This is a genomic window from Paractinoplanes durhamensis (assembly GCF_016862175.1).
GTDB classification, from domain to species: domain Bacteria; phylum Actinomycetota; class Actinomycetes; order Mycobacteriales; family Micromonosporaceae; genus Actinoplanes; species Actinoplanes durhamensis.
This window is the reverse complement of sequence record NZ_BOML01000057.1, coordinates 170282-281309: the sequence shown is the minus strand read 5'-3', so window position 1 is coordinate 281309 and position 111028 is coordinate 170282. Positions and strand designations below refer to the sequence as shown.

Annotated in this window: 94 protein-coding genes (1 of these 94 only partly in view); 55 read left to right on the top strand and 39 right to left on the bottom strand. The window is 70.6% G+C overall.

Annotated features, from left to right (window positions below; all coding sequences use genetic code 11):
* Both Adu01nite_RS35405 and Adu01nite_RS35400 read left to right on the top strand, forming a co-directional pair.
* Positions 1-2000 (top strand): HelD family protein (locus Adu01nite_RS35405; RefSeq protein WP_203733645.1); only part of this gene is annotated, 2000 nt, incomplete at its 5' end.
* Positions 1985-2425, top strand: a complete 441-nt coding sequence (locus Adu01nite_RS35400) for a GGDEF domain-containing protein (protein WP_203733644.1) — start codon at positions 1985-1987, stop codon at positions 2423-2425. The genes Adu01nite_RS35405 and Adu01nite_RS35400, both read left to right, overlap by 16 nt.
* A gap of 261 nt (positions 2426-2686) precedes the next feature.
* On the opposite strand, the gene Adu01nite_RS35395 is transcribed toward Adu01nite_RS35400, so the two are convergent.
* From Adu01nite_RS35395 to Adu01nite_RS35390, 3 genes are all read right to left on the bottom strand, one after another.
* Positions 2687-8791 (bottom strand): S8 family serine peptidase, encoded by a 6105-nt coding sequence (locus Adu01nite_RS35395; RefSeq protein WP_203733643.1) that lies wholly within the window; start codon positions 8789-8791, stop codon positions 2687-2689.
* Positions 8792-8805: 14 nt separating this feature from the next.
* Complete coding sequence (locus Adu01nite_RS48625) at positions 8806-8928, bottom strand: hypothetical protein (RefSeq protein WP_275414741.1); 123 nt, start codon at positions 8926-8928, stop codon at positions 8806-8808.
* 81 nt (positions 8929-9009) lie between these two features.
* A complete protein-coding gene (locus Adu01nite_RS35390; RefSeq protein ID WP_203733642.1) occupies positions 9010-11931 on the bottom strand; it encodes a helix-turn-helix transcriptional regulator in 2922 nt (973 codons plus the stop codon).
* 246 nt (positions 11932-12177) lie between these two features.
* On the opposite strand from Adu01nite_RS35390, the gene Adu01nite_RS35385 reads away from it, so the two are divergent.
* Positions 12178-12699: an RDD family protein gene (locus Adu01nite_RS35385; RefSeq protein WP_203733641.1), complete on the top strand. Its 522-nt coding sequence runs from the start codon at positions 12178-12180 to the stop codon at positions 12697-12699.
* A gap of 5 nt (positions 12700-12704) precedes the next feature.
* Here the strand turns inward: Adu01nite_RS35385 and Adu01nite_RS35380 are convergent, their stop codons facing one another.
* Genes Adu01nite_RS35380 through Adu01nite_RS35360 form a run of 5 tightly spaced genes read right to left on the bottom strand, consistent with a single transcriptional unit; the run spans position 12705 to position 18488 of the window.
* Positions 12705-13811 carry an ABC transporter ATP-binding protein gene (locus Adu01nite_RS35380; protein ID WP_203733640.1) on the bottom strand — a complete coding sequence of 369 codons (1107 nt, stop codon included), beginning with the start codon at positions 13809-13811 and terminating at the stop codon, positions 12705-12707.
* Positions 13808-14791, bottom strand: coding sequence for an ABC transporter ATP-binding protein (locus Adu01nite_RS35375; RefSeq protein ID WP_203733639.1), 984 nt, complete (start codon positions 14789-14791; stop codon positions 13808-13810). Before Adu01nite_RS35375 ends, Adu01nite_RS35380 begins: the two co-directional genes overlap by 4 nt.
* Before the next feature lie 6 nt (positions 14792-14797).
* Positions 14798-15739 (bottom strand): ABC transporter permease, encoded by a 942-nt coding sequence (locus tag Adu01nite_RS35370; protein ID WP_203733667.1) that lies wholly within the window; start codon positions 15737-15739, stop codon positions 14798-14800.
* 5 nt (positions 15740-15744) lie between these two features.
* Positions 15745-16752 carry an ABC transporter permease gene (locus Adu01nite_RS35365; protein ID WP_203733638.1) on the bottom strand — a complete coding sequence of 336 codons (1008 nt, stop codon included), beginning with the start codon at positions 16750-16752 and terminating at the stop codon, positions 15745-15747.
* A gap of 59 nt (positions 16753-16811) precedes the next feature.
* Positions 16812-18488 carry an ABC transporter substrate-binding protein gene (locus Adu01nite_RS35360; RefSeq protein WP_239132933.1) on the bottom strand — a complete coding sequence of 559 codons (1677 nt, stop codon included), beginning with the start codon at positions 18486-18488 and terminating at the stop codon, positions 16812-16814.
* 198 nt (positions 18489-18686) lie between these two features.
* On the opposite strand from Adu01nite_RS35360, the gene Adu01nite_RS35355 reads away from it, so the two are divergent.
* The gene (locus Adu01nite_RS35355) at positions 18687-19865 is read left to right on the top strand and encodes an FIST signal transduction protein (protein ID WP_203733637.1); all 1179 of its coding nucleotides are present in this window, start codon (positions 18687-18689) and stop codon (positions 19863-19865) included.
* A 9-nt stretch (positions 19866-19874) separates the two neighbouring features.
* A complete protein-coding gene (locus Adu01nite_RS35350) occupies positions 19875-21293 on the top strand; it encodes a GGDEF domain-containing protein (RefSeq protein WP_203733636.1) in 1419 nt (472 codons plus the stop codon).
* 29 nt (positions 21294-21322) lie between these two features.
* On the opposite strand, the gene Adu01nite_RS35345 is transcribed toward Adu01nite_RS35350, so the two are convergent.
* Complete coding sequence (locus Adu01nite_RS35345) at positions 21323-24157, bottom strand: M4 family metallopeptidase (RefSeq protein WP_203733635.1); 2835 nt, start codon at positions 24155-24157, stop codon at positions 21323-21325.
* Between the two features lie 209 nt (positions 24158-24366).
* Here Adu01nite_RS35345 and Adu01nite_RS35340 point away from each other — a divergent pair, with 209 nt between their 5' ends.
* The gene (locus Adu01nite_RS35340; protein ID WP_239132932.1) at positions 24367-25350 is read left to right on the top strand and encodes a LuxR C-terminal-related transcriptional regulator; all 984 of its coding nucleotides are present in this window, start codon (positions 24367-24369) and stop codon (positions 25348-25350) included.
* Between the two features lie 139 nt (positions 25351-25489).
* Positions 25490-27742 (top strand): endopeptidase La, encoded by a 2253-nt coding sequence (gene lon, locus Adu01nite_RS35335; RefSeq protein ID WP_239132938.1) that lies wholly within the window; start codon positions 25490-25492, stop codon positions 27740-27742.
* An 82-nt stretch (positions 27743-27824) separates the two neighbouring features.
* Here the strand turns inward: lon and Adu01nite_RS35330 are convergent, their stop codons facing one another.
* From Adu01nite_RS35330 to Adu01nite_RS35310, 5 genes are read right to left on the bottom strand one after another with little or no spacing between them, the layout of a single operon-like run.
* Positions 27825-28256, bottom strand: a complete 432-nt coding sequence (locus tag Adu01nite_RS35330; RefSeq protein ID WP_203733632.1) for a hypothetical protein — start codon at positions 28254-28256, stop codon at positions 27825-27827.
* A gap of 36 nt (positions 28257-28292) precedes the next feature.
* On the bottom strand, positions 28293-29465 hold the full coding sequence (locus tag Adu01nite_RS35325) for a ferritin-like domain-containing protein (protein WP_203733631.1): 1173 nt from the start codon (positions 29463-29465) through the stop codon (positions 28293-28295).
* A complete protein-coding gene (locus Adu01nite_RS35320) occupies positions 29462-30316 on the bottom strand; it encodes a phosphate/phosphite/phosphonate ABC transporter substrate-binding protein (protein WP_203733630.1) in 855 nt (284 codons plus the stop codon). Before Adu01nite_RS35320 ends, Adu01nite_RS35325 begins: the two co-directional genes overlap by 4 nt.
* Positions 30313-31449: an acyl-CoA dehydrogenase family protein gene (locus Adu01nite_RS35315; RefSeq protein ID WP_203733629.1), complete on the bottom strand. Its 1137-nt coding sequence runs from the start codon at positions 31447-31449 to the stop codon at positions 30313-30315. The genes Adu01nite_RS35320 and Adu01nite_RS35315 overlap by 4 nt, the downstream gene beginning before the upstream one ends.
* Positions 31450-31481: 32 nt before the next feature.
* On the bottom strand, positions 31482-32225 hold the full coding sequence (locus Adu01nite_RS35310; protein ID WP_203733628.1) for an AfsR/SARP family transcriptional regulator: 744 nt from the start codon (positions 32223-32225) through the stop codon (positions 31482-31484).
* A gap of 615 nt (positions 32226-32840) precedes the next feature.
* On the opposite strand from Adu01nite_RS35310, the gene Adu01nite_RS35305 reads away from it, so the two are divergent.
* From Adu01nite_RS35305 to Adu01nite_RS35270, 8 genes are all read left to right on the top strand, one after another.
* Complete coding sequence (locus tag Adu01nite_RS35305) at positions 32841-33305, top strand: hypothetical protein (RefSeq protein WP_203733627.1); 465 nt, start codon at positions 32841-32843, stop codon at positions 33303-33305.
* A gap of 11 nt (positions 33306-33316) precedes the next feature.
* Positions 33317-33814, top strand: coding sequence for a TlpA family protein disulfide reductase (locus Adu01nite_RS35300; RefSeq protein ID WP_203733626.1), 498 nt, complete (start codon positions 33317-33319; stop codon positions 33812-33814).
* 10 nt (positions 33815-33824) lie between these two features.
* On the top strand, positions 33825-34349 hold the full coding sequence (locus Adu01nite_RS35295; protein WP_203733625.1) for a hypothetical protein: 525 nt from the start codon (positions 33825-33827) through the stop codon (positions 34347-34349).
* Positions 34349-34516, top strand: a complete 168-nt coding sequence (locus tag Adu01nite_RS35290; protein ID WP_203733624.1) for a hypothetical protein — start codon at positions 34349-34351, stop codon at positions 34514-34516. The genes Adu01nite_RS35295 and Adu01nite_RS35290 overlap by 1 nt, the downstream gene beginning before the upstream one ends.
* Positions 34517-34636: 120 nt before the next feature.
* Positions 34637-35080, top strand: coding sequence for a hypothetical protein (locus tag Adu01nite_RS35285; protein WP_203733623.1), 444 nt, complete (start codon positions 34637-34639; stop codon positions 35078-35080).
* Between the two features lie 70 nt (positions 35081-35150).
* On the top strand, positions 35151-35744 hold the full coding sequence (locus Adu01nite_RS35280) for a MauE/DoxX family redox-associated membrane protein (RefSeq protein ID WP_203733622.1): 594 nt from the start codon (positions 35151-35153) through the stop codon (positions 35742-35744).
* On the top strand, positions 35722-36249 hold the full coding sequence (locus Adu01nite_RS35275; protein WP_203733621.1) for a SigE family RNA polymerase sigma factor: 528 nt from the start codon (positions 35722-35724) through the stop codon (positions 36247-36249). The genes Adu01nite_RS35280 and Adu01nite_RS35275 overlap by 23 nt, the downstream gene beginning before the upstream one ends.
* Positions 36250-36260: 11 nt before the next feature.
* Positions 36261-37385, top strand: a complete 1125-nt coding sequence (locus Adu01nite_RS35270) for a hypothetical protein (protein ID WP_203733620.1) — start codon at positions 36261-36263, stop codon at positions 37383-37385.
* On the opposite strand, the gene Adu01nite_RS35265 is transcribed toward Adu01nite_RS35270, so the two are convergent.
* Entirely contained in the window at positions 37321-38709 is a 1389-nt protein-coding gene (locus tag Adu01nite_RS35265; RefSeq protein ID WP_203733619.1) for an Hsp70 family protein, read from the bottom strand. The genes Adu01nite_RS35270 and Adu01nite_RS35265 overlap by 65 nt on opposite strands.
* A gap of 68 nt (positions 38710-38777) precedes the next feature.
* On the opposite strand from Adu01nite_RS35265, the gene Adu01nite_RS35260 reads away from it, so the two are divergent.
* From Adu01nite_RS35260 to Adu01nite_RS35245, 4 genes are read left to right on the top strand one after another with little or no spacing between them, the layout of a single operon-like run.
* A complete protein-coding gene (locus Adu01nite_RS35260) occupies positions 38778-39368 on the top strand; it encodes a histidine kinase (RefSeq protein WP_203733618.1) in 591 nt (196 codons plus the stop codon).
* Positions 39359-40024, top strand: coding sequence for a response regulator transcription factor (locus Adu01nite_RS35255; protein WP_203733617.1), 666 nt, complete (start codon positions 39359-39361; stop codon positions 40022-40024). Before Adu01nite_RS35260 ends, Adu01nite_RS35255 begins: the two co-directional genes overlap by 10 nt.
* Positions 40017-41303, top strand: a complete 1287-nt coding sequence (locus Adu01nite_RS35250; protein WP_203733616.1) for a sensor histidine kinase — start codon at positions 40017-40019, stop codon at positions 41301-41303. The genes Adu01nite_RS35255 and Adu01nite_RS35250 overlap by 8 nt, the downstream gene beginning before the upstream one ends.
* A complete protein-coding gene (locus Adu01nite_RS35245) occupies positions 41300-43228 on the top strand; it encodes a sensor histidine kinase (RefSeq protein ID WP_203733615.1) in 1929 nt (642 codons plus the stop codon). Before Adu01nite_RS35250 ends, Adu01nite_RS35245 begins: the two co-directional genes overlap by 4 nt.
* Here the strand turns inward: Adu01nite_RS35245 and Adu01nite_RS35240 are convergent.
* The 4 genes from Adu01nite_RS35240 to Adu01nite_RS35230 form a co-directional block, all read right to left on the bottom strand.
* Positions 43212-44333: a hypothetical protein gene (locus tag Adu01nite_RS35240; protein ID WP_203733614.1), complete on the bottom strand. Its 1122-nt coding sequence runs from the start codon at positions 44331-44333 to the stop codon at positions 43212-43214. The two genes, Adu01nite_RS35245 and Adu01nite_RS35240, sit on opposite strands and share 17 nt — an antisense overlap.
* Positions 44334-44412: 79 nt before the next feature.
* Positions 44413-44742: a hypothetical protein gene (locus Adu01nite_RS35235; RefSeq protein ID WP_203733613.1), complete on the bottom strand. Its 330-nt coding sequence runs from the start codon at positions 44740-44742 to the stop codon at positions 44413-44415.
* Positions 44743-44890: 148 nt separating this feature from the next.
* The gene (locus Adu01nite_RS48620) at positions 44891-45025 is read right to left on the bottom strand and encodes a hypothetical protein (RefSeq protein WP_275414739.1); all 135 of its coding nucleotides are present in this window, start codon (positions 45023-45025) and stop codon (positions 44891-44893) included.
* 11 nt (positions 45026-45036) lie between these two features.
* Complete coding sequence (locus Adu01nite_RS35230; RefSeq protein ID WP_203733612.1) at positions 45037-45924, bottom strand: helix-turn-helix transcriptional regulator; 888 nt, start codon at positions 45922-45924, stop codon at positions 45037-45039.
* 120 nt (positions 45925-46044) lie between these two features.
* Here Adu01nite_RS35230 and Adu01nite_RS35225 point away from each other — a divergent pair, with 120 nt between their 5' ends.
* The 3 genes from Adu01nite_RS35225 (at position 46045) to Adu01nite_RS35215 (ending at position 49644) form a co-directional block, all read left to right on the top strand.
* Positions 46045-46800, top strand: coding sequence for an SDR family oxidoreductase (locus Adu01nite_RS35225; RefSeq protein ID WP_203733611.1), 756 nt, complete (start codon positions 46045-46047; stop codon positions 46798-46800).
* Positions 46801-47090: 290 nt separating this feature from the next.
* The gene (locus Adu01nite_RS35220) at positions 47091-49127 is read left to right on the top strand and encodes a M4 family metallopeptidase (RefSeq protein ID WP_203733610.1); all 2037 of its coding nucleotides are present in this window, start codon (positions 47091-47093) and stop codon (positions 49125-49127) included.
* A gap of 91 nt (positions 49128-49218) precedes the next feature.
* A complete protein-coding gene (locus Adu01nite_RS35215; protein WP_203733609.1) occupies positions 49219-49644 on the top strand; it encodes a hypothetical protein in 426 nt (141 codons plus the stop codon).
* Here Adu01nite_RS35215 and Adu01nite_RS35210 read toward each other — a convergent pair.
* A complete protein-coding gene (locus Adu01nite_RS35210) occupies positions 49641-51863 on the bottom strand; it encodes a putative bifunctional diguanylate cyclase/phosphodiesterase (RefSeq protein ID WP_203733608.1) in 2223 nt (740 codons plus the stop codon). The genes Adu01nite_RS35215 and Adu01nite_RS35210 overlap by 4 nt on opposite strands.
* 172 nt (positions 51864-52035) lie before the next feature.
* On the opposite strand from Adu01nite_RS35210, the gene Adu01nite_RS35205 reads away from it, so the two are divergent.
* Entirely contained in the window at positions 52036-54000 is a 1965-nt protein-coding gene (locus tag Adu01nite_RS35205; protein ID WP_203733607.1) for a sensor histidine kinase, read from the top strand.
* 151 nt (positions 54001-54151) lie between these two features.
* Positions 54152-56059, top strand: a complete 1908-nt coding sequence (locus Adu01nite_RS35200) for a putative bifunctional diguanylate cyclase/phosphodiesterase (RefSeq protein WP_203733606.1) — start codon at positions 54152-54154, stop codon at positions 56057-56059.
* Positions 56060-56068: 9 nt separating this feature from the next.
* Here Adu01nite_RS35200 and Adu01nite_RS35195 read toward each other — a convergent pair whose 3' ends face one another.
* A complete protein-coding gene (locus Adu01nite_RS35195) occupies positions 56069-58435 on the bottom strand; it encodes a heavy metal translocating P-type ATPase (protein WP_203733605.1) in 2367 nt (788 codons plus the stop codon).
* An 86-nt stretch (positions 58436-58521) separates the two neighbouring features.
* On the opposite strand from Adu01nite_RS35195, the gene sulP reads away from it, so the two are divergent.
* Complete coding sequence (gene sulP / locus Adu01nite_RS35190; protein WP_203733604.1) at positions 58522-60207, top strand: sulfate permease; 1686 nt, start codon at positions 58522-58524, stop codon at positions 60205-60207.
* Positions 60208-60320: 113 nt separating this feature from the next.
* A complete protein-coding gene (locus tag Adu01nite_RS35185; RefSeq protein WP_203733603.1) occupies positions 60321-60494 on the top strand; it encodes a hypothetical protein in 174 nt (57 codons plus the stop codon).
* Positions 60495-60566: 72 nt separating this feature from the next.
* Here the strand turns inward: Adu01nite_RS35185 and Adu01nite_RS35180 are convergent, their stop codons facing one another.
* Positions 60567-60800 (bottom strand): hypothetical protein, encoded by a 234-nt coding sequence (locus tag Adu01nite_RS35180; protein ID WP_203733602.1) that lies wholly within the window; start codon positions 60798-60800, stop codon positions 60567-60569.
* Positions 60801-61047: 247 nt separating this feature from the next.
* Between Adu01nite_RS35180 and Adu01nite_RS35175 the strand changes: the two genes are divergently transcribed.
* Positions 61048-63147 (top strand): S8 family serine peptidase, encoded by a 2100-nt coding sequence (locus Adu01nite_RS35175; RefSeq protein WP_203733601.1) that lies wholly within the window; start codon positions 61048-61050, stop codon positions 63145-63147.
* A gap of 67 nt (positions 63148-63214) precedes the next feature.
* Here the strand turns inward: Adu01nite_RS35175 and Adu01nite_RS35170 are convergent, their stop codons facing one another.
* Positions 63215-64702 carry a serine/threonine-protein kinase gene (locus Adu01nite_RS35170; protein ID WP_203733600.1) on the bottom strand — a complete coding sequence of 496 codons (1488 nt, stop codon included), beginning with the start codon at positions 64700-64702 and terminating at the stop codon, positions 63215-63217.
* A 139-nt stretch (positions 64703-64841) separates the two neighbouring features.
* Positions 64842-65045, bottom strand: a complete 204-nt coding sequence (gene cspE / locus Adu01nite_RS35165) for a transcription antiterminator/RNA stability regulator CspE (protein WP_203733599.1) — start codon at positions 65043-65045, stop codon at positions 64842-64844.
* 236 nt (positions 65046-65281) lie between these two features.
* Between cspE and Adu01nite_RS35160 the strand changes: the two genes are divergently transcribed.
* From Adu01nite_RS35160 to Adu01nite_RS35110, 11 genes are all read left to right on the top strand, one after another.
* Positions 65282-65833: a hypothetical protein gene (locus Adu01nite_RS35160; RefSeq protein WP_203733598.1), complete on the top strand. Its 552-nt coding sequence runs from the start codon at positions 65282-65284 to the stop codon at positions 65831-65833.
* A 6-nt stretch (positions 65834-65839) separates the two neighbouring features.
* Complete coding sequence (locus tag Adu01nite_RS35155) at positions 65840-66943, top strand: efflux RND transporter periplasmic adaptor subunit (protein WP_203733597.1); 1104 nt, start codon at positions 65840-65842, stop codon at positions 66941-66943.
* A complete protein-coding gene (locus tag Adu01nite_RS35150; RefSeq protein ID WP_203733596.1) occupies positions 66940-67623 on the top strand; it encodes an ABC transporter ATP-binding protein in 684 nt (227 codons plus the stop codon). Before Adu01nite_RS35155 ends, Adu01nite_RS35150 begins: the two co-directional genes overlap by 4 nt.
* Positions 67620-68810 carry an ABC transporter permease gene (locus tag Adu01nite_RS35145; RefSeq protein ID WP_203733595.1) on the top strand — a complete coding sequence of 397 codons (1191 nt, stop codon included), beginning with the start codon at positions 67620-67622 and terminating at the stop codon, positions 68808-68810. Before Adu01nite_RS35150 ends, Adu01nite_RS35145 begins: the two co-directional genes overlap by 4 nt.
* Before the next feature lie 28 nt (positions 68811-68838).
* Positions 68839-69516 carry a response regulator gene (locus tag Adu01nite_RS35140; protein WP_203733594.1) on the top strand — a complete coding sequence of 226 codons (678 nt, stop codon included), beginning with the start codon at positions 68839-68841 and terminating at the stop codon, positions 69514-69516.
* Entirely contained in the window at positions 69513-71342 is a 1830-nt protein-coding gene (locus Adu01nite_RS35135; RefSeq protein WP_239132931.1) for a sensor histidine kinase, read from the top strand. Before Adu01nite_RS35140 ends, Adu01nite_RS35135 begins: the two co-directional genes overlap by 4 nt.
* Positions 71343-71412: 70 nt before the next feature.
* Entirely contained in the window at positions 71413-71841 is a 429-nt protein-coding gene (locus Adu01nite_RS35130) for a YbaB/EbfC family nucleoid-associated protein (protein ID WP_203733593.1), read from the top strand.
* Positions 71842-71849: 8 nt separating this feature from the next.
* Complete coding sequence (locus tag Adu01nite_RS35125; RefSeq protein ID WP_239132930.1) at positions 71850-72164, top strand: WXG100 family type VII secretion target; 315 nt, start codon at positions 71850-71852, stop codon at positions 72162-72164.
* A 3-nt stretch (positions 72165-72167) separates the two neighbouring features.
* Complete coding sequence (locus tag Adu01nite_RS35120; RefSeq protein WP_203733591.1) at positions 72168-72662, top strand: WXG100-like domain-containing protein; 495 nt, start codon at positions 72168-72170, stop codon at positions 72660-72662.
* 6 nt (positions 72663-72668) lie between these two features.
* Positions 72669-73163 (top strand): EndoU domain-containing protein, encoded by a 495-nt coding sequence (locus tag Adu01nite_RS35115; RefSeq protein ID WP_239132929.1) that lies wholly within the window; start codon positions 72669-72671, stop codon positions 73161-73163.
* A 63-nt stretch (positions 73164-73226) separates the two neighbouring features.
* Positions 73227-73625: a hypothetical protein gene (locus Adu01nite_RS35110; protein ID WP_239132928.1), complete on the top strand. Its 399-nt coding sequence runs from the start codon at positions 73227-73229 to the stop codon at positions 73623-73625.
* Here Adu01nite_RS35110 and Adu01nite_RS35105 read toward each other — a convergent pair.
* Both Adu01nite_RS35105 and Adu01nite_RS35100 read right to left on the bottom strand, forming a co-directional pair.
* Entirely contained in the window at positions 73622-74842 is a 1221-nt protein-coding gene (locus Adu01nite_RS35105) for an amidohydrolase (protein ID WP_203733589.1), read from the bottom strand. The two genes, Adu01nite_RS35110 and Adu01nite_RS35105, sit on opposite strands and share 4 nt — an antisense overlap.
* A gap of 35 nt (positions 74843-74877) precedes the next feature.
* Positions 74878-75429, bottom strand: coding sequence for a hypothetical protein (locus Adu01nite_RS35100; RefSeq protein ID WP_239132927.1), 552 nt, complete (start codon positions 75427-75429; stop codon positions 74878-74880).
* Between the two features lie 303 nt (positions 75430-75732).
* Between Adu01nite_RS35100 and Adu01nite_RS35095 the strand changes: the two genes are divergently transcribed.
* Positions 75733-76941 carry a pectate lyase gene (locus Adu01nite_RS35095; RefSeq protein WP_203733588.1) on the top strand — a complete coding sequence of 403 codons (1209 nt, stop codon included), beginning with the start codon at positions 75733-75735 and terminating at the stop codon, positions 76939-76941.
* Positions 76942-76995: 54 nt separating this feature from the next.
* Here the strand turns inward: Adu01nite_RS35095 and Adu01nite_RS35090 are convergent, their stop codons facing one another.
* The 3 genes from Adu01nite_RS35090 to Adu01nite_RS35080 form a co-directional block, all read right to left on the bottom strand.
* Positions 76996-77493 (bottom strand): hypothetical protein, encoded by a 498-nt coding sequence (locus tag Adu01nite_RS35090; RefSeq protein ID WP_203733587.1) that lies wholly within the window; start codon positions 77491-77493, stop codon positions 76996-76998.
* Positions 77494-77573: 80 nt separating this feature from the next.
* Complete coding sequence (locus Adu01nite_RS35085) at positions 77574-78245, bottom strand: YceI family protein (protein WP_203733586.1); 672 nt, start codon at positions 78243-78245, stop codon at positions 77574-77576.
* A 105-nt stretch (positions 78246-78350) separates the two neighbouring features.
* Positions 78351-79256, bottom strand: coding sequence for an NADP-dependent oxidoreductase (locus Adu01nite_RS35080; protein WP_203733585.1), 906 nt, complete (start codon positions 79254-79256; stop codon positions 78351-78353).
* Between the two features lie 86 nt (positions 79257-79342).
* Between Adu01nite_RS35080 and Adu01nite_RS35075 the strand changes: the two genes are divergently transcribed.
* Positions 79343-79906 carry a TetR/AcrR family transcriptional regulator gene (locus tag Adu01nite_RS35075; RefSeq protein ID WP_203733584.1) on the top strand — a complete coding sequence of 188 codons (564 nt, stop codon included), beginning with the start codon at positions 79343-79345 and terminating at the stop codon, positions 79904-79906.
* Positions 79907-79940: 34 nt separating this feature from the next.
* Here Adu01nite_RS35075 and Adu01nite_RS35070 read toward each other — a convergent pair whose 3' ends face one another.
* The 3 genes from Adu01nite_RS35070 to Adu01nite_RS35060 form a co-directional block, all read right to left on the bottom strand.
* Positions 79941-81851 carry a DUF4153 domain-containing protein gene (locus tag Adu01nite_RS35070; RefSeq protein WP_239132926.1) on the bottom strand — a complete coding sequence of 637 codons (1911 nt, stop codon included), beginning with the start codon at positions 81849-81851 and terminating at the stop codon, positions 79941-79943.
* Positions 81852-82186: 335 nt separating this feature from the next.
* A complete protein-coding gene (locus Adu01nite_RS35065; protein ID WP_203733583.1) occupies positions 82187-82825 on the bottom strand; it encodes a phosphate signaling complex PhoU family protein in 639 nt (212 codons plus the stop codon).
* Positions 82826-82899: 74 nt separating this feature from the next.
* On the bottom strand, positions 82900-84486 hold the full coding sequence (locus tag Adu01nite_RS35060; RefSeq protein ID WP_203733582.1) for a peptide chain release factor 3: 1587 nt from the start codon (positions 84484-84486) through the stop codon (positions 82900-82902).
* A 327-nt stretch (positions 84487-84813) separates the two neighbouring features.
* Between Adu01nite_RS35060 and Adu01nite_RS35055 the strand changes: the two genes are divergently transcribed.
* The 4 genes from Adu01nite_RS35055 to Adu01nite_RS35040 are packed head-to-tail and all read left to right on the top strand — an operon-like array spanning position 84814 to position 91265.
* Positions 84814-86187, top strand: a complete 1374-nt coding sequence (locus tag Adu01nite_RS35055) for an endo-1,4-beta-xylanase (protein ID WP_203733581.1) — start codon at positions 84814-84816, stop codon at positions 86185-86187.
* Positions 86188-86211: 24 nt separating this feature from the next.
* Positions 86212-88167 (top strand): family 43 glycosylhydrolase, encoded by a 1956-nt coding sequence (locus tag Adu01nite_RS35050; protein ID WP_203733580.1) that lies wholly within the window; start codon positions 86212-86214, stop codon positions 88165-88167.
* Positions 88164-89846: a cellulose binding domain-containing protein gene (locus Adu01nite_RS35045; RefSeq protein WP_203733579.1), complete on the top strand. Its 1683-nt coding sequence runs from the start codon at positions 88164-88166 to the stop codon at positions 89844-89846. Before Adu01nite_RS35050 ends, Adu01nite_RS35045 begins: the two co-directional genes overlap by 4 nt.
* Before the next feature lie 21 nt (positions 89847-89867).
* Positions 89868-91265, top strand: coding sequence for a non-reducing end alpha-L-arabinofuranosidase family hydrolase (locus Adu01nite_RS35040; RefSeq protein WP_203733578.1), 1398 nt, complete (start codon positions 89868-89870; stop codon positions 91263-91265).
* 123 nt (positions 91266-91388) lie between these two features.
* On the opposite strand, the gene Adu01nite_RS35035 is transcribed toward Adu01nite_RS35040, so the two are convergent.
* Entirely contained in the window at positions 91389-93011 is a 1623-nt protein-coding gene (locus Adu01nite_RS35035; RefSeq protein ID WP_203733577.1) for a methyl-accepting chemotaxis protein, read from the bottom strand.
* A 232-nt stretch (positions 93012-93243) separates the two neighbouring features.
* Here Adu01nite_RS35035 and Adu01nite_RS35030 point away from each other — a divergent pair, with 232 nt between their 5' ends.
* From Adu01nite_RS35030 to Adu01nite_RS35020, 3 genes are all read left to right on the top strand, one after another.
* Positions 93244-94431 (top strand): sensor histidine kinase, encoded by a 1188-nt coding sequence (locus Adu01nite_RS35030; protein WP_203733576.1) that lies wholly within the window; start codon positions 93244-93246, stop codon positions 94429-94431.
* Positions 94428-95108, top strand: coding sequence for a response regulator (locus tag Adu01nite_RS35025; RefSeq protein ID WP_203733575.1), 681 nt, complete (start codon positions 94428-94430; stop codon positions 95106-95108). Before Adu01nite_RS35030 ends, Adu01nite_RS35025 begins: the two co-directional genes overlap by 4 nt.
* Positions 95109-95244: 136 nt before the next feature.
* Complete coding sequence (locus Adu01nite_RS35020) at positions 95245-95721, top strand: CoA-binding protein (protein ID WP_203733574.1); 477 nt, start codon at positions 95245-95247, stop codon at positions 95719-95721.
* Positions 95722-95752: 31 nt separating this feature from the next.
* On the opposite strand, the gene Adu01nite_RS35015 is transcribed toward Adu01nite_RS35020, so the two are convergent.
* The 3 genes from Adu01nite_RS35015 to Adu01nite_RS35005 form a co-directional block, all read right to left on the bottom strand.
* Positions 95753-97099 (bottom strand): HAD-IB family hydrolase, encoded by a 1347-nt coding sequence (locus Adu01nite_RS35015; protein ID WP_203733573.1) that lies wholly within the window; start codon positions 97097-97099, stop codon positions 95753-95755.
* Positions 97096-98979, bottom strand: coding sequence for a lysophospholipid acyltransferase (locus tag Adu01nite_RS35010; RefSeq protein ID WP_203733572.1), 1884 nt, complete (start codon positions 98977-98979; stop codon positions 97096-97098). The genes Adu01nite_RS35015 and Adu01nite_RS35010 overlap by 4 nt, the downstream gene beginning before the upstream one ends.
* 133 nt (positions 98980-99112) lie before the next feature.
* Positions 99113-99535, bottom strand: a complete 423-nt coding sequence (locus tag Adu01nite_RS35005) for a hypothetical protein (protein ID WP_203733571.1) — start codon at positions 99533-99535, stop codon at positions 99113-99115.
* A 392-nt stretch (positions 99536-99927) separates the two neighbouring features.
* Between Adu01nite_RS35005 and Adu01nite_RS35000 the strand changes: the two genes are divergently transcribed.
* The 8 genes from Adu01nite_RS35000 (at position 99928) to Adu01nite_RS34965 (ending at position 107913) form a co-directional block, all read left to right on the top strand.
* Positions 99928-100341, top strand: coding sequence for a universal stress protein (locus Adu01nite_RS35000; RefSeq protein WP_239132925.1), 414 nt, complete (start codon positions 99928-99930; stop codon positions 100339-100341).
* Between the two features lie 50 nt (positions 100342-100391).
* Positions 100392-101531, top strand: a complete 1140-nt coding sequence (locus tag Adu01nite_RS34995) for a 4Fe-4S dicluster domain-containing protein (protein ID WP_203733570.1) — start codon at positions 100392-100394, stop codon at positions 101529-101531.
* Positions 101528-102328, top strand: coding sequence for an FAD/NAD(P)-binding protein (locus tag Adu01nite_RS34990; RefSeq protein ID WP_203733569.1), 801 nt, complete (start codon positions 101528-101530; stop codon positions 102326-102328). Before Adu01nite_RS34995 ends, Adu01nite_RS34990 begins: the two co-directional genes overlap by 4 nt.
* On the top strand, positions 102328-103080 hold the full coding sequence (locus Adu01nite_RS34985; protein WP_203733568.1) for an NADH-quinone oxidoreductase subunit B family protein: 753 nt from the start codon (positions 102328-102330) through the stop codon (positions 103078-103080). Before Adu01nite_RS34990 ends, Adu01nite_RS34985 begins: the two co-directional genes overlap by 1 nt.
* A complete protein-coding gene (locus Adu01nite_RS34980) occupies positions 103077-104375 on the top strand; it encodes a Ni/Fe hydrogenase subunit alpha (RefSeq protein ID WP_203733567.1) in 1299 nt (432 codons plus the stop codon). The genes Adu01nite_RS34985 and Adu01nite_RS34980 overlap by 4 nt, the downstream gene beginning before the upstream one ends.
* The gene (locus Adu01nite_RS34975) at positions 104372-104827 is read left to right on the top strand and encodes a hydrogenase maturation protease (protein WP_203733566.1); all 456 of its coding nucleotides are present in this window, start codon (positions 104372-104374) and stop codon (positions 104825-104827) included. Before Adu01nite_RS34980 ends, Adu01nite_RS34975 begins: the two co-directional genes overlap by 4 nt.
* 249 nt (positions 104828-105076) lie before the next feature.
* Positions 105077-106897: a subtype A tannase gene (locus Adu01nite_RS34970; protein ID WP_203733565.1), complete on the top strand. Its 1821-nt coding sequence runs from the start codon at positions 105077-105079 to the stop codon at positions 106895-106897.
* A 95-nt stretch (positions 106898-106992) separates the two neighbouring features.
* A complete protein-coding gene (locus Adu01nite_RS34965) occupies positions 106993-107913 on the top strand; it encodes an alpha/beta fold hydrolase (RefSeq protein WP_203733564.1) in 921 nt (306 codons plus the stop codon).
* A 30-nt stretch (positions 107914-107943) separates the two neighbouring features.
* Here Adu01nite_RS34965 and Adu01nite_RS34960 read toward each other — a convergent pair whose 3' ends face one another.
* The 3 genes in view from Adu01nite_RS34960 to Adu01nite_RS34950 are tightly spaced (at most 35 nt apart) and all read right to left on the bottom strand, a layout consistent with a single transcriptional unit that may run on beyond the window.
* Positions 107944-108195, bottom strand: coding sequence for a hypothetical protein (locus tag Adu01nite_RS34960; protein ID WP_203733563.1), 252 nt, complete (start codon positions 108193-108195; stop codon positions 107944-107946).
* Between the two features lie 35 nt (positions 108196-108230).
* A complete protein-coding gene (locus Adu01nite_RS34955) occupies positions 108231-108812 on the bottom strand; it encodes a hypothetical protein (protein WP_203733562.1) in 582 nt (193 codons plus the stop codon).
* Positions 108809-111028, bottom strand: the 3' portion of a protein-coding gene (locus tag Adu01nite_RS34950) for a COG1361 family protein (protein WP_203733561.1). Its footprint extends 81 nt past the window's final position; 2220 of the gene's 2301 nt are visible here — the last part of the coding sequence; its start codon lies off the right edge, out of view — the gene reads right to left on this strand; it ends in the stop codon at positions 108809-108811. Before Adu01nite_RS34950 ends, Adu01nite_RS34955 begins: the two co-directional genes overlap by 4 nt.

Here is a 111028-nt window from a genome sequence, read left to right as displayed (position 1 = left end):
GGGTCGAGCAGGCCGCCGCGGACACGGAGGATCTCGCCCGCCGGCGGATGCTCCAGCGACAGTACGAAGAGATCCGGCAGACGGGCAGCGGGCTTGTCTTCGGGCGCCTCGACGGCCTCGACGGCACGGTACGGCGCATCGGCCGGGTCGGGCTGCGGGACGAGGATGTGCAGGCCGACCCGCTGGTGGTGGACTGGCGTGCCCCGGCCGCGCGGCCCTTCTACACCGCGACGGTGATCGACCCGCAAGGACAGGCCCGGCGCCGGCACGTGCGCACCAGCGGCGTGGTGGTGACCGGCGTTGACGACGAGCCGCTGGACGGGACGGCGGCGTCCGACCTCGTCGGCGAAGGTGCCCTTCTGTCGGCATTGGACCAGCGGCGCACCGGACGTATGGCGACGGCGATCTCGACGCTGCAGCGCGAGCAGGACGACATCATCCGTGCCGATGCGACCGGGCCGCTGATCGTTCAGGGCGGCCCAGGTACGGGCAAGACGGTAGTGGCGTTGCACCGGGTGGCGTACCTGCTGTTCACCCATCAGCAGATGGCGGAGCAGGCGGTGCTGGTGCTCGGGCCCTCGCCCCGCTTCCTCGACTACATCGCCCAGGTGCTGCCCGCGCTCGGCGAGACGGCGGTCGTGTCCGCCACCTGCGACACCCTGGTTCCCGGGGTCACCGTCCAGCGTGCCGAGGACCGGCGGATCTCGGAGATCAAGGGGCGCGCGCTGTGGCAGCCCGCGCTGGAGGCGTACGTGCGGGCGCTTCTGCCGCCGGCGCGCGACCTGAGCCTGCGGTGGGAGGGCGAGGCGTACGTCATCGACGCGCAAGCCGTTGCGGACGCGCTGGCCTCGGCGACGGCCGGCCGTTCCTACCACCGTGCTCGCCGGGCCTTCGCCGAGCACCTGCACCAATTGCTGGCCGACGCCGTCGCCGAACAGCGCGAGGCGTTGCTGCAGCAGATGGAGGAGGGCTTCGAGGACATTCTCGCCCGGTTCGACCGGCGGGCCGAGCCGCGATCGACGGCCACCGGCAGCGACGTCGACGGGCTGATGTCGGACGAGGAGATCGAGGAGCTGCGTGAGCGCATCGCCGGCAGCACCACCATCGCGCGGTTCGTCGAGACGTGGTGGCCGACCCGGGATCCGGACGCGATGCTCAGGCGCCTGCTCGGCGACCGGGCCCTGCTGAGCCGGTTCGCGCCGGAGCTGTCCGCGGAGGAGGTCACGCTGGTCTCCGCCACCGCCGCGCTGCCGTGGGCGTCGAGTGACATCCCGTTGCTCGACGCGATCGCGGACCTGCTCGGCGACCGGCCGGTGGCCGCGCCGCCCGGTGTGAGTGTCGCGGAGCGTGCCCGGCGGGAGCGAGGCTGGGTGTACGGGCATGTCGTGATCGACGAGGCGCAGGAGCTGTCCGACATGCAGTGGCACATGGTGCTGCGGCGGTGCCCGGCCCGTTCCATCACCGCGGTCGGCGACATCGACCAGACCGAGGCGTCACATCGGCACACCAGCTGGGCGCAGGCGGTGCGGGCGACGCTGGGGGAGCGCTGGACCGCGGCGGAGCTGACCATCTGCTACCGCACGCCCCGCGAGGTCATCGAGCTCACCGGGCCGGTCCTGGCCAAAGCCGGCAGCCTCAACGCCCCGCCGAGGGCCGTGCGTTCCGCCGGCATCACCCCGTGGGAGCTCACCGTGACGCCGGCGGAACTGCTCGACACGGCGGCCGCGACGGTCGAGAGCCTGCGGCAGCGGTGGGTGGGTGGGACGGTGGGCGTGGTCGCCTCCGCGGCGTACGCCGAAGAACTTGCGGCTGTCCTGAACGACGTGCCGGTACTCACCGCCACCCAGGCCAAGGGCCTGGAATGGGACGCGACCCTGGTCGTGGATCCCGACGGCATCACGGCCGAGCCGCGCGGCTGGAACGGGCTCTACATCGCGCTCACCCGATGCACCCAGGAACTCGGCCGCCTGCAGATCGCTACGCAGTGCTGCTGCGCCTGAACCTGCAGTCCGCGTCGCGCTCCGGCCAGCCGGCCGCGGTGCTGGCCGTCGACCTGGAACGGTTCAAGGAGGTCAACGACCAACTCGGCTACCAACAGGGTGACCTGCTGCTGCGGCAGGTCGCCGAGCGGCTCTCCGCGACCGCCCCGGCCGATGCCACCGTCGCCCGGCTGGGCGGCGACGACTTCGCGGTGCTGCTGCCCGGCGCCGACCAGGTCACCGCCGAGGCGGCGGCCGAGCTGCTGCTTGCCGAGCTGCACCGCACGTTCGAGATCGACGGCGCCGCATCGGGGTGGCCTGCGCCGCCGCCGGCGAGACCGGCGGCGACGCGCTGCTGCGGCACGCGGACGCCGCCATGCACCTGGCCAAGGCGCACCACGACGGCATCCGGACCTACGACCCGGCCGTTGACCGGCATGCCCTGAACCGGCTCGCGCTGCTCGGCGACCTGCGCCGTGCCCTGGAGACGGACGACCAGATCGTCGTGCACTACCAGCCCAAGGTAGTTCCACGCGTTGTTGCAGCGCCGCGACTTCGTGGATGTGCGCACCTCGTCGTGAGTGCAGTCGCAGCCGTCCGGTGACGATGGGTGGTGGGCTGTGCATCACGGGCCATGCTGCTCGCTGTGCGGTCGGAGTCTCCCCGGCGAACTGTCCGGGGAGACTCCGACCGTGTCGGGGGCCGGCTCAGAGGCGTGGGTCCTCCTGGACCTTCAGGGCGTTGAGGATCGGGTCGGCCTCGCCCTTCTCCCGGGTGAACAGGATCGTCAGGTCGCCGCCGGTGTGTTTGACGGTGACCGTGTTCCGGTCTGCGGTCAGCGCGCCCACGTTTGCCTGCACGTCGTGGTCGTACAGGGCGATCTTGCCGTTGGCCAGCACGTCGAAGGCGCGCTTGCCGGGCTTGACCTTTTCGAGTTCCGCGAAGTCCAGGCCGATCCGATAGGTGCCGGCCGGGGCGTTCTTGAACACGTAGCTGAACGTCTCGCCGGTTCGCTGGGTGCGGAACAGCGCGTCGTCGTCGGTGCCGGCGATGTCGGAACGGGTGGTAGTCGCCTTGCCGCCGATATAGCCCCAGGTGGTGCGGGAGCTGAGCGCCTGGTCAGGTGACCAGTCGAGGTACCCGCGTCCGCCGGCGTCGACGCCCTTCCAGTACGCCGACGTCGCCAGGCGGACCGGTTTGAGCTGGGTTTCGCCCTTGCCGGCGGTCGACGCCACGAGCAGTTCGCCGGCGAGCACGCCGGGCTTGATGCCGGCGTTGTCGGCCGTCACCGTGACCGTGGTGGATGTGCCGGCCGCGAGCGTGACCGTGCCGGTTGCCGCCGTGCCGGTGAGGGTCAGCCATGGAAGGTCGGTGGCCTCGCTGATTCGCACCTCGAGCGGGGCGGAGCCGCTGTTGGTCACGGTCACGTCAGCCGTCGCCTTCTGGGCCTTGTCCAGCAGCCAGTCGAGGTCGGCTCCGGTGACGGTGGCGACTCCCGTGGTCAGCGCGGTGTCCCGTACCTCGGCCTGGTCCTTCTTGGTGATGGTCACCGGGTGGCTTGCGGTGATGTAGTTGGGCGCCTCGACCTGCACGGTGTTCTCGCCGAGCAGCGCCTGGGCCTTCCACCGGCCCTTCGCGTCGGTCGTGATGACCCGATCGGCCGCAGAACCCTTGAGCGTGACGATCGCGCCCGCGATCGGCTTGCCGTCGTTCTTGTCGGTTACCGTGCCCTCGATCGTGCCCGCGGCCGGGAGGCTGTACTCCAGGCCCAGGCCGGTCTTCAAGGCCGGCTGGTTGACGGAGTACTGGGCCGCGGCGTTGCGGTTCAGGCTCTCCACACCGACCGTCGCCGACGATCCCTGGGTGAGGGGGTTGTCGCCGCCGACGCCGTCGCCGTAGCCGATCTGGATCCGGCCGTCGGCGATCAGCGTGACCGAGAAGCTGACGCGGGCCGTCCGGTCGCTGTAGAAGGTGACGTTGCGCCATTCGACGACCTGCGCCGCCGACCCGTCCACCTCGGTCGTGCCGAAGTAGATGCCTGCCTCGTCGTCGACGACCAGGTCGTCCCAGAACGGGTAGATCGCGTCGATGGGGTACGGGGACGGCAGCGCCGTGTTGTTCCCGGACGTGTTGGCGCGGTCGAAGGTCAGCGTGCCGTTCGTCGTCACGCACACGCCGTCCCAGGCGGTGTCGTAGAACGGCTGGAGGTAGTCGGCGTCGAACCACAGCGGGCCGCAGAGGTCGTCGCCGTGCCAGCCGGATTCCACCGTGCCCTGGCGGTAGAGCCCGTCAGTCACCGTCATCGTGTACGAGCGGCCGGCGGGGGCTACCGGCACGGGACCCGGGGCCGGCTCCTCGGGCTGGTCCGCCGGCTCCGCTTTGTCGGCGCGCGGGTCGAGGGTCACCCGCAGCGCGGCGATGCTCGGCGGCTTCAAGCCCTTCGAGCCGCGCAGCTCCACGGTCAGCGGACCGCCCTCGTGCTGCACGACGGCCCTGCGCCAGTCGGCGGTGTTCGGTCCCACCGCCGCGGTCGGGTCGTACGCGTAGTCCGTCAGTGCTCCGTCCACGAGCACGTCGAACACCCGCTTGCCCCTGGCCGTCCTGTCGATCTCGGCGAACCCGAAGTCGATCGCGTAGGTGCCCTTGGGCGCGTCCGGGAAGCGGTAGAACAGCTGCTTGTCCTCGGTGGTGCGCTGGGACTGGAACAGGGCGTCGTCCGTCGTACCGGCAATCGGGGTCTTGGTGAAGTTGATCTTTGTCTTGCCCTCGTAGCCCCAGGACTTCTTGCCGGCGGCCTGGTCGGCCGACCAGGTGTAGCCGGAGCCGTCGGTCAGCTTCGCGCCGCCGGCGTTCACGCCTACCTGGTACTTCGTGGTCGTCAGCGTCACCGGGACGTAGCTCTTGGACTGACGTCCGGAGTCGGACCGGACCACGATGTTCGCGCCCTGGACTCCGGGCTCGGCGCCCTTCGAAGAAATGGCGACCTGGACGGTCGTCGACTGACCGGGGGCCAGGGTGCCGCCGGTCGAGGAGAGCGACAGCCACGGCAGGTCGGTGAGCAGGTCGTCCTCGACGTCGACGAGCACGACGTCGTCGGCGAGCTGGTCGGCCGCCCACAGCGCCCCGGTGGCGTCGGTCTCCAGGCCGCCGCCCTGGCCCGCCTTCTGGCCCGGGAACCACCACGCGTTCACCAGCGAGCAGTCGCCGGGGTCGACCTGCAGCAGGCGGGTGGGCCGGTTGTAGGTGAGGTCGGTGTACCAGATCGTGTCCGACGCCTGGTTGTAGGCCAGGCCCATCACCTCGGGCAGCGGTGGGGCGCAGAAGGACAGGAGCTTGCCCGGGTTGTCGTGCGACGTGCCGGCGACGGTGCCGATCATGCCGTTCGCGCGGCCGCCGACGTAGAAGACGTCCTGGGCCGGGTTGTAGGCGAGACCGGTCAGCTGCAGCGTGGACCAGTCACCCTTGATCTGCCTCGTCTCCTTGCCGGTCTCCCGGTTGAAGCAGTGGATGTAGCTGGCGGGACTGTCCTCCATCTGGCACATGTCACCGGTTCTGGTGTCCAGGGCCATGTCGAACGCCCGGTACGCGGGGTTCCACGACGCGTCGAAGACCTTTCCGGTCTTCTTACCCGTCACGGTGTACGCGGTGTTGGTCCGCGCGTTGTAGTCGTGCACCCAGACGTCGCCGTCGTACCCGATGCCGGAGGGTTCCTTCTCCGCGATCGTGCCGGGGATGGGGATCCGGGTGATGACGTCGCCGCCGGCGGTCGCGCCGACCTTGGTCGCCGCCTGCGCTGCCGCAATGCTCGAGGTGGCGACGTTCGACGGTTTCATGCCGTTGGCGCCGGCCTTCCACGCGGCCAGGTCGATCGTGCTGGCCGCACCCGTGCCGGTGCGCGCGGTGGTGCCGGCGGCGTCGAGCTCGGGGTGCCGCGCGGCCTCGCCCAGGTCGTACGTGAGGGGGGCGGATCCGTTGTTGGTGAGCGTGAGCGAGCCCACGCCGTTCTGGTCGGTGCCCAGCAGGGCGTCGAGGCCGTCGGCCTTCAGCCCGGCCGCACCCGTGGTCAGGCGTGCGTCGATGGTGGCCTTCGCGTAGAGCTGCTTCAGCGCGAAGGGGTACGCCGCGGTCGTGTAGTTCGGCGCCTCGACCGTCATGGTGTAGTCGCCGACCGGAAGCTGGCGGTGCACGATGCCGGTCCCGTTGGTGGTGACGGTCTCGACCAGCCCGTCCTTGGTGCTGAAGGAGACCTTCGCGCCGGCGACCGGCAGCTTGTCGTTCTGGTCGGCGACGGTCGCGTCCAGGTACCCGAAGTCCGGCATGTCGTAGGTGACGATCATGCCGTCGTGCAGCATCGGGGCGTGGTCGGAGAACCGGATGCCGTCGACGCCGGCCCAGCCCTGGATGCCGGTGACGGCGTTCGCGCCGCCGGTGATCGGGTCGTCGGTGCCGACGCCGTCGCCGTACCCGAAGATCATGGTGCCCGAGCGGGTGAGCGTGGCCGAGAAGTTGACCGGCTCGGTGTATTCCGCCCGGGTCGGCCAGGACCAGATCTTGGCGTTGCGGTACTCGACGACGAACGCGTCCTCACCGTTGACCTTGGTGGCCGCCGTGAAGACCCCGCCGCCGGGGGCGAACTCGACCGGGGTTTCGACGTAGAGCGGGAAGATGCCCGCACCGCCGTACCCGGGTCCGGTGCTGCCGTCCGGCGCGATGACGCCGCGCAGCCCGATGCCGAGGGTGTCGTGGCTGCCGTTGTAGAGCGCGATCGGGAACGGCAGCTGCACCGTGGCCCAGACACCGCTGGTGAAGGTGACCGGATCGGTGCCGCGCAGGTACTCGCCCTCGGTGACGGCACAGCGGTAGCCGCCCTCGTCGACGACGAGCCCGACCGGGATCTCGGACGGCTCGTTCTGCGCGCCGACGGTCAGCGGGACCGTGCTGGGCGAGAAGCAGGCGTTGGGCTTGACGGCCAGCTGGTACGCGCCCTCGGGGACGGCGGTGATCGTGAACGCGCCGCCGGCATCGGTGCGTACCGGCTTGAGCGGGGTGTCCTTGATGGTGATGTCGGCGTTCGGGACCGGCCGCTTCTTGTCGTCGACCACCCGGCCGCTGATGTCGTGCTTCGCGGCCGCGGTGAGCGGCAGCGTGACCGAGGTGTTCTCGCCGAGGGTGATCGTGACCTTGGCGGTCGCGGTCAGGTAGCCGAAGACCTTGGTGCTGAGCTGGTAGTCGCCGGCCGGGAGGTTCGTGGTGAACCGGCCGTCGGCGTCGGTGCCGATCGACCGGCTGAACGGTCCGCTGATCGTCACGTCGGTGGCCGGGACCGGAGCCCCGCCGGCGGTGACGACGCCGGTGAGGGTGCCGCCCTTGCGGGGCGCGAGCTCCAGCAGGCGGACCAGGTCGAGCCGGCCCTCGCCGTACATGTTGTTGATCTCGGCGGTGCCACCGCACTCGGTGTCGTCGACGTCGACGGCCGACTCGCCGAGCAGCCGGCGGGTCTCGTCGACCTGCCCGATCAGGGTCGGGTCGTAGCTCCAGAGCGCGGCGACGGCGCCGGCGACGTGCGGTGCCGCCATCGACGTGCCGGACATCTCGGTATAGCTGTTGTTCGGATAGGACGAGCGGACGGCGTCACCCGGGGCGGAGATCTCGGGCTTGATCCGGCCGCCTTCGCCCTCGCCCTTGCGGGAGAACGACGCGAGCGTGCCGTCCGGCGACAGGGCGCCGACGGAGTAGGCGCTCGCGGCGGCGCCGGGTGAGGAGACGGAGTCGCAGGCCGCGTACGGCGAGGTGTTCCCCGACGACCAGGTGCTGAAGATGCCCGCGGCGGTCCAGGCCTCGTCGACGGCCCGGAAGAAGTCGTCGAAGTCGTGTTCGACGTTCTGGCCCCACGAGTTGTTGATGACCTGGGGGCGCTTGGCCGGATCGGGGTTGTTCCCCTGCAGGTCGGTGGGTGCGAGCAGCCACCAGCCGGACCGCAGCAGCGACTCGACGCCGGTGCTGTCGCAGCAGCCGTTCGTCGCGATCCACTGCGCGTCCGGTGCGACGCCGACATGGTCGGTGCCGTCGCTGCCGACCATGGTGCCCATGGTGTGGGTGCCGTGGCCGTTGTCGTCGCACGGCGCGGTCGCGCACGAGCCCCGGGTGGCCATCCAGTTGTAGTTGTGGTCGACGGTGCCGTCGGGCTTCGTGCCCCGGTACTGGTGCAGCAGGGCGGGGTGGTCGAACTGCACGCCCGAGTCGAGGTTGGACACGGTGATGCCGGCGCCGGTGGCGCCCATGGCCCACGCCTGCGGGGCGTGGATGGACTCCAGGCCCCAGGTGACGGTGTCGGCCTCGGCTCTTGCGGCCGCGGGAAGCTTCTCGTCCACCGGGTCGACCAGAGCGACCTGCGGCGTCGCGTGGATCTCGGCGACCTGCACCCGCGCCGCCACGTCGAGCGCGAGCTTTTCGGTGCCGTTCTTGACGAGTACGGCGTTGGCGATCGGGTAGGAGGTGTACTTGACGCCGGCCCGGTCGAGTTCGGCGGAGACCGATGCCGCGGAGGTCTTCGCCGCCGTGGTCAGCGCGTCGTAGACGAACCGGCCACGCGCGGCCCAGTCGGCGATCTTCTTGGCCGGCGCGAGGTCGGCCCCGGTCTCGAAAGTGATCCAGAAGTCGGACGACGGCTGCGTACGGAAACGGTCGGTCAGGGTCGGCGCGATCTTGCCGGCCGGGCCGGGATCCGGCTCGGCCGCGGACGCCGGCAGTGACTGGAAGATGCTCAGGCCGACCGCTACGGCCAGCGATGCCGCGAGGGCTTTGAGTCTCATGGGGTGCCTTCCGCCTACAGGGGTTGGTAGGGGTCGTGGCTCTCGTGGTCGTCGGAGTCGTCGTCGGCGCTGTCGTGCGGCTCCGGCGACAGGTCCAGAGGTGGCGGGTCCTCGGTGGCGGAGTCGTCCTCAGGCATGCATCGGCCACGGGCTATGAATCATGGAGTCATGCTCGGGCGGAACGAGGGACGTTAGCTATTAGGCGGATACGTCAAACATCACGACTCGGCGAATACGCCGGCCTCGACCGCCTTGACCGCGAGCGCGGTCCGGGAGTTCACCTTCAACTTGCGCATCGCCGCGCGCAGCTGCTGATCCACCGTGGCCGGCGACTTGGCCAGGATCCGGCTGATCTCCCGGTTCGTCTTGCCGGCGACGACCAGCTGGACCACGTCGAGCTCGCGCGGGGAGAGCTGGTCCCCGTACCCGCGCCGGCCGCCGCGCCACAATCGCGGGACCTCGGCGCCGTGCTCGCGAAGCCGCTGGGCGACCCGGTCCGCGTCGCCGCGGGCGCCCAGCCGGAACAGCTGCTCGTACTGTGCCGCCAGCAGTTCGCGGCCCGCTTCTGTCCGGCCGTGCGCGATGAGCGCCTCGGCCTGGCGTTCGCGGGCGCGCATGGCGTCGTAGGGGCGCGGCAACGCGCTCCAGGCGCGCGCTGCCCGGTCGAAGGCCGCCGCCTTTTCACCCGCGGTGAGCAGCAGGGCCCGGCAGCCGGCGAGCGCGGCCCGGGGCGCGGGTGCCGTGCGGCCGCGCAATCCGCGGGCGAACTGGTCGACCAGGCGTTTCGCGGCCGCTGGGTCGCCGGCCGCGAGGAGCGCCTCGACCCGGGCCGGAACCAGGTCCGTCGCCCAGATCCAGATGCCCTTTCGCCGGACTGTCTCCATCGGCTCGTCGGTGATCCGCAGCGCCCGGCGGCTGTTGCCGTCCGCCAGCCACAGCCGGGACAGCGCGGCGGCCGCCTCCATCGTGTCGTCGACCGCACCGAGCCGGGCCGACTCCTCCAGGACCTGCCGGAACTGCTCCTCCGCGGCGCGCCGCCGGCCGGCTGCGGCCGCCAGCCGGGCGAGGAGGCGAATGCTGCCGAGGTAATGTGCCGGCCGGTCCCGGTCGGCGTCGGCGAGGGCCGCGCTCGTCTCCGCGAGACCGTCCCACCGGCCGGTGTTCCACGCCAGGTTGGCCTGTTCGAGCCGGACGTTGTGCTGCAACCGGGACGCCTGCTCGGCCTCGGCGAGGCGCCGGGCCACGGCGAGGTGTTCCTCGGCGTCGGCGTACCGGCCCCAGATCAGCGCCCCGGTGCCGACATTGACGTGGATGCGGGCCACGTCGAGACGCTCCGCCGCCGTCGTGCCGTCGACGGGCAGGCCGGCGACGACGTCCCAGGCCTCCTCCTCGCCCAGCATGAGCAGCGCCGCGGCCCGGTTCCCGGCCAGGTTCAGCCGCTGCGCGGGGGAGTCGATCCGGTCGGTCAGCTCCGCGGCGCGATCCAGCCAGCGCCGATGGGTCGAGGCCGGCCACGGTCCCGCGTACGCCCAGCCGAGGTAGGTCATCGCCCGGGCCGCCTCGACCGGGTCGTGGTCGAGGTTGGCCACCGCCTGTTCCAGCTCGCTGAGTGCGGCCTGCGCCTCGCCCCCGGTGATCAACAGTCGGCCCAGGGGGTTGCGGATCTCGGCCTGCTGGCGGGCGGAGAGGCCGGGAGTCTCCAGCACCGAGCGCAGGGTGCGGATCACGCGGTGGTAGACCGCGTCGACCGGTTCACGACGGCCCAGTGCGGCGACTCCGGCGATGCGCGCGACCCGCGCCCGGTCCGCCGGCGGCAGGACGGCCCACGACAGCAGATCGACCAGCAGGTCGACCGCCTTGGTGTGGTCACCCGAGGCCATCGCCAGTTCGGCGCCCTGTTCGGCGTACCGGGCCCAGGAAAGCGTTTCGCCGGCCTCGCGGAAGTGGTGGGCGAGGCGCGCCACGGGTGGGGGATGGAGGCGTTCCAGGGCCCGGCCGGCCAGCAGGTGGAAGTGTCTGCGGTCGGTCAACGGGATCGCTTCGTAGACAGCGGTGGCGGCCAGCACATGCCGGAACCGCCACCGGTCGTGGTCGTCGCCGTCCAGCACACCGGCGCCGGCCGCCTCCGCGATGGCGCCCCGGCACGCGGCCGGCGACAGGTCGGCGGTCATCGCGATCGTCGTCAGGGAGGAACGCTCGGCCAGGGTGGCCGCCGCGCGCAACACCTGCTGCGTCGCCGGCGACAGACGGCTCACCCGCTCCCGGGTCGAGTCGCGCACCGTCGGCGGAACCCGCAGTTCGCGCAGTTTCAGCCGGACCCACTGTCCATCGCGGAAGACGAGGTCGGCACGGTCGGACATGAGGCGGACCGACTCCTCCACGGCCAGCGGAACGCCGCCGGTCCGGTCGTGCATGAACGCCGTGAACTCCGGCGAGATCGGGTTGCCGTCCAGCATCGAGGACACCAGCGCCGCCGTGTCGCCGGGTCGCATGGGCGCCAGGGCGATCCGCAACTGGGTCACGCCGGCCGGCAACCGGGACGTCAGCCGCAGCAACAGGGACCCGTCGTCCACCTCCTCCGGCCGATAGGAGATCACCAGGCTGAGCCCGTCCGACTGCTGCCGGGCGATGACGAACAGCAGGAACTCCAGGGTTACCTCGTCGGCCCAGTGCGCGTCCTCGAGCACGAGAACGTCGACCCGCAGCGCCCGCAGCAACTCGTCCAGGGCCCGGAACAGGCGATGCCGGGCCGCCTTCGCATCGTCCAGGGGTGGCAATGCGGGCGGCAGGACCGAGGACCATTCCGGGAACAGGGGCCGTAACGCGCCTGCGAGCTCGGTGAGCCGCGAGCCCTCCACCGGGCGCTCGATGCCGAGGAAAGCGTCGACGATCGGCCCCAGCGTCAGCGACTCACGAAGCGGTGGGCACACCGACACCAGGGCGGTGCGCCGGTCGGGCGCGGCCAGCCACTCGCGTAGCAGCCGGCTCTTACCGATCCCCGCCTCGCCCTCCACCAGCACGATCGCCGGCGGCCGGGCCAGGGCGCCCCGCAACGCCGCCATCTCTCGATCGCGACCGACGAAACGCGGCGTGGAAACGGTCGGTGCGGTCGCGTCGTCCTCGGCCGAGGGATCGAGCATGCGTGATGTTCTCGCCTTTCGGCGCAGGGGCACAAGCAGTGTGATCAGGAACGCAGAGTCTCGCTCGGCCGGCGTCGGTGTCACCGCGTCGAAGCGGAAATCCGTGCGAAGGTCGGTAATCCGGTCGGGACCCGCGCTGCTGACGGCGCGCGGCTACAGATCCTGCGCGTCAAGGCAGTTCCGAACCACTTCCGCTTCTGGCAGGGTGTCCTCACCATTCCTCATCTATGAATCAGGACCCCACATATGAGCAATCCTGGACCCTTCCCGGGGCCGCCCGGCGAACCGTCGCCCTACTCCTCGCCGGCGGTCCGGCCCGGCGAGTTGCTTGACCGGTTCGTGGCGCGGTTCATCGACGGCGTCATCGTCGGCGTCGTGGGCGTGATCATCAACGTCTTCCTCGGCATCATCTCGAACTCCTGGTTCCTCACCGGGTTCATCTCGGCGGTGCTGACCGCGGCGCTGTACCTCGGCTACTTCGCCTACTTCGAGTCCAACCGGGGCCAGACGATCGGCAAGCAGGTGATGAAGCTCAAGACGGTCGGTCCCGACCACGTCAGCAACCCGACGATGGAGCAGGCGATCCGCCGCAACATCTACATGGGGTTCGGCATCGCCGGTGTCATTCCGATCGTCGGCGGCCTGATCGGTGGGCTGGCCAGTCTGGCGGCGGTGATCCTGATCGCCGTCGGCATCAACAGCGACCCGCAGCGCCAGCACTGGTTCGACAAATTCGCCGGTGGCACCCAGGTTCTCAAGATCGGCTGATCGCTTCAGGGGGTGGGCAGGTCCGTTCGGGTCACGATCAGCTCGCTGCCCACCTCCGGCGTCCGGCCCTCGTCCGGGTGGACGAGTTCGGCCCGGACCTCGTGCGGCCGCAGCTCTCCGGTCAGGATCTCGGCGGTGAAGTGACAGGCCACCCGCTGGCCGGAGTCGTCGAAGATTCGCAGTTCCGGGCGCTCGGCCGTGCAGCGGGGCTGGGACCATGGGCAGCGGGTGCGGAAACGGCAGCCGCTGGGCGGGTTCGCCGGGGACGGCAGGTCGCCGGCCAGCAGGATGCGCTCGCGGCGGTCCTCCACCCGCGGGTCGGGGATGGGCACGGCGGAGAGCAGGGCCCGGGTGTACGGGTGCAGTGGGCGCTCGTACAGCTGATCGCCCTGTGCCTCCTCGACCAGCGAACCGAGATACATCACCCCGATGGTGTCGGAGATGTGCCGGACCACGGCGAGGTCGTGCGCGATGACCAGGTAGGTCAGGCCCAGCGACTCCTGCAGGTCGCCGAGCAGATTGATCACCTGCGCCTGGATGGACACGTCCAGGGCCGACACCGGTTCGTCGGCCACGATCAACTCGGGGCCGAGCACGAGGGCGCGGGCGATGCCGATGCGCTGCCGCTGACCGCCGGAGAACTCGTGCGGATACTTGCTCAGCGCGGACGCGGGCAGCCCCACCGAATCCAGGGTCGACCGCAGCCGTGCCCGCACGCCGGCCTTGTCGCGGTGCCGGTCGTGCGCCTTCAGGCCCTCGACCAGCAGGGAATCCACCGATTGTCGCGGGTCCAGGCTGGACATCGGGTCCTGGAACACCATCTGCATCCGGCGGCGGAACAGCCGCAACTGTTCGCCCTTGAGCGACCGGACGTCCACGCCGTCGAACGTGATCTCGCCGCTGGTCGGCTCGACCAGGCGCAGCAGGCCGCGGCCCAGCGTCGACTTGCCACAGCCGGACTCGCCGACCAGCCCGTACGTCTCGCCCCGCCGGATCTCCAGCGAGACACCGTCGACGGCGTAGACGTAGCCGAGCGTACGGTCGAAAAGAAGTCCGCTCTTGATCGGGAAATGGACCTTGAGATCGTCGATCCGGACGAGGGTCTCACTCATGCCGGCACCTCCGTGGGGACGGGGTTGGTGCATCGCAGCGCGCCACCACGAAACGTAGGTTCGAGGGGCACCGTGTCGCCGATGCAGTCGTCGATCACCCGGTCGCAGCGCGGCGCGAAGGCGCAGCCCGCCGACCAGGGAATGTTGTCGGTGACGGAGCCGCGGATCTGATGCAGGCGCCCGCCACGATCAACATCAAGGCGAGGAACAGACTGCAAAAGGCCTTCCGTGTACGGGTGTCGCGGCTCGCCGAACAACTGGTGACGCCCGGCCCGCTCGACCACCTTGCCGGCGTACATCACGTTGACCGTGTCGCAGAGCCCGGCCACCACCCCCAGATCGTGGGTGATCATCACCAGCGCCGTGCCGGAATCGTCGACCAACTCCTTGAGCAGCGTGAGGATCTGCGCCTGGATGGTCACGTCCAGCGCCGTCGTCGGCTCGTCGGCGATCAGCAGCCGCGGCTTGCAGGCCAGCGCGATCGCGATCAGCGCCCGTTGCCGCATGCCGCCGGAGAGCTGGTGCGGGAATTCCTTGAGCCGCCGCGCCGGATCCGGGATGCCGACCGCGTCGAGCAGTCCGCGAGCCTCGCGCAGGGCCGCCTGCCGGCTGCGGCCCCGGTGCCGTTCGAGGACCTCGGCGACCTGGACGCCGAGCGGGATCACCGGGTTCAGCGACGACAGCGGATCCTGGAAGATCATGCCGATGTCGCGGCCGCGGCGGTCCCGCAGATCCGACGGCCGTAGGGTCAAGAGGTCGGTGTCGTCGAAGAGGACCTCGCCGGTGACGCGATTGCCGCGGCGGGGGAGCAGCCCCATGATCGCCAGGCTGGTCACCGACTTGCCGCAGCCGGACTCGCCGACCAGGCCCACCGTCTGGCCGGGTTCCACGGTGAAGCTGACACCGTCCGCCGCGCGGACCGGCTCGGCACCCTTGCGCTGGAAGACGACCGACAGATCACGTACGTCGAGCAGGGGCATGCCTTGTCACCGCCGGTTCTTCGGGTCGAGCGCTTCGCGGATGGCTTCGCCCAGCAGGGTGAAGCCGAGGGCGACGACGATGATCGCCAGCGCCGGGAAATAGGCCAGCTCCGGACGGACCTCGAAGTACCGCACGCCGTCCACGCCCAGCATCAGGCCCCACTCGGCCCGGTTGATGTCGGGGTCGCCGAGGCCGAGGAACGACAGCGCGGCCGCGTCCAGGATCGCCACCGCGAACGTGAGCGTGGCCTGCACGATGACCGCGGTGAGCGAGTTCGGCAGCATGTGCCGCAGCACGATGTTGCGCGGCTTGACGCCCAGCGCGCGGGCGGCCAGCACATGATCACTTCCGCGTTGCGCCAGCATCGACCCGCGCAGCAACCGGGCGAAGATCGGCACGTTCACCACCGCGACCGCGATGATCACCGTCCATTGGGTCGACCGGCTGGCCAGCGCCACCAGGGTGATGGCCAGCAACAGGCTGGGCAGCGCCAGCATGACGTCGGTGAACCGCATGATCAGCACGTCGATCCAGCCGCCGACGGCGCCGGCGACCGCCCCGAGCAGCACCCCCAGCAGCAGGCCGATGAGGGTGGCGAGAACGCCGACGAACAGCGTCTGCCGGGCGCCGAAGATCATCCGGGAGGCGAAGTCCCGGCCCAGCGGGTCACTGCCCAGGGGATGCCCGGCGGTGGCGCCCGGGATGGTGTCGACGGTCAGATCCTTGATCAGCTCGGGAAATCGCTGCACCGGGTCGTGCGGCGCCACCAGCGGCGCGAAGATCGCCACGATGAGGAACAGCACGATGATGGTGCCGCCGACGATCGCCGTGGGGTTGCGCAGCAACCGGCGCCCGGCGTCGCGGACGAGGCTGACCCCGCCCGCGTCGGCCGTGCGGGCGATCAGCTCCTCGATCCGCCGGCGCTTGTGGTCGGCGAGCGCCTCAATTCCGCTCACTGCACACGCACCCTCGGGTCGATGATCGCGTACGACAGGTCGACCACCAGGTTGACCACGATGAAGACGACAGCGGCGAGCAGGATCAGCGCCTGCAGGACCGGGTAGTCGCGGCCGCCGCTGATCGAGTCGGTGATCAGGGTGCCGAGGCCGCCCCAGTTGTAAACCTTCTCGGTCAGCACCGCGCCGGCCAGCAGCGCACCGGTCTGCAGGCCGATGGTGGTGACCACCGGGAGCAGGGCGTTGCGTAACACGTGCCGCTTGCGGATGGTGGCGTTGCGCAGGCCCTTGGCGTCGGCGGTGCGGATGTAGTCCTCGTCCAGGACGTCCAGCACGCTGGCCCGGGTGATCCGGATGATGATCGCGAGCGGGATCGTCGCCAGGGTGAACGCGGGCAGCACCAGATGCCAGAGAGCGTCGGCGGAGGCGTCGAACTCCCGGGTCAGCAGCCCGTCCAGCACGAAGAGGCCGGTCACGTCGGTGTTGTCCAGGCCGGTGCTGATCCGGCCGGACGGCGGGAACACGTGGATGCCCTGGGTCAGCCAGTCCTTGAGCAGGTAACCCAGGAAGAAGATCGGGATCGAGATGCCGATCAGGGTCACGATGATGGTCGCGTTGTCGAGCAGCCGCCCGCGGTGCCGGGCCGCGAGGTAGCCGAGCGGGATGCCCAGCCCGATCGCGATGATGATCGCGGCGACGGCGAGTTCGACGGTGGCCGGGAAGGCGCGGCCGATCACCGCCGTCACCGGTTCGCCGGTGCGGATGGAGTTGCCGAAGTTGCCGGTCACCACATTCTTGAGGAAGCGGCCGTACTGGACCCAGATCGGCTGGTCGTAGCCGAGGGCCCGGGTCAGCAGCTCGCGGGTCTGCGGGGTGGCGCGCTCGCCGAGCAGGGCGTCGACCGGTCCGCCGGGCAGGCTGCGCAACCAGAAGAAGACCAGGGTCATCAGGGCGAGCACCGTGGCGACCAGCTGGATCAGCCGGCGCGAGATCACTCTCACCATTTGGCGGTCCTTCGTTCAGCCGGACGGCCCGGACCTCTCGGTCCGGGCCGTCTTCGGACCTATTTGGTGAGCGAGACCGTGTTGAACTGCTCGGCCGTCAACGGGCTCGGCACCAGGCCGGCGACGTTCTTCGTGGTGACCACGGCCGGCGGGGCGTGCCAGATCGGCACGGCCGGCAGCCATTTGGTGGCGAGGTCCCGGTTGACCTGCTCGAACGCGGCCTTCTTGGCGCTCTGGTCGACGGTCGCGTCGGCCTTGCCGATGGCGTCGAACATCTCGGTCATCGCCTGGTCGCCGAACTCGACCTTGCCGCGGCCGAAGAACGTGCCGACGAAGTTGCCCGGGTCGTTGTAGTCGCCGGTCCAGCCGAGAATGTGCAGGTCCTGCTTGCCGAACTGCTGCACGTCGTCCTTGAAGCCGCCGTTCCACGGCCGCGGGACACCGTTGACCTTGATGCCGGCCGCCTGCAGGTCGTTCGCCAGCACGGTGAAGATCTCCTGCGGGTTCGGCATGTACGGCCGGGACACCTCGGTCGGGTAGTAGAAGTTGAGCGTCAGACCGGTCGCGCCCGCGTCGGCCAGCAGCTGCTTGGCCTTGGCCACGTCGTAGGCGTACTTCTGCACGTCGGTGGCGTAGCCGAGGACCGTGTTGGGCAGGAACTCGTCAGCGACCGCGGATCCGCCCGGGCCCTTGGTCTGCACGAGCTGGGCGCGGTTCAGCGCGTACGCGATTGCCTGGCGTACCCGCAAGTCTTTGAGCTTGGGGTTGTTCTTCTGGTTGATGCCCAGGTAGAGGATGTTGAAGGCGGGCCGGTCGAGCACCTTGTAGCCCTCGCTCGCGAGCGCCTTGCGGTCGGCCGGCGCCGGGAAGTCGATCGCCTGCACGGTGCCGGCGCGGAGTTCCTGCTTCCGGGTGTTCTCATCCTTGATGACCTTGATGATCATCTTGTCGACCTTGGCCTTGTCGCCCCAGTAGTCGGGGTTCCGGTTCAGGGTGATCTCACCGGTGGCTTTGTTCCAGCCGCCGAAGGTGAACGCGCCGGTGCCGGTCGGGTGCTCGTTCGCGAACGAGCTGTACGCGAACGAGTCGCCGTTCTGCGTCACGGTGTCGGCGTCGTACTGCTTCAAGGCGGCCGGGCTGGCGATGGAGAACGCGGTGAGCGCGAACGCACCCGGGAAGGCACCCTTGTATTTCTTCAGCGTCAGGACCGCGGTCGCGGCGTCCGAGGCTTTGCAGTTGTCGTAGAGGGCGTCCGGGCTGCCGGCGAATCCACCGAAGATGTCGGTGTAGTAGATCATCTGGGACTGGGCGGCCTCGCCCTTCATGTTGTACCAGCGGTCGAAGTTCGCGCAGACCGCGGTGGCATCCAGCGCGGTGCCGTCGTGGAACTTGACGCCCTGGCGCAGCTTGAACGTCCAGACCTTGCCGGTCGGGTCGTTTTCCCAGCTCTCGGCCAGGCCGCCGGTCAGGTCGGCGGTGCCCGGCTTGTGGGTGACGAGGGTGTCGTACAGCTGTCGGATCGGCCGGAACGACTCGCCGTCGTCGTTGAAGATCGGATCGAAGTTCTTCGGGTCGCCGGCCCCCGCGAAGATGAAGGTGCCGCCGGTGGACTTGACCTCGGTGCCGCTGTCGCGGTCGCTCTTGGCGCAGCCGGCCACGCCGATCGACAGCGCCGCGACGACTCCGGCGGCGATGACCGCCCGGCGCCTGATTGCCTGCATTTCTGGTGCACGCATCGTGTTCACCCCGTCTTTTTGGGTACGGACAAACGCGGTGGTGACACGGTCACCACAGGCGCGACACTATCCACATTCGACGGTTGGTCCCGGACTTCGGTATCGGATCGTGTCATTTGTCGCCCGACACGGCTCAGTTTTGCGGGCAGCTTGCCGATGCTCCCTTTGAGCGGACCGGCGAGGCGCAAGGGAGTGGTGATGTACGAGCGTCACGATCGGTGGTTCGGCGTGGGGAGCAGCGTGCTTCCCGATCCGGCGCGGGCCGGAGCGCAGGCCTGCCACGCGGCGCTCGAGGGGCGGCCGGCGAGCCTTCTGATCGTTTTCGCCTCGCCGTCGCATGCGACGCCGGAGATGGCCGCGGCCGTGCACGCGGCGGCCGGCGGCGACGTGCTCATGATCGGCTGCTCGACGTCGGGCGAATACACCCCCGATGGGCGGATCGCCGGCGTGGTGGTCAATGCGCTCGGCGGGCCCGGGTTCACCGCGTCGGTGCGGGCCGTGCCGTACGAGAGCATGGACCTTTACGCGGCCGGCGCGACCGCCGCCGGATGCCTCGACGACATCGACGCCGAACACCGCGCGGTGCTGCTGCTCGGCGACGGGCGCAGCACCGACCAGCAGGAGATGGTGCGGGGCGCCTACTCGGTGGCCGGCGCGCAGGTCCCGCTGATCGGCGGCTGCGCCGGTGACGACATGACACAGACCGGCACCTGGCATTTCTTCAGCTCCGGGACGGACGTGCAGGTGCTGCCGAACGCGGTTCTCGGCGCCGCGCTGGGCTCGGCATCGCCGCTCGGCATCGGGGTGGCGCACGGCTGGCACCGCAGCGGCGAGCCGATGTCGGTGACCCGCAGCGAGGGCGGGAAGATCTACGAGCTCGACGGCGAACCGGCGCTGGACGTGTACGCCCGGCACACCGGTTGCCCGCCCGAGACCGTCGCCGACCCGGCCGCGTTCCTGCAGTTCGCGGCGGTCCGGCCGCTCGGTCTGGCCCGCCGCACCGGCGAGGACATCCGGATCATCTTCGCGGCCGACCCGGATGAGCGGTCCATCTCCGGGCTGGCCGACACTCCCGAGGGTGGCCTGGTCTGGTTCATGGAGTCCGACCCGGAGGCGCTCTGCAACGCCGCGGCCACCGCCGGATCCGCGGCCGTCGCCGCCGTCGGCGACGCGGACCCGCTCGGTGTGCTGGTCTTCGACTGCTGCGTGCGGCTGCTGGCGCTCGGGCCGGACGGCACCGACCTCGCCGGTGGGCGGCTCGGCGACGCGCTCAAGCCGATCCCGTACGGTGGCTTCTTCTCCAACGGCGAGATCGCCCGTAGTCCCGGCGCGAAGGGCATGCATCACCTGACCGTGGTCGCCCTCGCGGTGAGCTGAAAAGCGCCGATGGCAGGCTGGTCCCTCCTTCAACTCACCGAGTTCTTCAGCGCCATCACGCGGGCCGGCGACGTCGCCAGCGCCGCCCGCATCGCCGTGCAGCGGGCGAGCGAATCGACCGAGGCCGAAGTGGCCGCCGTGGTCGGGGACGGCGATGTCCCCGCGTCGGTCGGCCTGGGCCGCAACCCCGACCCAGCCCTGTTCACCGGTTTGCGGGCGACGGTCGACACCACGACCTTCCCCGGTGTCGGGCCGATGTATCTCACCATGCACCCGGTGGACCGGGACAGTGACGGTCAGCTGATCCTCGCGCGGGCCGACGAGCCGTTCACCGCGGAGGAACGGCAGATGCTCCAGGGCATGGCCCGGGTGCTCGGCCTCGCCCTGCGGGGCCTGCGCACGCTCGAGAACGAGCGGCGGCTGCGCCGCGAGCGGGAACAGGAGGCCGAGGCCCGGCTCGCGCTGCTCCAGGCGCTCGAGTGGCGCGAACGGTTGCTGGAGACGCTGCTGCGTATCCAGCGGGCGGCCAACCAGCAGACCCCGCTCGGTCAGATCCTCGGCTCGATCACCGACGGCGCCCAGATGCTGCTGGACGACGTCACCACGGCGCTTGTCCTTCGCGAGCCGGGCGACGCCGACCGGCTGACGGTCGCGTCCCTCAGCGGTCACCCGTCCGGGCCCGACGTCCTGGTCGGTGCGGCCCGGCTGGCCATGGCGGCGAACGATCCGGTGACCGACGGCCCGCTGGCGGCCGTCCCCGTGCATATCGGGGACAACGTGGCCGGCGGGTTCGTCATCGCCGGCCGGGACGACACCGGCCGACGATCCGAATGGCGGGACGTGCTGGCCGCGTTCGGCGAGCAGGCCAGCCTCGCGCTGACCGGCGCCTCGGCCCTGGCCGCGGTGCACGCCGCGCAGCACGACCCGCTCACCGGGCTGCCGAACCGGTCCCTGTTCCGGCAGCAGGTCCAGCGCACCCTGGCGACCTGCCCCGATCCGGCGACCGCCGCATTGCTGTACCTCGATCTCGACCTGTTCAAGCAGGTCAACGACACGCTGGGGCACACCGCGGGGGACGAGCTGCTGCGCGGCGTCGCCGACCGCCTGTCGGCCGCGCTGCGGAGCTCGGACATGGCCGCCCGGCTGGGCGGGGACGAGTTCGCGGTACTGGTGGAGCCGCTGACCGGAGTGGCCCAGGCGCAGGACATCGCCCAGCGGGTGATCGGCGAGATCGCCCGGCCGTTCGAGATCGCCGGCCGCCTCGTCACCACCCGCGCCAGCGTCGGCATCTCCTATAACCGCGTCGGCCACAGCGTCGAGGAACTGATCGAGGAGGCCGACCTCGCCATGTACCGCGCCAAGAAGACGCTGCCCGGCTCCTACCGCGAATTCGATGAAACGATGCACACCTTTCATCCGGCGCGCTGAGACCGTCGGTCCCAGCGCGCCGGCGGCCGTTATTTACAGGACTTGGCTCCCGTCGCGTACGCCAGGCCGAAGCCGGACGCCGAGGAGTCCATGAAGACCACCTCGCGTCCTACCCCGGCGGTGGCGAACATCTGTGCGCCCGGGCTGCACGACGCCGGGCCGATGAACGTCCCCTGGAACGTGTACTGCTGGAGTTTCGGGTTGAGCGAGTTGTCCGGGTAGCCACCGCTCTCCATCCACGCCTTCACCGGCGCCTCCTCGGTGACGGTGAGGGTGGTGTCGGACAGCGCGACAGTGTCGGCCCGGATCGCCTGCGGCGAGTTCTCCTCGAACAGCAGATGACTGGTACGGGTGGCGAAGTCGAAGAGCCGCACGGAGTCGTGGTATGCCCCCTGGCTCCACTCGCCGTCGATGATCGTGCCGTAGTCGCGGTCGGTCATCCAGGCGACCGCCGTGCCGGACAGGTCGGGATAGCTCATCCGCTCGGCGCCGACATCGCCGCCGGCGTAGGTCGTCCGCCCGGTCGCGACGTCGTGGACCTCGACGCCCAGCGACCAGTAGACGCCGTTGGTGTCGGGCTGCGGGAAGATCTCGTAGCGTACGTAGGAGATCTTCCCGCCCTTGACGCTCGGCGCCGTCGCGGGCCCGAACCAGTCGGGGTGGGCGAGGGTGTGCACGGTCGGCGAGCTGCCTTGCAGGTAGCGCACGACGTCGAGATACCCCTGCGTCGCGTCGTGCTGGCTCCACGCGACGAGGTCACCGTCGGAGCCGAGGCCGTCGATGCGGTCCGGGGAGCGGTAGAGCTCCTTGACCCGGCCGCCGCCGATCGGCGCCGACAGGATGCGGTTGGTTTCCCCCGTCGGCGATGCGGGGTCCAGCGCGATCGACAACCACACGACCCGTTTGCCGTCGGTGTGCGGGAAGCTGTTGATGCTGCCGTCGTCCGGGGAGATCCGGTACGGCGTGCCCTTGCCGCTGGTGCGGCCCACCCAGATCGAGGTCGGCTCGGTGCGGTTCGCGTCCGTCCGCGGCACGGCGAACCAGCCGAGCGCCGTGCTCGCCTTCATGTCGGCGTACATGCCGGTGTTGAGCCGGTCGATCAGGACCTGGGTGCCCTTGCCGTACAGGGTCGCCTTCCACTTCGCGGTGATCCCGCGTGCGTCGAACGCCGTCTGCACCACCTTGAGGGTGTCCTTGCTCAGGCGGAACGACTTCGCGGAGGCGAGCACCGCGTCGCGCGCGTCGACGAAGTCGGACAGGGGCGTCAGGTAATCGGTCAGGGCGCGGTAGACGATGGTGTCGGCGGTCTTCTTGCCGAGCTTCTGGCGCAGGTCCCAGAGTGCGCCGGACACGATCGTCGAGTTGAGGTGTACGCCGCCGTCGTCCATCGACGGTGTGTCGATGAGGTGCTGGAAGTCCGCCGTGGTGGCGCCGTCGTCGAGGTCGCGCAGGGCGCAGTCGGCGGGCGCCAGCGTGCGGCAGAGGTCGCCGCCGAGAAGGCTCGCCTGCGGGTCGGACATCGACGTGCCGGACGCGTCGACGTCGATGGCGTTGCCGAAGTAGTCGGCGAGCGCCTCGTTGAGCGCGCCCGACTGTCCGGCGTAGACCAGGTTGGCGGTGTGCTCCACCACGCCGTGCGTCATCTCGTGGCCCACGACGTCCGGGTCCGCGGACAGCGGCAGATACTCGTCGTCGCCGCTACCGTAGACCATGCGGGTGCCGTCCCAGTACGCGTTCACCCAGGGGTAGCCGCCGTAGGTGATCCCCACGATCGAGTCGATCGGCATGCCGTTGTCGTCCAGGCTGTTGCGCCCGAGCTTCGCCTGGTACCACTCGAACACCTTGCCGGCATCCCAGGCGGCGTCCACCGCACCGGCGTCGGTGAGGTCGGCGCCGAGCGTGGTCGACGGAGAGGCGAACGGCGCCAGACCCTCCGGCCACGCGCCGCCCATCAGCTCGTAGTAGTCGCGGCCCCGCGCATCCCAGGTGGTGATCTTGTGGGTCTGATCCTGCAGGAGGTAGGAGCCGGCGTCGGACCGGGCGAGGGGGAGCGACACGGTGGCGCCGTGCAGGGTGGTGCCCTGGCCGACGACCGGTGCCGTCCCGGTGCCCGCGGCGAGCGGCTTTGCCGCGGCCTGCGGCGCGGCGGCGGTGGCCGGCCGGCCGGCGATCAGGGACTTGATCCGGCTGACGCTGAGGAGCGGCACCCCGTTCGTCGCACCCACGTACACGTCGCGGAGCACGGGCTGACCCGTGACGACGTCGGTGCCCTGGACGAGCACCTGCCGCGCCAGCACACCGGTGCCGGTCGGCATGACCAGGAGCCCCTGGTCGGTGCCGGCGAGGTCGGCGGCGGCGGCGGAGGCCACCACCGCTGTTCCGGGGTGCAGGCTCCTGCGCACCTCCTCGACCGCGCGGGACACCGCGACCGCCGTGGGGATCGGGGTGACGGTCGTGTCGACGTCCAGGTTCGTGAAGTAGCTGCCCGACGTCCCGGTCACCGTACGTTTGCCGGCTGCCTTCTCGGTACGCACCACGTATTGGGCGCCGAACACGGGCAGACCCTTGTATCGCTGGTCGAGCCGGACCGTCTCCCGCTCGCCCTCCGTCTCGACGCTCGCCGTGGTGAGCGTGCCGGCCGGATCGCCGATCTTGTAGCGGTCCTTGTGGCCCGCGAGGTGAGCCTTCGCGGCCTTGTCCGGTGCGACCGTGGCGTCGACCGGGTCGGCCACATCGTCCACGAGTGCCGGAGTGTCCGTGCCGGTCGGCGACGGGGGCGCCGCGTTCGCGGCATGGGCGGTGGTTCCCAGGATGGCAGCCGCCGCCAGCATGGCGAGCGTGGGTAGTGCCGTGGCTCTACGCAATTGATGCTCCCGCAGGGGTTGTGAACAGGACCGGTTCGCCCACCTCACCCCGGTGCCGACTATCGCCACAAGGACGACCTTGCGCACTTGCACACATGAGCAGCAGTCCACGTCGGACCGTCTTACCTATTCGTAATCCCCGATTCATCGGAGTGGGAGCCGGCCCGAGCAGGATCGGGTTCCGGGGGGCATGGAAACGAATGGACCAGATGGAAATACCGTGGTCGGCAACCGGTCTTGATCCGCTGGCCGGCCGGGTGTTGGAGTACCTGGTGGCGGTGCGATCGGCGGACCGCGACGAGGCGGCGTCCGCGGTCGGGGTGTCACCTGCCGAGGCGGAGCGGGCGCTGCGGCACCTTGCTGACTCGGCACTGGCGTCGCAGATCGGCGGCGCGGCACCACGATGGACGGCCGCGCCACCGCGACCGTCGCTCGGCGCCCTGCTGGCCCGGCGGCGGGCCGAGCTGGCCCGCGTCGAGGATCTCGTGGAGCGGCTCTCCGAAGCACACGAAGCGGTGTCCGGGCCGCGTGCCACGGACATGGTGGAGGTGCTGAAGAGCCAGGACGAGGTGCCGGCCCGCTATCACCAGTTGCTGATGGGAAGCTCGTCCGAGGTGCTGCATCTGGCGAAGCCGCCGTACGTGACAGGTGCGTCCACGGGGGTGGTCGGCGTGCCGCCCGGCGTGCAGATGCGGTCGGTGTACGAGACGGACGGCTTCACCGACGCGGTGTCCCTTCGGACAGCTCTGCGCGGGACGGGTCAGGGCGGAAAGCTGCGCCTGACGTCGCAGATCCCGGTGAAGCTGGTGATCTTCGATCGGGCGGCCGCCCTGCTGCCGATCTGGGCGGACCGCCCGGCGTCGGGCTCACTGGTGGTGCACTCGCCCGCACTGGTGACGGCGCTCGCCGCACTGTTCGAGAGCGTGTGGGAGCGCGCCGAGCCGCTGTCGCTGACGAGGCGGCACGGCCTGCCGGCCTCGGGGCGCGACCTGCGGACACGGGAGATCCTGCGGATGATGGCGGTCGGGATGAAGGACGAGACGATCGCTCGAATCCTCAACCTGAGCCGCCGTACGGTTCAGCAGCACATCACCGACGCGGGTGCCGTGCTCGGTGCCCGGACCCGCTTCCAGATCGCCGTCCTGGCGGCGAAGCAGGGGTGGCTGAGTGACCAGGCCGAGGCGTCCCCATGATTTTCGCTGGCAGTGAACACCGGAAGATGCCCGGGGCCGCCGTGGTTGAGCCGCGCATACTCAACTTTCTCGGAGGTACCGGGTGACCAGCAAACGACTCCCCGTTTTGTTCCTTGACGACGTTGTCCTGCTGCCGGGCATGGTCGTTCCGGTCGAGCTGGACGAGGCGGCCCTGGCCGCCGTCGATGCGGCACGCACCTCGGCCGGCTCCGAGCTGCTGATCGCCCCGCGGCTCGCGGATCGCTACGCGACCTACGGCGTGGTGGCCCGCCTCGAGCAGGTCGGCAAGTCCCGCGGCGGCTCGCCCGCCGCCGTGCTGCGCACCCGTGTGCGGGCCCGCATCGGCGCCGGCGTGACCGGCCCGGGAGCGGCTCTCTGGGTCGAGGCCGAACCGGTCACGGCCGGCCCGCTGAGTGAGCATGTCAGCGAGCTGGCCGCCGAATACAAGCAGCTGGTGGTCTCGGTGCTGCAGCGCCGCGAGGCGTGGCAGGTCATCGACTCGGTCAGCGCCATCGACGACCCCGGCGACCTGGCCGACACCGCGGGCTGGGCGCCGTACCTGTCCAACGACCGCAAGCGTGAGCTGCTGGAGACTCCGGATGTGGAGGCCCGGCTGCGGCTGCTCGTCGAGTGGACCCGGGACTTCCTGGCGGAGTCCGAGGTCAGCGACAAGATCGACACCGACGTACGCGAGTCGGTCGAGAAGCGCAACCGCGAGTACCTGTTGCGTGAGCAGCTCAAGGCGATCCGTAAGGAGCTCGGCGAGGGCGAGGCGGACGGCACCGACGACTACCGCGCCCGGGTCGAGGCGGCCGATCTGCCGGAGAAGATCCGCGAGGCGGCCCTGGCCGAGGTCAGCAAGCTGGAGCGGGCCGGCGACCAGAACCCCGAGGCAGGCTGGATCCGGACCTGGCTCGACACGGTCCTGGATCTGCCGTGGACCGTCCGCACCACCGACGCGACCGACCTCGGCGCGGCGCGGGCCGTGCTCGACGCCGACCACCACGGCCTGGCCGAGGTCAAGGAACGCATCGTCGAATACCTCGGCGTCCGCGCCCGGCGCGAATCCCGTGGCCTCAATGTCGTCGGCGGGCGCGGTTCCGGCGCGGTGATCCTGCTGGCCGGGCCACCCGGAGTCGGTAAGACCTCGCTCGGCGAGTCGGTCGCGCGGACCCTCGGCCGCAAGTTCGTCCGGGTCGCCCTGGGCGGGGTGCGGGACGAGGCGGAGATCCGGGGCCACCGCCGGACGTACGTGGGGGCACTGCCCGGGCGCATCGTGCGGGCGATCCGCGAGGCCGGCTCGATGAACCCGGTCGTGCTGCTCGACGAGGTCGACAAGGTCGGCAGCGACTACCGCGGCGACCCCGCGGCGGCACTGCTCGAGGTGCTCGATCCGGCGCAGAACCACACCTTCCGGGACCACTACCTCGACCTGGACCTGGACCTGTCCGACGTCCTGTTCATCGCGACCGCGAACGTGCTGGACACCATCCCGCAGGCGCTGTTCGACCGGATGGAGCTCATCGCGATCGACGGCTACACCGAGAACGACAAGGTCGCCATCGCCCGGGACTTCCTGGTGCCCCGGCAGTTGGAACGGGCCGCGCTGTCCGAGGACGAGGTGACGGTCACCGAGGACGCGCTGCGCGAGATCGCGGCGAACTACACCCGGGAGGCCGGCGTACGGTCCATGGAACGGCTGCTCGCCAAGGCGTTCCGCAAGGCCGCTCTGGGCGATCTGCCGGCCACCGTCGACGCCACCGATCTCAAGGATCTGATCGGGCGGCCGCGGTTCACCCCGGAGTCGTCCGAGCGGACCGCCGTTCCGGGCGTGGCCACCGGCCTGGCCGTGACCGGGATGGGCGGCGACGTGCTCTACATCGAGGCGTCGCTGCTGCCCGGCGACAAGGGCGGGCTGTCGGTCACCGGGCAGCTCGGCGACGTGATGAAGGAGTCCGCGCAGATCGCGCTCTCCTACGTCCGGGCCCACGCCGAGGAACTGGGCATTTCGCCCGAGCAGCTCGACCACCCGATCCACCTGCACGTGCCCGCCGGAGCGGTCCCGAAGGACGGGCCGTCGGCCGGCGTGACGATGACGACCGCGCTGGTGTCGTTGCTGCTCGGCCGCAACGTCCGGGCCGAGGTGGGGATGACCGGCGAGGTCTCGCTGACCGGGCGGGTCCTGCCGATCGGCGGCGTCAAGCAGAAGCTGCTCGCCGCCCAGCGAGCCGGCCTCACCGAGGTTTACCTGCCGAAACGCAACGAGCCCGACCTCGACGAGGTGCCGGCCGACGTGCTGTCCGCACTGACCGTGCACATCGTCTCCGACGTCCGCGAGATCCTGGGCACGGCCCTGGAGCCCGTCTCCGCCGGCTTGGTCGCGGCCGCCTGACACGCCTGTCGAGGGACCCTCGCTACCGCACGCTCGGCGTGACGATCGAGCGGTAGCGAGGGCTGGGCCTCGTCAGCGACCATCAGCACAGGTCGCCGGCCGGGGTCAGCTCGTTCATGATCGGGGTCAGGTCGAATCGGCGTGAGTCGTCGGCCAGGGTTGTCATGTCGATCGTGGTGCCGAACCAGCCCTCGGTTTTCACGCTCAGCGTCAGCTCGGGCGGCAGGTCGCGGTTCAGCGCGTCGGTGATCTCGGTGTAGCCGGGCGGTGCGACGCCGGCCGTCACCGTGTCCAGCGGGGCCGCGTCCTTGTCGCCGCGGATCTCCCACAGCGTGGTGCTGTGGTCCGCGAGCCGCAGGAAAGCGACCCGGCACGACGGGTCGAACGTCAGCTGCAGCTCGCCGTCGGCCAACCGTGCCTCGACCGAACCGCCGCCGGCACCGCACCCCGCGGCGCCGAGCAGCATCGCCGCCACGATCGCGGCGACTGCCCGGTGCGTGCGTCGGCCGGTCACCTCCACAGTGTACGAACCTGTGCTGCCCATCCCGGGTCACATGAAGTTGCGGGTGTGCAGGGCGGAGAGTTCGGCGGCCTCGTCGTCGGGGAAGCCGAGGCGGGACAGGTGGCGCCGGCGTCCGGTGTCCATGTCCGCCTGGAGTTGTCGGACGGCCAGGTGGCCGCGGTGCAGCGCCGGTGGTGTCCACGAGCCGGCGGCCAGGAGCAGCAGGGCGTCGAACACGTCCTGGTTCAGGCCGGCCGTGTCGATGAGCATGTCGTGGCGGCGTTCGATGGCGCCGCGCAGCCGGCCGAGCATGGTCGGGTCCGACGCCGACTGGTGTTCCAGGTGCGCGACCCCGAACGCCACGTGCCGGGCCTCGTCGGCGCGGGCCAGCCGGGTCACCGCGCGGGTGACCGGGTCGGGGGCGTGCCGTTCGAGGAAGGTGAGCAGGTGCACGAAGGTGCCTTCGCCGAGCACCGACAACAGGAACGAGGCCAGGGTGAAGTCGGGTTCGGCCAGCAGCGACGCCAGCGATGCCCGGCCGCCGGCCGAGGAACTGCCCATCCGGCCGCCGGTGTGCAGCGCGCGGCGGGTGAAGACGTCGACGTGCCGGGCCTCGTCGGCGGCCTGCACCGCGAGCAGCCCGAGCACCTCCCGGAAGTGCGGGTGGATCCGGGTCAGCAGCCGGGCCGGGATGACCAGGGCCGCCTGCTCGTTCTCGACCAGGTAGGTCATGATCTGCACGATGGCGGCCTCGATGTCCGCGGGCAGGGTGAACGGCGCGTCCCAGGGGACCGCGGTCGCCGGGTCCCACTGCGCGGCCGCGGCGTGGGCGTAGAGGCGTGGCGCCAGGTCGGCCCAGACGATGTCGCGGTCGGCGAGTTCGTAGGCCGGTTCGGGGCCGCCGGTTTCGAGGAGCGCGCCGCGGGCGGCCAGTCCCCAGTGCCCGGGCGGCCGGCGGGCCACCGCGCCGGGCTCACCGGCGCGTTCGGCGTGAGCCCAGCGGTCGGCGTCCGGCCGGCCCTTGACGACCTCGACGGCACCGTCGTCCTGTGCGGTGGTGCCGTGGCCGGCCGACCGGCACCAGGCCCGCAGGTGCAGGGTCAGGAAGGGGTCGCGGCCGGTGACCGTGACGGTGCTGCCCGGCGGCAGGCCGGCCAGCACCTTCTGGATCAGCAGGCGTCCGCCGGTGTCGAAGGCCAGGCCGGCCAGGTCCAGGTTCATGGCTGGTACTCGGCGGCGGTCACCGTCCCCGCCGCGTCGTAGAAGCCGGCGGCGGTGACGGCCGCCTCCAGCATCCGGTAGCGGTCGGTCCGGCCGTCCTCCCAGGAGGTCAGCCCTTCCAGGTCCAGCAGCGGGCGCACGGCCGGGTCGGCGTACGACATGGATCGCAGCAGTTCCCCGAAGCGTGCCGTGCGGTCCGGGTCGGCGGAGCCGGTGACGGTCATGGTGCAGTGGTCGTAGCGGCCGGTGGTGGTGAGTAGCCGGGTGCTGCCGGAGGGCAGCACGCCCTCCTTGGTGAAGAGCAGGTGGTTGCCGTCGAGGATGCAGGCGGCGTCGACCTCGCCGGCGATCAGCGCACGAGCGGCGTCGCGTTCCCCGCCGATGTGATCGCCGTGCAGGCCGACGCCGACGTCGAATCGGCGGACCGTGAAATCGGTGCCGGGGTGCAGGCCGTGGCGGCGCAGGTGGTCCAGCGGCAGCAGGGTCGCCTGCGGTGAGTCGACGGCTCCGGTCGCGACCGTTCGCCCGCGTAGCTCCTCGACCGACGCGATGTCGCTGTCCGCGCGGGTCACGATGGCGGTGGCCAGGTCGCGGTCGGTGTCGCGCATGGTCAGCGCCCGGATCGTCAGGCCCTGAGCCTCGGCGAGCCGCCGGGCCCGGACCCAGGCGAGCGGCGAGTTCCAGGCGGCGTCGATGCGCCCGGCGATCAGGTCTTCCACCTGCCGCTCGTAGTTCGAGTAGAGGACGTAGTCGAACGGCAGGCCGCTCGCGACGAACCAACTCCGGAAGCCGTTCCAGATGGTGACGACCTTCGGGTCGTAGGCGACCGCGCCCATCGTGAAGGCGGTCATGCCGGCACCGCCGGGGCGTCGAACAGCGGCAGGCCGAGAACGGCACGGCCGGTGAAGTCCTCCAGGGCCTCGGTGGTCGGCGCCATGACCCGGGCCGCCAGCGCATCCCGGAAATGCCGCTCGATGCCGAGCTCCTTGCGGAACGCCGAACCACCGGCCAGCCGCATCACCTCGCCGGCGACCGACACGGCCACCTCCCCGGCAACGGCCTTGACCTGCAGCACCCGCAACTGGGCAGCGGGGTCGCCGGTGGCCAGCGCGGCCAGCGTGGCGGCGAGGAAGGCGCGGGTGGTGTCCACGCTCGTGCGGGTCCGGGCGAACGCCGCCCGGGGAACGGGCTGTTCGGCCAGGGACTGGCCCAGGTGGTCGAGGCGGGCGTGGGTGAGGTGTTCGGCGGCCAGGGTGGCCAGGCGTTCCGACACGCCCAGCGAGAACGCGGCGCTGAGCACGGTGAACACCGGAAGCACGATGCCGAGGGCCACCTCGAGCCCGGCGCCGTCGGTGCCGATGATCGCATCGGCGGCCACGACGGCGTCGTTCGCGGCGATCGGGCGGGACGCGTTGCCGCGCAGGCCGACGCCGTCGAACGGGCCGGCCACCTCCAGCCCGGTCGTTGCCGCCGGGACCAGCCACAGGGTCATGCCGTCGCCGGCCAGGGGCAGGCTCGACCAGACGTAGCTCTGGGCCTCGCCGGCGGACGTCACCCAGCTCTTACGGGCGTTCAGGGACACCTTGTCGCCGGTGGCCGTGGCGGTCGACTGCGGTGCCCAGAAGTGGCTGCGGGAGCCCCGTTCGGAGAAGGCGAGGGTGGTGACGTGCCGGCCGTCGGCGATGGCGCGGCGGACGTCCTCCGGTCCGCTGTGCTCGATCGCGGCGGTCGCCGCGTAGTGCATCAGCGTCACCATCGCGGTCGATCCGCAGACCCCGGCGAGCGCCTCGATCACCTCGGCGGCGGCGTCCAGCCCCAGGCCGGCACCGCCCACCTCGCGGGCGCTGGTCAGCCCGAGCAGGCCCGCGGCACCGAGCGCGGCGATCGCCGCGCGCGGGTACTCACCGGTCCGGTCGACCTCCGCCGCGTGCGGGCGGACCTCGGCGTCCAGTACAGCCTGCAGTGCGGCCCGATACTGCGTCATGCTTCCCCCCTGATGAGTTCGATACCGGTGAGCTACTCGCCGCGCAGGATCGACCGATGCAGGGAGCGGAGCTCCGCCCCCGGTTCGATGCCCAATTGGTCGGTGAAACGTCTTCGAGTGGCGGCATAACAGTCCACCGCCTCGGCTCTTCGCCCGCTGGTGTACAGCGCGCGCATCAACACGGCAACGAGTGGCTCGGACAGTGGGTATTCGCCGATCAGCTCCTGCAGCGTCGTGATGATGGGGGCGTCCGGGCGGTGCCGCAATTCGGCGCGCGCCCAGGTCAGTTGGACATCGAGCCGGCGGCGCCACCATCGCTCGCGCACCTGCGCCGCCCATTGCCCGCCCAGGCCGCGTAACGGCCTGTCCTGCCACAGGGCAAGTGCTTCGCGCAGCAATGCCAGACGTTCGGCATCTGTCCGATCCGAGCGGTCGGCCAGCTGAGCGAGATGCTGGAACCGGCACATGTCGACCCGCTCGGGCGCGATATCCAGCATGTACTCACCGCTGAGACGGACCACCCGAACCGGCTTTTCGGCGTCCGTTGTGACGCACCCGATCGCCCGCCGGATGTGTGAGATATGTGCGTGCAGCGCCCGGCGCGGCGAATTCGGTGGCTCCTCGTCCCAGACCCGATCGATCAGGGTTTCCGCGGACACCGGCCGGCCGGCCTCAATCGCCAGTGCGGCCAGGACCTTTCGTCGTTGGGGCGGGCCGACGTCGATCACATTCCCGTAGGCATTAATCTCCACCGGGCCGAATAGTCGCAACTCCATCGAACGTCTCCCCCGTCGGCGCGTCCGGTCACGGTCACCGAGCAAAGATCATGACCGTGGCGCCAATCGTAAGGTACGAGCGGGAATGAGCGGGGTCGATGCATGCGACCAGGATCCCCGGGACTCCAGCTGTTATCGCTCACAGTTTGCGCTATGGGCAACTTGAGATCTGGCCGGGCCGGCTTATGTGCGCAGATCGCCGCGAATGTCCAACATGGATGGTCCGATCCGAGGCGCTGGGGTGCCGGCATGTGCTCGTTCACGCGACCGGCCTGACCGTTGCCAAATGGCGGCGACAACATTTCGACAACTTTCTAACAAGCAATTGGGCAACGCCATGCCAGCCGCCCCCTCGTAGCATCTGTTGCAGATGATCATTATCAATCGAAAGGGCAGGTTATGTCCGTATTGAGTCCAGATGGTAGGAGCATTGCGATAGCGGGGTCATCGCGGGAGTTCACCGGGACGTGGGGCTTCAAATGCACTCTGCGCCGACAGGCGAATTTGGTCGCGCTCAACGTCGCAGCGGCCGGAAGCTACGAGACGGTGCGCCGGCACAACGGGACTCTCGAGAAATCCGTACGGCGTGAGGTTTCGTTCCGGGACGTCGCCCTGATGTCTTACGAGACCGAGGAGGAGTCCGTCTACACGACATTTCTCTGGCGCTCAGCGCATCACGAGCTGTACTGGACCGTTGCCGGTCGCGACGTATCGTTCTCGGTCTTCACCGAGATGATGGCCGCCGTCGACCTGAACGACAGCGCGAGCGGACTTCTCGTCACGCCGAGGCGCGGCACCGGGACGAGCGTCACCATGGTTCTGGCCGCGAACACGTTGACCAACCTGTGCGCGGTCGCCATCACGCCCACCACCAGCCCGTCGATCCGCGTGCCCGCCCACTCGGGCAAGCAGGTCAAGGGCGGGGTCATGTGGCGCACCGACACCCGGCGCCAGGACGGCTCGCTGGAGCGCACCGCGACCATCGCCGGCGCCACGGCGGTCACCGATCTCGGCTTCTTCGATCCCGACGCGCCGGCCAACGTGGAGCTTGCCGAAAACTTCCAGGTAGCGATCGGCTGATCGTGCAGACGGTGGCCAACTCCCTGACCGTATTCAGCCTGCTCGGCGTCGTGCTGCTGATGTTCGTGGTGGCTGCGCTGCTGCGGGACGTGCGCGCCCTGCAGCACGCGATGGCGAACGTGCTGCCGCCGCGTCGCCGGCAGGTGTCCGCCTTCGCCAGCCCGGCGGCGGCGCCGCGGGACGCCCTGGTGCTCGTGGTGTCGACCCACTGCCCGGCCTGTCAGGCGCGGGCATCGGCGTTGGTGCAGCTCGCGTCCGGGGCGGCCGAGCGGGTGGTCCTGCTGTCGGCCGACGCGGGCGCGGCGGCGTGGGTCGACGGTTCGCCGGTCGAGGCGATCATCGATCCGATTCTTCTGGGCGAACTCGGTGTCGATGCCACGCCCCAGTTGCTGCGCTACGGCCCGGATGGCACGGAGCGCCTCCGGCGAGCGGTCGGTTCCGACGAGGACCTGCGCCGACTGTTCGAGGCCGGGCCGAACAAACAAACAGTATCCGCGGAAACCGTCTAAGGAGAGAGAGATGGAAGCGCGTTCGAACGCCACCCAGGACTACTGGGACAGTGTTCCCCACCATTACGAGGACGACGAAACGACCCGGCTCGCCGGGGGCTCCCTCAAGGGAACGGCCGGGTACGGGACCTACCGACTGCCTCGCCGCTCCCTGTTCAAGACGGCTGGTGCGCTGGGTGCGGCGATGGCCGTGACCGTGATCAGCTCGGTGCCGGAAAAGTTCGTACCCAAGGCGCTCGCGACGGTCGGGGACGAGTGGACCACGCTCAGCACCTGCGGTGGCTACAGCTATGCGGATAACCTGATCTGCACCGGCGCCGAATACAGCACCGGCTATTGCGGCTCCGACGGCTGGTTCAAGAACTCGTCCGGCACGGTCAATTACTGGCCCACCAAGAAGTGCGGCTCGCCGGCCCGGAACGCCTGGCGGTGGAAGTACAGCGGCGGCAATTGGCGGTGCGCGGACGGCTACACCTCGTACGGCAGCGTGTCGCCCATTTTCGTGATCTGCAGTTACCGAGTCGGATCAGCCTGATGGTATTGGCGGTGCGCCGGCCGTATCACCCTCTGGTGCTGCCTGCGGCCCTCGTGTTCTTCGCTGTCCCCGCCGCATATCTGGCGGCGTCGGGCCGGGCCGGCCCGTTCCTCGCGTGGGTGCTCATGGGGGTGGCAGCCGGCTATTCGATCTCCGGATCCATTTGAAGTTTCAACTCAGCGGAACTGCTGACCTCGTCGGTCTGGCGAGGACAAACACGGTATTTCGTCAGCGGGCTGCTCTTGGGCGCCCTCACCTCAGGGCTCGTCCTGGGCGCACTCTCCGGTGTGCTGTCCATCGTGCCCTCATACATTCGCCTGCCGCTGGGCGGCCTGGCGTTGATCGTCATCCTCGTTGCCGAACTGATCGGCCGGCCACTCAAACTGCCGCAGAACGGCCGCGCCGTGCCGCAGAGCATCATCCCGGAGGCGCGCATGCAGGGTGCGCTCCAATTCGGGTTCGAGATGGGTACCGGGGTGCGCACATTCATGCCGACCGGGCTTCCGCACGCGCTGGTCGTCGCGGTCCTCATGGTGGGCGGGATCGTTCCCGGTCTGCTGGCCGGGTTGGGCTTCGGTCTCGGTCGCTCCTGGATGACCTTGTCGAGGTCGTACAGCGGGTCGCCGAGCACCTGGGACGAGCAACTGCTCACGCATCTGCGCCGGGTCGGGCAGATCACCGCAGTCAGCTTCACGGTGCTCGCCGCAGTGCTTTTCCGCTATCTCGGTTGACCACCTGACGTGGCCGTCGTCCGACGGCGGCCACGTCAGGCCGGCATGTCCAGTCCACCAAGGAGAATCTGTGCAGACGCTCGCTCAGGTCGCCACCGCGTCCGGCCTCGGCGCGGCGCTCCTGCTCGTCGCGGGCGGCCTCGGCCACGCACGCGGTGCCCGAGCCTTTGCCGAGGTGCTCGGGCGGCAACAACTCGTACCGCCGAGCCTGCGCCGTGCCGTCGCCGTCACCATCGGTCCCGCGGAGATCGTCCTCGGCGGCACGGCGGTGGTGACCTGGTCGGCGGCCCCCCAGCGAGCGGCGGCGGCGCTGGCGGTGGTCGCCGGGTGTTACGCCGTGTTCGGCTGTTACACCGCGGCGGTGAAGGTGCGCGCCCCCAGCGCTCCGTGCGGCTGCTTCGGCGACGGCGGGCCGGTGACGACGCTCGTGGTCGCGCGGGCGTGGGTGCTGGCCGTCGCGACCGGTGTCGCCGCGATCGCTGTCGCCATCGGCGCGCCCACCCCGCTATCGGCGAGACTGTGGCTCCTGGCCCCGGCCGTTCTGGTGGCCTCGGCCGGCCGGCTGGTGCCGCTCGACTCAACCTTTGGCCGGCCTACCGGCGTTGTAACTGATATGAGCGTGTCGCGAGAGAGTGAGCCGGATGCACCGTCGACATCAGTATGACGAGTTCCGAGGGTTCGCCGCGGCCCGCGGGCCGGCGCTGTCGCGGGTCGCGTTCATGCTGACCGGAGACCACCAAGCCGCCGAAGACCTCCTGCAGGAGGCACTCGTGAAGACCGCGGTTCGCTGGCACCGGGTGCAGTCCGGTGGCGACCCGGAGGCGTACGTCCGCAAGGTCATGGTGAATCAGCTGAGGTCCTGGCTGCGGCGCCGCCGGTACGCCGAGATCCCGCTCGACGCGGTCGCCGATCGGCAGGGGGGCACCGACGTCGCCCACCAGACGGCACTGCGGGTCACGCTGGCCCGGGCGCTGGCCTCGTTGCCGCCGAGGCAGCGGGCGGTGTTGTTCCTGCGCTATTACGAGGATCTGACCGAGTCGGCCACCGCCGAACAACTCGGCTGTTCGGTCGGAACCGTCAAGCGGCACGCGCACGACGCGCTGGCCACACTGCGGCGGGCCGGTCCCGGTCTGCTGGAGTCGCTGAAACCGTCGGAGGTATGGCCGTGAATGACCAGACGATGATTCCGTATCGAGAGCTCGACGCGGAGGCCCGCAACTACGTCGATCCGGAGCGCGTCATCGCGCTGGCCAAGCGGCGACGGTCCGCGGCGGCGGCGGTGGCGGTGGTACCCGTGGTCCTCGCCGGCCTGGTGGGTGCCGTCGTGGTCCTCGGGCCCGGTGCGGCCCACACACCGTCGGTGCCGGCCGGGGAGGGTGCCCGCCCCAGCGCCGCGACCGAAGCCGGGGCGCTGCGGCCACCGGGTCGATCGACGGCGCTTCCGGCGGGGCCGGTCGGCCGCGCGGCCTATGCCTACACGCCCTGCCGCGATGCGTGCGACGGCGTCTTCGTGGTGCTGACCGACGGCCGGCAGTTCGTCCTGCCCGCACCCGCCGACGGGGGTCCCCCGGTCCACTCGATCACCATGTCCCGGGACGGCCGATGGCTGGGTTACCAGTCGCACGGCCGGTACATGGTGCGGAGCCTCACCGACGTCCGAGTACATGCGGTCAAGTCGGCGGCGACGGACGCGGTGTTCCCGGTCGCCTGGTCGAGTGACTCCGGGCGCCTGCTGCTGCAACGCACGGACAGCGACACGAACGCCGCCTACACCGTGCTCGAGGTGGGTAGCGGCCTGGCGACGCAGCTGACCGCGCCGGCCGGGACCAAGGCCTTCGGGATCCTGCCGGACGGCACGGTGCTGTTCCGGAACGAGAACAGCACCGGGCCGGTCGTCGCATGGTCGACCAGCGCCGGGCAGACCGTCACCATCGATGTGACGGCGCAGCTCGACGGTGAGTCGGTCCGTTCGGTGAACCTGGCACCGGACAATCAGAGCGTCTACGTGGTCGCCGCCCGCAGTGTCGAGGGGCAGGACAGTCGCGAGCTGACCGCGGTGATCCATGCGGACTTCACGGGTAAGGTCCTGGGCCGCTACGAAATCCCCAAGATGGACCTCGAAAACCAGTTCTGCGACGTGCTCGGGCCCACGGCGGACGGGTTCGCCCTCTCCTGCCGGAACGGCAGCGGCAGCATGACCACGCTGCTGGCGGTCTCAGCCGCCGGGCCGCAGCCAGGCATCAAGATCTCCGCGCAGGACTGGCCGAACCACCCTGAGCTGGCGGAGATCGTAATTCCGGGCTGAGGCTGGGCGATGGCTGCTGGGGGGCGGATCCGATCAGCAGGAAGGCCAGGACGCCGATCAGGGTGAGGAGGGCCAGGACGGCCAGGACGGCAGCCGTGGTCCTCCGCCGGCGGGCTCGGGATGGCGATGGCTTCTCTTCGGAGATCCAGCCGGGCGGTGCCGGCCGGGAGACGCCTCGCGGGGACGGTACGTGGGGCGGGGCCGCGGCTTCTTCTGAGCTGCCGCCCCCGACCAGGACACGAGCGCCGGCCATGGCCGGTCGGACGCCCGCGGCTGCCACCGCTGCCGCGCCCAGCGCCACCGCGTGTTTCGGGTTGGCGTCGGTCAGGATGGGGCGGCCCAGTTCCTCGGTGATCATCCGGCCGATCAACGGGATGCGGGACGAACCGCCGACCAGCAGGACCGCGGACAGCTCGCCCACCTCGACCTGGGCCGCGTACACCGCCCGGACCAGGGCGCCGATCGTCGACTCGATCGGCGCGCGGATCATGGACTCCAGGTCGCGGCGGGTGAGCTGGGCGTAGAACTGCTGGTTGAACAGCACGACCGGAATGCCGGTCTCGGTGTCGGCCGACAGCGCCTCCTTGGCCCGGACGCACTCCTGCCGCAACATGGTCATGGCCGCCACCGACTCGGGATCGAACGGGTCGAGTTCGGCCAGCGCGCCGTCGTGCCGGTGGTTGATCCACTGGAGGATCGCCTCGTCGAAGTCGGTTCCGCCGAGCCGTTCGATCCCCTGCGGCTCGCCCATCACCTCGACCTCGCCGTTGCGGATCCGCAGTACGGTGGCGTCGAAGGTGCCGCCGCCCAGGTCGTACACCGCGACGGTGTCGCCGTCGCCGATGGAGCGGCTCGCACCGTAGTAGGCGGCGGCCGCCTCCGGTTCGGTCAGGACCACGTGGTCGCGCAGGCCGGCGAGCCGGGGGATCTCCTCGAAGAGCTCCCGCCGGTACGGGCCCCAGCCGGCCGGGTGGGTCAGCGCGACCCGGTCCGGTGGGCCGCCCTCCGCCCTGGTGACGGTGTCGAGCACGTCGCGCAGCTGCTCGGCCATCAGCCCGGTCACCTGGTGCGGCATCCCGCCGAGGAGCACCGGAGTCGGATCACCCAACCGCCGCTTGAACCAGCGCTCGACCCGGCCCGGGTCGCTCAGCGCACGCTGCTCGGCGGCCTCGCCGAAGATCATCTTCGAGTCGTGGGTCAGGTACACCACCGCCGGCGTGACCGCCGCGCGGTTACCCAGAGTGCACATCTCCACGCGGCCGTCGCGCGCGATCGCGGCTGCCACGAAGGTGGTACCGAGATCGACTCCGAGGTCGTAGCCCACCGCACACCTCCCGCATTTGTAGGGCTGGCCCCACTGCCTGCAACGGGTTACCTCCGGAGAATGACGTCATGACGCTCGACACGTACGACGCCACCGGTTCCGCCCGACGCCGGGCGGACGAGCACTGGAGCCGTCGTCGCGACCTCGAGCGTCAGCTGCACGACGGCCCGGCTCTGCGGATCGCCGCGCTGACCCTGCGCCTCGGTCTGCTCGCCCAGAAGGCGCGCCATGACGTCGGCGGCCTGCCGCACGACATCGAGGAACTGCAATACCAGTTGCACCTCATCCAGCAGGAACTGCGCGCGGTCGCCGATCGGATCTATCCGCCGCTGCTGCACGAGGCCGGTCTCGGGCCGGCCCTGCGGGAGCTGGCGAGCAGCGCCTCGGTCCGGGTCGACGCCGGCGGCGGCCGCTTCGATCCGGCGGTCGAGGGCGTGGTCTATTTCGTCATCGTCGGGGTTCTGGCGGCGCTGCCGCCCGCCACTCGAACGGTGGACGTGGTCATCCGACGGGATGCCGACGGCTTGGCGCTGGACCTCGGCGATGTCGATACTGGCCAGATCGGCGCCGTCCGGGACCGCGTCCGGTGGGTGGACGGGGTGGCGGAGGTGGGCGATGGCCTGATCGGAACGATAAGAGTGAGGATTCCGTGCGAGTAGCGCTGGCGGACGACGGTGCGTTGTTCCGCGACGGCCTGGTGATGCTGCTCGAGGCGGCCGGGCACGAGGTGGTCGGCTGCACCGCGGACGGAGACACCCTGGTCGAGTTGCTGGCCACCGAGCCCGCCGACGTGGCTGTCCTGGACATCCGGATGCCGCCCGAGCCCGACGGCGGCCTGTCCACCGCCGAGCGGCTGCGGGCCGATCACCCGGAGCTGGGTCTGCTGTTCCTCTCCCACTACGCCGAGACCCACTATCTGATCCGGGTGCTGAACATCGGCACCCAGGCGATCGGGTACCGCTTGAAGGAGAAGGTGGGCAGCGTCGAGGTCCTCAGCGACACCCTCACCCGGATCCGGGACGGCGAGATCGTCATCGAGCCGGTGCTGGCCCAGCGGCTGGTCGACCGGCCGAGCAGCAACCGGCGCGACATGCTGGCCACCCTGTCGGACCGCGAGCTGGACGTGCTGCGGCTGATGTCCGAGGGCCGCTCCAACGCGGGCATCGCCAGTCTGCTGTTCGTGGCGGCCAAGAGCATCGAGAAACACATCTCCAGCATCTTCATGAAGCTCGGGCTGCCGTCGGACGCCGCCGAGCAGCACCGGCGCGTGCTGGCCGTCTTGACGTTTCTGAGGTCAGTTCAGGACAGTGGCTGATCCGGTCACCAGGCTGGTGCGGACGATTCTGCCTGCCGGGGTGACGTTTCTGCTGCTGGTGACGGCCGCCGCGGTGGCCGGCCGGGCCGGGGCGGACCGCCCGGTCGCGTTGGCCTTGCCGTTCGCCGTGATCGCCGGCGCGACCGTTCTGCTCACCCGGCTACGGGGAGCCGTCGTCACGATGGCGGATCGGATCACCCGGCGTCGCAAGGTCACCCCGTATTCGGCGTTGACGGAGGCGGCTCGCCATCTGCGGTCGCCGTCGCTGCGCGAGGCCCTGCCCGGGTTGGCCCGGGCCCTTGCCGACGGCACCGGGGCCCAGCGGTCGACCATCTGGCTGGCCACCGGCGATCGGTTGGCCGTCGTGGCGTCGTATCCCGCCGGCCGCTCCGGCGCGCCGGAGAGCGCGGCGAGTCTTCCGGCGCTGCTGTCCCGGCCGGGGATCGCGTACGCCGTGCCGCTGCTGGACGCCGGCGAACTGCTTGCCGTGCTGGCGATCGAGAAGCCCGAGTCGCCGGTCACGGCGCAGGACCGGGCACTGCTGAACGACGTCGCCCACGGAACCGCACTGCTGCTGCGAAGGACCGCGCTCAACACCGAACTGACCGAACACGGACGCCGGGCCGATGAGTTGGTGCGGGAGTTGCACGGCTTCCGGCGCCGACTCGCCGGGGCGCGCGAGGTGGAGCGGCGCAGATTGATGACCCAGCTGTCCCGGGCCACCGCCGGACGCCTGGACGCCCTGCGTACGCACCTGACCGCGGCCCGGGCCACCCTCGGCGGTCACGCTGCCGGGTCCGCGCTGCGGCTGGCCCGCGCGGAGCTGGACGAGTTGATCGATCGGTTCCGGGTCATCGCCCGCGGCGTCTATCCCGCGGTGCTGCGCGGTCAGGGGCCGGCGGCGGCACTCGAGGAACTGGTGGCCGACCTGGACCGGCCGGTCCGGCTCACCGGCGATCTCACCGTACGGGCGGGGTGGGCGGTCGAGTCGGCCGCGTACCAGGTGACCGCGGCCGCCCTCGAGGTGCTCGCCGCGGAGCCGGCGTCCGGGGAGATCCGGGTGCGGGTGGCCCACGGCGACGCCCGGGTGCGGATCCTCATCGAGGACCCGTCACCGCCGGTGACCGCGGAACAGATGCGCGCCGTCCTGGTCGACGATGTCGAACGGCTTGCGGTTCTCGGCGGTGCCGTCGAATGTGCCGACGGGAACCGGGGCGAGCTGCGCCTGTATGCCTGGCTGCCGGACCGGCCGGACACGAGCAGGGAGTCGCTGCCGTGACGTCGCGGGTGCTGCGGGTCGCGTACCGGAGCATGGGTTTGATCTGCGGTCTGCTGGCCTTCGGCCGGCTCTTGATCGAGATTTCCCTGCTCGCCGCGGGGCATTTCCATGCCGGCCCCGAAGCCGTGACGAAGCTCGGCTGCGGGCTGCTCACCCTCGGCCTCGGGGCCGCGATCCTGCTCTCCAGGCATCGAGATAGATCGATGCGACTGTTCGCCCTCGCCCTGCTGGCCGGCGCCGGATCCGACCTCGGCCCGGTGATCACCGGGGACTTCCTGCTCCCCGCGGTTTCGCTGGGCGCCTTCGCCTGCGCGCTGCTGTCCTACCCGCCGGCCGGTGGATCACGCGGCCCCGGCCGCGACGAGATCGTGGTGACGGTGGGGGTCGTCGCCGTGCTCGGCGCGGCCATCGCGGCGGTTTTCCCGGCGACGCTGAGCCAGGTCGCGCTGTTCGGTGCCGTGCTGCCGGCCCTCGCCCTGGTGTTCCTGCGGCACCGCGGCCGCGACGACCTGACGGCGATCGAGCGTGCCCGGATCCGCCTGCTCTTCGGCATCCTGGTCAGCGCGGCCGTGATCATGGCGGTGCTGCTGCTGGTCTTCGTGCCGTTCGCGGCCGTGCGGGATCCGGCGCCACTGGTCTGGTTCAGCCACCTCGTACCGGTCACGGTCGCGATCGCCGCCAGCCGGCGCGCGTCGCTGCAGGCGGTCCAGCGCCGGCTCGGCACCGTACTGGTCGTTGCCCTGGTCACCGTGCTGATCGGCGGCCTGTTCGTGGTCCTGCACACCGTCGTGTCCGCTCCGGTCGCGGCGGTGCCGGTGGCGGTGCTCCTGCGGCCCGTCCATGTTCGCGTCGAGCGTGGTCTGAACCGCCTGCTCTACGGGCGCCGGCCGACGCCCTACAGCGTGCTGGCGTGCATCGGTGCGATGACGCGGACGAGCCCGCTCGACGCCACCGATCTGGCCCGCGTGGCCGAAGCGGTCGGGCGTGACCTGGGGGCGCACGTATGCCGGCTGAGCGTGGTGCGACCCGGGCTGCCGGAGCGGACGTACGCCTGGACGCGCCCCGGCGCGAGCGAGGACGAAGCCCTGGTCACCCTGCCCATCACCCGCGGCGGCGAACGGCTCGGCTCGATCACGGTGGACCGCTCGGCCACGATGGGGCCGGACACCTACCATTCCCGGCTGGTCGCCGACGTGGCCGACAGCCTCAGCATGGTGCTCGAGGCGTACCGCCTCCGGGTCGAGTTGGACCGGCAACTGCGGGCGGTCCGGGCGCACGCGGCGGACATCGCCCGCTCACGGCAACGACTGGTGGCCGAGATGGATGCCGAACGCCGCCGCCTCGAACGGGACCTGCACGACGGCGCCCAGCACCACCTGGTCTCGCTGCGGCTGGCGATCGGCCTGGCCGAGCACCGGGTCACCACCGGCACCGAGGCGGCCGAGGCCCACCTCGACCGGCTCACCGCCCACCTCGACGAGGCGGAGAACATCATGGTGCGTACGGCGACGGGCGGGACCTCACCGCGGCTCGTACGGCTCGGGCTGGTCGCGGCGCTGGAGGCCGAACTGGGCCTGAGCGTCACGACAACCGGGATGCCGGCCGGCCGGCGTTTCCCGGCCGAGATCGAGACGGCAGTCTGGTTCTGCTGCCTCGAAGCGGTGAACAACGCGCGCCGGCATGCGCCCGGCGCGCCGATCCGGCTGATTCTCACCTGCGGCGCGGACCGCCTGGAGTTCGGGGTGCACGACGACGGCCCGGGCTGGGACATGGCCGCGAACACCGTCCTGGGCCGAGGTCTGCGGAACGTGACGGCTCGGGTCACGGCGCTGGGCGGCATGGTCGAGGTGCGCTCGGAGCCGGGCGCCGGAACCCGGGTCGACGGCCGGGTGCCGTTGCCGGAGCGGTTCAGCCGGCCCAGCTGAGCCGCTGGGCGCGCTGCCGCAGCTCACTGACGGAGGCGAGGTCCAACTCGATGTCGGCCAGCGATTCCTGCAGCCGCTCGCTCTCCTCGGCCGCGCGCCGTGCCGTCTCGGCCAGCGCGGACAGGTGGCGGGACTCGGCCGTCACCACCTCGTTCAGGCCGACATGCATCTGCTGCTCGATGGCGCGGACTCCGTCGCGTACCCGCTTGCTGACGGCCATCCGGAATGCGTCGGTCAGCGACCGCAGCTCACTGACGCTTTCCGCGTTGCGCCGGCTGCGTTGCCGCTGTCGTTCCCCGGTCAGGGCGGCCCCGCCCAGGCAGACCGCACCGGCCGCGGCCCCGGCCACGGTCTCCCACAGCGACATCTCGACACCGAGGAGCCGGGGGAAGAAGAGGGCGACCATGATGCCGCTGTAGGTCGGCATGACAACACCGACCAGCCGCGTGGCCAGCGACTGTTTTTCGGACAGGGTCCGCGGACCGCGGTGGATGTACGCCACCAGCTCGGCCGGCGGCTCGAGGTCGAGCAAAACCGGCGGCGCCGGCTCGTTCAGCCCGATCGTGGAGACGACCCGCTCGCCGATCTCGCTCGCCGCCAGGCGCAACGCCCGTTGTACCGCCTCGGCCTCGGCCACCAGGCGTTTCCGCAGCCAGCGATCGAGGTCGTCGCCGGCCAGCCCCTGCTTCTCGATCGCTACGGTGCCCGCGTCGAGCAGGGCGCGCAACCAGTTGTTGATGGCGAAATCGATGTCCGAATCGGTCGCCGCCAAGGCATCACCGAGCACTCGGGGCCACCTGCCGGTGCGCTCCTGGAACTGTCGCAGGCGGGCCTCGGCGTGCCGTGCCTCGGCGGCGAGCCGGGCCGTGCGGCCCGGGTCGACCAGGGCGGCCCGGCGGATCCGAAGGTCGACCTCCAGCGACTGCAGGGCCCACACCACCGCTTCCGCGATGGGTGCGGCCGGACGCGCGGCGGCCACGTCGTCCGCGGCCACGCGCATCCGGCGGACGAGATCGGGCCGGGCGTTGGCCTCGGCGCCCTGCAACACCAGGTCGACAATGTCTCCCAGGTCGTCCCGGACAACCAGGTCGTTGGTCACGGTCATCGGGATCTCCTTCGGTTACCGGTCGGCTGGGTGCGGCTGGGTGCCGCCGGCCGAAGCCGGCGGCTACCCGTGCCCGTCGTCAGTGGCAGGCCACGAACGCGTTGTGGTCGAAACTGATCAGCGGCCGACCGCCGTCGTGGCAGTCGTTGCCACCCCAGCGCGGTCCGTCGTGGCAGTCGTTGCCGCCCCAGCGCGGGCCGTCGTTGCAGTCCTGGAAGCCGCCCCAGCGCGGGCCGTCGTTGCAGTCCTGGATGCCGCCCCAGCGCGGGCCGTCGTCGCAACCGTGGTTGCCGCCCCAGCCGCCGCCGTTGTGGTGCGACTCGTGGCCGCGGCCCCAGCCGCCGTGCTGCCCGCGACCGGGGTCGAAGCAGTCGTTGCCGCCGCGGTGGGTGCTCTGCCACATGCTCATGTCATGTCCTTAAATCGGGGGGTTTTGCTTACCGGGAAGATGCTGCCGGTTCGGCGCCTACGCCAACGACCGAGCAAGCCCCCGAAGGCCAGGTGGCCAACCCCCCACTCCGAGGTGGGGTCTTCCCTACCTCGAAGGTGGCCGCCCCCTACTGCTCGTAGCGGCGGCCGGTGATCTCGCCCGACCGGGCGTCGATCACGAAATGCGGGCCGCCGCCCAGCGACATCGTGTCGGTCAGCTCGTAGTCGACGTACCACTCGCCGCCGTGGTGGCGGGCGGTCACCGTGTACACGCTCAGGTCGTGGTAGGACTGCCGGGCCTCGGCCTCGGCGATGAATGGTCGGACGAGGCGTGGGTTTGCCAGGAGGCGAGAATGCGAAGGCCCGCCTCGGATGAGGATCCGGGCGCCGCGGTGTAGGTGATCAGGGTTTGATCGGGATCGTCGGATGCTCGTAGCGCTTCCTGCGCCAGGTGCAAGGGGCCGGCCAGCGGGTGGCGTACCTCGTAGACGGTGTGTCTCTTGTCGCCGACCGGGTGCTCGGGCCACACCTGGCGGAACAGCGAGCTGTGCAGCGTCAGCTCGTCGATGAGCTCGGCGAGGAGTGGGTCACGGGGGTGGCGGCCCGCGTCGAGGTGCAGGAACGCGGCGATGTCGCGCGCCTTGTGTCGCTGATCGCGAAACAGCGCCCCGATGTGCTCGTCGAGGAAGAACAGGCGAGCGAAGTTGCGCTGCCGTGGCGGCATCGCCCGGAAGTCGGCGATCAGGGCGAGACCGAGCGGGTTCCAGGCCAGCACGTCGGTGCGCCGGCCGACGACGAACGCGGGAACCTCGGTCATGGCGTTCATGAGTTGGCGCAGTGCGGGCCGGACCTGTTGCGGCGGGCCGGGCAGGCGCGCAGTGCGGCTCGGGCGGGCCAGGTTTCGTAGATGCGCGCGTTCGTCGTCAGCGAGGCGAAGGGCGTTGGCGACGGCGTCGAGGACGGCGTCGGAGACGTGGAAGCCGCGGCCTTGCTCAAGGCGAATGTAGTAGTCGACGCTGACGCCGGCCAGTTGGGCCAGCTCTTCGCGGCGCAGGCCGGGAACCCTGCGCCGGGTCGCCAGCGGTTGCAGCCCGACATCCTCCGGGCGCAGCCGCGCTCGCCGCGATCGCAGGAATTCGGCCATGGCGGTGTGCCGGTCCATGCGGCCAGTATGGCCGCTTCACCGCCGGCGAGCGTGGTACTGCTCGACCCAGGTCAGGGGTGCCCGGGGTTGATCGGAGCTCTGGGTAACCGCCGCCGGCCGGCGGATGCTGGCCTCAGCATGACCTCATGGACTGACAAGGGAGGAACTGACGTGTTGCACGTGAACACCGCAACGGCGCTGGTAACCGGAGCCAACCGAGGCATCGGACGAGCGCTGGTTGAGGCACTGCTCGCGCGGGGTGCCCGGAAGGTGTACGCAACCGCCCGCCGCATCGAGACGCTGGCCGGCCTCACGAACGATGCCCGGGTGGTGGCTCTGCCGCTGGACATCACCGACGCCGACCAGGTTGCCGCCGCGGCGGCCGCGGCCGGCGACGTCACGCTGCTGGTGAACAACGGCGGCTCGCTGGAGTTCGCGGATCTGCTCGGCGGTGAACTCTCGGCGATCCACGCGGACCTGATGACCAACTATTTCGGCACGCTCGCGGTCACCCGGGCGTTCGTTCCGGTGCTGCGCCGCAACGGTGGCGGCGCGATCGTCAACATGTCGAGCCTGGTGGCGTTGGGCGCGGTGCCCGGCATGGGCGGCTACGGCGTGTCCAAAGCGGCCGTGGCATCGATGACCCAGGCCGTGCGGGCCCAGGTGGCCGGTGCGGGTATCGCCGTGCACGGCGTGTTCCCCGGCGCGGTGGACACCGACATGATCAGGGCGTTCGAGATCCCGAAGAGCAGCCCGGCGGACGTCGCGCACGCCATTCTCGTCGGTGTCGAGGCCGGCGATGAGGACATCTTCCCGGACCCGATGTCCCGCGACGGCTACCAGGTGTGGCGTGACGACCCGAAGACGCTCGAACGCCGGATGGCCTCGATCTGACCCAGGAAGGCCCGTCGCCATTGGTGTCCGGCCATTCTTCCGGGTCGTACCTTAAGGGCGCCGGAAGCCTAGATATCGAAATTATAACGAGCCGGAAATTGCTCATTCGTTGGCATCGGCTCGGTAAAGCTTGCCGTAAGCCCAGCGTAAGGCGTTTAAACAATGCTTAAGCGCATTGACTTCGTTCTTTCTCGGAGGCAAGACTGGCGCCGAATCCCTCATTTTGTGGCGGCGGATGATCGGGCACGAGCCGTGAATCAGCGCCGCGAATAATCGCGCTAGGAGCACCGTTGAAACGCAAAGTCGCGCTGGCGACCGGTCTGGCGGCCGTCACCGTAGCGGGGTCCATCGCCCTCACCATGCCGCAGGTGAACGCGGCGATCACCGCGGCTCCCGCGGCACCCAAGGCCGCCGCCGACCCGGTCCCGACCGCCGTCGCCGAGTCCCGGGCGACCACCTCGGCCTCGGCGCTGGTGGCCGAGAAGCCGAAGCTGTTCTTCAAGGGCGGTCACGACGAGCTGGTGAAGCGCCAGGTGGTCAGCCAGCACGGCCTGCAGTACGTCGCCTACACCCGTACCTATCAGGGTCTTCAGGTCGAGGGCGGGGACGCGGTCGTCGTCACCGACGCCAACGGCAAGGTGCTGGACAACTACGTCGCGCAGCAGCAGGCGCTGTCGGTCGGCACCACCGCGAAGATCTCGGCCGGCACCGCGGTCAAGACCGCGCGCAAGCAGCTCACCAAGGTCACCTCCGTGGACGCCGGCACCCTCAAGGTCGTCGCCCAGGAAGCCGGCGTCCTGGCGTACGAGGTGGTGGTCTCCGGCAGCAAGCGGGCCGAAGGCCGGCTGGTCCCGAGCGTGCTGCACGTCTTCGTGGACGCGACCACCGGCACGGTGATGAACGATCTGACCCGCGACGACGTCGTGGACGCGGCCGGGCACGGCGCCTACTACGGCGACGTCACGATCAACACGCAGAGCTCCGGTGGGCAGTTCGTGATGAGCGACGCGACCCGCCCGGGCCTGGCGTGCGGCCCGCAGACCGGCCAGCCGTTCACCAGCACGACCAACGTCTGGGGCACCGGCAGCGCGACCGACCTGGTCACCGGCTGCGTCGACGCGATGTACACGGTCTCCGAAGAGTGGGACATGCTGCGCGAGTGGCTCGGCCGCAACGGCATCGACGGCAACGGCAAGGCTTTCCCGGTACGGATGGGCCTGCAGGACGTCAACGCCTTCTGGAACGGTTCGCGGGTCGAGATCGGCCACTCCTCCGACAACCGGCGGCTGCTCACCACGATGGACGTGCTCGGTCACGAGTTCGGGCACGCCATCAACCAGTTCACCCCGGGCGGCTCCAGCGCGGGCAACGAGGCCGGCGGCATGAACGAGTCCACCGGTGACATCTTCGGCGCCCTGACCGAGTTCTTCGCCAACGACCCGAAGGACAAGCCCGACTACACCGTGGGCGAGCTGGCCAACCTGACCGGCAACGGGCCGATCCGCAACATGGCCGACCCGTCGAAGGTCGGCGACCCGAACTGCTTCTCCAGCGCCATCCCGAGCACCGAGGTGCACGCCGCGGCCGGTCCGCAGAACCACTGGTTCTACCTGCTGGCCGAGGGTTCGCGCCCGACCGATGGGCAGCCGACCAGCCCGACCTGCAACAACAGCACGGTCACCGGGATCGGCATCGAGAAGGCCGGGCAGATCTACATGGCCACGCTGAACCGTAAGACCAGCAGCTGGACGCACGCCAAGGCGCGGGCCGCCTCGGTGGCCTCGGCCGCGCAGCTGTTCGGCAACGGCACCGAGTGCGCGACCGTCAAGGCGGCGTGGACCGCGGTGAGTGTCCCGGCCGGCAGCAACGAGCCGGCCTGCACCGGCACCGGTTCCACCACCGCGCCGACCACGACGCCCACCACGGCCCCGACCACCCGGCCGACCACGGCGCCCACGACCCCGCCGACCACGGCGCCGACCACCGGCCCGACCACGGCGCCCCCGACCGCGCCGTCCGGTGACTGCCAGGCCGGCTTCGCCTCGCACGACAGCGGCGCCATCGCCGCCGGTGCGACCGCGGTGACCGGCACGTTCACCGCCGCCGGTGGCCGGCACACCGCCTGCATGGCCGGCCCGTCCGGCACCGACTTCGACCTCTACCTGGACAAGAACGTCAACGGGCGATGGACGAACGTGGCCAAGTCCACCGGTGAGACGGCCCGCGAGAACATCGCGTACACCGGCACCACCGGCTCCTACCGCTACCGCATCGTGTCCTACAGCGGAGCCGGCAACGCCGTACTCGGCTGGAACGCACCCGCCTGAAGCTGATCACCGAACCGGCCGGGGTGGCGTGCGACGCCACCCCGGCCGTTTCTGCCACGAGGATGAGGAACCCGCGGTGCGAAAGTCACACATGTCCGTAGTCCTGGCCGCCTTGCTGCTGGGCGGTGTCGCCGGGTGCGCGACGAACGAGCAGCCCGCGGCGCCGGCGCCGGCCGCCTCGCCCGCCATCCCGATGTTCCCGGTCACCATCACCCGCCGGGGCGGCTTCGCCGGCGTCGACGACCGCGCTCAGATCACGGCCGACGGCTCGACGGTGGTGACGCACCGCGGCAAACCGCCCGTCCGCGGTTCGCTGCCGGCCGGCACGATGGCGGACCTCCGTCAGCTGCTGATCGCACCGGACTTCACCACGGACTCTCCGCCGGTGTGCGCGGACGGCTACGAATACGAGGTCATCAGCGCGTCGGCGACCACGTCGATCCAGGTCTGCGGCGCTCCGGACAGCGCCGAGCCGGCCCGGATGGTGGCCATCGGCGCAACCTTGTTCGACGGTTAGGTTCGGTCGGCGCTGAGAGGGTCGACGGTGATGGCGTTGAGGGGCCCCGGCCGGCCGTAGAGGAAACCCTGGCCGGCCTTGCAACCCAGCTCGACCAGCATGGCCGCCTGAGCCTCGTCCTCGATGCCCTCGGCGATGGCGGTGAGGCCGAGTGCGCCGAACAGCTGCCACAGCGTGCCGAGGATGTGGACGGCGGCCGGGTCGCGGGCGATGTCCTGGACGTACGTGCGGTCGATCTTGACGATGTCGGCGGGGAAGCGGTGCAGGTAGCGCAGCGACGCGTAGCCGGTGCCGAAGTCGTCGATGGCGATCCGGATGCCGAACTCGCGCAGCCGCCGCAGCGTGCCGATCACCTCGGACTCGTCGGCCAGCACGTTCTCGGTCACCTCGAGGACCAGCTGCCCCGGTCGCATACCGGCCTCGTACAGCGTCGCGACCACCTTCGACGGGAACGAGGCGTCGAGCATCTGCGATGGTGAGACGTTGACCGACAGGTACGCCGTGTGCGATCCCGGCCAGACCGCGAACTCCGCGCACGCCCGGCGCAGCACCAGCAGGCCGAGGTCGCCGATCAGGCCGGCGCGCTCGGCGACCGGGACGAACATGTCCGGCTGCACCGTGCCGAGCTCCGGGTGCTGCCAGCGGGCGAGGGCCTCGACGCCGGCGACGCGGCGTTCGCCCAGCGCCACGATCGGCTGGAAGGCGACGTGCAGGGTCCGGTCGGTCAGGGCTTTGCGGAGTTCGGCCCGCAACCGCACCTCCTGATCGAAGCCGTGCCGCATCGACGGCTCGAACATCGCGTACGAGTCCTTGCCCTGCGCCTTCGCCGCGTACATGGCCAGGTCGACGTTCTTGCGAAGGTCTTCCGAGGAGAACGAGCCGTCGGAGACGGCGAGGCCGACGCTCGCGCCCAGCCGGACCGTGCGGGTGCCGACCTCGACCGGCTCGTGCAGCAGCCCGAGCAGCCGCTGGGCCAGCCCGGGCAGGCCGTGGACGCGGCCGGTGAGCACGGCGAACTCGTCGCCGCCGAACCGGGCGATGGCGTCCGGCTCGGCGAAGCAGACGCGCAGCCGCTCGCTCACCGTGCGCAGCACGACGTCGCCGGCGTCATGCCCGAGCGAGTCGTTGATCATCTTGAAGTCGTCGAGGTCGAGGTAGACGATCGCGACCGGCTGGCCGGCGCCCAGCGCCCCCTCGAGCCGTTCCATGAACAGCGCGCGGTTGCCCAGCCCGGTCAGCGGGTCGTGATACGCCTGGTGCCGCAGGGTGCGGGTCAGCGTCGAGTTGTGCAGCAGGGTGGACAGCTGCCGCAGCAGGATCAGCAGGAAGCCGATCATCAGCGCTACGGCCTCCGGCGCGTCGACCCGGATGCCGGTCAGCGTCTGACCGGCGACCACGAGCGCGGCCAGCCCGAACGGGGCGTACGGCAGGGTGGTCTGCCAGCGGGCCATCACTCCGGTGTGGTCGAACGTCATCGGCCGTCTCGTCGCGAGCCAGCCGGCCGCCGCGTACGCGGCGAACGCGAAGAACCAGCCGGCGTCCGAGTTCTGTCCGCTGTAGTAGGTGCCGGCCGACGTGTCCAGGGCGAACAGCACGTCGCTGATGGTCATGCCGGTGAGCCCCAGGAGCAGCAGCAGGCCGATGCCGCGACTGCCGCGCCGGGTCCGGGCGGCGAGCAGCACGACGACCGTCGCCAGCACGATGTCGAAGACCGGGTAGGCCATCGACACGACGAATCCGAGCACCGAGTCGGAGCCGGCCTCCCACACCTCGCGGACCGTCAGGGACCAGCCGATCACGAACAGGGCGCAGCCGACGATCAGACCGTCGAGCAGCACGGTCACCCTGGATCCGAGCGACGTCCAGCCCGCGATCAGCCACAGCCCGACCGTGGCGAGCAGCGGGAACAGCAGGTAGCCGATGTCGGCCGGCGACGGGAACAGCACCTCCGCGTGGACGACGAGCTCGTTCCACGACCAGTAGAAGTTGCCCAGGCCCCAGCTCAGGCATCCGGCGGCGAGCAGGCGCCAGCCGAGACGGACGCTCGCCTCGCCCCTGCGGGCGGCGGCGAGGCAGGGGAGAGCGGCGAGGCAGGCGAGAAGGCTGCTGCCCAGTTGGGTGTACGTCGCTACCGGTGTTGCGGACAGGAAGAAGATCGGTGCCCCGGCCGCGAGGCACAACGCGACCAGCGCGGAGAGATGCCGTTGTTCACCCGTCACCGCGGGCTGACCGGTCGCACTGACGGTTCCACGCGGCGCAGTCTCACACGCACCGACAATCACGTTCAAGCCTGAACCAAAACCGGGTTGCGGCCCGTATTCCACTGTGGATGACGTCAGGTCCCCCCTCTCACCCAGAGGACCCGCCCGTCGTCTGCCCGATTGAGGTCCCATGCGAAGAAAACCGAGGTCCATTCGTTCGAAGATCGTCCTGGCCCTGCTGGCGCCGGTGGTCGCGCTGACCGGGCTGTGGGTGATCGACGTGAAGGCTTCGCTGACCGACGCGACCGCGTTGCGCGACACGTACAACACGCGCGACAACGTGAGCCTGCCGTGCGATCGGATGGTGGCCGCCCTGCAGCGCGAGCGCACCCGGTCGGCGGAGTTCCTGGCCACACCCGACAACAACACCGAGGCTCTGGGTACGCAACGGGCCGCGACCGACACGGCGATCGCCGAGTTCCGGGAGCTGTCCCGCCGGTACCGGGGGAGCGGGTTCTCCGCCGACATCACCCGGGCCCGGTTCGCGGACATGGCCACCAGCCTCGACTCGCTGAGCCTGGTGCGGGCCAAGGTCGACGCCCGGGATGCCGCCCTGACCGAGGTTCTCAGCGGTTACACCAGCATCATCGGGTACGCGTTCAGCGTCTCGAACGCCGCCGCGACCTCCAGCGACCCACTGGTGGAACGGGTCATGCGCACGATGGTCGCGATGCGCCGGGCGGGGGAGTTGCTCTACCAGGAGGACGCCCTGCTGACCGGCGCCACCACGGCCGGCCGCTTCGGCAGCGGCGAGTATCTGCAGCTCGTCCAGATCGTCGGGGCGTTGCGGTTCCAGATCCCGTCGGCCGGCTCGACCCTGCCGGCGCCCGACCAGGCGCGGTTCAAGAGCATGCTCAGCGGTCCCGCGTTCGCGGCGCTGCGCTCGGCCGAGGATCAGATCATCGGCAAGGGACGCACCGGTGGGCCGGTCGGGATCAGCCGGGAGGTCTGGTCGGCGACGGCCACCCTCGCGGCGGGCCAGTTGTTCGCCTTCCTCGCGGACGGCTACGACCACGCCGTCACGTTCGCGAAACAGGCCCGGGACCGGATCCTGCTCCGGTTCGGCGTCTCCGGCCTGCTCGGCCTGCTCGCCATCCTGGTGTCGCTGGCGATCGCCGTGCGGATCGGCGGCTCGATCGTCCGCCGGCTGTCGCTGCTGCGGACGGCGGCCATCGAGCTCGCTCGCCAGCGGCTGCCGGAGCTGGTCCGGCGGCTGCGGGCCGGTGAGCGCATCGACGTGGACGGCGGGGCCTTACGTCTGCGCCTGGGCGACGACGAGATCGCGGAGGTCGGGGCCGCGCTCACCGACGTACACCTCAGTGCGGTTGAATCTGCGGCCGGCGAAGCCGCCGTGCGGTATGACATGAACAAGGCCCTGGTCAACATCGCCCGGCGCAACCAGGCGCTGCTCGATCGCCAGATCGAGGCGCTCGGGCCGGTGGACGGGGCCGACGCCCGCGCCTACCAGCTGGCCGTCCGGATGCGCCGGCACGCCGAGCACCTGGTGATCCTGGCCGGTTCGGCGCGGAGCCGGCGCGGGCTCGGCGCCTCGTCGCTGGCCGACATCCTGGCCCGGGTGGCCGGCGAGACGGAACACGCCGAACGGATCACGATCGGCCCGATCGTGGCCGCCGAGATTCCCGAGTACGCGGTTACCGACCTCGCCCATCTGACCGGTGAGCTGCTGGAGAACGCCATCACCTTTTCCGCCCCGGATACCCCGGTGCGGCTGTCGGCGCGAGGAGAAGCGGACGGGATCGTGCTGGAGATCGAGGACCGCGGGATCGGGATGTCGCCCGCCGCGGTCGAGGAGACGAACCGCCGGCTGGCGCAACCGCGGGAGTTCGACCCCGCCGACAGCGCCCGCCTCGGCCTGTTCGTGGTGGCGATCCTGGCCGCTCAGCACGGGATCGGAGTGACCCTCGGCCCCGCCGACGGGGGCGGCATCCGTGCCGTGATGACGCTGCCCGCCGCGCTGGCCGTGCCGGAGGCCACGTCGACGGGAAGGTCCGATGCGTCCCGGCTCGTCGGGATGGCGGTCCGCCCGGGCCACCGGCCCCGGCACGCTCCGGCGGCGCCGGATCGGGTGCGGTGACCGATCCGTGGTGCAGCAGGCTGCACCCAAGTTGCTACCGAGATGTCCATATGGTGGAGGTCCGCGCCGTCGATGCTGGAATTAACATCCTTTGGCTGTCCGTCCAGCGTCGTAACGGAGGCGGTTCATGGCGTCGAGTGGCAGGTGGTCGGTGCGGCGCGGACCCCGCGCCTTCACGGCCCTCCTCGCCGTCACTTTCGCCGGGCTCTCCGGGTACGCCGTGGCGGCAAGCCGGCATCAGGCCGAGCTCATCCGGGTGGTCGCCGAGGCCGGCAGCGACACGAACGCCTACGAGCGGGCCGCGTACCTCGTGACCCGCGAGACGGAGCTGCTGCAGGCGGCCATGCGCGAACCGGACGGCGAGGAGCGAGACCTGCTTCTTGCCGCGAATCAGCAGGCCGACGACGCCACGCAGCGCATGGCCGAGATCGACCAGGAACATGTCGGGACCGCTGCGCGACTGGCTGACCAGCATCACCGGATCGCCCCGATCCTGACGGACTTTCTCGCCCAACTGGATCAGAAGGACCACGACGCCGCGTTCACGACACTCGAAACGATTCTCGAGCCCGAGTACGACTCGATGATCACTGCCCTGATCGGCGAGCAGGATCAACATCTGGCCGAGTACGACCGCCTGCAGGCGGCAGCCGTCCGCGAATCCGACAGATCCGCCCTCACCGTCCTGGTCGTCTTCCTTCTCGGACTGGTGATTCTCCTCGGATACCGGTTGTCCAGCCGCGCTTACCGGCGGCAGCTCGACCGCATGGCCGCCACCGACCCGCTGACCGGCTTGCTGAACCGCAACGCCTTCACGACCCGGGTCCAGCGATTCCTCGGCGCCGGCCGCGGAACGACCGTTCTGGTGCTCAACGTCGACGGCTTCCGCGAGGTCAACGAACAACTCGGCCAGAGCATCGGTGACCTGATGCTGATCGAGATCGGCAAGCGGCTCGTCGCCTCCACCCGCGAGAACGACGCGGTCGCCCGGCTCGGCGGCGACGAATTCGCGATCCTGCTGGATGACGGCGATCTCACGACCGGCGAGAGCATCGCCGCCCGGCTGTCCGGAGCGTTCACCCGGGCATTCGAATTCGATGAGATCACCCTCGACCTGGAGGTGAGCATCGGCGCCGCCGTCGCCGTCGACGGCGACGATGCCACCACCGTCCTGCGACACGCTGACACCGCCATGCACATCGCGAAGCAGCTCCACGCCGACTACCACTGCTACCGCGACGACCGCCGACACGACGCGGTGGCGCGGCTCACCCTGCTGGGTGATCTCCGGCGAGCCCTCGACGACCCCGGCCAGCTCACGTTGCACTACCAGCCGCAAATCGCGGTGAACGGCGGTGACCTGGCCGGCGTCGAGGCCCTGGCCCGCTGGCAGCACCCGACCCGGGGTCCGGTCTCCCCGGCCGAGTTCATCCCGGTGCTCGAGGTCTCCAGCCTCATGCACCGGTTCACCGAGCAGATGCTGGGGAAGGCGCTACGGCAGGGCCGGACCTGGCTCGACGCCGGGCACCGGGTGCCGATCTCGGTGAACGTCTCCACCCGCAGCCTGCTCGACCCGGGCTTTCCCCAGCGCGTGGCGGCGCTGCTCGACGAGACCGGCGTGCCCGGCACCCTGCTGTGCATCGAGGTCACCGAGTACGCCCTGATGAGTGACCCGGAAACGGCGATCGAGGCGTTACGCCAGTTGCGCGACCTGGGCGTGAACGCCTCGATCGACGACTACGGCACCGGCTTCTCGTCGATGACGTATCTGAAGTTGCTCCCGGTCGGTGAGCTGAAGGTCGACCAGTCGTTCGTCAAGGACGTCGCCACCGACAGCAGCAGCCGCGCCCTCGTCGCCTCGACCGTCGAACTGGGCCACAGCCTCGGACTGACCGTGGTCGCGGAGGGCGTCGAGGACGACGGCGCGCTGAGCATCCTGCGTGCCATCGGCTGCGACGTGGCGCAGGGCTACCACTTCGCCAGGCCGATGCCTGCCGATGAGATGACCGCCCGACTGGAGGAGGGCCGGCAGCCGTCCCCGGTCACGGCGGCCGGATGACGGCCCTCATCAGGTGCGGCTGCGGACCAGGTGGCTCGGCCGCCCCGCCGGCGCGTCGGGCACGAGGCTGAACGCGCCCTCCTCCTCCTGCGCGTTGTGCAGCTGGAGGATCGCGTACAGGCCGTAGAGCAGCCGCCGCAGATCGGTGACGTCCTCCGCCTCGGCCAGCGGGACCGGTTCCGCCACCGCCCGGCGCAGCCGTCCGATCTGGTGTTCGATCTCGGCATGCGTGCGGCTGAGTCCGCTCGTCGCTTCCGTCCCGCCCAGCAGCCGGGCCATGATCGGCAGGAGCTCGGCCTCCTCGGCGCGCTCGTGGGCCAGGAGCCGCACCTCGAGCTGGTCCAGCAGTTCGCGGACCGGGCGGAGGTCGTACGGCGGCTGGTTCAGCGCATCGGCGACCGTGCGCACCTGCTCGACCAGCGGGCGCACCTCGCGGTGTTCCGCGTACAACCGCCGGGCGGTGGCGATGTCGGCCGACGGCATGGCGACGGTGTGCGACCGGCCCGGCAACAGCGCCGTCATCGCGATCGCGATCGCGGCGACGTCGATGCCCTCCTGCAGCACCGCGCCGGCCACCGGCGTGAGATGACCGGCCGCGGCCACGACCATCGCGGCGGCCGACATGCCCATGCCGGCCGTGACCGCCCACTGGGCGATCCGCCGGCAACGGCGGGCGATGAGGATCGCGTCGGCCAGGGCGTCGATGCGGTCGACGGTGAGCACCACGTCGGCGGCCTCGGCCGACGCGGTGGCCCCCCGGGCGGCGAGAGCGACCCCGACGCCCGCGGCCGCGAGGGCCGGCGCGTCGTTGATGCCGTCCCCGACCATGATCGTCGGCGCTCGGTCCTGTTCCGCCCGGACCAGGGACAGCTTGTCGCCGGGGTCGCAGCCGGCGTGCACCGCGTCGACGCCGACGATCCGCCCGACGGCCTCGGCGGCGTCGGCCTGATCGCCGGTCACCAGCACGACCCGGGTGATCCCGGCCCGGCGCAGCGCTCGCACCATGCGCGGAGCCTGGGGCCGCAATTGGTCCTCCAACAGCAACACGCCGGCCGGCACGTCGTCGACGGCGGCGAACACCGTCAGCGAACCGTCGAGGGCGGCCCGCCGCCGGGCGTTCCGCATCCACTGCGGCAGGGGACCGGTGACGATGCTCGACGCCTTGCCGAGCCGGACATGGCGGCCGTCGACGATGCCCTCGACGCCGTGACCGTGCCGTTCGGTGACCTGGTCGGGCGACGTCAGCGGGAGCCCCCGGTCGCGCGCCGCCGTCACGATGGCGCCGGCGAGGACGTGCGCGGAACTCTGATCCAGGCTCGCCGCGAGACGCAGCACCTCTCCGCCGGAAAGCTGTCCACCGGGAGCGGTGACGACATCGCTGAGCACCGGGCGGCCCGCGGTCAGCGTTCCGGTCTTGTCGAACAGCAGGACCCGCCCCGCCGCCAGCCGCTCCAGGGCACTCCCGCCCTTGACCACCACACCACCGCGCGCCGCCCGGGAGATGCCGGAGATGATGGCGATCGGTGCCGCCAGCAGGAGTGGGCAGGGGGTGGCCACCACCAGGACGGCGACGGCCCGGACCGGATCACCGGCCACCGCCCAGGCGACGGCGGCCAGCACCAGGGTCACCGGCACGAACACCACCGCGAACCGATCCGCGATCCGAACGAACGGCGCGCTCTGCGCCTGCGCCTGCTCCACCAGGCGCACCACTCCGGCGTACGTCGACGCCTCCGCCGTCGCGGTGGCCGTGAACCGCATCGCCTGGCCCGCGTTCACCACCCCGCTGCGTACGTCCTCGCCGGCCCGCCGCTCCACCGGCAGCGGCTCCCCGGTCAGCGCCGATTCATCCAGCACCGCCGGACCGAGCAGCCGTCCGTCGACCGGCACGATCTCCCCGGACCGCACCACCAGCCGGTCACCGAGCACCACCTCGGCCACCGGCACCTCCACCGGTCCGGCCGCGGTGTCCCGCACCGCGGTTCGCGGTGCCCTCGCCACCAGGGCGCTCAGTTCGCGCCGCGCCCGGGCCTCGGCCCGGGCCTCCAGCAGAACACCGGTCGCCAGCATGACCGCGATGACCGCACCCGCCAGCGCCTCGCCGACCGCGAGCGCGCCGACCAGGGCGAACCATGCGATGACGTCGACGCTGGCCTCCCGCCGCCGGGCCGCCGCGACGAGCGCCGCCGTCGAGTAGGCCAGACCGAGCAGCGTCGCGGTCACCCACAGCCGGTCCGCCGCCTCCCGGGCCCCAGCCGCCATGAACGTCAGGCCGGACAGCAACAGCGCCGTCGTGATGCCGAACAAGACCTGATCCCGTTGTTGCCGCCACCATCGCATGGCGTCCTCCTGCCCGGCCGGAGCTGCTCCGTCCATCCTTCCCATCCTTCGCGCGGGAGGCGGACGGCGGGCAGTGCCGATGGGCCCGGGCCCATCGGCCGTTCAGCGGCGAGAATGTCGGTGTGCGCCCAGCGGACCTGCTTCCCGGCCTGACGGTCCTCCGCCGCTATCAGCGCGGATGGCTGCGTGGCGACGTGCTGGCCGGCGTGACCGTGGCGGCGTACCTGGTGCCGCAGGTGCTGGCGTACGCCGGACTCGCCGGAGTGCCGCCGGTCGCCGGACTGTGGGCGACGTTGCCGGCCCTCGTCGCCTACGCGCTGCTCGGCACCTCGCGGCTGTTGTCGGCCGGTCCCGAGTCGACCACGGCGCTGATGACCGCGGCCGCGATCGGGCCGCTCGCCGCCGGTGACCCCGGCCGGTACGCCGCGCTGGCCGCCGCCCTGGCCCTCGTCGTCGGCGTACTCGCCCTGGTCAGCCGGCTGCTGCGCCTCGGGGTGGTGGCCGACCTGCTCTCCCGTCCGACGCTGGTGGGCTACCTGGCCGGACTGGCGCTGATCATGACGGCGAGCCAGCTGGGCCGGCTCACCGGCGTGCCGGTGCACGGCGATTCGTTCGTCGGGGAGGTGTGGTCGTTCGTCACCGGGCTTCCGGACCTGGACGTGCGCACGACCGTGCTCGCCGCAGCGGCGCTGGCGTTCCTGTTCGGGCTGCACCGGCTGGCGCCGCACGCGCCCGGCCCGCTGCTGACGGTGCTGCTGGCCACCGCCGCGGTGGCGGTCTTCCACCTCGATGAGCGCGGCCTCCAGGTCATCGGCGAGATCCCGTCCGGCGTGCCGCTGCCGCACCTCCCCGGTTTCGGGCAGGTGCGGCAGCTGCTGCTGCCCGCGCTCGGCGTTCTCCTGGTCGGTTACAGCGACACGATCCTGACGGCGCGGTCGTTCGCGACGAACGACGGCGGCCGCATCGACGCGAACCAGGAGTTCGTGGCGCTCGGCGTCGCCAACCTGGGCGCCGGGCTGTTCCAGGGCCTGCCGGTCAGCAGCAGCGGCAGCCGTACCGCCCTGGCCGCGGCGGCCGGCGCCCGGACCCAGCTGCACTCGCTGGTCACCTGCGTCCTCGTGGTCGCCACGGCAGCGTACCTGGGACCCTTGCTGCGCCTGTTCCCGTCGGCGGTGCTGGGGGCGATCGTGGTTTTCGCCGCGTCCCGCCTGATCGACGTCGCCAGTTTCCGGCGGCTGGCCCGGTTCCGCCCCAGCGAGCTGCTGCTGGCCGTGGGCGCGCTGGCCGGTGTGCTGGTCCTCGACATCCTCTACGGCGTCCTGCTGGCGGTCGCCCTGTCGGTCGTGGAGATGCTGGCCCGGGTGGCCCGCCCGCACGACGCCGTGCAGGGACTCGTCCCCGGCCTGGCCGGGATGCACGACGTGGACGACTATCCCCAGGCGCGAACCGTGCCCGGCCTCGTGGTCTACCGGTACGACTCGCCGCTGTTCTTCGCCAACGCCGAGGACTTCCTGCGCCGGGCGCTGGCCGCCGTCGAGCAGCAGGACGCTCCGGTGCGCTGGTTCGTGCTCAACGCCGAGGCGAACGTCGAGGTGGACATCACCGCCCTCGACGCCGTGGAGCGGCTCCACCAGGAATTGCGGGCGCGGGGCATCGTCTTCGCGCTGGCCCGGGTCAAGCAGGACCTGCTCGACGATCTGACCGCGTTCGGGCTGGCGGACGCGGTCGGCGCGGACCACATCTTCCCCACCCTGCCGACGGCGGTCGCCGCATACCAGGCATGGCGTACCGGTGCGGACGGGACGTAGGGCTCGGGCCGACCGGCCCCTCGAGGCGGGACCGTAGCCCCGTGTGGCCGTCCGGTCGCCGTTCCAGACTGGATGCGGAACGCCGAGGCGCGTTCCGGCTGGAGGAGACGGGAATGCGCCGTGACCTGAGATGTGTCATCGACCCGTCGCGTCCGTGCGGGGCGTGTCTGGCCCCGAGCCCGGACCAGTGTCCGTACTCCTATCTGCTCGATCCCGACGAACGCGCGGCGCTGGCCGCCGAGCGCGATGCCCGTGCCGGGGGCGTCCCCGAGAAGGTGCCCCGGTGAGCGGCTTGCTGCGTTCCTGGATCGTCGTTACGGCCGCCGAGTTCGCCGGCTTCACGGTCCCTGCCCCGGCCGCTACCGGGCGCGTCGCGCGCGTGCGCCCTGCTCGGCCAGACGACGAGCGACCTTCCGCAGCCGCACGCCGAGTTCCGGTCGACCGGCTCGAGCCCTGACCAGTGCGCGGGCCACCAGCAGGGCGGTGATCGCGACGAGCTGGCCACCCAGCACCACCCGGTTGACGTCGATCGCCGGCCGCCAGACGACCTTGCCGCCGGTCAGCACGAACACGCCCAGCGGCTTCGCGGACATGCCGAGACCGCCGCCGGTGCCGCCGTTCTCCTGCCCCTCGGGCGCGGGGCCGGTGCCGGTACCCCCGCCGGCCCCGCTGCCGATCTTGGCGACATGAAGAAACGGCCCACGTCGTACGGTCCGCCCACGGCGAGGCGGCCACCAGAGCCGTAGGTCCCAGTCCTGCCTGACAGTGGCACTATCGGATCCATCTAAATAGTAGTGTGTCGATGTCTTGGCCCCGTCTTGAAACCCTTGAGGAGCCGATATGCCGACCAGGAAAAAGGCGCTCGTGGTAGCGCTGATCCCCGTGGTGGGGCTGGGCATCGCCGCGCAACCCGCGGCGGCCCATCCGTCCCGACCACAGCCGATCGTGACCTATCAGGGAGACCCGGGCCGCCTCGGTGATCCGGCGAGCTGGCGTACCCCCGAATTCCTCTCGGACACCGGGCTGGTGTCGATGGGGGCCGAGTTCGCCTACGCGGCCGGGTTCGCCGGCGCGGGCGAGAACATCGGCCTGGTCGACTCGGGCTTCTTCAACGGTCACCCCGTCGAGCAGGCCAACCGGTATTTCTCGGTGGTCGCCCAGGGCGGGCAGACCGGGCCGACGCCGGGCTACTACGACCCGGCGTTCAACGACACGCACGGCACCCACGTCAGCGGCACCGTCGGCGCGAGCCGGGACGGGGTCGGCCAGGAACAGCCGCAGGGCACGGCGGCCAACATGCACGGCGTCGCGTTCAACGCCAACGTCTACATGGGCAACACCCACAAGACCGACGGCGTGCTGTACGGCCAGTTGCCGGCGGGCGCAACCGAGGCGCAGACCCCGGACAACGCCTACCTGGCCAACGTCTACCGGGCCGTCAACCGGGCCCGCACCACCAACGGCAAGCCGATCCGCATCGTCAGCAGCAGCTGGGGCAGCGCGCCGGCGGGCGAGAGCTACAACACCTACGAAGGGCTGCTGTCGGCCTGGCGCAACCTGGCGCTCCCCGAGGGGGTGCCCGACTCCAACGGCACGACCAGCCACTGGATCAACGGGGCGTTCGACGTCGCCCGCACCGACACGATCATCGGCTTCAGCGCCGGTAACGCCGGCGTGGCCAACCCGACCCCGCGCGGCGCCGCCACCTACTTCAAGCCCGAGCTGGAGGGCAGCTGGTTCACCACCTCCGGGACCAACGACAACGTCGGGCGCACGTTCCACCCGGACGGCTCGGTGCTGGTCCCCGGCCAGCAGCGATTCAACCAGTGCGGGGTGGCCAAGTGGGCGTGCGTCACCGCCCCCGGCTCGCTGATCAACAGCACCACCGTGGAGCTGGTCGACGGCGTGCCGCAGCCCCGCTACGCCCGTTTTTCCGGTACGTCGATGTCGGCGCCGCACTCGGCCGGCGCGCTCGCGCTGATCATGCAGCGGTTCCCGTATCTGACCAACGAGCAGGCGCTGTACACGATGTACACGACCGGCCGGCAGAACAGCACCACGAACGACGCGGCCGGCCTGCCGATCCCCAACCCCACGGCCGGGCAGATCGTGCGGGTGCCGGATGCGCGCAACGGGTGGGGCACGCCCAGCCTGCGTGAGGCGCTCAACGGGCCGGGCCAGCTGCTCGGCGAGTTCGACGTGAACACCCGCGGCCGCACTGATGTCTGGTCCAACGACATCTCCGACGTCGCGATCCAGGCCCGCGAGGTGGAGGACGCCACCGAGGCGGCCGCGTGGCAGGCCACCAAGGTGGCCAAGGGCTGGACCAAGGGCCTGCCGGCCGACGCGACCGATGCCGACAAGGCCGACTATGCGATCGGCAAGGCAAGGGAAAAGGCCAGGAAGAGCCGGGTGTACGCCGGGAGCCTGACCAAGCGTGGCGCGGGCACCCTGTTCCTGACCGGCGACGACACCTGGACCGGGGCGACTACGGTGCTCGGCGGCAAGCTGTCGGTGACCGGGTCGCACGCGAGCGCGATCCGGGTCCGCGGCGGAGCTCTCGGCGGCACCGGCACGATCGCCGGTGACGTCGAGGTCAGCGGCGGCGAGCTGCGGCCCGGTGGCGCGGCGGGGGAGTCGGCCCCGCTGACTGTCGGCGGCGGGGTGCGGCTGGGCAGCACGAGCCGCTACGCGGTAACGGTCAACAGCGCGAGCGACTTCACGAGCGTACGGGCAAGTGGCGCTCTCAATATTGAAGGGCGGCTCAGCCTGGACGTGCGCGGTTCGCTCACCCGCGGCGCCGTGCTGCCGATCCTTTCCGGATCGTCGATCCGCGGCACCTTCGACGGCGTGCCCGAGGGCAAGCTGCTGGCGCTCGGCGGCCATCTGCTCCGCGTGTCGTACCGGAACCACAGCGTGACCCTGACCGTGATCCGTTAGGCCCGGGTGGACCTGCGGTGGTCGTCCTTCCGCGCCGGGAGGACGGCCACCGTTCGCGCAGCGCCGGTCAGGTGCTGGTGGCCGAGGGGAGGCCGGCATTGCAGGTCACCGTCATGTCGACTCGGCTGTTGCCGTGTTTGAACGACACCGTCGGTGCCGGGCCGGCCTCGGTCTCCCCGTGGACGACCTTGTAGGGCTTGGTGGCGGTCCAGGAAATGATCTGCGCGGTGCCGGGAGCGGTGCAGGTTGCCCGCACTGAACCGGCCGCGGACGACAGGGTGCGTTCCGTGGGCAAGGTCGTTACGGGGTCGACCGGCACCGTACCGGCCGGCGGTGCGATTCCGGAGGTTTTGCCGGGTTTGGTAGGCTTGGCCGGCCTGGTGGCCGGAGGGGCGGTTCGGTCCGGCGCGGTCGTGCCCGGTGCCGCCGAGGCGCCGGGTCGCGGGTTCAGCGCGGCCGTGCTCGACCCCGACGGTCCGGCTGCGGGCGCGGCGACGGTGGCCGCCTGGTTCTCCGGGCGCAGGAACCACAGTGTCGTGGCTCCGGCGACGGCCAGGACCACGGCGGCGAGCGCGTACCTCGCCCACCTCGGTCGCGGGACCGCCGGCTGGCGGCCGGTGGAGGTTGCCCGGATCAGGACGGGTGCTTCCGAGTCGTTCGTGGCCTGCGGCGGAGCGGCCGGCTCGTCCGTGATGACCTGCAGCCCGGCGCCGTCCGCGAGGACGGCCGCCACCTCACCGGCGCTCGGGCGCTCGGCCGGCTCCTTGGCCAGGCAGCGGTTGCAGAGCTCGGTCACGGAGTCGGGCACCTGAGGCATCGGCAGCAGGCCAGGCGGCTCGAGGTAGATGTGCGCGGCGAGCATCTGGGTGGTGGTCTCGCTGGTCCACGGCGGGTGGCCGGCGAGGAGGCGGTAGAGCATCACGCCGAGCGCGTACACGTCGGACGCCGGTTCGACGGCGCCGTGCAGCAGTCGTTCGGGTGCCAGGTAGGCCGGTGTGCCGAGCACCTCGACGTCGTAGGAGCCGGTGCCGGGCGGTTGGGCCGCGGCAGCGATGCCGAAATCCACCACTTTGGCGCCGGTCGGGGCCAGCATGATGTTGGCCGGCTTGATGTCGCGATGCACCAGCCCTTCGGCATGCGCGGCGGCGAGGGCGGCCGCGATCTCCGCGCACAGCCGCATGGCGTACCGGGGTGCGACCGGGCCGTCGCTGAGCCGCTGATGAAGGCTGCTGCCGCGGATCAGCTCCATCACGATGAACGGCGTGACCTCGCCGCCGACGTCGGTTTCGCCGTAGTCGTAGACCTGAGCGATGTTCGGGTGGGACAGGGCGGCCGCGGCCTTGGCCTCGCCGCGAATCCGGTCGCGCGACTGCGGATCGTCGGCACAATCAGCGGCCAGGACCTTCACGGCGACCGTGCGTGCCAGCACCGTGTCGTACGCCTGCCAGACGACGGCCATGCCACCGGCGCCGACCTGGGATCCCAGCCGGTAGCGGTCGCCGAGCACCCAGCCGGTCTCATCGGGAACGCCGCTGGGCGGCAAGTCACGGTCCATCAGTGGCAGTGTGCCGTGATCCGGGACTCCGTGCATCTCCGGAGGAGCTGTCACCCGCCGCGCAACGGCCGGCGCGCGTCAGGAAACGCCGAACGGCGGCCCGCTGAATCAGTCGGGCCGCCGTCGGTGAAATCGCGGATCAGAGCGGGCGAATGTTCTCCGCCTGCAGGCCCTTCTGGCCCTGGGTCACATCGAATTCGACCTTCTGGTTCTCGTCGAGGCTGCGGAAGCCGCTCGCCGAGATCGCGGAGAAGTGGGCGAAGACGTCGGCGCTGCCGTCGTCCGGGGTGATGAAGCCGAAGCCCTTGTCGGCGTTGAACCACTTTACGGTACCGGTAACCATGTCTGCTCCTTCGCAGGCTGTAGAGACCGCACGGTGCGGACCCTGACGCCGCCGCGTTGATCACCCGCGTCGAAACGACACGAAAAAACGAAAAGCGCCTGGACGGGTTTCAAATACCCATCAGGCGCCTTGAAAACGTCTTTGGAAATCAAAACTGCAACGCGGCAACGCTATCACACGCCCAACCATGCTGCCGCCTAACAAATGCCTAACACGTGCCGCCCATGCTGGTCGGCATGCGTAAAGCGAACTTGATCGGCCTGGCGGCGCTGGTGGCGTCGCTCGCGGCCTGCGGCCAGTCGGATCCGGCTGAGCCGCAGGTCGCCGCCCTTCCGGGCGCGTCCTCGTCGGCGAGCGCCGCGGCGAGCAGCGAGAATCTTCGTCAGCTCCCGCTGGGCGCGACCCAGGAAGAGATCGACCGCGCCTACGACGCCTGGTACGCCTGCTGGACCAAGCACGGCGTGCCGTCCGCGCCCGATGGCGGCGGCCCGCTGCTGAGCTACAAGAAGAACCAGAAGAAGTACCAGGCCGCGGTGGACGCCTGCGCCGACCAGGAGCCGTTGAACCCGCCGGAGATGGACCCCCAGCAGAACCCGGACTACGCCGACAACCTTCGCGCGGAGAAGGCGTGCCTGGAGGGCCACGGCATCAAGATGGAGATCCGGGGGACCGGCGACGACGCCAGCCTCTGGGCGGTCGACACCAAGGCCAATCTCGCCAAGGCCAACAGCGACGAGGGCATGGAGTTCTACCGCCAGTGCGAGATCTCCGCCTTCACGCCGAAGTAGCCGGCCGTGGGGAAGAGGATCCTCCTCCTTGCCGGCGTGCTGGCGCTGGCCGGCGGCGCTGCCTATGCCGTGCACGCCCGGTCCGGTCCGGAAGCTCCGCCCGCCCGGCCCGTTGCCGTGGCCACGGCCGAGGTGGTCAAGACCGACCTGTCCGACTACTGGAGCGAGAGCGGCACGGTCGGCTTCCGCGGGCAGCGCACCCTGCGCGGCGTGCAGGCCGGGGTGCTCACCTGGCTGCCGCGCCCGGGCCGGACGATCAGCCGGGGCGGCACCCTCTACCGGGTCGGCGACCGGCCGGTGGCCCTGTTCTACGGGTCGTCGCCGATGTTCCGGGACATCGGCACGGTCGGCATGGTCGGCCGGGACGTCAAGGTGCTCGCCGCCAACCTGCGGGCGCTCGGCTACCGGATCGGCCCGCAACCGTCGCCGGGCACCACGGTCACCACGGTCACCACGGTCACCACCGGCGTTCCCACCGTGGTGACCGCGCAGGACGGCGTCTTCACCGCCGCGCTCCAGGCGGCGGTCAAGCGCTGGCAGGCGGCCATCGGAGTCCGGCCGGCCACCGGCATTCTCGCCCGCGGCGACGTCCTCGTGCTGCCCGGCGCCGTCCGGGTGGGTGCGGCCGCGGCGCAGCTCGGCGACGACGCCACCGGCAACCTGATGGCGGTCAGCGACCAGGCCAAGGCCGTCACCGTGGTGATCGACGCGGGCCGGGCCGACGACCTCAAGGCCGGCCAGAAGGTGCGGATCACGTTGCCGGACAGCACGGCCGCCGGCGGCACGATCAGCTCGGTGAGCAGCAACATCCAGGCCGACGCCGAGGGTGCGGACGGCCCGAAGGTGCGGGTGGTCGTCGCGGTCGACGACGCGTCGGCGATCAAGAACGTCAGCTCGGCCGACGTCGACGTCCGGTTCACCGGCACGACCCGGCGCAACGTGCTCGCGGTGCCGGTCGGCGCCCTGCTGGCGCTGCGCGGCGGTGGCTACGGCGTACAGGTCTCCGGCGGAGCCCTGACCGCGGTCAAGGTCGGTCTCTTCGCCGACGGCATGGTGCAGATCGACGGGACCGGCATCGCCGCCGGCACCCGGGTGGTGACGACCTCGTGACCACCGTGCTGGAGATCCGCAACGCCACCCGGCGGTACCGCGACATCACCGCGCTGCGGGACGTGTCCCTGCGGATCGACGCGGGCGAGTTCGTCGCGATCCTCGGGCCGTCCGGGTCGGGAAAGTCCACCCTGCTCAACATCATGGGCACGCTGGACCGGCCGACCGAGGGGCAGGTGTGGCTCGGCGGGCACGACGTCACCACGATGTCCGACCGGTATGTGTCCGCCCTGCGCGGGCGGTGGCTGGGCTTCGTGTTCCAGCAGTTCCACCTGACCGACGGACTGACCGCGACCGAGAACGTCGCGACCGGGCTGCTCTACGCCGGCGTGCACCGCCGTCGCCGCCGCGGGCTGGCGCTGGACGCGCTGGACCGGGTGGGGCTGGCCCACCGCGCCGGGCACCACCCGCAGCAGCTGTCCGGCGGCGAACGGCAGCGGGTGGCGATCGCCCGGGCCCTGGTCAACCAGCCCGCGCTGGTGCTGGCCGACGAACCGACCGGCGCGCTCGACGTGGCCACCGGCGCGGCCGTGCTCGACGTGCTGACCGAGCTGAACCGGGCCGGGACCACGATCGCGCTGATCACCCACGACCACGACGTCGCCGCCCGGGTGCCGCGGCAGATCCGCATCCTGGACGGTCGCCTGGTCTCCGACTCGGGCGTCGGGGCGCGGCCATGACGCCGGTGCGGTTGGCCCTCGCCGACCTGATCGGCCTCGGGTTGCTCGGTATTCGCACCCGGCGGGTGCGGGCCGCGCTGTCGGCCTTGGGCATCGCCATCGGGATCGCCACCCTGGTGGTGGTCACCGGGATCCCCGCGTCGAGCCGGCGCGCGCTCGACGAGAAACTGGCCGCCCTGGGCACCGACCGGCTGCAGGTCGCCCCGGTGCCCAACCACGATCCACCGGTCCAGTTGCCCGCCGAGGCGGTCGACATGGTGGCGCGGATCGCCCCGGTGGAGGCGGCCGGCGCGACCGGCGATTTCGGGCTGAACGTCACCCGCTCCGACCGGACCGGCGCCGGCGACTTCAACGCCATCGCCGTGGTCGCCACGAAGGCCAACCTGCTCGCGGCCCTCGACGGCCGGGTGCGGGCCGGCCGGTTCCTCGACGCCGCGATGGAACGCCTGCCGACCGTGGTGCTCGGATCGGTCGCCGCCCAGCGGCTCGGCTTCGCCGGCGTCGACCTGGCCCGGCCGACCCAGGTCTACCTCGGGCGCCACCGCTTCACCGTGATCGGCATCCTCGATCCGGTGCCGCTCGCGCCGGAGATCGACCGCTCGGCGATGATCGGCTGGGCGGTGGCCACCCGGCTGCTGCGCTTCGACGGGCACCCGACCCGGATCTACGTGCGCACGACCGACGCCCAGGTGGCCGCGGTGCGCTCGGTGCTGGCCGCCACGGCCAACCCGCAACACCCGGGCGACGTGCTGGTCAGCCGGCCCTCCGACGCGCTGGCCGCCAAGCAGGCCGTGCAGCAGACCTTCAGCTCGCTGCTGCTCGGGCTGGCCGGCATCGCGCTGCTGGTCGGTGGCATCGGGGTGGCCAACACGATCTACATCTCGGTGCTGGAACGGCGGCGGGAGATCGGCCTGCGCCGGGCGCTGGGGGCGAACCGGGGTCAGGTGCGCATCCAGTTCGTGACCGAGTCGATCGTGCTGTCGGCGCTCGGCGGCGTCGCCGGGGTGGTGATCGGCGCGCTGGCGGTGGCCGGCTACGCGGCCCTGCAGCACTGGCCGCTGGTCATCCCGCCGGTGATGGCCGTCGCCGGGCTTGGCGGTGCCCTCGTGATCGGGATCCTGGCGGGGGTCTACCCGGCGGTGCGGGCGGCCCGGCTCGATCCGATCGAGGCCCTGTCCAGTGTCTGAGAGGCTGGGTTTTGAAAGGATGGCCGGCATGGGTGTCCGGATCCTCGTCGCCGACGACGACGCACGGCATGCCGAGGGGATCCGGCGCTACCTGGTGGCGGACGGCCACGACACCACCGTGGTGCACGACGGCCGGGCCGCCCTGGAGACCGCCCGCCGCGACCGTCCCGACCTGGTGGTCCTGGACGTGATGATGCCCGGCATCGACGGCCTCGAGGTGTGCCGCACGCTGCGGCAGGAGTCGGACGTGCTGGTGCTGATGCTCACCGCGCGCAGCAGCGAGAACGACATGCTGCTCGGGCTGGAGCTGGGCGCCGACGACTACCTGACCAAGCCGTTCAGCCCGCGCGAATTGGTGGCCCGGGTCCGGACCCTGCTGCGCCGCGCGTCGCCGTCGCCCCGGGACGTCCGGTGGGTCGGGCGGGTCGAGATCGACCCGGCCGGTCGCCAGGTGAGTGTCGACGGCGAGCGGATCGAGTGCACGCGCGGCGAGTTCGCCATCCTGGACGCCCTGTCCGAACGGCTCGACCGGGTCTTCACCCGGGCCCAGCTGCTGCATCACACCCACGGCATCGACCGCAGCTCGACCGAGCGAACCATCGACGTGTACGTGGTGAATCTGCGCCGCAAGATCGAGGTCGATCCCCGCCGGCCCCGGATGCTGCTCACCGTGCACGGCGTGGGCTACAAGCTGGTGGCACCGTGACCGATCGCGTGCCGGTGCGGCACAGCCTCGTCACCCGCCTGCTGGTCACGTCGGTGTTGATCGCGCTGGTCGCGATCGCGGCCACCGCCTGGCTCGCCGCGACCACCACCGCCCGGCAGATCAGCCACGAGCAGGGCGGCGCGGCCGCCGACCAGCGGGTCGTCTACGAGGCGCTGATCGGTTACGCGGCCACCCACCACGACTGGGCCGGCGCCGCCACCCTGGTGCGCTCGCGGGCCGCCGAGATCGGCCGCCGGATCACCCTGTCCACCGACGACCACCAGATCATCCTCGACTCGCAGGCCGGTCCGGCCCTGCAGAACACGCGCCCGTCGGCGGTGGTCGACCCGCTCGACATCGACCTGGGCCTGACCGGCGGCACCGAGCACATCGACGAGCGGGCGATCGGGCCGTACATCGTGCCGACCGAGGACCGGTTCGTGATGAACGAGACGGCCAAGGCCGCCCTCAACTGCTTCCGCAAGGTCGGCTACCGCGGTGTCATCGACGTGGCACCGACCGGCCGCCCGAGCGTCGTGCCCACCACCCTCAGCTCCAAGGACGGGCGTACGGCGCTCGGCCCCTCGCTCGAGGGCTGCACGGCCGACCTCGACAGCATGGTCAGCCCGGCCGAGAAGAAGGCCCTCCAGACGCTGACCGGGTTGACCGCCGGCTGCCTCGACCTCGGCGTCCGCGCCGCCCAGCTGCGCATCACGCCGACCTTCAAGGCGTACCTCGGTAAGTGGCCGGTGGTCCGGACCCGGCACGAGAACACCAAGGTGGTGCCGCCGTCGGAGCTGCAGCCGGCCGGCCCGGCCGGCGTCGTGCAGGGCTGTATCGAGGCCGGGCGCCGCACTCAACTCCGGCCCTACGTCGCACCCCGCGCCCTGCTGTTCGTCACCGCGCCCGGCAGCGACCGCACCACGCTGAGCCTGTCCGGCGCCGGCATCGGCCGGATCGTCGCGGTCGCCGGCGCGGTCCTGCTCGCCACCATCGCGGTGACCGTGCTGGTCGGCCGGCGGCTGGTGCGGCCGCTGCGCACCCTCGCCGACGCGGCCGCGCTGCACGTGCCGGCCGAGGTGTCCGCCCGCGACGAGATCGGCCGGCTGGCGCGCGCCCTGAACGACTCCACGCAACGCCGGGAACAGGCCGACGAGCAGCGCCGCACCATGGTCAACGACGTGGCGCACGAGCTGCGCACCCCGCTCGGCAACATCCGCACCTGGCTGGAGGCGGCGCAGGACAACCTCGCGCCGACCGACGCCCAGTTGCTCGCGTTACTGCACGAGGAGGCGCTGCAACTCCAGCACGTCATCGACGACCTCGGCGACCTGGCCGCCGCGGACGCCGGCACGCTGCGGATCACCGTCGAACCGGTCGCCCTGCACAACCTCCTCACCCAGGTGGCCGACAGCCAGCAGGGCAGCGCGTACGCGGCCGGGGTGCGGCTGACGGCGGACATCGAGGGCGACCCGGTGGTGCTCGCCGACCAGGCCCGCCTGCGGCAGGTGATCGGCAACCTGGTCACCAACGCGATCCGCCACACGCCACCGGGCGGCTCGGTCACGATCGGCGCAACGGGTTCGACGATCACCGTGCAGGACACCGGAAGCGGCATCGCCGAAGCCGACCTGCCGAAGGTCTTCGACCGCTTCTGGCGGGCCGACGAGTCACGAAGCCGGTCAACCGGCGGCAGCGGACTGGGCTTGGCCATCGCCCGCCAGCTGACCGAGGCCCACGGCGGCACCATCGAGGCACAGAGCAAGCCGGGCCACGGCACCGTGTTCACCATCCGCCTGCCCGGGCAAACCCCACCGCGGAGCTGACGCCAGTATTGGACAAGTTCGATATCGTCGCGTTCGGGTGGGACTCCCCGCGCGCGAGTGAGGTCGAGGAATGACCAGTCCGATCGATCCGTCCGGCCTTGGCGGCACGCTGGCCGATGTGGTGGCTGCGCTCGGCCGGGCTCAGGCGCCCTCCGGCGATCAGGAAGAGCAGGAACCGCCTATCGGTACGGGTGAGGCCGCCGACGGCCGGGTCCGGGTCCGGGCGGTTCCTCCGGGGCGGATCGAGAACCTCGAGATGGAGCCCTCGGTGCTGCGGCTCAGCGGCGAGGAACTGGCGCGGGAGATCGAGTCGGCCGTCAACGCCGCGCTGGCCGACCTGCAGGGCCGGGCTGTGGCCACCGCCGGCTCGGCCGATCTCGGTGCGCTCACCGACCAGCTCAAGGACATCCAGCTCGACGCCCAGCGCCAGTTCGCGAAGCTGACCGCGTCGCTGGTCGAGGCGCAGGAGCAGCTCACCCGCCGGGCCGGTGACCGATGACCGGCTTCATGGTTGATCCTGAGCGGCTCTCGGCGTCCGGGGCGGCCCTGCGAAGTGTGGCCTCGCGGCTTTCCTCGGAGCTGGCGTCGTTCCGGTCCGAGCTGGCCGGTTTCGGCGCGCCCTGGGGGAGCGACGATATCGGCTCGCTGATCGGCGCCGCGCATGAGGAGGTGTCGTCCTGGGCGTTCGAGTGCTACCAGGACGCCCTGGACGAGATGGCCTCGGCCGGCGCCGACGTGGTGGACATCAGCGCGCAGTACATGGAGGTGGACGAGAACATCAGCCGCCGATTCCGTGGACTGCTCACCGACCTGGGGCACTGACGCGTGGGCATCGAGATTCCGGGCGAGCTGCGGTCGCTGCTCGGCATCCTCGGCTACAACTGGCCGGAGGCCGACGAGACCGCGCTGGTGGAGATGGGTCAGGCGTGGATGTCGTTCGCCGGCCGGCTCGAGGCGATCGTGTCGGACGCGACGTCGACCGCCACCGAGGTGTGGACGGGGCACGAGGGCGAGGCCGTCGCGGCGTTCCAGGCCTGGTGGGCCGATGAGGACAGCCCGGCCAAGTCGCTCCTGGACGGCGCGAACGCGGCCACGCTGACCGGCACCGGCCTGATGATCTGCGGCGGGATCGTGCTCGCCCTCAAGGTGGCGGTCATCGCCCAGCTGGCCATTCTGGCGGTGGAGATCGCGCAGGCGATCGCGACGGCGGCGCCCACGTTCGGCGCGAGCCTGGTCGAGATCCCGATCTTCCAGCAGCTGACCCGGGCGATCGTCGGGAACCTCGTGCAGGACGCCATCTTCCAGCTGCTGGACGGGTGACCGAGGATGGCCAGGGGCTCCGGCAAACTCATGCGGGCCGCGCTGCGGTTTCTCCGCAAGACACGCAAGCGTGCCCGCCCGGATCGGATGAATCCGCACTTCACGACCCACACCATCGGCGGCGGCCACGTGAAGCCGGGCCAGCCCAAGGGCTCCGGCTATCACTACCGCCCGGGCGGCGAGGACTTCCCCGACCGCCGGCTCGTGCCCGGCTCGGAGGTTACCTACCCGAACGGCGTGTACGAGGCGGAGCCCGAGTTCTTCGACTCGACTCTGAATCCGCCGACCGGCGCTTGGAAGCCGAAGGGCGGCAATGGCGGCGTCAGCACGTTCTTCCCCGACGATTGGACGCCGGCGCAGGTGGACAACGCGGTGTCCGGTGCTTTCAAGAACTCCACGCCGCTCCCCGGCGGCATGTGGGCCGGTACCTACAATGGCGTCGCGATAAGAGGCTTCTACAACCAGTCCGGTGGCTTCACGCACGGCTGGCCCGTTCCCTAGCGCATTGAGAGGCTCGCGGTGGGTGTTTTCAGCTGGGGACTCGATCCCAAGTACGGCCTGCCTGTGTACCAGGTCGAGGACCAGCGCTTCGACCTGCTGGGTCAGTGGCTGTCCGCTGACCTCGACCGGTTCTTCCTGGTCACCCTGGATGCGCTGGCGATGGCCGACGACGTGGCTCGCGGCGAGCCGCCGTTCGAGGAATGGAGCAGCGAGAACTACACCGTGTCGTTCACACCGTCGGCGCTGCTGATCACCAACCTGTGGGTGCCCGGTGCCGAAGGGGAGTTCCCGGCCGACGTCGCTCGGGCGGCGATCGAGGACTACTGGCGTTTTCTGGTCGCTCTGCCGGAACGACAAGCCGTCCGGGAGTACCGCCCCGATCTCCCGAGATGGCAGGCCGACCTGCTGCGGTGGGAGGAGAAGTGGGGCCGCACCCATCCCTACCGAGGGCGGTTCTTCTAGCCTTCCAGCCAGGCGTGGGCGGCGGTGACAAGGGCGCTTACTCCGCTGGTCAGGGTTGGTTCCACGACTGGGGCGAATAGTGGGGAATGGTTGGTCGGCAAGGTTTTGGCGATTCGCGCTACGTCGGTGGCGTTCGTGGCGGTCGCGAAGGCGGTTGGGTCGGCGCCGCCCAGCAGCCAGTAGACCAGCGGTGCGCCGGCTGCCGTGGCCAGCAGGCCCACGTCCTCGCTGCCGGTTACCACGCCGGGGTCCAGGACTCGCTCGGCGCCGAAGGTCTTCTGGAACGCCTCCTGCGTGCGGGCGCATGCGGCCGGGTCGTTGAACAGGGCGGGGAAGGACTCCTCGAGGACGATCGACGGCTCGCGCGGTGCGCCTGAGGCGGCGGCCTCCGCGTTGACCACGCGGTGCAGCGCGGTCAGGACGGTCTCGCGGACGGCGGGGTCGAAGGAGCGGACGCTGATCAGCAGCTCGGCCTCGGCCGGGATGACGTTGCTCTTCACGCCGGCGCGCAGGGCGCCGACGGTCAGGACCGCGCTGTCGGTGGCGGCGATCTCGCGGGCGACGATGCCCTGCAGGCGCAGCACGGTGGCGGCGGCCATCACGACCGGGTCGACCGATGCTTCCGGGCGGGCACCGTGCGCGCCGCGTCCGTGCATGGTGACCCGGATGCCGTCGGCGGCGGCGAAGGCCAGGCCCGGGTGCAGGCCGATCATCCCGGCCGGCAGCGGCGCGACGTGCTGGCCGAGCACGACGCCGGGCCGGCCGAAGCGGTCGAAGAGGCCGTCGTCGATCATGGCCTGGGCGCCCTCGCCGCGTTCCTCGGCCGGTTGGAAGACGAGCATCACGGTGCCCCGCCAGGCGCCGGTGTCGGCGGCCAGGGCCTCGGCCGCGCCGAGCAGGCAGGTCACGTGCACGTCGTGGCCGCACGCGTGCATCACCGGCACCTCCTGGCCGGCCGGGTCGAGGGCCCGCTCGGTGCTGGCATACGGCAAGCCGGTCTCCTCGGCCACCGGCAGCGCGTCCATGTCGGCGCGCAGCAGCGCGGTGGGGCCGTCCCCGTTGCGCAGCACCCCGACCACCCCGGTGCCGCCGACCCCGGCGGTGGTCTGGTAGCCGAGGGCGGTCAGCCGCTCGGCCACGATCCGCGCGGTCCGGGTCTCGGCCCCGGAGAGCTCGGGGTGCTGGTGGAGATCGCGGTACAGCTCAGCCAGATCCATACCGCGATTCTGCACCGCCAGGGGAGACCCGCCGGTCAGCCGAGGCCGGCCGCGCTGTCGTAGCGGCGGCGCAGGCTGGTCGACTCCGATGCGGAGAGTGACTCTTTGAGGGCCAGGTCCGCGTACTTCGGGGGGAACATCTGCCGCAGCCGGTCGACGTACCGGACGCCGTCGGTGGCCTCGACCACCTGGATGCCGGGCGGGTCGGTGGACATGTCGAGGATCAGCGGGCCGGCCAGCTTGGTCGCCCCGTCCCACGGTTGGCCGGGCTCGGCCACCCCGCAGAGGTGGAAGCCGTAGACCGTGCGCACCTCGGCCACGGCGGTGGCCTCGGCCGGCTCGTACCCGTAGACGCGGACGCCGCAGATCACCGCCGCCTTTCCGGTGGTCGTCCGCTGCGGACCAGGTGCGGCGTGGTTGTGCTGTTCCGGGTCGGAGTCTTCGAGCGTGCTGCGCATCGCGGTCATGATCTGCGCGGGGAGATCGGGCGGCTCGGCGCTGGATCTCGTCAGGGCCACCGCGCCGGCCGACGTCGCCAGCAGGATCGCCGCCACCCACAGCAGGCGGTTCCGGTACCAGCCGGCCACGGCCACGTCCTCTCCGGGGTTGCGCGATTTGTCGCCATTCTCGGCAGGTGATGGGAGCGCTCCCAGAACAGCGTCGCACCGATGGCTCCAGATATCAATGCAGGTCGATAGTCGCGGCTACGTTTCCGCAGGCTGAGGCGTTGGCCAGCCTGAACGGTGCGCGGTGCGCCGGCCATGTAACGCACATCACACACGTTTCGGACATCGTCTTGTCATCGCATTGACGCATCTCTATCCTCCAGGAAAGCGCTTTCCTGTGGACAGCCCGCCACGCGACGCGCTCTCGACAACGAGGTGAAAGAGATGAGACGACCACCCGCTCTCCGATGGATCGCCGGCGGAGTCACCGCCGTTGCGGTTGCCGCCATCACCGTGGCGCTGCCGCTGTCCTATGCGTCGGCCGCTGACAACCTCAGCCTCAGCGGCGGCGCCGATGGCTCCAGCAAGGCCAGCGGCACCAGCTACGGCAACGTCAAGGACGGCAACACCAGCACCTACTGGTCGCCGACCAGCTCGACCGGCTACATCTCGGTCAAGTGGAGCAGTGCCACCACGGTCTCCCAGGCCATCATCCGGCAGGCCTCCGGCGGCGGCTCGATCACCGCCTGGCGCCTGCTCAACGCGGACAGCGGCGCTGTCCTGACCAGCGGCAGCGGCAGCCCCACCACCATCTCGTTCGCCTCGACGTCGCTGAAGAAGGTCACGCTCGACATCACCGCTGCGTCCAGTGCGCCGCGAATTTCCGAGTTCGAGACGTACGCCACCGGCGGCTCCACCACCACGAGCCCCACCACGTCCCCCACGACCAGCCCGACGACCAGCCCGACCAGCAACCCGGGCACGCCGACCGGTTCATGGCCGTCCTCGGCCGGGTCGGTCAGCATCTCCAGCACGGTCAGCGTCACGGGGACCTTCGACGGTGGCATGAAGACCTACTGCTGCATCGGTGACGGCTCGCAGAGCGAGTCCCAGGACCCGATGTTCGAGATCGCGAACGGCGGCACGCTGCAGAACGTCATCCTCGGCTCGCCCGCCGGTGACGGCGTGCACTGCCTGGGCACCTGCACGATCCGCAACGTCTGGTGGAACGACATCGGCGAGGACGCCGCGACCTTCCTGCAGACCAACGGTGGCACCAGCTACGTCATCGGTGGCGGCGCGAAGAACGGCAGCGACAAGACGTTCCAGCACAACGGCAACGGCACCGTCAACATCTCCGGCTTCTACCTCAACGGGGCCGGCAAGCTCTACCGCGCCTGCGGCAACTGCACCAACTCGTACACGCGCAACGTCGTGGTCGACAACGTGCTGCTGACCGGCGTCGACTACGTCGTCGGCATCAACACCAACTGGGGCGACACCGCCACCATCACCCGCGTCACCGTCAACTCCGGCGCGGTGGTCTGCGGCATGTACAAGGGTGTCGCCAAGGGCAGCGAACCGAGCTACCTCGGCGAAGGCTGGAACACCACCAACTGCAAGGTGAACAAGAGCGACATCACATACAAGTAGGACTTTTTGTAGGGGGCCGCTCGCCGTGCGGCGGGCGGCCCCTTCGTCGGTGGATCAGAAGGTCGTCTTCACCCCGGCCGCCTTGCAGGCCGCGTTGAGGTCCTTGCCGGCCTTCGCCGATTCGGCGGTGTCGGCGGCCGTCAACGGGTCCTTGGCGGCGGCGGCCTTGCGGGCCGCGTCGGCGTTGGCCTTGATCGCCGTGGCCACCTTGCCGTCGGCGCCCTCGCCTGCCTTGGTCAGGTTGTTCGCGAAGTCGGTGAGCAGCGCCTTGGCGTCGGCGGGCGCGATCTCGTTGCCGGACTGGGCCAGGACGAGGACCGCCTTCTTGAGCGACTCGGCCGCCTTGGTCGCATCCTCGCAGACCTCCTTGTCGGCCTTGGCCGCAACGGCCGCGGCTGAGGTGGCCGGGGCCGCGGGCGAGGTGGCCGCGGCGGGGGTGGCCGCAACGGCGGTGGCGGCGGGCGCCGTGGTGTCGGTGTCCTGGCCACATGCGGCCAAGGCGATCAGGGAGACGCCGAGCAGGACGGCGGAAGCGATACGGGTGGCAATCACGCGTCGAGACGCTAAGGCCCGCATTTCTCTAGATCAATTAGACGTTCGTCTAGACAGACCGACCGTCCGGCCATCGTTTCTCAGGCGGCCTGGTGGATCGCCTCGCCGGCGATCTCCAGGCGCACGGTCTTGCCGACCAGGAAGCCGCCGCTTTCCAGCAGCACGTTCCAGACCAGTCCGTACGCCTCCCGATCGAACTCGGCGGAAGCGCTGAACCCGAAGATGTCCCGCCCGTACGGGTCGCGCCGCGCTCCGCCGAACTCGACCTGCAGTTCGATCGGCCGGGTGACGTTCCGGATGGTCAAATTGCCGTACACGATGAACTTGCCGCTGGGCCGGGCCGCCGGGGGCAGCGCGATCTCGGGCCGGCCGCGCCGGGAGAGCGGGTTGCTGCGCAGTCGCGCCAGGAGGACGAAGGCCTCGTTGTTCTCCTGCCACCGCACCCCGGTGCTGCGGAACTCGAGCGTCGGATACCTCGCCACGTCCAGGAAGTCGGGACTGGACAGATGGGTGTCCCGCTCCGGGTTGTGGGTGGTGAGGCTGGCCGCCGAGATGGTGGCGGTCACCACCGAGCGGAGCGGGTCCTCGGCGATCGCGATGGTCGCGCTGCCCTCGGCGAACTCGCCGCGAACCGGGCTGACCATCATGTGCTGGGCGTGGAACCCGATGCGTTTGTGAGCCTGATCGAGGAGGTAGATCCCCGGGTCCGGAATGGTGAGTCCGTTCCACTCGCGGATCGGCCGGTCGACCATAGTTTTGCCTCACCCCTGCGCCCAAGATTCTTACGAATCTGAACTATCTTAGGCGGGTCTGGCACATTTGCACTGGTCAGTGGCGGTGCTCACAAACTCCCTTTGCTAGGGGATCAGCAGATGCTTGCCGCGAGCCTGCCCCGAACGGCTCACGGCCAGCGGCTCACGCCAGTTCTCCAGGGGGTAGGTCGCGGCGATCGGGATGGTGAAGCTGCCCTGCGCCGCCAGTTCGGCGTACTCGCCGAGGACGTCGTAGCGCATGGTCATGTCGGTGCTGCGTACGCCCAGGTTCGTCAGCGCGGCGAAGTCGGTCACGGTGACGACGTGGACGGGGTCGGTGACGGTGGTCAGCAGCTCCGGCATGACTCCGGGCGGTGCGCTGTCGAAGACCAGGTCGACCGGGCCGCCGGCCAGCGTTGTCACCCGCTCACCGAGGCCTTCGCCGTACGCGACGACCTCGGCCCCCGCTTCGCGCAACCGGTCGGCGTACGTCTTGCCGGCGCTGGTGATCACCCGGGCACCGAGCCGGACGGCGATCTGGGCCGCCGCGAAGCCGATCGTGGTGCCGGCCCCGCTGACCAGCACCGTCTTGCCGGACACGGCGCCGAGGGCGGCGAGCCCCCGGTAGGCGGTCTCGACCGCCATCGGCAGGGCCGCCGCCTCGACCGGGCCGAGCCCGGCGGGACGGGGAAACCACAGATTGAGGACGGCCTGGTCGGCCGCGCCCGCCGACGTCCCCCGGTAGACGGCCGGTCCGAAGACGGGGTCGCCGATCTCGACGCCGGTCACGCCGGAGCCGAGTGCGTCGACGGTGCCGGCCACCTCCAGCCCGATGCCGCGGGGGAGAGCGCCGGTGTGCAGCCCGCCGCAGATGGCCCAGTCGGCCGGGGTGAGCCCGCAGGCCTCGACGGCGATCCGGATCTGGCCGGTGCCGGGCTCCGGCGGCGCTGTCTCGTCCAGCCGCAGGACGTCGGCCGGGTCACCGTACGAGTGGAAGCGAAGTGCGCGCATGGTTGTCCCCTTCGAGTGACGACAGATCCTGTCGTCACTCACGCTACCCCGTGACGACAGGATCTGTCGTCACCTAGGATCGGGACATGGCACGGTGGGAGGGCAACGCGCGCGGGCGGCTGGAGCGAGCGGCCCTGGACCTCTTCCGGGAACAGGGTTACGACGGCACCACGGTCGCGCAGATCGCCCGGCGGGCAAATCTGACCGAGCGATCCTTCTACCGCTGGTTCACCGACAAGCGCGAGGTCCTCTTCGCCGACGACGAGTTGGAGGCCCGCTACCTGGCGGTGATCGAGGCCGCGCCGGCCGGGCTGGGCGCGCTGCCGACGCTGCTGGCCGCGTTCGCCACCACCCCGGAGGTGCTGCGCCCGCGCGAGTTCGTGATCGAGCGCGCCGCGGCGATCGCGGCCAGCCCGCCGTTGCAGGAGCGCGAGCTCATCAAGATGGTGACCCTCTCCCAGAAGCTCGTCGCCGCCCTGGTCCGCCGCGGCTACGACGATCAGACGGCCTACCTGGCCGCCGCCCTGGGCTCGACCATCCTCCGGCTGGCCGTCCACCGCTGGGCGCTGGGCGACGACGCCGACTTCGCCGACCTGCTCGCCGCGGCCCGGCAGGACCTGGTGGACGTGGCCGGGCCGGCGGCCGGATGACCGGTGCTCCGGTCCAGGACCGGAGCACCGTCACTCATCGGCGGGTCTTGGGCAGGTCGAACTGGTCGGCGGACTTGCAGTCCTTCTGGTTGCCGATCGCGGCCGGGCCCAACTTCTTCAGGGCCTCGCGCGCCTGTTGCCGGCCGAGGTTCCACGCGTACCAGGGGTCGGGTTTCTTGAGGTCTTCCGCGATCCAGCTGAGCGTGCAACGGCGTACCGGATCAGGCAACTTCGTCAGAGCGGGAGTCGCGTCGGCGGAGAGGGCCCGCAGATACCATGCGTCGATCTTGCCGGAGCCCTGGTAGCGTGCCGCGTTCCGGCTGGCCACGTAGCCCTCGGGGTCGAGGGCGGCGAGGCCGAGCAGCATCAGCACGGCCAGGCCGACGGTGGTCGCCGGGATCCACCGGCCCTGCCACTTGATGCCGGCCACCGCGATCAGCACGAAGATCACGCCGAGCAGCATCTCGGACGCCATCACGAAGATGCGCTCCCCGGTGAAGCTGTAAACCCGCTGGTACTCCCACATCCGGGACAGCGCGGACGCCACGATCACCACGCTCAAGGCACAGAGCAGACCGAGGAGTACGCGGAGCAGCACCCGCTCCTTCGGCTGATCCCGCTTCGCCCAGCGGGCCAGCGCCGCGATCAGCGCCAGCGACAGCAGCGTGACCGCCACCAGCTGCCAGAAGCCGCTCCGGGCGTACTGCGAGTAGCTGAGCCCGGCCGTCTTCAGCACGTGCCGGCTCCCGCCGAACAGGACGGTGAACTGCACCGCCACGAAACCGCCGAAGAGCAGCACCAGGGCGGCACCGGCCGGTGCCCACTCGACCAGGCCGAACCGGCCCCGGCCCTCGGTGTCCATGCTGGACGTCGCCGGCGGCGCGGTCAGCGTGTAGATCCCGGAGACGGCGAGCAGCGCGCCGCACACCGCCAGGAAGATCCACTTGAAGACCGAACCGACCGCGAAGTCGGGGATGACATCGTCCAGGAGCTTGGAGAACGCGACGTCGGCGGAGGACAGCAGAGCGCCGAAGACCAGCAGCACCACGACGGTGAGCGCGACCGAGAAGAAGACCCGCCCGGCGATGCCCGGGTTGCGGCTCCCCTTCAAGTGCCGGCGGACCCACGGAATGCCGGCGAAGGCCGCCCAGGGCGCCGCGAACAGGCTGAACAGGATCGACCGGACCTGCCGGCCGCCGACGATCGCCAGCGCGGTGCAGCCGATCGCGCCCAGCACGCTGAACGTGACCAGCCACCACGCGTTGCGGAACGCCGGGACGAGCATCAGGGCGAGCGCGGCCGCCGCCCAGCCGGACCGGACCAGTCGCTCCCGGCGCGGCAGATCGGCCGACCCGCGGACGGCGAACGCCACCCCCAGGGTCAGCGCCAGCCAGCCGAGGAACCAGCCGATCCCCACCCGGTCCAGCGGCAGGAAGATCAAGAAACCGAGGGCTCCGGCGAGTACGCCGGCCGGGACTGCCCAGCCCTGCGCATCCTTCGGCCCGGGCCAGTGCTTCTGACGGAACGTCTGCCACGGGCCCGGCGTCCGCTCGTAGGTGCCGAACGGGCGCGCCGGGTACGGAGGCGACGGAGGCATCTGCGGTTGTGGACGACGCTGATGCCCCGGCCCGGGCGAGGCCAGCGCCGGAACGGCGACCGGGGCCGGCGGCGGAGCGACCGGGGCCGGCTTGACCTCGACCGGCTTGGCTTCAGCCGGCTTGACTTCGGCCGGCTTGGTTGGGGGCTGCTCGGCTGGAGCGGCGGGCTTGGCGACGGCCGGGACGAGCGCCTCCGCCGGGACCATCGGCACGAACAGGGCGTACCCCCGCGTACCGGATGGGATCTGGACCGGGATCGCCCATGCTGTCTCACCCTCGGTCCCCGGCCAGACCATCGACGGGATCGCGTCGGTGGGCGGCATGACCAGCAGCTGGGGTGCCGGCACAGGGGCGACGGGGACGACTTTGTCCGCGTCCGCGGGATCAGGCTGCTCTGGTGGCAGGTCCGCCACGACACCCTCCTCGATTGGTCGGTGCGCACACCGTAAGCCGTACGCACGGTAATTTCTACGCCAGAACGGGTCCGTATCGCCGCGACGCCACATCGGTTTGGCACGGATGCGGGAGGTGGACACAACGGCAAGCTGCTGACCGTCACCGGCGGGTCGGCACCGACGGCGCCCAGGTCATCCAGTGGTCCGACCAGGACCTGCCGGAACAGCGGTGGTCCCTGGTCGCCGTATCCGGGTAGGACGCCCGTACGGGCCGTCGTTGTCGGTGCTCAGTCGGTCTTTGCCGGGACCAGGAGCAGGACGTGCCGGCCGACGTTGACGGCGTGATCGGCGTACCGCTCGTAGTAGCGGCCCAGCAGCGCGCCGTCGACGGCGGCCTCGACGCCCAGCGGCCACTCCGAGCTGAGCATCACCTCGAACAGCTGACGGTGCAGCAGATCCATCGCGTCGTCGTCGCCGTCGAGCTGACCGGCCAGGACCTCGTCCCGGTCGGACAGCGCGAGGACGATCTTCCCGGCCACCCGGTCGGCCGCGGCGCTCATCGCGCGGAACAGCTCGGTCAGTTCCGGTCCGACCGCGGTGGACGGGTACCGGCGCAGCACGGCCCGGGCGACGAGCACGGCCAGGTCGCCCATCCGCTCGAGGTCGGCGGCCGCCTGCAGCGCGGTCAGGGCCGACCGCAGGTCGTCGCCGCCGGGATGCCGCCCGATCAGGTGGAAGACCCGGTCGCCGACGACGCGACCGAGCACGTCGACCTCGGCGTCGCTGACCGCGACCTGCTGGGCCAGGGTGTAGTCGGCGGTGAGCAGAGCGGCGCTGGCCTGCCGCATCGCTTCGCGCACCGCCTTGGCCATGGTGATCAGGCAGCTGGTGATCGGGGTGAGCTCATCGTGGAACTTCTCCCGCACAGCCCGCTCCCGCCCTCACCGAACACCGAACGCCCGATGCTACGTGCGGATCGTGACGGCCCGCTTAACAGCTTTCACACGTCGAGCCGTAGATCGGGGTGCCGGCCGGCCACCGAGCGCATCCGCCAGCGGTGCGGGAACAGCGCGAGCAGGGCGTCGTCGCGTACCCGGGTCATCACCTCGACGTTCGACTCGGTGCGCAGAATCTCCTGGCCGGCCGCGTCGGTGCGGGCCGCGATCTCGTACGGCAGGTGGTCGAGTTGCACGATCACGCCGAACTCGGCCTCCAGCCGGTAGGTGGCGACCTCGAACTGCATCGGGCCGACCGCGGCCAGCACCGGTGACTGGTCGCCGCGCTGCTCGGAGCGCAGGACCTGGACCACGCCCTCGGCGTCCAGCTGGTCGATGCCGCGGCGGAAACGCTTGAAGGCGCCGGTGTCGGAGGTGCGTACGACGGCAAAGTGCTCCGGCGGGAAGGACGGCAGCGGCGGGTACTCCACCGGGGTCCCGGTGTACAGGGTGTCGCCGATGCCGAGCGCGGTCGCGTTCACCAGACCCACCACGTCGCCGGGGTAGGCCTGGTCGATCGTGTCGCGGCCCTGCCCGAAGATCTGCTGGGCGTACTTGGTGGTGAACGGCCGGCCGGTGCCGGCGTGGGTGACCACCATGCCGCGGTCGAAACGGCCGGAACAGATCCGCATGAACGCCACCTGGTCGCGGTGCGCCTTGTTCATGTTCGCCTGGATCTTGAAGACGAAGCCGGAGAACGGGGCGTCGATCGGCTGGTCCGGGCCGGCGGCGGTGGGCCGGGCGGACGGCGGCGGCGCCAGCTCCACCAAGATATTCAACAGCTGGCGTACGCCGAGGTTGGCGACCGCCGCGCCGAAGAGCACCGGGGTGCTGGTCGCCGCCAGGAAGGCGGCCTGATCGTGGTCGGCCTCGGTCATCGCGAGCAGTTCCAGCTCCTCGGCGGCGGTGTCCCACTCCGCGCCGAAGCGTTCGGCCGCCTCGGCCGTACCCATCTCCTCCTCGATGGCCAGGCCGGCGCCGCCGGGGGAGCGCTGCATCCGGGTGAACACGCCGGTGCGGCGGTCGATCACGCCGTGGAAGTTCCCGGCGATCCCCACCGGCCAGGTCAGCGGGGTCGGCCGGAGCCCGATCCGCTGTTCGATCTCGTCCATCAGGGCGAGGGCGTCCTGGCCGGGCCGGTCCCACTTGTTGATGAACGTGAGCACCGGGATGCTGCGCTGCCGGCACACCTCGAACAGCTTCATGGTCTGCGGTTCCAGGCCCTTGGCCGCGTCCAGCAGCATGACCGCGCAGTCGACCGCGGTCAGCACCCGGTAGGTGTCCTCGGAGAAGTCCGCGTGCCCGGGCGTGTCGAGCAGGTTGATCACGGTGTCGCGGTAGGCGAACTGCAGCGCCGCCGAGGTGATCGAGATGCCGCGCTGCTGCTCCATCGCCATCCAGTCGGACACCACGCCACGGCGGTCACCCTTGCCGTGCACCGCGCCGGCCTGTCCGATCACCCGGGCGTGCAACGCCAGCGCCTCGGTGATCGTCGACTTGCCGGCGTCCGGGTGCGAGATCACCGCGAACGTACGCCGTCGGCTCGCTTGACCGGCAACCCCCGCCGGCGACGCCAGCACGTTCTGACTCACGATCCGCTCCTTACCCATGGATGACCTGCAGAACGTTAGCCGCTGCCGGGCGAGCTCAGGTCAGGACCCGGGGCGGGGGCGCGCCGGCCGGTCACGGCTATGGACATCTGTCGCTGAACAATTGTTATCGGCGAGCTTTTAGAAATTGTCACTGAAAAACTGTTATGAGCTGATGGACGGCGTACCGGAAATCTTTGGTTGATGGTTTGGGAGCGCTCCCGTAACATCGCCGGCACGGCCATAAATGGCTGTGGCAATGACGTTCTTGAATGCTATTGGCTGATGTCCCCGATCGGCCGGTCATCCCCAGAAAGGTCCCCCGACATCATGAGACGCAGTTCCGTCATCGGTGTCCTCGCCGCGGCCGGCGCCGTCCTCGCCACCGGCGTGCTCTTCTCCGCCACCGCCGACGCGGCCACCACGCTGGGCGCGTCGGCCGCCCAGACCGGCCGCTACTTCGGCGCGGCGATCGCCGCCGGCAAACTCGGCGACGGCGCCTACACCGGCATCCTGAACCGCGAATTCAACTCGGTCACCCCGGAGAACGAGATGAAGTGGGACGCCACCGAGCCGTCCCGGGGCTCGTTCAATTACACCAACGGCGACCGCATCCTCAACCAGGGCGTGTCGATGGGCGCCAAGGTGCGCGGGCACGCGCTGCTCTGGCACGCCCAGCAGCCCTCGTGGGCGCAGTCACTGTCCGGCAGCACGCTGCGCAGCGCCGCGATCAACCACGTCACCCAGGTCGCCACCCACTACCAGGGCAAGATCTACGCCTGGGACGTGGTGAACGAGGCGTTCGCCGATGGCAGCGGCGGCGGGCGCCGCGACTCCAACCTGCAGCGCACCGGCAACGACTGGATCGAGGCCGCCTTCCGGGCCGCCCGCGCGGCCGACCCGAACGCGAAGCTCTGTTACAACGACTACAACACCGACGGCGTCAACGCGAAGTCGACCGGTGTGCTCACCATGGTCAAGGACTTCAAGGCGCGCGGCGTGCCGATCGACTGCGTCGGCTTCCAGTCGCACCTGGGCACCACGGTTCCCGGCGACTACCAGGCCAACCTGCAGCGGTTCGCGGACGCCGGCGTCGACGTGCAGATCACCGAGCTCGACGTCGCGCAGGGCGGCAACCAGGCCAACATCTACGCCACCGTCACCAAGGCGTGCCTGGCCGTGTCGCGCTGCACCGGCATCACGGTGTGGGGGATCCGGGACAGCGACTCCTGGCGGACCGGCGAGAACCCGCTGCTGTTCGACTCCGCCGGCAACAAGAAGGCCGCGTACACGTCGGTGCTGAACGCCCTCAACGCCGGCGGCCCGACGAATCCGACGTCGAGCCCGACGTCCGGCCCGACGTCCGGCCCGACGTCCGGCCCGACGTCCGGCCCGACGTCGCCGTCGACCGGCGGGGGTTGCACCGCGAGCACGTCGCTGAACTCCTGGAACGGCGGGTTCGTCGCCACCGTCCGGGTCGCGGCCGGCGCAACCGCGGTCAACGGCTGGACGGTGTCCCTGGCCCTGCCCACCGGCAGCGCGGTGACCAGCGCGTGGAGCGCCACCAACAGCGGCACCACCGGCACGGTCAGCTTCCGCAACGTCTCGTACAACGGCTCGATCGCGGCCGGCGGCTACACCGAGTTCGGCTTCCAGGGCACCGGCACCGGCCCCACCGCCACACCCACCTGCGCGGCCGGCTGACCAGCATGACCCGGAGGATCTCTGATGAAAACAAGACCGGATGCCGCGCTGCTCGCGGCGGGAGTCGTGCTCACGGCGGCCGTCGTGGCGGTGGCGCTGCCCGCTCAGGCGGCGGCCGCCGGATGCTCGGTGACCTATGCCGTGTCGTCGCAGTGGCAGGGCGGCTTCGGCGCCGACGTGACCGTCACCAACCTCGGTGACCCGATCAACGGATGGACGCTGACCTGGTCGTTCGCCGCGGGGCAGACCGTCACCCAGTGGTGGAACGGGTCGGTCCGGCAGACCGGCGCGCAGGTCTCGGTGACCAGCGCGTCGTTCAACGGCAACCTGGCCACCGGCGGCAGCGCCGGCTTCGGCTTCAACGGTGCCTGGACGTCGGCCAACCCGGCGCCGGCGAGCTTCGCGCTCAACGGTGTCGCCTGCACCGGTGCGACGGCCCCGACCACGGCCCCGACCACGGCCCCGACTCCGACCGCTGACGGACCGAGCACCTTCACCAATCCGGTCGTCTGGCAGGACTTCGCCGACGGTGACATCATCCGGGTCGGGGACGTCTACTACTACTCGGCGTCGACCATGCACTACTCGCCCGGCGCGCCGATCCTGCGCTCCTACGACCTGATCAACTGGGAGTACGCCGGGCACTCGGTGCCGCGGCTGGACTTCGACTCGTCCGCCTATGATCTGAGCGGTTCCCGGGCGTACGTCAAAGGAATTTGGGCTTCCGCCTTCAATTATCGGCCGAGCAACGGCACCTATTACTGGCTCGGCTGCACTGAATTCAACCGCACCTATGTGTATACGTCGGCCTCGATCGGCAGTGGCTGGGCCAAGAAGGCCAAGCTCAACACCTGCTATTACGACGCGGGGCTGCTCTTCGACAACGACGTGCCGTACGTCGCCTACGGCAACGGCACGATCAGCGTCGCGCAGCTGTCCGCCGACCTGACCGCGCAGGTGCGGGCGCAGGCCGTGTACACGACGCCGTCGTCGATCGGGACGCTCGAAGGCTCCCGCATGTACAAGCGCGGCGGCTACTACTACATCTGGCTCACCCGGCCGGCCAACGGTCAGTACGTGCTGCGGTCGACCAGCCCGTGGGGTCCGTACGAGCAACGCCAGGTGCTGCTCGACCTGCCCGGCCCGATCTCCGGGGGTGGCGTGCCGCACCAGGGCGGCCTGGTGCAGACACAGAACGGCGATTGGTGGTACATGGCCTTCACCGACGCCTTCCCCGGCGGCCGGATGCCGACCCTGGCCCCGATCACCTGGAGCGGCGACGGCTGGCCGGTCCTGCAGACCGTCAACGGCCGATGGGGGAGCAGCTATCCCCGGCCCAACCTGCCCTGGCACCCGGTCGCCGCGATGACCGGCACCGACACCTTCACCGGCGGCACCCTGGGCCCGCAGTACGAGTGGAACCACAACCCGGACACCAGCAAATTCAGTGTCGGCAACGGGCTGCGGCTGGCCACCGCGACCGTCACCGGCGACCTGTACAACGCCCGCAACACCCTGACCCGGCGCATCCAGGGGCCGTCGTCGACCGCGACCGTGCAGCTCGACTACTCCGGTATGACCAATGGTGACCGGGCCGGGCTGGCGATGCTGCGGGATTCGTCGGCGTGGATCGGGATCCGCAAGGACAACGGCGCCACCCGGGTCTCGATGACCAGTGGTCTGACCATGTCGACCAGTGGTTGGACCACCACCGGCACCGGCGCCGAGGCCGCCGGGGCCACCGTCTCCGGCGGAAAGATCTGGCTTCGGGCCACGGCGAACATCCAACCCGGTTCCGGCCGTACGGCCACCTTCTCCTACAGCATCGACGGCACGACCTATACGACGCTCGGACCGGCCTTCCCCCTGAACAGCGACTGGCGGTTCTTCATGGGTTACCGCTTCGGCATCTTCAACTACGCCACCGCGGCCCTCGGCGGCGCGGTGACCGTCAACCAGTTCGGAGTGACCTCGCCATGACCATTTCCGCTAGAAACGCCGCCGCCGCCGTCTCGGCCGGTGTGCTGCTGACCGCGGCCGGGGTCGCGGCGGCACTGCCGGCCGGCGCCGCGGCCGCGGGCTGCTCGGTGGCCTACGCCGTGTCGTCGCAGTGGCAGGGTGGCTTCGGTGCCGACGTCGCCATCACCAACCTCGGTGATCCGCTGTCCAGCTGGACATTGACGTGGTCGTTCGGCGCGGGGCAGACGGTGACCCAGGCCTGGAATACGACGCTGACCCAGAGCGGGTCGGCGGTGACCGCGAAGAACGTCAGCTACAACGGTGCGGTCGCGACCGGCGGTTCGGTGTCGTTCGGCTTCAACGGGTCGTGGACGGGCAGCAACCCGGTGCCGACGAGTTTCGCCGTCAATGGTGTGGCCTGTACCGGTAGCACCGCGCCGACTACCGCCCCGACCACTGGTCCGACCACTGGTCCGGCCACACCGGACATCACGGTCGACACCGCTACCAGATACCAGACGATCGACGGGTTCGGCTCGGCCGTCTCCATCTGGGGCAGCGCCTGGTCGACCGCCGAAACGCAGACCCTCGTCGGCTCGGGGACCGGCCAGCTCGGGCTGTCGATCGTGCGGACCGGCATCTCACCGGTCTCCAGCGAATGGGCAACCCAGGTCAGCGCACTCAAGACGGCCAAGGCGTCGGGGTCGAACGTGAAGATCCTCGCCTCGCCGTGGACGGCGCCGGCCGCGTGGAAGACCAACAACAGCCGGATCAACGGCGGCAAGCTCAAGACCGATTACTACGACGACTACGCCGACCACCTCAACAGCTACGTCACCTACATGAAGAACCAGGGCGTGACCATCGACGTCGTCTCGATCCAGAACGAGCCGGACTGGCATCCCGCCTACGACTCGATGGACTGGAGCGGCGACGAACTCCGCAACTTCGTCCGTGACCAGGGCGCGAAGATCCAGAACACCAAGCTGATGGTCGCCGAGGCGGTGAACCTGAACTACGGCTACACCGACCCGACACTGAACGACACCACCGCGCGCAACAACATCGGCTACATCGGCGGGCACCTCTACGGAACCGAGGACGCCGGCCGGCTCAAGGCGTACCCCCTGGCCGACCAGAACAAGAAGCCGGTGTGGATGACGGAGTGGAACTTCCACGAGGCCGCCGGTGACACCTCCACCGCCTGGGGCGATGCCGGGAACCTGGCCGTCTGGGACGAGACCCTCGACACCGTCATGCGCACGGTGAACCGGTCGATGGAAGCCGGCTGGAGCGCCTACATCTGGTGGTACGGCAAGCGTTTCTACTCCTTCATCGGTGACGGCAGCGCCGGTACTACCACCGGCGCCGTGCTCAAGCGTGGTTATGCCTTTGGTCAGTACGCCAAATACGTGCGCCCCGGCGACCAGCGGATCGCGCTGACCAAGAGCTCGAAGGCGTCGCCGCTCGAGGTGACCGCCTATCAGGGCGGCGGCAAGATCAAAATCGTCATCCTCAACCGGTCGAACAGTGCGGTCGACAACGCCGTGATCCAGGCCCCGCAGAACGTCACCACGGCCGAGGACTACCTCACCTCGCGCACCGCCAGCGCGGCCGGTCAGGCCACCACCGTCAACGGCGGACAGGTCACCGTCAGCATCCCCGCCCGCAGCATCTCCACGGTCATCCTCACCCCGTAACCGTCCCCCAGGAGAAATCTCATGACCAGATCCAGAGCACGCAAGATCGGCGCGGTGTCGGCCGGTGCCGCATTGCTGGCGTCGGCGGCGGTCGCCGTGGCGTTGCCGGCCGACGCCGCAGCCGCGGGCTGTTCGGTGAACTACGCGGTGTCGTCGCAGTGGCAGGGCGGCTTCGGCGCGGCCGTGTCGATCACGAACCTGGGTGATCCGCTGACCAGCTGGACGCTGACCTGGTCGTTCGGTGCCGGGCAGACGGTGACCCAGGCCTGGAACACGACTCTCACCCAGAGCGGGTCGGCGGTGACCGCGAAGAACGTCAGCTACAACGGTGCGGTCGCGACCGGTGGCTCGGTGTCGTTCGGCTTCAACGGGTCGTGGACGGGCAGCAACCCGGTGCCGACGAGCTTCGCGGTGAACGGCGTGACCTGCACCGGCAGCACCGCGCCGACGACAACACCGACCACTGCGCCGACCACCACACCGACGACCGCGCCGACCACCTCGCCGCCTTCGACCTGCACCCTTCCGTCGACCTACCGCTGGTCGTCGACGGGGGCGCTGGCCACGCCGAAGAACGGATGGGTCGCCCTCAAGGACTTCACCAACGTCGTCTACAACGGCAAACACCTGGTGTACGGGTCGACCGTCGCCGGCGGCTCGTACGGCTCGATGAACTTCGGCCTGTTCACCAACTGGTCCGACATGGCGTCGGCCGCCCAGAACGGCATGTCGTCGGGCACCGTGGCGCCCACACTGTTCTACTTCGCCCCGAAGAACATCTGGGTGCTCGCCTACCAGTGGGGGCCGACCGCATTCAGCTACAAGACGTCCAGCGATCCCACCAACGCCAACGGCTGGTCGGCGGTGCAGACCCTGTTCACCGGCAGCATCACCGGCTCCAGCACCGGCGTGATCGACCAGACCCTGATCGGCGACGGCACCAACATGTACCTGTTCTTCGCCGGCGACAACGGCAAGATCTACCGGGCGAGCATGCCGATCGGCAACTTCCCGGGCAGCTTCGGCTCGTCGTACACGACGATCATGAGCGACTCGACGAACAACCTGTTCGAAGCGGTCGAGGTCTACAAGATCCAGGGCCAGAGTCAGTACCTGATGATCGTCGAGGCGATCGGCGCGAACGGCCGCTACTTCCGCTCGTTCACGGCCACCAGCCTGGACGGCACGTGGACCCCGCAGGCGGCCACCGAGAGCAACCCGTTCGCGGGCAAGGCCAACAGCGGCGCCACCTGGACCAACGACATCAGCCACGGCGACCTGGTCCGCACCAACCCGGACCAGACCAAGACCGTCGACCCGTGCAACCTGCAGCTGCTCTACCAGGGCAAGGACCCCAGCGCCGGCGGCGACTACAACAGCCTGCCGTGGCGCCCGGCTCTGCTCACCCTGCAGCGCTGACCCCGTGCTGAGGTGGTAGCCGGCGCTCCGCCGCCGAGGCGACCCGTTCGGGGCGCGCTCGGCGGCGGAGCGCCATGACCGATCGATCCGGCTCAGCCGGCGTGCCGGGTCGGGTGCCGTGGCTCAGACCCGGAATCGGCCGACCATGGCTTGCAGCTCGCCGGACATCCGGGCGAGTTCCTCGGCAGCGCGCTGAGTTTCGCCCACACTCTCGGTCGTCAACCGGGTGGTGGTCGCCAGCGCATCGACGCCGGTGGCGACCTCACTGACCCCGGACGCAGCCTCGGCCACCCCGCGGTTCATCTCGCCGGTCGTGGCGGTCTGCTCCTCGACGGCGGCCGCGATCGTGGTCTGATAGTCGCTGATCTTGGCGATCACCTCGCTGATCTCACCGATCGCGGTGATCGCCGTGCCGGTGTCGGCCTGGATCGCCGACACCCGGGTACTGATGTCCTCGGTGGCCCGGGCCGTCTCCTGGGCGAGGTCCTTGACCTCGGAGGCGACCACGGCGAAGCCCTTGCCCAGCTCGCCGGCCCGGGCCGCCTCGATGGTCGCGTTCAGCGCGAGCAGGTTGGTCTGCTCGGCGATCGCGGTGATCAGTTTGATGACATTGCCGATCTCCGAAGACGACTCGCCGAGCTTGGAGACGGTCTGGTTGGTCGTCTCGGCCATGGTCACGGCCTGCCCAGCCACCTCGGCGGCCTGGTTGGCGTTCTGGGCGATCTCCCGGATCGAGGCGCCCATCTGCTCGGAGCCGGCCGACACGGTGTCGATGTTGCGGCGGATCTCCTCGGCCGCGCCGGCCACGGTGGCCGCCTGGGCGCTGGCCTCTTCGGCGTTCCCGGCGATCTGGGAACTGGAGGTCGAGAGCTCCTCCGCGGCCGCGGCCAGGGATTGCGAGGCTGTGCCGAGCGCCTGGACGGTGCCGCGCATCCCGCTGGTGGCGCGGTTCAGCGATCCGGCCATGTTGCCGACCTCGTCGCGGGACCGCACCATGACCGTCCCGGTGAGGTCGCCGTCGGCGACGCGCGCGAGCGTTGCGTTGACCTCGCCGAGGGGGCGGGTGATCCGCCGGACGGTGATCGCGCCGAGCAGGGCGGAGGCCAGCACCCCCACCATCAGGCTCACCAGCATCAAGAGGCGGCTGGTGTGGTACGAGCTGGTGGTGTCGTCGGCGGCCTGGGCGGCGCTGGACTGTTCGAACGCGGCCAGCGCGTCGAACGCGTTGTTGACCTGTTCGACCAGCGGGGCAGCGCTGGTGGCGTAGGCCTTGGCGAACGTGGCGTTGTCACTCTTGGCCGCCGCCGGGATCAGCAGCTCGTCGCGAACCTTGTTGAACGCGGTCAGTCCGGCGGTCAGCGCGGCGATCGGGGCTTCCTGCGCCTGATCCAGGCCCAGATCCGCGTAGCCCTGCACTCCGGTCGCGACCATGTCGGCGGCCGCGAGGGACTCCTTGCGGGCCTGCTCGGTGCCGGCTGTGGAGGTGGCGATGCTCATCATGCTCAGCCCGAAGATCTCGTCGTCGAACGAACCCTGCGCATTGGCCAACGCCGCAGACGGTTGCAGGTTTTCCTGGTAGATGGCCACGGCGTTGCCGTTGGCGACGCTCATCCCGGTCAGTCCCAGGACGGCGACCACGATCCCGGCGAACACCGCCACCGCCACCGCCGTAGTGATCTTGACCCCTACGCGCAGGTTACCGAACCAGCCGGCCTTCGCCGTCTTCTCGACCACCAACGGGGGCAACGCGGCTGACCATGAATCCGCCACCCGGCACTTCCTTCCCGACGCGTCACAGCCGATCCCACCTCCTTCACTATGGGAGAAGCGACGGGGTTTGGACTCCCAAACGTGCGCTTTGCTCGGCGATCGCCGGCTACGCGGTCCGTGCCACCACCGGAAACTACTGCTGCGGTGGTAGGTGGGGATACCACTGGTGTCAGACGTGGCGGCGCCGCGACGACCGTACGGTGGGTAAATGTTCTTGCGGTCGCCGCCCGGTCAGGTGCTGCGTAACTGGCTTGCGGGGCTGGGGATCGGGGCGCTGTCCGCGGTCGGTGCGCTGATGGTGGTGCACCGGGAGGACGGCAACGGGCTCGGGCCCCGGCCCGGCATGCCGCTCGCCGCCGACCTCGGTGCGGCGGCCGGGGCGGCCGTGGCGATCGGGCTCAGTGGGACGTTTCCGCTTCCCGTGCTCGTCCTCTCCACCCTGGCCGAGATCTTCTGCCTGGTTCGTGGGTGGGGGTCGCCGGCGCCGATGTTCGCGATGGTGGTCGCGCTCTATCACCTCGCGGTGCGGGCGCCCCGGCGGCTGACCTGGTCGACGGCCGTGCTGTGCGGGGCGCTCTGCTGGATCGCCTCCGGCGCCGGGTCGCACACCGGTTGGTGGAATCCGCTCAGCCTCGGGCTCTTCGCCTGGACCGGGATGGCGGCGGCCGGTGGCGACGCGGTGCGCAACCGGCGGGCGTACGTCACCGAGGTGGAGGAACGTGCCCGCCGGGCCGAGCAGAACCGTGAGGACGAGGTGCATCGGCGGGTCGGGGAGGAACGCCTGCGCATCGCGCGGGAGCTGCACGACGTCGTCGCCCACCACATCGCGGTGATCAACGTGCAGGCCGGCGCGGCGGCGTATGCGCTTCCCCGGCAACCGGAGGCGGCCGGGCCGCCGCTCGCGCACATCCGGCAGGCCGCCGGCATCGTCGTGCAGGAGCTTGCCTCGATCGTCGGGCTGCTGCGCGACGACGGCGAGCAGGATCGGGAGCCCGCGCCGGGGATCGAGCAGCTGCCGCGGCTGTTCGAGGCGTTCGCCGCGGCCGGCGTGCGGGTCGAGTACGTGCCGGAGGGCGAGCCGCGGCCGCTGCCCGCGTCCGGCAATCTCGCCGCCTACCGGATCACCCAGGAGGCGCTGACCAACGCGCGCAAGCACGGCGACGGCGGGCCGGTCCGGGTATCGTTCCGCTACGGCCGCGAGCACCTCGCCATCGAGATCACCAACGGGGTGGTTCCGGGCGGCGCCTCCGGCACCGAAGCGGGGTATGGGCTGATCGGCATGCGGGAACGCGCGGCCTCGGCGGGCGGCCGGGTCGAGGCGCGGCTCATGGCCACCGATCTTTTTGCGGTACGGGTGGAGCTGCCGGCGCCTCGTCTGCAGGAGCAACTGTCGTGACCGTCCGGGTGCTGCTCGCCGACGACCAGAAGCTGATCCGGGCCGGGTTCCGGCTGATCATCGACCTGTCCGACGGCATGGAGGTGGTCGGCGAGGCGTCCGACGGTGCCGAGGCGGTCGAGCTGGCCCGCAGTGCGCGCGCCGACGTCGTGCTCATGGACATCCGGATGCCGGGGGTGGACGGCGTCGAGGCGACCCGCCGGATCACCGCCGACCGGGAGCTCGACGGGGTGCGGGTGGTGGTGCTGACCACCTTCGACGCCGACGAGAACGTGCTGGCCGCGCTGCGGGCCGGGGCGAGCGGCTTCCTCAGCAAGGACGTCGAGCCCGAGGAGTTGCTGCGGGCGATCCGGGTGGTCGCCGCCGGCGAGGCCCTGCTGACGCCGCGGGCCACCCGCGGGCTGATCGACCGGTTCCTCGGCACGTCGTCCGGCCCGTCGGCGCCGCCGGTGGTGCCGCCCGCGCTCGCCGGCCTCACCGACCGTGAGCGCGAGGTGCTGCGGCTGGTCGCGCTCGGCCGGTCGAACGAGGAGATCGCCGAGCGGCTGGTGCTGTCGCCGCTGACCGCCAAGACCCACGTGCACCGGGCGATGACCAAGCTCGGCGTCCGGGACCGGGCGCAGCTGGTCGTCATCGGGTATCAGAGCGGGCTGGTCCGCCCCGGCGAACAGGAATGACCACCACCTCCGCCGATTCGCGTCGATCGGCCGGGACCATACGCCTACGATGGGCCGTTCGGCCCTGGCTGGGGTTCGGCCGCCGGTGCAGGTTGAGATGACGATGAGAGCGTCGGCGCTACCGGAGGAGGCAACGATGACCGCTATGAAGGAAGCCGTATCGGAGTTCCTGGGCAAGAAGCGGGTCGCGGTCACCGGTGTGTCCCGTCGGCCGCAGAGCCACGGCAGCAACGTGGTGTACAAGCGGCTGCGGGAACGCGGTTACGAGGTGTTCGCGGTCAACCCGAACGCCGAGAGCGTTGAGGGCGACCGCTGCTACGAGAGTTTGACGTCGATCCCGGGTGGGGTCGAGGCGGTCGTGATCGGGACCCGGCCGGAGACCGCCGATGTCACGATGCGCGAATGCGTCGAGCTCGGCATCAAGCACGTGTGGATGCACCGCGGCCCCGGCGCCGGCAGCGTGTCCGATTCGGCAACCGAGTACGGCCGCCGGCACGACGTGACCGTGATCGACGGAGGCTGCCCCTGCATGTTCGCGCCGACCGCGGACTTCGGGCACAAGATCGCTCGCGTGGTGTTCTCCGCCGCCGGCAACGTACCCAGGCAGGTCTGAAGCCCTCGCTCGCCGCTGCACCCTCGAGTGCTCACCGCCCCGGCCAGTTCTCGAGCGTGTCCGCGATCCGCTGTCGTACCTCGGCGATGTGGCTGTCGAGGTCCTCGGCGGCCCACCCGGTGGTGGGCGATGGGTCGAGCACCGCGACGTCGACGGTGCCGGGGTTGACGAAGAGTGAGCGGCGCCAGGCCAGTTCGCCGGTGTTGCGCAGCACGATCGGCACGATCGGGACCTGCGCCTGGAGTGCGATGTGGAACGCCCCCTTCTTGAAGCGGCCCAGCGTCGGCGTCGGCATGCGGGTTCCCTCGGGCAGGATGAGGATCGAGACGCCGTCGCGCAGCCGCCGCACCGCGCCGTCGAGGCTCGCCTTGGCACGGTTCAGGTCGGACCGGTCGATGAACACCGGGTCGAGAACGGCCTCGATCACCAGCATTCGCGGATCGAGGCGGGCCTCCTGCTTGGCCACGGCGGTGAAGTCGTGCCGCAGCAGCGCGGCGAGCACCAGCACGTCGAGAGTGCTCTGGTGGTTGGCGACGAATACGGCCGGACGCGCTCTCGCCAGGTTTTCCTCGCCGGTCACGTTGAGCGTCACCCCGGTGAGAGCCAGCCCCAGATCGGCGGACAGCCCGACCCCGACATTGACGCCGAGCCGGTGGTCACCGGTCAGCCATCCGCACGCGAACCCGGTGGCCAGGCCGGCGTTGACACCGATCAGGCCGCCGATCGTGCCCAGGCACGCGCGTAGATTCGGCGACCGTGGCTCGCGCAGGGTCAGTTCGGGCCAGCCGAACTCGCCGGCGGCGCGACGCAGCGCGGGGTGCGGGTTCAGCGCGTACGGGCGGCCGACCGACCCGAGGAAAGCGACGTCCTCCGGTCCGCCCGCATAGGCGTAGCTCCGTCCGAGATCGACGTCGTGATCGCGCGCGAACGCCCGCACCGCCTCGGCCTTGCGCGTCCCGCACCGCACCCCCGTCGTGCTGCGGCCGGTCAGGACACCGTCCTCCTCCTCGAGTTCGGTACAGACGACGTGCGGGACGCCCAGGTCCCGGGCGACCGGCGCGATCTGCGCCCGGGTGGCCGAGGAGGCGACCACCACGGTGTGTCCCATGCTCAGATGGCACCGAACGAGGTCGCGGGACTCGGGTCGCATCGTCCCGGAGATCCGCTGCACGAACTGCTGCTCGCCGGCCTCGGTGACGGCGTGCATCGTCCGCCCCCGAAGAGCGCCGATGTCATCGTTGCCGGTCCGGTCCCGACGGACGCCCGGGGTGGTGCGTCCGCGTACCAGAGTTCCATCGAAACCGAAGAACGCGCCGATCCGCGGTCCGGCCTCGCCGGCGCGGACCGTCGCGGTCACCGTGGCGGCGTTGGCTGTCATGACCGCTCCCGGCCGTGCAGGCCGGCGATCACGTGCACGCGGCGGACGGCCTCGCGCACCTGCTCGCGGAACTCCTCGCGCCGCTCGGCGGTCGCCGGGCCGGCGGTCACGAGACCCCGGTGCCCGGCCAGCCGCAAGGCCGGTTTGAAGAGCTCCAGGGATACCGATTCCTCGCTGGCCAGGCGCTTCTGCAGGGCCCACTGCCGGCCGACGCGAAGGCACTCGTCGAGGAAGAACGACGCCTCGAACGGCTCGTCGTCCGGCCAGGCGGTCAGCCGTTCGGCAACCACGTGGTAGGCGTCCAGGAAGGGGCGCAACACCAGGTGGGCGACCAGGAGTTCGCTCTCCCGGAGCCATCGCGCGGCGTCGTCCGGGCCGAACTCGTGCAGCCCACCGGCCTGCCGGGCATCAACGATCGTCAGCTCGGCGACCATCTCCCGGGCGAACTCGGACCGGGACGAGAAGAAGAAGTCGAACTTGAGCAGGTCGCGCAGCCGCAGGGTCTCCCGGTTCGCCGTCTCGAGCCCGTCCGCGCCGCCCTCCATCGCCGCTACCAGGCTCAGCTCGCCGATTGCCCGATCCACGAGCATGTGCACGGCCGTGTTTCGGTAGAACGCGGCCACCAGATGCTGGCCCGGTGCGATGCTCCAAACCGGGTCGGTGCCGCCGTCGTAGCCGGCGAACACTCCGGAGTGCACCAGATCATCGAGCACACGGCGGATGGTTGCCCGGTCGGTGAGGTCGGCCGCGCCGGCCACCCGCCGGCCACGCCGGCTGAGGTAGTGGGCCAGCGGTGCCACCGTGCTCAGCACTTCGTCGAGTGTCAGCGCCCGGTCGGCGGCGAGCAGCGTGAGGCACACAACGGCCGTGGTCGTCACCGGGGTGGCCCGGTTGATGCGGTGACACGTCTCCAGGGCGATCCGTTCGACCGTGCGGGTCGCGGCCGTGCCGCCCGCGCGAAGCTCGGCGAGCCGGTCGCGCAGCGGGATCGGCTCGCCGAATTCGGCGTATGCCCGGCCGAACCGTTCCCGCTGGGATCGGCCGAAGGCCCACAACCATCGCAGGTCCTCCGGGCGCTTACCCGTGCCGCGGGCCTCGGTGGTGACCAGCGGAACCTCGTGCGACTGTTCGTACACGACCGAGACCGGCACGATCAGAGCATCGGTGCCGGTCGTGTCCAGGGCGTCGATGACGTAGCGCAGCAGGCCGTACACCGGTGGGCGCAGTTTGCCGGTCCGGGTGCGTCCGCCCTCGATCGACCAGCACAGGTTGCGCCGGTTCCGGATCATCTGCGCGACGTACCAGCGCAGGGCGAATCGGTACACCAGGTTGTCGGTGGTGGAGCGGCGGACATAGATGTATCCGGCCCGGCGTAGCAGATGGTTGAACGGGAACACGTCGAGGTTCGCCCCGGCCAGGACGAACGGTGGCGTGATGTGGTTCTGCGAGATCGCCGCGGGAACCGTGACGCCGTCGAGATAGGAGCGGTGCGAGAACGGGAACAACAACGACTGCCGGCGATCCAGGGTCCGCAGCCGGCGTGCCTGCTCAGGGTCGGTGACCAGGTCGTGGGCGCGGGTGAGCCAGTGGCTGAACCTGGCCCAGTCGCTCGTCGCGCGTCTCGTGTGGGTGGCACCCATCTCGCGGAGGTAGCCCGCGACCTCCGCGCGTACCTCATGCACATCACGCCCCAGCGATCCGGCCAACTCGCCGGCGTGCCGCGCGAAGTCGTCGTCGGCCAGCAACGCCACCACCTCCGGCGTGTCCGTCGGCTGCGGGTCGGCCGGATCGAGCAGGCCGGCCCGCAGCAGAGCCCGCCGGGCTCCAGCGCGCTCGAGCGCGCCGAGGATGGAGGGGTGGTCGCCTAGCGTCGGAATCATCGCTGCCTCGCAGGTGCGCGCCGGATGGGGTCCGAACCCAGCGTCCGTCCGCTCCGGCGGGTCCGGTCAAGAGGCGTTCGGCCCTCGGGGCGGGGTCCCCGGACCCGGCCGGCCGACGCCGGCATCGCATGCCTCACCGCAGCTGCAACGTGGACAGCCGCCGGAACTCGGCGAAGTCGAGGTACACACGAGCCCGTTCCCGCTGTTTCTCCTCCGCCTTCTGCAGCTGGATGGCGGAGGTCGAGAGCCGCCAGCGCCACAGCCCGGTCGTTCGGAGCTCGGCGGTCGTCATCTTCGCGTAGCGGGGGTCGCCACCCGCCGCCCGCGCCAGGACTCGCCTGGTCTCGCTCTCCGCTCCGGCCTGCCACTTGTTGCGGCAGTCTTCGGCCTCAGCCAGGCAGGCGAGGGCCAGCGAGTTCCATCCCAGTTCGCAGTAGCGATGGTTGGGCGGCACGGTCAGCGGCCAGAAACGGTGGTCCGCGTCGGGCGGCGAGATCAGCTGACCGGCGCACGGAACGACACCATTCCGTCGGGCGAACGGACACGTTCCCGTCACTCCCGGCCCTCGGCACACCCGTACGAGTTTCCCGGTCTTCGGATCCAGGATTCTGATACCTCGGGTATTCATGGTGGCCTCCCTCGATGCATCCCCTCCGGGACCTGCACCCGTAGCGTCCGGCCGGCGCGACGATGGTCAGCAGCGGCGGATGCATCAAACAGGAGGGCCTAATTACTCCGGGGCATCGAGCGACGCGATGCCCCGGCGGACGGGCGAGGTGGCGGGCGCTTCATCACGAGGGGCTGTGCGTGTGGATCCGGGAGGAGGGTGCGGCCTTAGGCCGTATGGAAAAGTGCCGTCCGGCTCTGTCCGGCGGGGCGACCAGGGCCGACAGTGACCGTGAGGAGGTTCCGATGTCTGAGGCAATGCACGTGGACGATGTCCGGGACTTGGACATCATCGTGGGTGTGGACGGCTCCGCGCCGGCCAAGGCGGCCCTGCGCTGGGCGATCGGCCAGGCACGGCTGACCGGGGCGCGACTGCGCGCCATCATCGCGTGGGAGGTTCCCGTCTATCACAGCTGGGGCTTGATCCCGTACGAGGATTTCGGTGCCGCTGCCGGCAAGTTGCTCACCGAATCGGTCCAGGAAGCCCTCGGCCTCGTATCGCCGCCGGACGCGGTGGTGGAGACCGTGCTGCCGGGGCACGCGGCGCAGGTGCTCATCGATGCATCGGCACACGCGGCGCTGCTGGTCGTCGGCTCACGCGGGCACGGTGCTTTCGCCGGCACCCTGCTCGGCTCGGTGAGTCAGCTCTGTGTTCAGCATGCGCACTGCCCGGTGGTCGTGGTGCGCGGAAAGTGAGCTGCAGAGCCCGTCAAGCGTGGGTCGAGGAGGCTGCCTGAGGAGGCGCCATGCCTGAGTCTGCTGGACTACTGGATGCCACGGAGTTGCCGCGGCTGTTCGACGCGCTCCGCGAACGTGGATACACCGTGGTCGGTCCGACCGTCCGCGACGGGGCGATCATGCTTGCCGAGCTGGGCTCCGCCGCGGAACTGCCGTACGGCTGGGGCGTGGTGACCGGCGCCGGACGGTACCGCCTGCACCGCCGCAGCGACACCGCCGCCTTCGCCAACTCGGCCGGACCACAATCGATCAAGGACATTCTGCACCCGCCGCGGGCCCGGCTCTGGTCGGCCGACCGCACCGCCGACGGCGTCACGACGACCGGCCCGGACCGGCCTCCCCGCTACGCGGTGATCGGCGCCCGCCCTTGCGATCTGGCCGCGATGGCGGTGCTCGACCGCGTGCTCTCCGCAGGTGCCTACCCGGAGCCGATCTACACCGCGCGGCGGGACGGCGTGTTCGTGGTCGCGGTCGACTGCACCGAGCCCGCCGCCACCTGTTTCTGCACCTCGATGGGCGGCGGCCCGGCCGCGACGGGTGGCTTCGACCTCGCGATGACCGAGCTGGCCGATGCGGACGGCCATCGTTTCGTCGTCCGGGCCGGTTCACCGGCCGGTGCCGAGGTGCTGAGCGCCCTGTGCGTCCGTGCGGCCGGCCCGCGGGCGGAGTCCGAGGCGAGGGCGGCGGTGGCAGCCGCCGCGGACGCCATCACCCGGTCCATGCCGGACGAGTCGCTGCCCGACCTGCTGACCGGGGCTCGTGAGTCGCCGCACTGGGCCGACGTCGCCGATCGGTGCTTGACCTGCGGCAACTGCACCATGGTGTGCCCCACCTGCTTCTGCACGACCACCGAGGACGTCGCCGATCTGACCGGCGAGCACGCTGAGCGGTGGCGGCGCTGGGACTCCTGCTTCGACCTCGACTTCTCCTACGTGCACGGCGGCAGCGTGCGCCGCAGCGGCGAGTCCCGCTATCGGCAATGGATGAGCCACAAGCTGGGCAACTGGCAGGCCCAGTTCGGATCATCCGGCTGTGTCGGCTGCGGCCGCTGCATCGCCTGGTGTCCGGCCGGCATCGACATCACCGAGGAAGCAGCCGCGCTGTCGGCGTGGCGCCGGAGCGAACGGGCGCAGCCGTGTCCGCCGTGACCGAGCCCGTCCCGTACCGGGTCACCACCCGCGAGGCCGAGACCGCCGACACGGTCACGATCGAGTTGGCCGGCCCGGTCCTGCCGGAGTTCCGGCCCGGGCAGTTCGCCATGCTCACCGCGTACGGCATCGGGGAGGTCCCGATCTCGCTGAGCGGTGGCGGCAGTGGCGGGCGATTGGTGCACACGTTGCGTAACGTCGGGGCAGTCACCGCCGCGCTGTACGCCGCCGGACCGGGCGAGGTCGTCGGCGTGCGCGGGCCGTTCGGCGTCGGCTGGGACCTCGCGTCAGCGCGTGGACACGACGTCGTGATCGTGGCCGGTGGGATCGGCCTGGCCCCGTTACGGCCGGTGGTCGCGGCACTGCTGGCCCGCCCCGCCGACTTCGGCCGGGTATCCGTGTTGATCGGCGCCCGCACGCCGGCCGACCTGTTGTTCCCCGCCGACCTGCGCCGGTGGGGACGGCACGCTCAGGTCGAGGTGATCGTGGACCGGCCGGCGGACGGCTGGGCCGGCGACGTCGGCCTGGTGACGACGCTGATCCCGCGGGCCGAGGTCGACCCGGCCGCGGCCGTGGCATTCGTCTGCGGGCCGGAGGTGATGATGCGTTTCGTCGCCGAGGCGCTGCGGCGGCGCGGCATCGCCGAGCCGGCCATCGGTGTCTCGCTGGAGCGGGACATGAAATGCGGCGCCGGCTGGTGCGGGCACTGCCAGCTCGGGCCACTCCTGCTCTGCCGGGACGGCCCGGTCGTCCGGTACGACACGGTGGAGCCCCTGCTACGAGTACGGGAGATGTGATGACGACCCCGACGCTCGCCGTGTGGAAGTTCGCCTCCTGCGACGGCTGCCAGCTGAGTCTTCTCGACTGCGAGGACGAACTGCTCGAGGTGGCCGGCCGGCTGCGGATCGCTCGGTTCCTGGAAGCCACCCGGCAGGTGCTGCCCGGCCCCTACGACGTGTCGCTGGTGGAGGGTTCCATCACCACGCCGGACGACGCCGAGCGCATCCGGAAGATCCGCGAGATGTCCGGCACGCTCGTCACCATCGGCGCGTGCGCTACCGCCGGCGGCATCCAGGCCCTGCGGAACCACGCCGACGTCACCGAGTTCGCGTCGATGATCTACCCCCGGCCCGACTACCTCTCGACGCTGGCCACCTCGACGCCGATCGCGGCGCATGTGGACGTCGACTACGAATTGCACGGCTGCCCGGTGGACCGGCGTCAGCTGCTGGAGGTCATCGGCGCCCTGCTGGCCGGTCGCAAGCCGAACATCCCGGCGCACAGCGTCTGCTTCGAGTGCAAGCAGCGGCACAACGTCTGTGTCGTTGTCGCGCACGGCACGCCCTGTCTGGGCCCGGTGACCCGGGCCGGCTGCGGTGCACTGTGCCCGGCCGTCGGCCGCGGATGTTACGGCTGCTTCGGCCCGGCCGAGACACCGAACACCGCCGCCGAGGCGGCTCTCCTGATCGGCGCCGGCATGTCCGCCGACGACGTGCACCGGGCCTACCGAACCTTCAACAGTGCGGCGTGGGAGGAGGCCGGATCATGACGCACCGTCCGGATCGGCTACTCGATGTTCGCGGGCTCGCCCGGGTCGAAGGCGAGGGAGCGATGTACGTCCGGGTCCGCGGTGACCGGGTCGAGGACGTACGCCTGGAAATCTACGAACCGCCCCGCTTCTTCGAGGCGTTCCTGCGCGGCCGACGCCATACCGAGCCGCCCGACATCACGGCCCGCATCTGCGGGATCTGCCCGGTGGCCTATCAGATGAGTGCCTGCGCCGCGATCGAGGACGCCTGCGGGGTCACGGTCGCCGGTCCGATCGGTGAGCTGCGCCGGCTGCTCTACTGCGGGGAGTGGATCGAGAGTCACACCCTGCACATCTACCTCCTGCACGCGCCCGACTTCCTCGGCTATCCGGGCGCGATCGAGCTCGCCCGCGACCGCCGCGACGTCGTGGAGCGGGGTCTCGCTCTCAAGAAGACCGGCAACGACCTCGTCGAACTGCTCGGCGGCCGGGCCATCCACCCGGTCAACGTGCGGGTCGGCGGCTTCTACCGGGCACCGGCGCCGGCCGAGCTGGCGCCGATGCGGGAACGGTTACGGCACGCGCTCGACCGGGCCCTGGCCACCGTCGAGTGGGTGGCCGGCTTCGACTTCCCCGACTTCACCCACGACCACGAGTTGCTCGCGCTGACCACACCCGGCCGCTATGCGATCGAGGCCGGTACCGTAGCGACCACGGGCGGCCTGCGGTTCCCGGTCCAGGCCTTCGAGGACCATGTGATCGAGCAGCAGGTCCCGCACTCCACGGCGCTGCACGCGAGATTGTCCGGCCACGGCCGTTACCTGACCGGCCCGGTGGCCCGCTATACCCTCAACGGGCCCCTGCTGTCCCCGCTGGCTCGGCAGGCGGCGGCCGCCGCCGGCCTCGGCGCGGACTGTCGTAATCCCTACCGCAGCGTCGTGGTCCGTGCCGTCGAGACGGTGTACGCCGTGGAGGAGGCGATCCGGCTGATCGACGAGTACGAACCGCCGGCCCGGCCGTACATCGAGGTGCCGGCCGGCGCGGGTGTCGGTCGTGGCGCCACCGAGGCGCCGCGCGGCACGCTGTTCCACCGCTATGAGCTGGACCGCGACGGCCTGGTCACCTCGGCTCGGATCGTGCCGCCCACCTCGCAGAACCAGGCTGCCATCGAGGACGACCTGGCCCGTTTCGTCGCGTCGCGGCTGGATCTCGACGACGACGTGCTCACTGCCCGGTGCGAGCAGGCGATCCGCAACTACGACCCGTGCATCTCCTGCGCCACCCACTTCCTCGACCTGTCGATCGAGCGGTCATGACGACCGCCGGCCGGCTGGTGATCGGCGTGGGCAATGAGTACCGGTGTGACGACGGTGTCGGGCCGCGAGTGCTGGCCGAGCTGGTCCGGCGGTTGCCGGGTGTTCGACTGTGTGTCACCGACGGGGAACCGGGCCGGATGCTCGATCTCTGGACCGGGGCCGCGCTCGCCGTCGTGGTGGACGCCGTCCGGGATCCCGGACGCCCGCCGGGCAGTTGGTTCGAGGTCGCGGTGGGCGGCTCCGCCGAACTCGCGGCGGGCGGCACGCACGCCGCCGGGCTCGGCACGGCGGTGGCGTTGGGCCGCGAACTCGACCGGTTGCCACAACGGCTCGTGGTGCTCGCGGTGTGCGGCCAGGACTTCGGCTTCGGGACCGGACTGAGCGGCCCGGTCGACGCGGCAGTGCGCCCGGTCGCGGACCGCGTCCACGAGCTGGTGACGGGGCGAGGGTAAAGGTCGCGTCGAGGACCGGGAACAATCCGCCGGTTGGACCCCGGGGTCGCCTACTACCGGGGTAGTAGCTTTGCTGCCTTCGATTTCCTGTCAATTCGCTGTCAAGCAGCGCGAGCTGGGCATTCGGCGGGCGCGATACCACTGGCGTAGTAGCGGCAATGGCTGCTCGCGGTGGACGACAACGGCGTACGAAATCGGCATTCTTTGTTTCGGTAAATGCCGGAGAAAGCCGAGAGGAAGACGTCAATCATGGAGCTGCGCAGGCGAACGTTCCTTCAAGGGGCGGCGGCCACCTCGGTGGTCGGTGTGCTGGGTCTGACCGCGTGCACGGATACGGACTCCGGCTCCGGCGTTTCCTCGTCGGGTGGGGCGCATTCGCTGGCCCTCGACGACAAGACGTGGAGCTACGACGAGACCAACGACGTCTATTACCAGCTCGGAAAGTCGTATGTGGTGACGCCCGCGGCCCCGGACTACGAGACGCTCGCCGTCTTCGTCCCGGGAAAATACTTCACCGGAACCAAGAACAGCGACGGAACGTACGCCGTGAAGGTCAATTCCGCCGGGACCGTCGGCGGCTACACGGCCGGCACCGCACCGATCGTGCTTCCGGTGGACACCCCGGGATACGCGGCACAGAAACCGTTGACGGCCTACCACTACGACACGGTCTCGGCGTACCTCGAAGCTGGTTTTGTTTATGTGCATGCCGGGCTTCGTGGCAAGGACAGCAACGGGACCGGCTATACCGGCAATGCGCCCTGGGGGGTTACCGATCTCAAGGCGGCGGTGCGGTTCGTGCGCTACAACGCCGCCGGCATTCCCGGCAGCAAGGACCGGATGGTCGTGTTCGGGATGAGTGGGGGCGGGGCGCAGAGTGCGGTGATGGGGTCCTCCGGCGACAGCGAGCTCTACACGCCGTATCTGACCGCCCTCGGCGCGGCGCTCACCGATGCGAGCGGAAAGACCATCAGTGACGCCGTCGCCGGTGCGATGTGCTGGTGCCCGATCACCAGCCTCGATTACGCGAATGCGGCCTACGAATGGAACATGGGCCAGTTCGACACCAGCGGCACCCGGGCCACCGGGACCTGGACGAAGAGCTATTCGAACGATCTGGCCAAGGCGTTCGCGGCGCACCAGAACAAGCTGGGGCTGAAGGACTCGGCCGGCAAGTTGCTGTCGCTCGACAAGACCGGCACCGGCTATTACCTGGCCGGCACCTATTACGACCACCTCGTGGCGGAGCTCACCACGTCGCTGAACAACTTCCTTTCCGACACGACGTTCCCCTATACGCCGTCGAACGCGTTCTCGGCGGGAATGACGGGCGGCGGTGCGCCGGGCGGCGGTGCTCCGGATGGCGCCGGCATGCCGTCGGGGGCGATGCCGGGTGGTGCGGGCATGCCGTCGGGTGGTCCTGGTGGGGCAACCGATACGACCACCTACAAGACGGTCGCCGAATACATCGCGCATCTCAACAGCGGCGGTCAGTGGGTCACCTACGACGCCTCGTCGAACACGGCGAAGATCGCGAGCCTGGAAGGTTTCGTCAAGAGCCAGAAAGCGCCGTCCAAGACCGTCGGTGCGTTCGACGGGCCGGAGCCGACCGTCGGCGAGAACATCGTGCTCGGCAAGGGCACCGCCGGGCTGCACTTCGCGCCGGTGTCCGAGCAGGTCATCGCGGCCAACGAGAGCACCTACGCGAAGATCGACGGCTGGAAGAGCACGTACGCCTCGGCGGAGTACACCGCCGACTTCAAGGAGACCGACTCGGCCGGCAAGGACGTCGCGTGGCGGCTGAACGCGTACACCCCGCTGTATTACCTGACCAGTGCGTACGAGGGCTACAAGAAGAGCACGGTCGCCAAGCACTGGCGGATCCGCACCGGCATCATGCAGGGCGACACCGCCAACACCACCGAGATCAACCTGGCGCTGGCGTTGCGGAACTACGGCATCGACGTCGACTTCGCCACCGTCTGGGGCCTGGGCCACACCGTGGCCGAGCGCACCGGCGAGGGCCCGGCCAACTTCATCACCTGGGTGAAGGAGACCGTCGCGAACTAGTCATGGCCGCTCATGCCGGCGCGCCGGGAAGTGGAGCCGCCGTCGGGCCGGCAACCGGTCAGTAGAAATCAACTGCGTTCCGGCATCCTCGCCGGATGAGAGGAATGACGCGCACGGTACGGGTTGGCGATCTCTCCCTGGTCTGTCACGTCAGCGGGCGTGGCCCGTTGTGCGTCGCTCATCCCGGCGGTCCGGGGCTGCTGGGCGACTACCTGCGCATGCCGCTGCTCGAGCGGGATCTGACGATGGTCTATCTCGAACCGGCCGGGACGGGCGCGTCCGGCCCGCTCGCCCGCGGGGCGAAATACGACCTGGAGACGTATGCCGCTCATCTGGACGCGGTGGTCGCCGAGCTCTCCGACGGTCCGGTCCTCGTCCTCGGGCACGGGCACGGCGGCTTCGTCGCCCAGAAGTACGCGCTGGGTAACCCCGGCCGGATCGCCGGCCTGATCCTGTACGCCACCTCGCCGCTCGCCGACCAGCACACCCGGGCGGCGGCCCGGGAGCGGCTGCAGCGCTATGCCCGGGCGAACGCGGACCGCGCCGACCCGGAGGCGATGATCGCCGCCTACGATCGCCCCGCGGACCGCTCGGTGCACGAGACCACCGCCCGGTTGTGGGGGATCCTGCCGGCCCTGTTCGGCGACTACTGGCAGCGGCGCCGGGAGTTCGCGCCGCTGCTCGGCGCCCTGCCGTGCTGGCCGCGGCCCGCCGCCGAGTTCGACTTCCGCGCCGATCTGCGCTCGATCACCGCACCGACCATGGTCCTGTGGGGCACGCACGACTTCGAGTTCGGCGACGCCGCCGCCCGGATGCTGCGGTCGGGCATTCCCGGTGCGCACGCGGCGGAGTTCCGGGACAGCGCGCACTTCGCCCACATGGAGGAGGCCGAGCGTTTCAGCTACGTGGTGACGGAGTTCGCCCGGCGGGTCTCCGACGGAGTCTCCGGCGAGTTCACCCGCCCCGGCCGCAACCCGCACGCCGGTCTGACGCCGGATCATTCAGGGAGTTGGTAGCGGTCGCGGCCACGAAGCTTCTTGATCGGGTCAGCTGAGCGCTTCGAGCTTTTCCGCGATGGTTTCGCGGCGCTGGGTGAGGGTGTCGATGACCGCCTCGTTCTCGGCGATGCCGGTCAGGTCGGTGGCGAGTTCCTCGGGCTCGATGACGCCCTGCGACTCCGGGCCGTCCTGGCTGCGGCGGGCCTCGGCGTCGCCGCCCAGCCGGCGGAGCTCGGCGATCTCGGCGTCGATGTCAGCGAGTTCCTGCCGGAGCTTGTCGGCAGCTGTCGAATCAGTCATGCCCCCATCCTAGTTACTTGATCAACGGAGCGCGGTCAGGCGGCGGCCTCGCCGGCCAGGCGGATGGGACCGGCGAACGTGATGTCACGCGCCAGGTTCAGCGTCTTCTCGCCGGTGGTCACCGGCCGGCCGGCGATCGCCAGGGCGCCCTTGATGGTGCAGTCGCCGGCCCGGATGCCGGTGACGCAGCCGTCGCGGACGTGGACGAGGACACCGCGCAGGGTCAGGCCCAGTTCGAGCCGGACGGTGACCGTCGCGACCCGGTTGTTGCCCAGGTAGACCTCGACCCGCGGCTCGTAGTCGACCGCGACCTCGTGCGCGACCAGGCCGATCAGCCGGACCGCGTCCGGGTCGCCGGCCGTCTCCTCGGCCGCCTGGACCAGCGCCGCGTACTTCGACCAGGACCGTTCGAAGATCGTGCCGACGCTCATCTCCAGGATCTCGCCGGCCACACTGCCGACCTCGTCGACCACGGCGTCCCTGGTCAGGCCGGCCGTCCGGCCCAGGTGGTCGCGGATCTCGGCGGCCGAGCCGGTCTCGCGAAGCGTCTCGGTCAGCGCGCGGGCGGTGCTGTCCGGGCCGGCGAAGAAGACCGCGCTGATCGGGGTGGTCGTCATGGCAGGTCCTCCGGTACGTGCGGAACCAGGCGGGGGCGGCGGACATGGAGACGGATGTCCCGGGCGGGTGGTGCGTCGGGGCGGTCGACCCGCACCGACATCCCCTCGGGCGCGGGCACCGAGACGACCGAGACCTTCTCGGTGCTCTCCGGGCCGGTGTTCCGCGGCGGCTCGCCGGACGCGACGGTCGCGGGGCGGAGCCGGTCGAGGATCGGCTTGCGGATCACCCGGAAGGCGAGCAGGCCGACCAGCAGGACGCCGCCGAGCGCGGTCCGCCAGAGCAGACCCCAGGCGGTGTCCCACCAGTCGCGGTCGTCCTCGACCGGCAGGACCCGGAACGACGAGAGGCCCTGCGCGGTGCCGCCGGGGCCGCCGGACCGGGCGTAGGCGATCGTCCAGTGCAGTGGGCTCGGGCCGGCCGGCATCTTCGGCGGCACCTCGACCTGCGCGGTCCAGCCACTCGGCGACCGCAGGCAGCTGGTGAGGGTGTTCTCGGTGAATCCGACCTGGCAGCCGGTGATGGCCACGGTCGTGTCGGCGGAGTTGTGCGAGACGGTCACCTCCTTGCCACCGGCCGCGGCGGCCGGGTCGGCGACCACCTCGAAGGCCGGGGCGGCCGGCGTGGAGCCGCGCACCGGGTAGTCGGTCGTGCCGTTGGCGTCGGTGCGGGTGCCCGCCGTGTTCACGAAGGTGACCCGCCAGTCCAGCGGCAGCGTTTCGCCGCCGGGGGCACCGGTGGGCACGGTCGCCTGGGCCGACCAGCGGCCGCCGGAGTGCCGGCAGGCGCGGTCGCTGCCGCCGGCGAAGGTGACGGCGCAGCCGAGGATCCGCACGTCCGGGTCGAGCGGGGAGACGACGACCGTCACCCGGGCGCCGGGCGGGGCGGATTCCGGCCTGGTCTCGGCCACGAACTCGGGGTCCGGCCCGGCGAGAGTGGCCACCTGGTTGGTGCCGGTGCTGGTGCTGGTGCCGGTGCTGGTGCTGGTGCTGGCCGATGGCGTCGTCGCCCTGGTGGTCGATCCGGTCTTCGGCAGCGGCGGCAGGATCAGGTAGGGGATGACGTCGTCGTCCGCGCCCTTGCGGCCGCCGGTGTCGGCGGACTCCACACCCCAGCGCAGCAGCGTGGCGCCGGACGGCAGATCCGCGGGCACCCGGGTGCGGACGACCCGGCGCTGGGGTGACCGCCGGCAGGTGTTCCCGGTCGCGTGCGGGAAGAACGCGATGCAGTCGACGATCTCCACCCCCGGGATCAGCGAGGTGAACGTCAGCGTGACGGGGTCGCCGGGCCGCGCCGCCGGTGGCTGGACGGTCACCGAGAAGTCGGGCGGCTCGATCACCACGGTGAAGCCGACCGATCCCGTACGCACATCGCCTTTGTCGCCTTGGCGGGAGCTCTCGAAGGTCAGCTTCCACGGCAGCTCGACCGGTCCGGGCTCGGCGTCCCCGCGAACCATGACCGTGGCCAGGTCGGTCCCGGTGCAGTCGATCCGCTCGCCCCGGTAGGTCACGAAGCAGGCCGTGACGTCCACGCCCTTGGTCAGGCTCGCGAACTGGACCGGCACCGGGGTGCCCGGCCCCACCCGGTCCGGCCCGGCGAGCCGCACCTGGAACTCCGGCGCGGGCCATGGTTCCACCGTGATCCCGACCCGGCCCGGAGCGGTGTTGTCGGTTCCCGGCCCGCCGTGGTAGTCGACGTGCCACGGCACCACCGTGGTGGCGTCGGGGGCGGGGAAGCGCGCGAACCATCCGCGGTCGTCCTGGCCGCATTTGATGCCCTGCACGTCGCACCCGGTGATGGTCACGTCGGCCGGGTCGCTGGTGAAGCGCACGTCGACCGGCTGCCCCGGATGCGCCGCGGCCGGCTCCACGGCCGTCCGGAACCTCGGCTCGACCACCTCGAAGGTGAAGTTGCCGCGGTCGGGATCTTTCACGGGCTTCTGGTAGAGGCTGTACTGGATGATCCAATGCACCTTGTACTTGCCGGCCGTCAAGGTCTTCGGCATGACCATCGTCCAGGTCATGTCGCCGGCTTGGTCAGTACACCCGACCGTCGACTTCGGGTCGTCGTCCAGGGAGAACTCGCAGCTCGTGACGGCGATGTCGGTCGCCGCCGGCTGGTAGGCGGCGGTGGCCGACGGCTCGTAGGCGAAGTCGACCTTGACCGCCGAGCCGGGCAGGCCGGTGACCGTCTTCGGGGTGGCGGTGAAGTTCGGGGC

Coding starts and splice junctions, on each gene's coding strand:
- Adu01nite_RS35395 (WP_203733643.1), bottom strand. CDS start 8,791: ATGAGACTCAAAGCCCTCGCGGCATCGCTGGCCGTAGCGGTCGGCCTG.
- Adu01nite_RS48625 (WP_275414741.1), bottom strand. CDS start 8,928: ATGCCTGAGGACGACTCCGCCACCGAGGACCCGCCACCTCTGGACCTG.
- Adu01nite_RS35390 (WP_203733642.1), bottom strand. CDS start 11,931: ATGCTCGATCCCTCGGCCGAGGACGACGCGACCGCACCGACCGTTTCC.
- Adu01nite_RS35385 (WP_203733641.1), top strand. CDS start 12,178: ATGAGCAATCCTGGACCCTTCCCGGGGCCGCCCGGCGAACCGTCGCCC.
- Adu01nite_RS35380 (WP_203733640.1), bottom strand. CDS start 13,811: ATGAGTGAGACCCTCGTCCGGATCGACGATCTCAAGGTCCATTTCCCG.
- Adu01nite_RS35375 (WP_203733639.1), bottom strand. CDS start 14,791: ATGCCCCTGCTCGACGTACGTGATCTGTCGGTCGTCTTCCAGCGCAAG.
- Adu01nite_RS35365 (WP_203733638.1), bottom strand. CDS start 16,752: ATGGTGAGAGTGATCTCGCGCCGGCTGATCCAGCTGGTCGCCACGGTG.
- Adu01nite_RS35360 (WP_239132933.1), bottom strand. CDS start 18,488: ATGCGTGCACCAGAAATGCAGGCAATCAGGCGCCGGGCGGTCATCGCC.
- Adu01nite_RS35355 (WP_203733637.1), top strand. CDS start 18,687: ATGTACGAGCGTCACGATCGGTGGTTCGGCGTGGGGAGCAGCGTGCTT.
- Adu01nite_RS35350 (WP_203733636.1), top strand. CDS start 19,875: ATGGCAGGCTGGTCCCTCCTTCAACTCACCGAGTTCTTCAGCGCCATC.
- Adu01nite_RS35340 (WP_239132932.1), top strand. CDS start 24,367: ATGGAAATACCGTGGTCGGCAACCGGTCTTGATCCGCTGGCCGGCCGG.
- lon (WP_239132938.1), top strand. CDS start 25,490: ATGGTCGTTCCGGTCGAGCTGGACGAGGCGGCCCTGGCCGCCGTCGAT.
- Adu01nite_RS35325 (WP_203733631.1), bottom strand. CDS start 29,465: ATGAACCTGGACCTGGCCGGCCTGGCCTTCGACACCGGCGGACGCCTG.
- Adu01nite_RS35320 (WP_203733630.1), bottom strand. CDS start 30,316: ATGACCGCCTTCACGATGGGCGCGGTCGCCTACGACCCGAAGGTCGTC.
- Adu01nite_RS35315 (WP_203733629.1), bottom strand. CDS start 31,449: ATGACGCAGTATCGGGCCGCACTGCAGGCTGTACTGGACGCCGAGGTC.
- Adu01nite_RS35310 (WP_203733628.1), bottom strand. CDS start 32,225: ATGGAGTTGCGACTATTCGGCCCGGTGGAGATTAATGCCTACGGGAAT.
- Adu01nite_RS35305 (WP_203733627.1), top strand. CDS start 32,841: ATGTCTTACGAGACCGAGGAGGAGTCCGTCTACACGACATTTCTCTGG.
- Adu01nite_RS35295 (WP_203733625.1), top strand. CDS start 33,825: ATGGAAGCGCGTTCGAACGCCACCCAGGACTACTGGGACAGTGTTCCC.
- Adu01nite_RS35290 (WP_203733624.1), top strand. CDS start 34,349: ATGGTATTGGCGGTGCGCCGGCCGTATCACCCTCTGGTGCTGCCTGCG.
- Adu01nite_RS35275 (WP_203733621.1), top strand. CDS start 35,722: ATGCACCGTCGACATCAGTATGACGAGTTCCGAGGGTTCGCCGCGGCC.
- Adu01nite_RS35270 (WP_203733620.1), top strand. CDS start 36,261: ATGATTCCGTATCGAGAGCTCGACGCGGAGGCCCGCAACTACGTCGAT.
- Adu01nite_RS35260 (WP_203733618.1), top strand. CDS start 38,778: ATGACGCTCGACACGTACGACGCCACCGGTTCCGCCCGACGCCGGGCG.
- Adu01nite_RS35240 (WP_203733614.1), bottom strand. CDS start 44,333: ATGACCGTGACCAACGACCTGGTTGTCCGGGACGACCTGGGAGACATT.
- Adu01nite_RS35235 (WP_203733613.1), bottom strand. CDS start 44,742: ATGAGCATGTGGCAGAGCACCCACCGCGGCGGCAACGACTGCTTCGAC.
- Adu01nite_RS35230 (WP_203733612.1), bottom strand. CDS start 45,924: ATGGACCGGCACACCGCCATGGCCGAATTCCTGCGATCGCGGCGAGCG.
- Adu01nite_RS35225 (WP_203733611.1), top strand. CDS start 46,045: ATGACCTCATGGACTGACAAGGGAGGAACTGACGTGTTGCACGTGAAC.
- Adu01nite_RS35215 (WP_203733609.1), top strand. CDS start 49,219: ATGTCCGTAGTCCTGGCCGCCTTGCTGCTGGGCGGTGTCGCCGGGTGC.
- Adu01nite_RS35205 (WP_203733607.1), top strand. CDS start 52,036: ATGCGAAGAAAACCGAGGTCCATTCGTTCGAAGATCGTCCTGGCCCTG.
- Adu01nite_RS35195 (WP_203733605.1), bottom strand. CDS start 58,435: ATGGACGGAGCAGCTCCGGCCGGGCAGGAGGACGCCATGCGATGGTGG.
- Adu01nite_RS35185 (WP_203733603.1), top strand. CDS start 60,321: ATGCGCCGTGACCTGAGATGTGTCATCGACCCGTCGCGTCCGTGCGGG.
- Adu01nite_RS35180 (WP_203733602.1), bottom strand. CDS start 60,800: ATGTCCGCGAAGCCGCTGGGCGTGTTCGTGCTGACCGGCGGCAAGGTC.
- Adu01nite_RS35175 (WP_203733601.1), top strand. CDS start 61,048: ATGCCGACCAGGAAAAAGGCGCTCGTGGTAGCGCTGATCCCCGTGGTG.
- Adu01nite_RS35170 (WP_203733600.1), bottom strand. CDS start 64,702: ATGGACCGTGACTTGCCGCCCAGCGGCGTTCCCGATGAGACCGGCTGG.
- cspE (WP_203733599.1), bottom strand. CDS start 65,045: ATGGTTACCGGTACCGTAAAGTGGTTCAACGCCGACAAGGGCTTCGGC.
- Adu01nite_RS35160 (WP_203733598.1), top strand. CDS start 65,282: ATGCGTAAAGCGAACTTGATCGGCCTGGCGGCGCTGGTGGCGTCGCTC.
- Adu01nite_RS35145 (WP_203733595.1), top strand. CDS start 67,620: ATGACGCCGGTGCGGTTGGCCCTCGCCGACCTGATCGGCCTCGGGTTG.
- Adu01nite_RS35140 (WP_203733594.1), top strand. CDS start 68,839: ATGGGTGTCCGGATCCTCGTCGCCGACGACGACGCACGGCATGCCGAG.
- Adu01nite_RS35130 (WP_203733593.1), top strand. CDS start 71,413: ATGACCAGTCCGATCGATCCGTCCGGCCTTGGCGGCACGCTGGCCGAT.
- Adu01nite_RS35125 (WP_239132930.1), top strand. CDS start 71,850: ATGGTTGATCCTGAGCGGCTCTCGGCGTCCGGGGCGGCCCTGCGAAGT.
- Adu01nite_RS35115 (WP_239132929.1), top strand. CDS start 72,669: ATGGCCAGGGGCTCCGGCAAACTCATGCGGGCCGCGCTGCGGTTTCTC.
- Adu01nite_RS35105 (WP_203733589.1), bottom strand. CDS start 74,842: ATGGATCTGGCTGAGCTGTACCGCGATCTCCACCAGCACCCCGAGCTC.
- Adu01nite_RS35095 (WP_203733588.1), top strand. CDS start 75,733: ATGAGACGACCACCCGCTCTCCGATGGATCGCCGGCGGAGTCACCGCC.
- Adu01nite_RS35085 (WP_203733586.1), bottom strand. CDS start 78,245: ATGGTCGACCGGCCGATCCGCGAGTGGAACGGACTCACCATTCCGGAC.
- Adu01nite_RS35080 (WP_203733585.1), bottom strand. CDS start 79,256: ATGCGCGCACTTCGCTTCCACTCGTACGGTGACCCGGCCGACGTCCTG.
- Adu01nite_RS35075 (WP_203733584.1), top strand. CDS start 79,343: ATGGCACGGTGGGAGGGCAACGCGCGCGGGCGGCTGGAGCGAGCGGCC.
- Adu01nite_RS35055 (WP_203733581.1), top strand. CDS start 84,814: ATGAGACGCAGTTCCGTCATCGGTGTCCTCGCCGCGGCCGGCGCCGTC.
- Adu01nite_RS35050 (WP_203733580.1), top strand. CDS start 86,212: ATGAAAACAAGACCGGATGCCGCGCTGCTCGCGGCGGGAGTCGTGCTC.
- Adu01nite_RS35045 (WP_203733579.1), top strand. CDS start 88,164: ATGACCATTTCCGCTAGAAACGCCGCCGCCGCCGTCTCGGCCGGTGTG.
- Adu01nite_RS35040 (WP_203733578.1), top strand. CDS start 89,868: ATGACCAGATCCAGAGCACGCAAGATCGGCGCGGTGTCGGCCGGTGCC.
- Adu01nite_RS35030 (WP_203733576.1), top strand. CDS start 93,244: ATGTTCTTGCGGTCGCCGCCCGGTCAGGTGCTGCGTAACTGGCTTGCG.
- Adu01nite_RS35020 (WP_203733574.1), top strand. CDS start 95,245: ATGACCGCTATGAAGGAAGCCGTATCGGAGTTCCTGGGCAAGAAGCGG.
- Adu01nite_RS35015 (WP_203733573.1), bottom strand. CDS start 97,099: ATGACAGCCAACGCCGCCACGGTGACCGCGACGGTCCGCGCCGGCGAG.
- Adu01nite_RS35010 (WP_203733572.1), bottom strand. CDS start 98,979: ATGATTCCGACGCTAGGCGACCACCCCTCCATCCTCGGCGCGCTCGAG.
- Adu01nite_RS34995 (WP_203733570.1), top strand. CDS start 100,392: ATGCCTGAGTCTGCTGGACTACTGGATGCCACGGAGTTGCCGCGGCTG.
- Adu01nite_RS34985 (WP_203733568.1), top strand. CDS start 102,328: ATGACGACCCCGACGCTCGCCGTGTGGAAGTTCGCCTCCTGCGACGGC.
- Adu01nite_RS34980 (WP_203733567.1), top strand. CDS start 103,077: ATGACGCACCGTCCGGATCGGCTACTCGATGTTCGCGGGCTCGCCCGG.
- Adu01nite_RS34975 (WP_203733566.1), top strand. CDS start 104,372: ATGACGACCGCCGGCCGGCTGGTGATCGGCGTGGGCAATGAGTACCGG.
- Adu01nite_RS34970 (WP_203733565.1), top strand. CDS start 105,077: ATGGAGCTGCGCAGGCGAACGTTCCTTCAAGGGGCGGCGGCCACCTCG.
- Adu01nite_RS34965 (WP_203733564.1), top strand. CDS start 106,993: ATGAGAGGAATGACGCGCACGGTACGGGTTGGCGATCTCTCCCTGGTC.
- Adu01nite_RS34960 (WP_203733563.1), bottom strand. CDS start 108,195: ATGACTGATTCGACAGCTGCCGACAAGCTCCGGCAGGAACTCGCTGAC.
- Adu01nite_RS34955 (WP_203733562.1), bottom strand. CDS start 108,812: ATGACGACCACCCCGATCAGCGCGGTCTTCTTCGCCGGCCCGGACAGC.